This window comes from Burkholderia sp. MSMB1826, from assembly GCF_001526325.1.
Taxonomy (GTDB): domain Bacteria; phylum Pseudomonadota; class Gammaproteobacteria; order Burkholderiales; family Burkholderiaceae; genus Burkholderia.
In genome coordinates this window covers 57,672-170,702 of sequence record NZ_LOYN01000015.1, presented here as the reverse complement: position 1 = coordinate 170,702, position 113,031 = coordinate 57,672, and the positions used below count along the sequence as shown (strand labels likewise).

Sequence of the window (113,031 nt, the reverse complement as noted above, 5' to 3'; positions counted from 1 at the left end):
CCACCGCGCTGCCGCGCGTCGCGACCTGCGCGGCCTGGCCCGCGAGCGACGCGGCCTGCTCGGCGCTGTCCGCGTTCTGCTTCACGTTCGCGGTCATTTCGTCCATGCTCGACGCGGTTTGCACGAGCGCGGCCGCCTGTTGCTCGGTGCGCTGCGACAGGTCCGTGTTGCCGGATGCGATCTCGCTCGCGCCGACGTTGATGTTCTCGGTGCCCGCCCGGACGCGCGACACCATGTCGATCAGCCCGCCCTGCATCGTATGCAACGCATGCAGCAGGCTGCCGCGATCGTCGTGCTTCACGCTCACGCGGGCAGTCAGGTCGCCCTGCGCGATGCGCCGAGCGGCGTCGAGCGCCGCTTCGAGCTCGCCGCCGAGGCTCGCGCGCACGCTTTTCAGCACCAACACCATCACGGCCGTCGCGATCGCGCCGAGCACGGCCGTCATCGCGAGCCAGCGGCCGATGCTCGCGAGCACCGCCGAGCGCACGTCGTTCATGTACATGCCGGTCACCAGATACCAGTCCCACGGCGCGAAGCGCTGCACGGCGCTGGTTTTCTCCTGCGGCTTGTCCGCACCCGGTTTCGGCCACAGATATTCGACGAAGCCCTTGCCGCCTTCCGCGTTGCCGGCCTTCACGATCTCGACGAACAAGTGCTTGCCGTTCGGATCGGTGAAATTCGACACGTCCTTGCCGTTGAGCTCGGCCTTGATCGGATGCATCACGAGCACCGGCTTCGAATCGTTGACCGAGATATAGCCGTCGGCGCCGTAGCGCATCGCGGCGATCGCCTCGAGCGCCTTCTGCTTCGCGTCGGCTTCCGGCATCGCGTTCTGCTGCGACAGCTTGTAGTAATGGTCGGTCACGCTCGCGGCCTGTGCGACCAGCGACGCAAGCTGGTCGCGGCGGTCGGCGATCATCGACGCGCGGGTCTGCCATGCGCCGAGCCCGGCGATCACGAGCAGGCCGAGCCACAGGATGACGATCATCGAGGCGAGTTTCTGATTCAGGGAAAGATTGCGCATGGTATGAGGTCGGTCAGTCGAGGAAGCTCGCCGGGACGGCGTGACGGGGTAAGTGTCTTGACGGCGCACGAGGCGCGTCGCCGTAGACGGGAAATCCCTTAGAAGCAGATCGTTTCCCGATGCCCGCGACGCGGGCGCGGGCATCTATGCATATGCATAAAAGTGGCCGCTATACTGTCGGGCAATGGCGTATGCGCCGCGCCCGCACGGGCCGCGGTGCGACACCAAACAAAACCGAAAGGAGGCAACGATGCGGATTCTGGTAGTAGGAGCCGGCGCGGTCGGCGGGTACTTCGGCGGCCGGCTGGCCGCGGCGGGGCGCGACGTGACGTTCCTGGTGCGCGACGGTCGCGCGGCTGCGCTTGCACGCGACGGGCTGCTGATCCGCAGCCCGCGCGGCGACCTGACGCTCGCGAACGTGCAGACCGTGCGCGCGGGCGACGCGGGCGCCGGCGTCGCGCCGTTCGACCTCGTGCTGCTGAGCTGCAAGGCGTACAGCCTCGACGACGCGATTGCATCGTTTGCACCGTTCGTCGGCCCGCAGACGCTGATCCTGCCGATGCTCAACGGGATGCGTCACCTCGACGTGCTGCGCGAGCGCTTCGGCGCCGCGCAGGTGCTCGGCGGGCTGTGCGTGATCGCGGCGACGCTTGATCGCGAGCAGCGCATCGTGCACCTGAACGACACGCACGGCGTGACGTTCGGCGAGCTTGCCGGCGGCGAATCGCCGCGCGTGCGCGCGGTGGCCGACGTGCTCGGCGGCGCGGGCTTCGACGCGACGCTCAGCGACGATATCGCCGCGCGGATGTGGGAGAAGTGGGTGTTCCTCGCGACGCTCGCCGCGAGCACGTCGCTGTTTCGCGGCTCGATCGGCGACATTCTCGCGGCGCCGGACGGCCGCCGCCTGCTCGAAACGATGCTCGCCGAATGCAGCGCGATCGCCGAACACAACGGCCACCGGCCCGACTCGTCGGCCAGCGAGCGGATGCAGCGGATGGTGCTGACACCGTCGCCGCTGACCGCGTCGATGCTGCGCGACGTCGAGAATCATGCGCGCGTCGAAGCCGATCACGTGATCGGCGACCTGCTCGCGCGGCGCGACCCGCAGGCGGCCGATGCGTTGTCGCTGCTGCGGATCGCGTACAACCACCTGAAGACGTACGAGGCGCGCACGGCGCGCGAGCACGCGGCGACGTAAGCCGGTGCGGCCGGCCGCCGCGCCGTTGCGCGCCGCAACAAATTTGCCGTCCGGCGCCGTTTCCGGCCGGATCGTGCAAAAAAGTATCGGAAATCAGGCGTAAAGTTGGTGGAGCCGCGCGCTCGATCGACCTACATTGCTTCCCATGCGACCGGTCCGCATCGCCGCGCGAAACCGCCGGCGGACGCGCGAACGAGCCGAACAGGCCGGCCAGCGATACATGGGAATGGAGACGCCAACATGATGCACCCCGATCTCGAAGTGGTCGAAGTGCGACGCGACGAGTCGTTCAAGGTCTGGTCGCACGGCTATCCGTATCGCACGATCCGCTGGCACTTCCATCCCGAATTCGAGCTGCACTTGATCGTCGCGACGCACGGCAAGTATTTCGTCGGCGATCACATCGGCTCGTTCGGCCCCGGCCATCTCGTGCTGCTCGGCCCGAACCTGCCGCACAACTGGGTCAGCGACATGGCCGAAGGCGAAACCGTCGAGCGGCGCAATCTCGTGATCCAGTTCGATCCTTCGTTCGTGCGCCGCTGCATGGACGCGTTTCCCGAATGTCGCGACGCGCAGACGCTGCTCGACGATGCGCGGCGCGGGGTCGGCTTCGACGCGGCGACGAGCGCCGCGATCGCCCCGCTGTTCGACGCGTTGCTGACCGCGCGCGGCATGCACCGCATCGCGCTGTTCATGACGATCCTCGAGCGGCTGTGCGGTGCGGCCGAGCGCACGCTGCTCGCGAGCCCCGCATACGATCAGGCCGACGTCACGCCGACGCGGCTCAGTCACGCGCTGTCGTATATCGGCAAGAACCTCGCATCCGAGCTGCGCGAATCCGATCTCGCGCAACTGACTGGGCAGAGCGTCAGCGCGTTCTCACGCGCGTTCCATCGTCACACGGGCATGCCGTTCGTCCAGTACGTGAATCGTCTGCGGATCGAATCCGCATGCCAGATGCTGCTTGCCAACGACGCGAGCATCACCGACGTCTGTTTCCAGGCCGGCTTCAACAACGTGTCGAACTTCAACCGCCAGTTCCGCGCGGTGAAGGGGATGGCGCCGTCCGAATTCCGCGCGTTACAACGGCTGAACGCGCGCAGCCGCGAGCTGGCGCTGCATGCGGCGCCCACCGGTAACCCGCTGCCGCCGCGCGTGCTGACGCCCGGCGCACCCGAACTCGCGCCGCAGCCCGGATGATCGCCGGGCCGCCGCCCGCCCGAGTTTGCTCCGTCGTTTTACCCAGCCGATCGCGTCGCTCACGTCGCGAGGGGCGCATTCACCCACGAAAAAGCCGCACACAATTCAGGAGACACCGTCATGACGCACGCATCGCCCGCCTCATCCTCCCGTCGCGCCGCCCACCTGGCGGCCGTTGCCGCGCTCGCCGTCGCGGCCCTGCTGCCCGCCGCCGCGCACGCCGCGCCGCTGCGGATCGGCATGACGTTTCAGGAACTGAACAACCCGTATTTCGTGACGATGCAGAAGGCGCTGAACGACGCGGCCGCGTCGATCGGCGCGCAGGTCGTCGTCACCGACGCGCATCACGACGTCAGCAAGCAGGTGAGCGACGTCGAGGACATGCTGCAGAAGAAGATCGACATCCTGCTCGTGAACCCGACCGATTCGACCGGCATCCAGTCGGCGATCACGCAAGCGAAGAAGGCGGGCGCGGTGGTCGTGGCCGTCGACGCGAACGCGAACGGCCCGGTCGATTCGTTCGTCGGCTCGAAGAATTACGACGCGGGCGTGATGTCGTGCGAATACCTCGCGAAGGCGATCGGCGGCAGCGGCGAGGTCGCGATCCTCGACGGCATCCCGGTCGTGCCGATTCTCGAACGCGTGCGCGGCTGCAAGGCCGGGCTCGCGAAATTCCCGAACGTGAAACTCGTCGACACGCAGAACGGCAAGCAGGAGCGCGCGACCGCGTTGTCGGTCACCGAAAACATGATTTCCGCGCATCCGAACCTGAAGGGCATCTTCAGCGTGAACGACGGCGGCTCGATGGGTGCGCTCGCCGCGATCGAGGGGGCCGGCAAGGACATCAAGCTGACGAGCGTCGACGGCGCGCCCGAGGCGATCGCCGCGATCCAGAAGCCGAACTCGAAGTTCGTCGAGACGACCGCGCAGTTCCCGGCCGACCAGGTGCGCATCGCGCTCGGCATCGCGATCGCGCGCAAGTGGGGCGCGACGGTGCCGAAGGCGATCCCCGTCGACGTGAAGGTCGTCGATCGCGGCAACGCGAAGGGTTTCAGCTGGTGAACGACGTGCGACGCGACGCGAAGGGCGGCGGCGTGGCCGACGCCCTTCGTACGGAGAAGCCGATGGATACGATACTCAGGCTCAGCCACATCACGAAAAGCTTTCCCGGCGTGAAGGCGCTGTCCGACATCGATCTGGAGATCGCGCGCGGCGAGATCCATGCGCTGCTCGGCGAGAACGGTGCGGGAAAATCGACGCTGATGAAGATCCTGTGCGGCATCCACCAGCCGGATGCCGGCACGATCGAGATCGACGGCGCCGCGCGCCATTTCGCGGACTATCGCGACGCGGTCGCGGCCGGCGTCGGCATCGTGTTCCAGGAATTCAGCCTGATTCCGCACCTTGATGCCGTCGACAACCTGTTCCTCGGCCGCGAGCTGCGCAACCGCTGGGGCGCCCGCGACCGCAAGCGGATGCGCGCGGCGGCGGGAGCCATCTTCGCGCGGCTCGGCGTGGCGATCGATCTCGATGCGCCGATCCGCGCGCTGTCGGTTGCGCAGCAGCAGTTCGTCGAGATCGGCAAGGCGCTGTCGCTCGACGCGCGCATCCTGATCCTCGACGAACCGACCGCGACGCTCACGCCGGCCGAGGCCGAGCACCTGTTCGCGATCATGCGCGAGCTGAAGCGGCAGGGCGTCGCGATGATCTTCATCTCGCATCACCTCGACGAAATTTTCGCGGTGTGCGACCGCATCACGGTGCTGCGCGACGGCCAGTACGTCGCGACGACCGATGTCGCGCGCACCGACGTCGAGCAACTGGTGCGGATGATGGTCGGCCGCCGGATCGAAAGCAGCTTTCCGCCGAAGCCGACGCTGCCGGCCGACGCGCCGGTCGTGCTGGAGGTTCATGCGCTGCAGATCGAGCGCGACGGTCCGGTGAACAGCTTCGCGCTTCGCGCCGGCGAGATCCTCGGCTTCGCGGGGCTGGTCGGCTCGGGCCGCACGGAAACCGCGCTCGCGGTGATCGGCGCGACGCGCGCGCATCGCAAGGAACTGCGCGTACGCGGCGCGGCGGCGAAGCTCGCCGATCCGGCCGACGCACTGCGCGCGGGCATCGGCCTCCTGCCGGAAAGCCGCAAGACGGAAGGGCTCGTCACGTCGTTCTCGATCCGCGACAACATCTCGCTGAACAACCTCGGCAAGTACCGGTCGATGCGCTGGCTGATCGACCGGCGCGGCGAGGCGCGCACCACGCACGACGTAATGCGTCGCGTCGGCGTGAAGGCGCCGTCGATCCATACCGAGGTCGCGACGCTGTCCGGCGGCAATCAGCAGAAGGTCGTGATCGCGCGCTGGCTGAACCATCACACGTCGGTGCTGATCTTCGACGAGCCGACGCGCGGCATCGACGTCGGCGCGAAAGCCGAAATCTACGGGCTGATGCGCGAACTCACCGCGCGCGGCTACGCCATCATCATGATCTCGTCCGAACTGCCGGAAATCGTCGGCATGTGCGATCGCGTCGCCGTGTTCCGGCAGGGCCGCATCGAGGCGACGCTCGCCGGCGACGAGATCGATCCCGACACGGTCATGACCTATGCCACGGCCGGCACGCGAGGAGCGACCCATGAACCTGCCTGATTCCTCTTCCACGCATTCCACGACGCTCGCGGCCACGGCCGCCGATGCGCCGCCGCCCCGCGCGATGTGGGCGCAGTTGCGCCGTTCGACGCTGTTCTATCCGCTCGTGGGCCTCGTCGTCGTGTGCATCGCGATGATGATCGCGAGCCCGAGCTTCCTGTCCGCCGCGAACCTCGAAAACGTGCTGCGCCAGGTCTCGATCAACGCGATCATCGCGGTCGGCATGACCTGCGTGATCCTGACGGGCGGCATCGACCTGTCGGTCGGCTCGGTGATGGCGCTGTCGGGCACGCTCGCGGCCGGGCTGATGGTCGCGGGCGTCAACGCGGCCGCCGCGCTGGGGATCGGCATCGCGGTCGGCCTGGGCTTCGGTTTCCTGAACGGCGTGTTCGTCGCGTTCGCGGGGATGCCGCCGATCATCGTCACGCTCGCGACGATGGGCATCGCGCGCGGCCTCGCGCTGATCTACACGGGCGGCTATCCGATCGACGGGCTGCCCGACTGGGTCGCGTTCTTCGGCAGCGGCAAGGTACTCGGCATCCAGGCGCCGGTGCTGATCATGCTGGCGATCTATGCGATCGCGTGGCTGTTGCTTGACCGGATGCCGTTCGGCCGCTACGTGTACGCGATCGGCGGCAACGAGCAGGCGACGCGGCTCACCGGCGTGCGGGTCGCGCGCGTGAAACTGATCGTCTACACGCTGGCCGGCGTCACGTCGGCGCTCGCCGCGATCGTGCTGACCGGGCGCCTGATGAGCGGGCAGCCGAACGCCGGCGTGGGCTTCGAGCTCGATGCGATCGCGGCCGTCGTGATGGGCGGCACGTCGATCTCCGGCGGGCGCGGCGCGATCCTCGGCACGCTCGTCGGAGCGCTGCTGCTCGGCGTGCTCAACAACGGGCTCAACATGATCGGCGTGAACCCGTACGTGCAGAACGTGATCAAGGGCGGAATCATCCTGCTCGCGATCTACATCAGCCGCGAGCGATCGCGGTAAAGATCGATCCATCGGTCATCCGAATCAATTGGAAAAGAGACAACTCATGACGACACCCGAAGCCCAGCCGCGCATGACCGCGGTCGTCTGCCACGGCCCCGAGGACTATCGCGTCGAACAGGTCGCGAAGCCGCGCCCCGGTACGAACGAGCTCGTGATCCGCATCGCCGCATGCGGCATCTGCGCGAGCGACTGCAAGTGCTATACCGGCGCCAAGATGTTCTGGGGCGGACCGAGCCCGTGGGTGAAGGCGCCGGTGATCCCCGGCCACGAATTCTTCGGCCATGTCGAAGCGCTCGGCGACGGCGCGGCCGAGCATTTCGGCGTGGCGATCGGCGATCGCGTGATCGCCGAGCAGATCGTGCCGTGCGGCAAGTGCCGCTATTGCAAGTCGGGCCAGTACTGGATGTGCGAGGTGCACAACATCTTCGGCTTCCAGCGCGAAGTCGCCGACGGCGGAATGGCCGAGTACATGCGCATTCCGCCGACCGCCATCGTCCACAAGATCCCGCTTGGCGTATCGCTCGAGGATGCGGCGATCATCGAGCCGCTGTCGTGCGCGATCCATACGGTGAATCGCGGCGACGTCCAGCTCGACGACGTCGTCGTGATCGCTGGCGCGGGCCCGCTCGGGCTGATGATGACGCAGGTCGCGCACCTGAAGACGCCGAAGAAACTCGTCGTGATCGACCTGATCGACGAACGGCTCGAACTCGCGCGTCAGTACGGCGCCGACGTGACGATCAACCCGCGGCGCGACGATGCGCGCGAGATCGTCCGCGCGCTCACCGACGGCTACGGTTGCGACGTCTACATCGAGACGACCGGCGCGCCGGTCGGCGTGAACCAGGGGCTCGACCTGATCCGCAAGCTCGGCCGCTTCGTCGAATTCAGCGTGTTCGGCGAGGATGCGACCGTCGACTGGTCGATCATCGGCGATCGCAAGGAGCTCGACGTGCGCGGCGCGCATCTCGGGCCATACTGCTATCCGGTCGCGATCGACCTGCTCGCGCGCGGGCTCGTCACGTCGAAGGGCATCGTCACGCACGGTTTCGCGCTGGAGGACTGGGACGACGCGATCCGCATCGCGAAATCGCCCGAATCGATCAAGGTGCTGCTGAAGCCGGCCCGCTGACGGCCGGCGTGCGCCTCACCGGAGACATCATGGAATACGTCATAGGCGTCGACATCGGCACGCAGAGCACCAAGGCGCTGCTGGTCGACCGGCACGGCACGATCGTCGCGCGGCGCTCGGCCGGCTACCAGCCCGATACGCCGCGCCCGCTGTGGGCCGAGCAGTGGCCGCAGGTGTGGTTCGACGCGGTGCTCGACTGCATCGCCGGCTGCGTGAGCGACGCGCGCGTGCAGGGCGTGCCGGCCGATGCGATCCGTGCGGTGTGCGTGAGCAGCCTGTACGGCGGCTCGGGCATCCCGGTCGACATCGACATGCGGCCGCTGCATCCGTGCCTGATCTGGATGGACCGGCGCGCGACCGCGGAAGTCGACTGGGTCGACGAGCACGTGAACGTCGAGCGGCTGCGCGTGATCACCGGCAATGGCGTCGACAGCTACTACGGGTTCACCAAGATGCTGTGGCTGCGCGACCAGCGGCCGGACGTATGGGCGAACGTGCGCTATTTCCTGCCGCCGAACGCGTACGTGATCTATCTGCTGACCGGCGAAGTGGCGGTCGACCACAGTTCGGCCGGCAATATCGGCGGCGTGTACGACGTCGCGCGCCGCGAGTGGTCCGACGACGCGCTCGACATGCTCGGCATTCCGGCGACGATGATGCCCGAACGGCTGGTCGATTCGACGGACATCGTCGGCGGCCTGCTGTCGCAATGGACCGCGCAACTCGGGCTGCCGGCCGGCACGCCCGTCGTCGCGGGCGGCGTCGACGCGGCGGTGGCGACCTTCGCGGCCGGCGCGACGCGTGCCGGGCAGCACGTCGCGATGATCGGCACCAGCATGTGCTGGGGCTACGTGAACCGGCATGTCGATGCACGCCACGGCCTCGTCAGCATGCCGCACGTATTCGACGGGCAGCGCGACCTGTACGTGTTCGGCGGCGCGATCGCGGCCGGCGCGTCGGTCGCGTGGTTTCGCGACCAGTTCTGCCACGCGGAAATCGATGCGGCGCGCCTGCTGCCGCACGGCGATCCGCACGCGCTGCTCGAGGAGGCGGCCGAGCGTGTGCCGGCCGGCGCCGACGGCGTGCTGTTCCTGCCGTATTTGATGGGCGAGCGCAGCCCGGTGTGGGATGCGAAGGCGAGCGGCGCGTTCGTCGGGCTGAGTCTCGCGCATACGCGTGCGCATCTTTATCGTGCAGTGCTCGAAGGCGTCGCGTTCGCGTTGCGCCACAACATCGAGGCCGGCCGCCGCGGCGCGGTGGCGCTGGACGATCGGTTGATCGTCGTCGGCGGCGCCGCGCATTCGGCGCTGTGGATGCAGATCATCGCGGACGTGACGGGCTTCCCGGTGTGGACGATCGAGCAGGACGTCGAAGCCGCGATGGGCGCTGCGCTGCTCGCGGGGGTCGGCGCGGGGCTCGTGTCGCGCGACGACGCGCAAGGCGGCTGGGTCACGCTCGTCGAGCGCGCACGGCCCGATGCCGACCGCGCGAAAACGTACGACGCGCGTTTTTCGCTGTACACGGCGCTGTATCCGGCACTCAAGCCGATCATGCACAGGCTGGGCACACCATCATGAACACACGATTCGATTTCGGCGGGTCAACGGTGCTCGTCACGGGCGCATCGAGCGGAATCGGCCGCGCATGCGCGGTCGCGCTGGCGCACGCCGGCGCGCGCGTCGTCGCGGCCGGGCGCGACATGGCCGCGCTCGACACGCTCGCCGGCGAGATTGCGTGCGAGACGTTGCGCATGGACGTCGGCGGCGACGAACACGCGATCGATGCCGCACTCGCTGCATACGATGCGTTCGACGGTCTCGTCAATTGCGCGGGGATCGCGTCGCTCGAACCGGCGCTCGATGTCGGAGCCGCGGATTTCGATCGCGTGATGGCCGTCAACGCGCGCGGCGCGGCGCTCGTCGCACGGGCCGTGGCCCGAAAGATGATCGAGCGCGACGGACGCGGCGCGGCGCACGCACGGGGCAGCATCGTCAACGTGTCGAGTCAGGCCGCGCTCGTCGGCTTGCCCGCGCATCTGAGCTATTGCGCGTCGAAGGCGGCGATGGACGCGATCACGCGCGTGCTGTGCATCGAGCTCGGGCCGCACGGCATTCGTGTGAACAGCGTGAACCCCACCGTCACGCTTACGCCGATGGCGCAGTTCGCATGGAGCGAACCGGAGAAGCGCGCGCCGATGCTGGCCGCGATCCCGCTCGGCCGGTTCGCGGAGCCGGACGAAGTCGTCGAGCCGATCCTGTTTTTACTGAGCGAGGCGGCGTCGATGATCAGCGGCGTATCGTTGCCGATCGACGGCGGCTATACGGCACGCTAGACCGCAGTCGCGCAAGGCGCAAGGCGCGTTCGCGGAGCGGCCGCGCGCGGCTAGACCGGATCCTTGCTCGGCGGTCCGTCCGGCTGCTGCGGGTTGTCGTGATGATGACCGGGCGGCGACGAGAACGGATCGTCTTCCGGATCGCGGTTCGGGTCGGCCGGTGGCTCGGGCGTCGGGGTCGTGTGATCGCTCATGGAGAACTCGCGCGGTGCGTGACGGCGGCGGCGCGGCGGGCGCGCCTCGTCTCCGTTATAGCCAATCGGGCGCGGGTTTGCAGCGGGATTCTTGCGGCGGGCGGTCGATCGTCGGCGAAATCCGCTCATTGGCGGTGTTCGGTCGGGATCTTGCCGGCCTGCGCAATCGACGTCAGCGCAAATCCGCCGGTGTATCGACGTCGCGCAGGATGCCGGGGTCGTCGACGTCGAGCAGTGTCACCGGCGCGCTGGCGAGCAGCGCGCGGGCGCCCGTGTCGCCGTCGAGGGCGGCGAGCGCATCGAAATGGTGCGCGGCGAAACCGACCGGGTGGCCGCGCACGCCGCGATGCGCGGGCGCGACGATCGACGCGTGGTCGGCCTCGAGCGCGCGTGTGACCGTTTCGTAAGTGGACGCCGCGATCCATGGCATGTCGCCGAGCGCGACGAGCCAGCCGCTCGCGTCGGGCGTGGTGCGGACGCCGGCCGCGAGGCTCGCGCCCATGCCGCGCAACGCGTCGGGTGCATAGATGACCTGGCAGCCGGCTTCGTTCAGCAGAATCGCAAGCTCTTCGGCGCCGGGACGCACGACGGCGATCACGTCGGCGGTGGCGGCCGCGAGACGGCGGGCGGCGGCGACCGCCACCGGCGTGCCGTCGGGAAGCCGAGCGAGCAGCTTGCTGTGCAGGCCGCTCGGGTCGAAGCGTTGACCAAGGCCGCCGGCGAGCAGGACGCCGGTGGCGAGTGACGCATAGGACATCGGCGCGAGGGGAGTGAGGCAGGTGCTGCGATTGTGCGGGAGCACGCGGGGATCGGCAAGTGAGGATGTTACCGGGTCACGCGTGTCGGATCGGGAAAACCGTCATCGCGAAGATACGTCGAGCATGCTTTCGTCGACAGGACCGTAAATTGCGTGCGATTCGTTCTGCATGACGGCCCAATGGCGATCGCCGAACGAGAGATCGACGAACCCTTCGTGCGACTCCCGCAGGGCGATCGACCGGACGGCGGGATCGGAGAGCGGTATCACGGTAGCGGGCCAATGGCGCGAGGACGGTTGCGGGCCACGCGCCGATATCGAGTGGGGCGGCCGCGGTCGTTTTGGTCAGACGAATCGCCAATATGCCAGAGTCCGGCGGAGCGTGCGGTGCGGTTCGACCCACGGGCGGGCAACGCTCACCAGAGCGTCTTGACGTGCGCGTACGCGCGGATTTTTTCGTCGCGCGTGACGAGCGGCGCGCCGAGCCGCCGCGCGGTCGCGACGATCATGCGATCGGCCGGATCCTTGTGGAACGTGCCGGGCAGGTCGGTGGATTTCGCGGCGATGTCGGCATCGACCGGCACGAAGCGCATGCCGTCGATCTGCGCGACGGTGGCGAGCCATGCGTCGACATCCATCGTCAGTGCGAGGCGGTCGTTGCGAACCAGCATCGCAATTTCCCACGCGGAGATGGCGGATGCGGCGAGCGCGCCTTCGCTCCGTGCACGATCGATCGCGCTTCGCGCCTTCCTGCTGAGCGCAGGGTCGCCCGTTACCCACCACACCAATGCATGCGTATCCAGCACGATCACCGCGACGCCTCCCAATCATCTTCCGCAATCGGATCGAGAGGATTGTCGTAGCGCATGACCGACCCGCGCAATATGTCCAACGGCTGAGTTTCGCGCGAGCGATACGGCCGGATCTCGAGCGTCGGTTTGCCGTGGTCGGTGACGATCAGGCTTTCGCCCGACGCCTCGACGAGCCGGAAGTACTCGAGTGCGCGAGCCTTGAATTCGGATTTCGATACGGGAGCGTGCGGCATCATGATATGAGCATGGTCATTTGACGATGGTCATTTTAGACCCGCCTTTCGACGCGGCGCAAGCGCCGGGGCGTGACCGGCTCGCGCTACGCGTCCGCCCACTTCCTCAACAGGTTGTGATAAATCCCGGTGAGCGAAATGACCACGGGATCCTTCGCCCCTTTTTCGGCGGAAAGCGCCTGAATCTGCGTATCGAGCTGAAACAGCAGTGTGCGATCGCCATCGTCGCGCACCATGCTCTGAATCCAGAAGAACGACGCGACGCGCTCGCCCCGCGTCACCGGCGTCACGTGATGCAGGCTCGACGCCGGATACAGCACGAGATCGCCCGCCGGCAGCTTCGCGCGATGCACGCCGTACGTGTCTTCCACGCACAGCTCGCCGCCGTCGTACGCTTCGGGCTCCTCGAGAAACAGCGTCGCCGACAGGTCGCTGCGCACGCGGAAATCCGTGCCGCGCAGCAGCCGGATCGCGTTGTCCACGTGCGTGCCGAACGCTTCGCCGCCTTCATAGCGATTGAACAGTGGCGGAAACACCTTGAGCGGCAGCGCCGCCGAAAAGAACAGCGGATGGCGCGCGAGCGCGTCCTGGATCGCGTCGCCCACCGCGCGCGCGGCCGGCGAGCCTTCCGGCAATTGCCGGTTGCGTTTCGCGAGTGCCGACTGTGCGCCGGACGTCGCGTTGCCGTCGATCCATTCGGCGGCATCGAGCAACTCGCGGCATTGCGCGACTTGCGCCCGGGTCAGTACGCCGGGGATATGAAGCATCATGGTGCTGTTTCCATTGCGGGCGGCGCCAGTTGCACGGCCGCCGCCCGAAAAGCGTCGACCGGCGACTGTGCGAGATACGCGCGCATCTTCGCGATGAACGCGGGTGTCGCAGTGGCCGGCACGCGCGCGAGCCAGACGAGCGCTTCGTCGACGCGCCCGCGCTCCGCGAGCAGCCGCGCATAGTTGAACTGGCCGCGGAAGTCGCCGGCAACGGCGGCGCGGCGATAGTGGTCGAACGCGGCGTCGGTGTCGACGGGTACGACCCAGCCGTCCTCGTAGAAGCCGCCGATCAGGTTGATCGATTTCGCATGGCCGAGCGCGGCCGCGCGGCGGAACCAGTCGAGCGCGTCGGCGCGGTTCTCGTCGACGCCGTTGCCGAGCGCAAGGGCAGTCGCGTAGTTGTACATGCCCCAGTCGAGGCCCGCGTGCGCGGCGAGCCGGTACCAGTACACGGCGACCGGCGCGCACGCGGCCGTGCCCCAGCCGAACTCGTAGCAGCGCCCGAGCATGTTCATCGCCATCGGGTGGCCGGCCCGCGCCGCGTGCCGGAACCAGTTGAGCGCGGCGGCCGGATCGCGTGCGACGCCGTGCCCGTCGAGCAGGTACTGCCCGTAGACGGCCTGCGCGTCGACGATGCCGTGGTCGGCCGCCGCCGCGACCCACGCGGCGGCGCGTTCGGGCGGCCCGGCCAGGATGTCGGCGAACGCGCGCGGCGATACTGACGCGAGCGCCTTCAGCGATACGGCTTCCATCGATCAGTAGCGCGCGTTCAGCGTGACGAACGCCGAGCGGCCCGGGGCGATCGACGCATAGTGCGCCGGATACGCCTGATCGAAGTAGGTGCGGTTGAACAGGTTGTTCACGTTCAGCTGCAGGTCGAGCTTCTTGTTGATCCGGTACTGCGCCATCGCGTCGAAGCGCCAGTACGACGGCACGGCGCGCAGGTTCGCGGGATCGCCGAACACTTCCGACATGTAGAACGCGCCGCCGCCGACCGTGAACTTCGGCGTGACGTCGTAGTTCGACCACATCGTGAGGCTGTGCTTCGGCGTGTTCGGGAAGCGGTTGCCGTTGTTCGCGGCGTCCTTGCCGTTGTCGCGCAGTTCGCTCTTCATGTACGTGTAGCCGCCGAACACCTGCCATTGCTTCGTGATCTGGCCGGCGAGGCCGAGCTCGAGACCCTGCACGCGCTTGTTGCCGACCATCGCGTACTGATTGTTCGGCAGCGTCACGCGCGCGTTCGTCGTATCGATCTGGAACAGCGCGGCCGTCAGCGACAGCTTGTCGTTCAGCACGTTCCACTTCGTGCCGAGCTCGATACTGCGGTTCTTCTCGGGCGCCATCTGGTCGGCGTTGGGCCCGGCGCCGCCGCGGCCCGGCGTGAGCGACTGCGTTTCGCTGCCTTCGCCGAGCAGCATGCCGGCGGGCGTCGACGACGTCGCATACGACGCGTAGATGCTGCCGTTCTGCGCGGGCTTGAATACGAGGCCGGCCTGCCAGTTGAACAGCGTGTCGTCGCGCGTATAGGTCTTGCCGCCGTTGGCCGCGGTATCGGTGAAGCGGGTCGAGTAGTCGTCGACGCGTACGCCGGCGTTCACCTGCCAGCGCGGCGTGAGCTCGATCGTGTCGAAGCCGTAGATCGACTTCGTCGTCGTGCGCGCATGCGCGTAGTCGTTGTTGCGCGTGATCGAACCGGCCCACGGATCGTTCGGGTTCGGCGACCAGAGGCTCGTGCAGTTGTAGCCCGACGGCGCGCCGATGCCTTTCTGGCAGATCGTGCCCTTGTCGGTCGCGACCGTGTACGAATCGCGCTTGCCCCATTCGCGCGACAGCTCGATACCGGTCGTGAAGCTGTGCTTGAACGGGCCCGTACGGAATTCGCCGAACAGCTCGGTCAGGTTCGCGAGGCTGTTGATCGAGCTGTCGCGGTTGTTGTTGCGGCGCCAGACCTTGCCGTTCACCACGTTGCCCTGGCTGTCGTCCGGCTGCGTCCAGATGTAGTCCTGCGTCGATTCCGTGTAGCGCGTGGTGTTGCGCACCGTGAGGTTCGGCGTGATGTCGTGCTCGATCTTGATCGTGCTGATGTCCGACGTCGTCTTGCGGAAGTCGCGGTCGATCAGGCCGTAGAAGTTGTGGCGATCGACGGGCGCCGGATAGATCGTGCCGACGTTCGCGGGCTTGTTCGAGGTCGTGTAGAAGTACGGGATGCCGCCGTCGGGCATGTCGTCCGTCTGCAGGTGGTAGTAGCTCGCGGTCACGCGCGTCGGCGTGCCGAGGCCGAACGCGATCGACGGCGCGACGCCCCAGCGCTCGTTGTTGACGGCATCGCGGCCGGCGACGTCGTTGTTGTGGCTCATCAGGTTCAGGCGGAACGCGGCGTGATCGGCGAACTGCCAGTTGCCGTCGGCGGTGAAGCGGCGATAGCGGTCGGTGCCGAGGCCCGCGCTCGCGGCGGCCGTCGTGCCCAGATGCGGGGCCTTCGTGATCAGGTTGATGCTGCCGCCGGCGCCGCCGCGGCCGCCGTAGGCGCCGTCGGAACCCTTGGTGATCTCGACGCGCTCGGTGTTGAAGATCTCGCGCGTGGTGGCGCCCGTATCGCGCATGCCGTCGACGAACATGCTGCCCTGCGTGTCGTAGCCGCGGATGAACGGACGGTCGCCGAGCGGATTGCCGCCTTCGCCGGCGCCGAACGTGATGCCGGGCACCGTGCGCAGCGCTTCGGTCAGCGTTGCCGCGCCGCTGCTCTGGATCAGTTCCTGCGGGATCACGGTGACGGATTTCGGCGTGTCGACGAGCGGCGCGGTGAATTTCGCGGAAGCGGAAAAGTCGGCCTTGTAGCTGTGCTCGGTCTTGCCCTGGATCTCGATCGGCGCGAGGTGGCCTTCGGTGCTGGCGGGCGCCGCGGGCGGCGTGCCGTCGGCGAACGCGGGGCTCGCGGCGAGCACGCTGCACAGGGTGGTGAATTTACCGAGCTTCAGCTCGTCGGGACGGGACTTCATGGTGCGCTTCGACCTCGCGGTGTGGCCCCGGGACGCTGCGGAAATGTGCATGCCGCCGGGAATTATTACGATTTGTTTTCAGGCGGCATTCTATGTAATTTTTGGTTGAATGAGAAGCGTTCTTGTTATCGTTTGTAAGGGAATCGTTGACGAATGTTGCGGAGGGGTGGCGGCGGCTGGTCGGCGGAAATGGCCGATCGGCCGGGGCGAACGGCGTGATCGCGGCCACTCGCGAGGTGCGCCGTTCGAGACGGTGGGGCTTAGAGCGATCGATCCGTGGGCGCGGTAGCTTCCGGTTGCCAGCCTCCGTCAACCGCGCCGAAACGAAAAACGCGCCGTGCAATGCGGCGCGTTTCGAACCGAGCGAGCGTGCCCGCTGCGCCAGCCAATGGCAGGCGGGCGCGACACGCCGGTGCGGCGTCAGTCGATGCCGTGAAACACCGCATCCTCCGGCCCGAGGTACGCCGGCGGGCGCCACGTCGCGTCGCGCATCGAATGCTGGACGAGGTTCTCGACGCCGAGCAATACCGCGAAAATCGCCATCCGCACCGGAATGCCGTTGTCGGTCTGCCGGAAGATCGCGAGACGCGGGTCGCGGTTCAGGTCGACCGACAGGTCGTTCGCGCCGGGCCGGCTGTCGCGCGGCAACGGATGCATGATCAGCGTGTCGGGCTTGCATACCGAGTCGACGAGCGCCTGGTTGATCTGGAAATCCGGCGTGTAGCCTTCGAACGACTCGTCGGTGAAGCGCTCCTTCTGGATCCGCGTCGCGTAGACGACGTCCGCGCCGCGCAGCCCGGCCGCGAGGTCGTTCGTCTGCTCGACCACATGGCCATTCGTCGCGATCTGGTCGACGATGTACGCCGGCATCTCGAGCGTCGGCGGCGACACGAGCGTGAACTTCAGCCCGCGGTACAGCGCGAGCAGCTTGACGAGCGAGTGCACGGTGCGGCCGTACTTCAGGTCGCCGACCAGCGCGATGTGCGCGCCGTCGACGATCTTGCCGAGCCGCGAAAACTCGCGCTGGATCGTATAGAGGTCGAGCAGCGCCTGGCTCGGGTGCTCGCCGGGGCCGTCGCCGCCGTTGATCACCGGCAGGTTGGTCGCGCGTGCGAATTCGGCCACCGAGCCTTTTTCCGGATGACGGATCACGAGCGCGTCGACGTAGCCGGCCATTACGCGGCTCGTGTCGTAGATCGATTCACCCTTGGCCATCGACGAGAACGTGAAGCCCGTCGTGTCGCACGCCGAGCCGCCGAGCCGGCAGAAGGCCGCGCCGAACGACACGCGCGTGCGCGTGCTGGCTTCGAAGAACAGGTTGCCGAGCACGGCGCCTTCGAGCACCCGCGAAATCTTGTGGCGTCGCGCGATCGGCTGCATGACGTCGGCCACGCGGAACAGCGCCTCGACCGAATCCCGCGAGAACTGGTCGACCGAGATCAATTGCGGCTTGCCTTCGAACAGGAATTGCTTCGCGAGCCCTTGTTTGTCTACGCTTTGCGTATAGTTTTCGCCGTCCGGCGCCGAGCGTTCGACGATTTCCGACACGAAGCGCTCGACGATCTCCGGCATGCCGCGCGATTCCTGCGAATCGTCCGGAAGCAGCCAGGTATCCAGCGCACGTCGGCTGACGCCGATGCGATTCGCGAATGCCTCGCGGGTCATGTTGAGGCGGCGCATCGCGTCGCGGAGGAAGGCTTGCTGGGGGACGGTCATCGGCGGCTCCTGGGCGGAAAATATACGCGATGCGTATATTAGTGGGTGGCGCGATGAAGTCAAGAAAAATCTGCGAGCGCGCGGGGCCGTATTGGCGCGCGCCTCCGTATAATCAGGTCAGGCCCCGTGTCCGGCAGCGTGCCGGGCGCCACGCCACAAACGATTCGCCCGGTCGGGCTTGTTGATTCGAAGGAGAATGAGAATGACGCGTACGATTGCTGCAATGCTGCTGGTGGTGACCGCCGCGCTCGCCGGTTGCAACACGGTCGCAGGCATGGGCCAGGATATTTCGAAGGGTGGCCAGGCGATCAGCGATTCGGCCGAAAAGGCGAAGTAAGCCGATCGGTTCCGGAATGCAGAAGGCGCCGGGCCTTTCCGCGATGGCGGGAAGGCCTGGCGCCTTTTTTTGCGCCCGACGCGACGTCGTGGCGTCAGGCGCGTTCCACGAACGCGTAGCGGCCTTCGACCTTGCGCGGCGTGAACCAGCCGTAGTCGGGGAACAACCGGTTGCGGACGAACCACACGTAACCGACGAGCACGGCCGTGATCGCGAGGCTCGGCAGCGCGGACGACGGATCGCGCCCGAGATCGGCGACGGTCTTCGGCATCTGCAGCAGCGACAGCAGGATGAACGCGTGATACGCGCCGACACGATGGGTCGCGAAGCCCCAGATGAACAGCAGCGACAGCGGCACGGTCAACGCAAGGAAGACGGTAACGAGGACGCCGCCGGCGCCGGACGCGAAGAAGTAGTACGCAAGCATCAGGCTGATGACCAACTGGGCGACGCCGAGGCCGATCAGGATCCGGATGTGCACCTTGTTCTTGCGGCAGCGTTCGGGATCCGGGCGCGACGCGATCAGCTGCGCGAGCACGCGATCCTTGAGCCCCTGTCCGGACAGTTCGGCCAGCGCGTCGGCCTTCCTCGTTCCCGCGGATAGCAGCACCGCGATTCTTGTTTTGGCTTCCTTCCTGTTCATTGCGTGGGGATTGTCGTTCGATGGTTGTCAAAGGGCCCGGCCACGCGAATATTGCATCTTGCGCAGTCGCGCGCAACGGTTTTGCGGTGTGCGGACACATTCCTACAGGCGCCGGCCGTGTCGCGCGAAGGCGGGATCGACCGGCGACGCGACGGGAGGGGCCGCCGCCGTTTCCGCGGGCGCGATGAACGCGAGTCAGTCGGTGGCGGTCCGCGCGGCGAGCGTCGTGCGTGATTCTTCGACGGGCCGCTCGCGCCGTCGCGTCGCGCCGACGAGCATGCCGGCGACGACGAGCGCGATGCCCGCGACGCGCGTGCCGGTCAGCGTTTCGCCGAACAGGACGACCGCGAACAGCACGGCCGAAACCGGCGCGACCGCCGTGAAGAGGGCCGCTTCGGTGCCGCTCGTGCGCGCCGAGCCCGCATACCAGCACAGGTAGCCGAGCACGGTCGGAATCAACGCGTAGTACGCGATCGCCGACACCGCGCCGACGGTCCAGCCGCTCGTCAGCGCATGCCATTCGAACGCGGCCGGCACGAGTGCGAGCACGAAGCCGAGGCCCGACATCGCGGTGGAAAGCGCGAGCGGCGGCAACGGCGCGGCGAGCCGCCGGTTGAGCAGGATGAAGACCGCTTCGCATGCGACGGCCGCCAGCACCAGCGCATCGCCGGCAAGCGTCTGGAGCGACGGCATCGCGTGGCCCGGCGCGAACGTGACGAACAGCACGCCGGCCGTGGCGAGCGCGGCGGCCAGCCAGTCGCGCGGCGTCTGCCGCTCGCGCAGCACGACGGCCGCGATCAGCGTCGACATCGCCGGCAGCGTGCCGAGCATCACGCCCGCATCGAGCGGCGACGACAGCTTCGTGCCGCTGATCAGCAGCACCGTGTAGCCGACGCCGCCCGCCGCGGCCTGGATCACGAGCAGCACGGCGTCGCGTGCGCAAATGCGCGGCCAGCGCATGCGCTGCGCGTGCATCAGCGCGAGCAGCAGCGGGGTCGCGATCAGGAAGCGCAGCGCGGTGGCCGTGAACGGCGGCAGGCCGCCGGCCGCGAGACGGCTCGCGATGACGGTGCTGCCGACGCCTGCCATCGCGGCGGCGAGATAGAGATAGCCGATCAGTCGTGTCTTCATGTGCCGCATCGTCGCGCACCGGCTAGCGCGCGTCTTGAACGAAATTGCAGCAAGGGGAGGCGTCGAATGCGGTGCGCCGTCGACATGGACGGACGCAATCGGTCGCGGCCGCCGTCGAGGCGGCAATCGACTGCGGATGCAGGGCGCCCGGCGGCCTCGAGCTGCGCGGGCGACAGCGCGACTCAACCCGCCTGCGTGAACCGCCCCGGCGTGATCCCGAACTGGCGCGCGAACGCGCGCGTCAGGTGGCTCTGATCCGCAAAGCCGGCCTCGGCCGCGGCATCGGCGATCGGCAGGCCGCCGGCCAGCAGCGCACGCGCGAGCCGCGTGCGCTGCTGAACCAGATAGGCATGCGGCGTGATGCCGAGCTCGCGCGCGAAGCCGCGCAGCAACTGGAAGCGGCTGACGCCGCTCAGGTCGGCCAGCTCGGCGAGCGACACGGGCGCGCCCGGCGCTGCGTCGAGCCGCTCGCGGGCGACGCGGACCGCCGGCGCGACGCCCGCCGCCGGCAGCGTGCGGTTGGCATGCCGGGCGAGCAAACCGGCGACGAGCATCACGAGCGCTTCGTCGCGGGCCAGCGGCTGGGTTTCGCCTGCGACGATGCGCGCATGCAGCCGGCCGACCGCGGCGGCGAGCCATGCGTCGCGCACGGCCGGGTGCGCAAGCTCGACGCCGCCGAGGCCTTCTTCCGCCGCGACGCCCGCGACCAGCGCGGGGGCGAGGTACAGCATCCGCCAGCGCCGGCCGGCGTCGGCCTCGAGCGGCGAGCCGTCGTGCATCTCGCCGGGGTTGACCATGATCGCGTCGCCGGCCAGCGCGTCGACTTGCCCGCGGCCGCTCCACGACCGGTGCGCACCGCTGACAATCACGCCGACCCCGAATTCGTCGTGCGCGTGGCGCGGAAACGCGCGATCGGATTCGAGGCTGATTGCCTCGATGCCTTCATCGCTGCGTCGGTAATGGATGACACGGTGCATGTGCGCTCCTCGCGCCGGTCGCGGCGCGGATCACGTGCACTCTAGCGCGTTCCGGCGCCGCGCGCCCTTCATCCTTTTGGCGGATACCGCGCGGCGCACGCCGCCCGCACCATGTGCGCATGAGCAGCGTACACGGCCCGCCGGGCCTGAAGCTGCGCGGGAGACGGCAGGTGGAACGACAGGATCCGGTATTCATTCAGGTGGGCGCACTGGCGGACGGCTTCGCGCCGGAAGCGAACGTCCTCGCACCCGTCGACGCGCTCGTCGGGCGGACACTGGCGCTCGGCGACGCAGCGGGCGTGTGGCGCGTCCATACGTTCGAGCCGGGCGCGCTGCAGTGGCGCGATCCGGTGACCGATACGGGCGGCCGCGCGCCGTGCCGCGTGACGCGGCTGCGCGACGGCCTGTACTTCGTCGACTACATCGATGCCACCGCTCGCGCGACATCGGTGAGTCTCGTGATCGATCTCGACACCGGCGTGTGGACGTCGGTCGTCGGGACCCTGCCGACGGAAGCCGACACGCGCATCGATGCGTTCACGCGCGTCGCGCGCGGGCTGCCGTTGACGGCCGTCGATGCGCAATTCCGGCACGGCACGCTCGGCGGCCACGCTCGGCCGGGGCCGCTGCATGCGCCCACGCGCGAGCTGATCGGCAAGCGGACGATGTACCGCTACAGCCCGACCGAATGCTACGAGCACATCTACCTGAACGAGAATTTCTACGCATGGCAGTGCCTGCAGGGCGTCGAACGCGGGCTGGCCGACGTCGACCGCTGTCATTACTTCAGGATCGCGGACGAGCTGTATCTGTTCGTGTGGCGCGAAAAGGTGGTGCCGACGCTCGGCGTCGTGCTGATCGATCTCGCGCAGCGCAAGACCGACGGCAAGATCTTCGGCTATCAGGGCGGCGATTTCGGCACGCTGTCGAATTTCCCGATCGGCGCTTACGCGCAGGTGCTGAACGAAACCGTGCACCCGCTCGGCGGCGAGGAGGAGCGATGACTGCCATGCTAGGCAGCGGCCGCGTGCGCGCGGACTTCAGCGGGCGTGTCGTGCTCGTCACGGGCGCCGCGCAAGGGATCGGCGCGGCGATTGCCCGCCGCTTCGCGGAATCCGACGCGTTCGTCGCGCTCGCCGACCTGAACGGCGACGCGGCAGCCGCGCAGGCCGACGCGCTGGCCGGTACGGGCGGCACGGCACGCGCGTATCGGGTCGATGCCGCGCGCCGGGATGAACTGGCTGCGCTCGTGGCGGCGGTCGAGCGCGATGGCGGCCGGCTCGATGTCGTCGTCCACAATGCCGCGTATTTTCCGTTGACGCCGTTCGCACGGATCGACGAACCGACGCTCGAGCGCACGCTGTCGGTCAACCTGTCGGCGCTGTTCTGGCTCGCGCAGGCCGCGTTGCCGGCGTTCGAGCGCGCAGGGGCCGGGCGGCTGCTCGTCACGTCGTCGGTGACGGGGCCGCGCGTCGCCTATCCGGGGCTTGCGCATTACGCGGCGTCGAAGGCCGGCGTGAACGGCTTCATTCGGGCGGCGGCGCTGGAGCTGGCGCGCCGCAACGTGACGGTCAACGGCGTCGAACCGGGAATGATCCGCACGCCGGCGGCCGGCAATCTCGGCGACGCGTCGGTCGCGGCGCAAATCGCGCGCGACATTCCGCTGGCACGGATGGGCGAGCCCGAGGACATCGCGAATGCGATGCTGTTTCTCGCATCGGCCGACGCTTCGTACATCACCGGGCAAACGATCGTCGTCGACGGCGGGGCGACCTTGCCGGAGAGCGGGGCGGTGCTGGGGGACGGGTAGCGGTGGGCCGGCGAGGCGGCGGTTGCGGCGAGGCCGCGCCGGCGTCGGCGTGCGGCCCGCGCGATGCGGGGCCGTGCCTGCCGCTGCCTCCGCCGCGACTACAGCCAGCCGTTGCGGATGAATTCGACGATCGAATAGCGACGTTGCTCGAGCTCGTGCTGCCGGACGGCCTCGACGATGCGCGATACGCCGTCCGCATAGGGCGTCGCACCGGATACGCGCGATTCGAACTGCAGGCTGCATGTGCCGTCGTCGATGCGTATCCGGTGAACCGCATGGCGGCCGAGCTGATCGTCGGGGATGCCGAATTCGCTGCGCTGCACGGCCGGGTCGCGCACGGAGCGGATGGCGGCCGGCTGCACGCCAAGTGCCTGGGCGATGCCGACGGCCGTGCCGGGGACGGACGTCTTGCCGGCCTGATGCGACTCGGTCACGCTGATTGCGCAGTCGCGAAACAGGTGGCCGCTGGTTTCCAGCATGCTCATGAACTTGAGCATCAGGATGTTCGTGTTCGGACACAGCACGACCGGAAAGCCGTACGTCCCGGTTTCGAGGTCGGAGCCGGTCGACAACTCGACGAGCGGCGACGCCGTGGCCTGGCAGAACGCGATCGCCACGGCGAGTTCGCGGCCGGAGCCGGCATGGACGACGATCGACCGGGCGTCGGTCCGCGTGCTGTCCGACCACGGCATCACGCGACAGGTGGCCGGGTCGAGCTGGTGCGAGCCGAGCAGCTCGTGGGCGAGCTTGCCGGTTCCGATGACGAGTACTTGCATGGGATTGACGGGTTGAGGTTCGGGATGCGAGAGCCGGCGGCGACACGGGCCGTCGGGCAGGCCGGCCCGGCTGTCGTGCCGCGCGCCGCGCGTGGCGGGCATCGCGCATTATGCCCGGCCGTCCGACTGCGCGCTTGTCGGGTTTCGCCGGCGATGCACGGGCTTGCGATCCGTCTCGCGATGCCGCAGCCGGCCGGTGCCCGATAATCACGGCGAAACGACGGCCCAACCGTATCGCTGCACCCTCGTCGCCGGGCGCACGAACGCGTGAACGGCGCTACGCTGTCGGCATTTGATCCAATCACCCTCGATCCGGGAGAACACATCGATGGAACACGACCTGAAAGGCAAGGCAGTCGCGATCACCGGCGGCTTCGGTCATCTGGGCATCGCGACGGCCGCGTGGCTCGGCGAGCGCGGCGCACGCGTCGCGCTGATCGGCCGCGGCGCGGCCCCGGCGGCGCAGGCGCTGCCCGGCGTGCCGGCCGATGCGCTGCGCATCGGCGGCATCGATCTCGTCGATCCGCAGGCCGCCGTGCAGGCGCTCGAAACGGTCAACCGCGAATTCGGCCGCGTCGACGCGCTGCTGAACATCGCCGGTGCATTCACGTGGCAGACGATCGCCGACGGCGACGCCGCCACGTGGGACCGCATGTACGAACTGAACGTGAAGACGGCGCTGAACGCGTCGAAGGCCGCGCTGCCGTACCTGGCGGCGAGCCGGGCCGGCCGCATCGTCAACATCGGCGCGGGCGCGGCATTCAAGGCCGGCGTGGGGATGGGCGCGTATGCGGCCGCGAAGGCGGGTGTCGCGCGGCTCACCGAGGCGCTGGCGGCGGAACTGCTCGATCGCGGCGTGACCGTGAACGCGCTGCTGCCGAGCATCATCGACACGCCGCCGAACCGCAAGGACATGCCCGACGCCGACTTCTCGCGCTGGGTGCGACCCGAACAGCTCGCGGCGACGATCGGATTCCTGCTGTCGGACGATGCGCAGGCGATCACCGGTGCGTCGATTCCGGTGAGTGGGCGCGTCGCGTAGCGCGCGGGGGAGGGGGCTCGCCAACGCCGGCCGTGCGTACAATGTCGCACCGGATTGCGCGACCCGACCCCGAGACCATGACTCAGCCCACCATTCTGATCGTCGAAGACGAACAGGCGATCGCGGACACGATCGTCTACGCCCTCGGCACCGACGGCATGCAGACCGTTCACTGCACGCTCGGGCAGGCGGCGCTCGACCGCCTGCGCGACACGCGTGTCGATCTCGTGGTGCTCGACGTCGGTCTGCCGGACCTCAGCGGCTTCGAGGTATGCCGGCGGCTGCGCACGTTCACCGATATTCCGGTGATTTTCCTGACCGCGCGGCACGACGAGATCGACCGGATCGTCGGGCTCGAGATCGGTGCCGACGATTACGTCGTCAAGCCGTTTTCGCCGCGCGAGCTGGCCGCGCGGGTGCGCGTGATCCTGCGCCGCTTCCACCGGGCGGCCACGCCGGAACCGGCGCCCGCATCTGCATCCGTATCCGCATCGGCGCATGTGTCTGCACCGGTCGCCACCGGCTTCGCGCTCGACGCCGACGGTGCGCGCGTGTCGTGGCTTGGCCACGCGCTGGACCTCACGCGCTACGAATTCGGGCTGCTGGCGCTGCTGGTCCGGCATCCGGGGCGCATCTATTCGCGCGAACAATTGATGGATCTCGTGTGGCACGAGGCGCTCGATTCGACCGACCGCACGGTCGACACGCACGTCAAGACGCTGCGCGCGAAGCTGCGTGCGATCGATCCCGAGCGCGACCCGATCCGCACGCATCGCGGGATGGGTTATTCGCTGCAACCGTAACGACCGGCACCGCCCATGCATATCGGCCTGCGCATCTTCTTCGGCTTTTTCCTGATCGTCGGCCTGGCCGCGCTGATCACGCTGCGCGTGTTCGTGCAGGAGGTGAAGCCCGGCGTGCGCGAAGCGATGGAGGACACGCTCGTCGATACCGCGCAGGTGCTGGCGACACTGGCCGCCGACGACATGGCGAACGGCCATATCGCCGACGGTGCGTTCGCACGGCAGCTCGGGAAACTGCACGAGCGCCCGGTCAGCGCGAACGTGTGGGGCATCCAGAAGAACGCGATCGGCTACCGTCTCTACATTACCGACGCACACGGCATCGTGCGCTACGACTCGGCCGGCCGCGCGGTCGGGCAGGACTATTCGCGCTGGAACGACGTGTACCGGACGCTGCGCGGCGAATACGGCGCGCGCAGCACGCGCAGCGATCCGAACGACGACAGCAGCACCGTGATGCACGTGGCGGCGCCGATCCGGCGCGGCAACGAGATCATCGGCGTGCTGACGATCGCGAAGCCGAACCAGACGGTCGCGCCGTTCATCGCGCGCAGCCAGCGCAAGATCATGCTGTACGGCGCGTTGCTGATGGGCGGCGCGATCCTGATCGGCGCCGCGTGCACGTGGTGGCTGGTGCTCGGGTTGCGGCGCCTGCAGCGCTATGCGCGGGCGATCGCGGCCGGCGAGCGCGCGTCGATGCCGCTGCAGGGCGCGAACGAGCTGGCCGAGCTCGGACGCGCGGTGGAAAGCATGCATCAGCGGCTGGAAGACCGGCAGTACGTCGAAACCTACATCCACACGCTCACGCACGAGATGAAAAGCCCGCTGGCCGCGATCAGCGGCGCGGCCGAGCTGTTGCAGGAGGACATGCCGGTCGCGAACCGCAGGCGTTTCACCGAGAACATCCGCCGTCAGGCCGGCCGCCTCGAACAGATGATCCGCAAGCTGCTCGCGCTGGCCGAGGTCGAGCAGAAGCAGCGCCTGTCGGTGCACGAGCCGGTCGCGCTGCAACCGGTGCTCGAGCAGCTCGTCGACGATATCGAGCCGCGCGCGCGGCAGCGCGGCGTGAGCCTGCGCATCGATGCGAACGATACGGCCGACGGGGGCGGTGCGGCGGTCGTCGACGGCGATCCGTTCCTGCTGCGGCAGGCGCTCGGCAACCTGCTCGACAACGCGCTGGATTTCGCGCCGCAAGGCAGCACGATCCGGATCGCGCTCGAGCGGCATCCGGCGGGTCGGGCGCACGTCGCGGTCGTGCGCGTCGCGGACGACGGTCCGGGCGTGCCCGACTATGCGCTGTCGCGCGTGTTCGAACGTTTCTATTCGCTGCCGCGCCCGGACGGGCAGGATCGCAGCACGGGCCTGGGGCTGTGCTTCGTCCGCGAAGTCGCGATGCTGCACCGTGGCCAGGTCGCGCTCGCGAACCGCGCGGAAGGCGGCGCGTGCGCGACGCTCACGTTGCCGTCGGCGGGCTGACCGCGCGCTTCACACCCGCCACACATTCGCTTCACGCCGGCTTCAATCGCGCTTCACCGGGGCCGCTCATGCTGGCCGTACCTTCCACTCCGGTACCTGCCAGCAATGAATCGAGTCCTGTTGTTCAAGTCCATGATTACCGCGCTTCTCGCGCTGGCGATCCTGATCCCGCTGCAGATGGTCCAGAGCATCGTGCGGGAACGCGCCGACTATCGGCAAAGCGCGCTGCAGAGTATCTGGGCGAGCTATGCGGGGCCGCAGACGGTGACGGGGCCGGTGCTCGTCGTCCATTACACGGAAGTCACGCGCGTGAGCGAAGACGTGCGCGCCGGCGGTAAGGCGAAAACCACCCTGAAAAGCGAGGAGAAACGGCTGCTCGTGTTCCCGAAGACGCTGAACGTCGACGGCACGCTGTCGGTCAGCGTGCGCTATCGCGGCATTCACAAGGCGCTCGTGTACGGGCTCGACAGCCGGATGACGGGCACGCTGCCGCTGCCGGACCTGAAGAAGCTGCCGCAAACCGACGGCCACGTGAGCTTCAAGGTCGACGACGCCTATGTCGCGCTCGGCATTGGCGACCTTCGCGGGCTGAAGGCGCAGCCCGATCTGCGCGTCGGCGGCAAGCGGATCGACGTGGAGCAGGGCACGCGGCTCGACGGCCTGCGCCAGGGCGTGCATGCGAACGTCGATCTCGCGGCGCTGGCGGACGCAAACGCCGGGGCGCCGGTCGTGCCGTTCAGCATCGGCCTGCCGCTCGCGGGCGCCGAATCGGTCGCGTTCGCGCCGGTGGGCGACCAGAACGACTTTTCGCTGAAATCGACGTGGCCGCATCCGAGCTTCGGCGGCGAATTCCTGCCGGCGGAGCGCACGATCGATGCGCGCGGCTTCGTCAGTAACTGGCACGTGACGTCGTTCAACACGAAGGCGCGCGAGCAGGTGGCGTCCGGCAACGGCGACGGCGGGATCGAGATGGCGTCGGTATCGGTGATCGAACCCGTGAACGTCTATCTGCAGGCGGAGCGCGCGACGAAGTACGGCGCGCTGTTCGTGATGCTCACGTTCGCGAGCTTCTTCATGTACGAGCTCGTGAAGCGGCTGCGCATTCACCCGATCCAGTACACGCTGGTCGGCCTGTCGCTCGCGCTGTTCTTCCTGCTGCTGCTGAGCTTGTCCGAGCACATTGCGTTCGGCTATGCGTATCTCGCGGCGAGCGGCGCATGCATCGGGCTGCTCGGCTTCTACCTGTCGTTCGTGCTGCACAGCGTGAGGCGCGGCGCGACGTTCGCCGCGCTGCTCGCGATGTTGTACGCGGCGCTCTACGGGCTGCTGCTGTCGGAGGACAATGCGCTGATACTCGGTTCGCTGCTGCTGTTCGCGATTCTCGCCGGCATCATGACGCTCACGCGCCGCGTCGACTGGTATTCGCTCGGCGCCGCGTGGCAGCCGCTGGCCGACAAGCCTGGGGCGGTGAAGCCGGGCGCGCCGGCGAAATAAGCGAGCGGGTTCCGCGCAAGCGCGCGCCGGTTGGAAATGCCGCGACCGGCGCGCGACTTCATGTGGGGCCGGCGTCTTTCACGCGGCCGTCTCGGGACGACGAAACCGCGCGAGCGGAATCTCGGCGATGGCCGCGATCTCGATCAGCAGGTCAGGATGGTAGAGACGCTCGACCTGGACGGTCGTCGTCACCGGATAGGGGGCGGCGAAGTACGTGTTGCGGATGTCGCCGGTCTGCATGAACGCATCGATGTCGGTGGCGTAATGGACGAGCGAGATCACGTCGCGCATCTGCCCGCCCAGTGCGGCCAGCACGTCGCGGATGTTGTCGAGCGTTTGCCGAACCTGGGCGCGCATGTCGCCGGCACCGACTACCTGCCCGTCGCGGTCGAGCGCGACCTGTCCCTTCAGATGCACGATCCGGCCATCGCCCTGGATCACGGCCATCGAGAACGCGCCGAACGGCGCCCAGACTTCCGGTGGATTTACGGCTTCGGCCATCGCGCAGCTCCTGTGGAACGGAAAATGGGGCGAACGCAGCGGCGCGCGGTGCCCGACGAACGCACCATGACGGACGCGTTCGTCGTCGCCCGTCCGGCCTGCCGAACGCGGCGGCAGCCCGGATCGCCCTATACTGACTACTCCACATTACCGGACCACGCCGTGCCGAACCAAGCTTCCGGAGATTCGTCCGTCGACGATCCCCGTCCGACCCCGCCTATCCAACCCGAACTGGAAGACTGCTGCAACAGCGGCTGCTCGCCATGCGTCTTCGACCTGTACGACGAGGCGCTCGCGCGCTATCGCGTCGAGCTGGCCGAATGGGAGGCGCGGCAGGCGCAGCGCGAGCCTCACCGATGAGCCGGAGGCCGGCGCATCGCCGCGCCGCGCATCCGCCGCGTTCGTTTTACGCGCCTCGATCGATGGTACGGATTCCGTCGCGTGTCAGCGGTCACGCATCCGCATGCAGCCGCCGATGCAGCGGCCCGAGCGCCATCGACAATGCAATGCAGCCCAGCAACACGACCGTCAGCGTGAACATCGACGTCCTGAACCCCTGCACGTAATCGAGCGCGGCCGGATGCACGCCGAGCCGCGCGAAGAACACGCCGCCGATCGTCGCGGCGCCGACCGCCGCGCCGATCTGCAGCATCGCGCTGACCATCCCCGACGCGACACCCGCGCGGGCCGCATCGACTTCCGCGAGCACGATCCGCACGACCGACGGCAGCACGAGCCCTTGCCCGATGCCGATCGCCGCGATGCCCGCATAGAAGCCGGGGCCCGGCGCGCCGTCGCGGGCGAGCGTGGCGGCGCTCGCGACGCCGGCCGCGAGCATCGCGAAGCCGAGCGTGAGCACACGATAGCCGCCGAAGCGGGCGACGAGGCGCGGCATCAGCAGCGGGCTCGCGAGGAAGCCGAGCCCGAGCGGCAGGATCGCGAACCCGGACGCGAGCGGCGACCAGTTCAGGCAGCCCTGCAGATAGATACCGTAGCTCAGGAAGAACGCGCTCAGCATGTAGAACAGGAACGCGAGCAGCAGCCCGAGCGCGACGACCGGGTTGCGGAACAGGCGCACGTCGAGCAGCGGATCGTGGCCGCGCGCGAGCCGGCGCGCTTCGACCGTCAGCAGCGCGCCGAGCATCGGCAGCGCGCCGACGCCGCACGCGATCATCCACAGCGGCCAGCCGGCTTCGCGGCCGTGCGTGAGCGGGTACACGAGCATCAGCAGGAACAGCGACATCAGCACCGTGCCCGGCACGTCGATGCGCTGGCCGCGCGGCGCGCGGTTTTCCGGAATGAAGCGCCAACTGCCGATCAGCGCCAGGATGCCGATCGGCAGATTGACGAGGAAGATCGCACGCCAGCCGAGCCCGAACGGATGCAGGCTGATCAGTGCACCGCCGCCGAGCTGGCCGATCACGGCCGCGAGGCCGAACGCGAACCCGTAGAAGCCCATCACGCGCACCTGCTCCTGCGGGCTGAACACGCTGCGGATCGTCGCGAGCACCTGCGGCGCGAGGATCGCGGCGAACAGGCCCTGCAGCACGCGGCCGCCGACGAGCACCGTGCCGTTGCCGGCGAGCCCGCACAGCGTCGACGCGAGCACGAAGCCGGCCATGCCGATCATGAACATGCGTTTGCGTCCGTAAAGGTCGCCGAGGCGCCCGCCGGTGATCTGGACGACCGCGTTCGCGCACGCATAGGCCGACACGACGAGTTGCAACTCGGCCTGACGTGCGCCGATGCCGTCGCGAATGGCCGGGAGCGCGAGGTTCACGATGAAGTAGTCGAGCGGCGGCAGAATGGCGCCGACCAGCAGGACCACGAGCGCCCAGCCGTGGTGGCTGCGCGGCGTCGCGGCAGCCGCGCCGGCCGGCGCGCAGGGGGCAAGGGTGTTGTTGGTCATGGAAGCAGAATCCGAAAAAATGAGGGCCCGATGGATGAGGGACCCAGGCAGGCCATTGCCCCATTATTCTGAGCATCGGTCATGGTTCGGAAAAGTGGGAAAGAGTGGTAGCATCCATCGGGTTAATCGATGGATAAGGAATGACGATGCGCGGTTTCGATCTGGATCAGTTGCGCACTTTCGCGGCGGTCGCGGATGCCGGCAGCCTGACCGCCGCCGCGCCGCTGCTGCACCTGTCGCAATCGACGGTCAGCGAGCAGGTGCGCAAGCTCGAATCGCGCGCCGGCGTGCCGTTGTTCGTGCGCAGCAAGCGCGGCGTCGAGCCGACGCCGGCCGGCTCGCGGCTGCTGCAGCACGCGCGACGCATCGTCGCGTTGAACGAGGCCGCGTTCGACGAGTTGCGCGGGCAGGCGATCAAGGGCGAACTGCGTGTCGCGATCACCGACTATTACCGCACGAATGAAGTGGCGGGCATGCTGGCGCGGCTGCGCGAGTGCTACCCGCAGTTGAGCCTGCACGTGAGCGCGATGAAGAGCGTCGATATCGAAGCGGCGCACGCGCGCGGGCAGATCGACCTCGGCGTCGTGATGAACATGTCGAGCGGGCCGTTCCGGCCGGCGTCGGCCGACACGCGTTGGGTGCTGCGGCGCGAACCGCTGTCGTGGGTCGCATCGCCCGCGCTCGCCGAACAGTTGCCCGAACCGCTGCCGCTGGTGCTGCTGCCGGACGACTGCATGATGCATCAGGTCGCCGTGCGTTCGCTCGACGAACGACACACGCCGTACGTGCTCGTGCACAGCGCGTCGGGTGTCGCGGGCTTGCAGTCGATGCTCGCGGCGGGGCTCGGGGTCGGCTGCCTGTGCGCGTCGGCGATCGGCGACGGCCTGATGCGGCTCGGCACGAAATACCGGCTGCCGCCTTTGCCCGACGCGGTGTTTTCGCTGACGCCGCCGTTGCCGGGCGAGCGCGAGACCGTCACCCAGGCGCGCGAGGTGCTGTCGCGTCAGCTGCTGATGTAACACCATGCCGCGCATCGCGCGGCGGCGCGTCACCGACGGGCGCGCCAGGGGGCTACGGGCATGAACGACGACGAACTGAAGAACCAGATGGCCGCGAAGCTGCAGCATGCGCTGGAGCGCGTGGTCGACGAGCGCTCGCTGGTCCACTTCCTGCGGGTGCTCGGCCATGACTGGCGCACGGAGCGGCAGCTCGAGGCCGATGCGCCGCTGTCGCCGTATGCCCATGCGGCGCTCGGCTGGGAAAACCGTTCGATCGGCGAATACCTGGAAGCGATGATCGACTGGGCCGAGGCGTCGGAGGAGGGCTTGGGCTGCTACGACATGCCCGACAACCCGTGGCGGCGCATCGCCGACATCCTGTTCGCCGGGAAAACCCACGAATGACGCGGCTCGCGCGATTCACGCACGCCGCTTTCTACTCGGCGACTTCATCGTCCGCGGACGCATACGCACGCAACCCGTTGGCCAGTGCATCGAACACGGCCCGGCAGCGCGGGCTCGTCCGCAGGTCTTCGTGCATCACGACCCATGTTTCCAGCCGCATCGCCGGGCCGTCCGGCAGCACGCGCACGAGCCGCGCGTCGCGTTTCGCGAGCGCCGTCTGGCAGAAGCCGATCCCGTAGCCGGCACGGATCATCGCGAGTTGCGCGAGATTGCTGTCGGTGCGCATCGCGAACGCATCGCGCTTCCACATCGGCATTGCGCGCCCCGCGGAACGAATGAACGGCGTGACCGTATCGAAGCCGATCAGCGCGTGATGCGCGAGCGCATCGATCGTCGCCGGCGCGCCGTGGTGCGCCAGGTAATCGTCGCGCGCGTACAGCCCGACCTCGATTTCGCCGACGCGCCGTGCGACGAGCGCGTCCTGCGCGGGCGGCGCCATCCGGACCGCGATATCGGCCTCGCGCTTCAGCACGTCCTGGATGCGGTCGGTCGGCACCAGCTCGATCACGAGCCCCGGATGGTCGCGCCGCAATTGCGCGAGCATCGGCGGCAGCACCTCGACGGCGATCACGTCGCTGGCCGAGAGCCGCACGATGCCGCGCACGCCGGCGCCGTGGCTCGCGGCCGCACGCTCGAACGCGGCCGCCGCGCTGCGCAGCGCCTCCGCATGGCCGCGCAGCGCGAGCGCGGCCTCGGTCGGCAGCAGGCCCGACGGCGAGCGCGTGAACAACGTCTGGCCGAACGCCGCTTCGAGCGCCGCGACGTGGCGGCCGGCCGTCGGCTGCGTGATGCCGAGCGCGCGCGCCGCGCCGGACAGCGAGCCTTCCGTCAGTACCGCGAGGAAGGTGCGGTAGCGTTCCCAGTTCAGGTCGGTGGTCATGCATAAATGTATAGCCGATCGTTTGGGTTAGGCAATTCCTTGATAGTCGCCGACGCGCCAGAATGCGTGTCGTGATGGTTCCATTCAAGGGGAGCGGCAATGGCGAAGAACACAGGCGGGACGCAACGGCTGGCACTCGTGCTCGGCGCGAGCGGCGGAATCGGCGGGGAAGTCGCGCGGCAGTTGCGCGATGCGGGCTGGCAGGTGCGTGCGCTCAAGCGCGGGCTCGATGCCGAGGTCGTGGCGCGCGACGGCATCGCGTGGGTGCGCGGCGACGCGCTGGATCGCGATGCGGTGGTGCGCGCCGCACGCGGCTGCAGCGTGATCGTGCATGCGGTGAACCCGCCCGGATACCGGAACTGGGCTACGCAGGTGTTGCCGATGGTCGACAACACGATCGCGGCGGCCCGGGCCGCGCAGGCAACCGTCGTGCTGCCGGGCACGGTCTACAACTTCGGCGCCGATGCGTTTCCGGTGCTGCGGGAAGATGCGCCGCAGCATCCGGCGACCCGCAAGGGCGCGATCCGCGTCCAGCTGGAGCGGCGGCTGCAGGACGCCAGCGCGCACGGCGTGCGGGCAATCGTCGTGCGCGCCGGCGATTTCTTCGGGCCGCAGCTCGGCAACAGCTGGTTTTCCCAGGGGTTGGTCAAGCCGGGGCGACCCGTCGCGACCGTCCGCGTGCCGAGCCGCGGCGTCGGCCATCAGTGGGCGTATGTGCCCGACGTGGCCCGCGTGATGGTCGAGCTGATCGAGCGGCGCGAGACGCTGGAGCCGTTCGCGCGATTTCATCTGGGCGGGCATTGGGACGGAGACGGCATGCAGATGGCGCTGGCCGTGCAACGCGTCGCGCAGCGGCACGGCATGCGGCCGGCGCTGCGCGATTTCCCGTGGTGGCTCGTGTGGGCAGCCGCGCCGTTCGTCACGACGCTGCGCGAATTGCTCGAGATGCGTTACCTGTGGCGTGAGCCGGTCCGGATGGACAACGCGCACGTGACCGCGGTGCTCGGCCGCGAGCCGGTGACGCCGCTCGATACCGCGGTGGAGGCGACGCTGGCGGGGCTCGGGTGTCTCGGGTGAGCACGGGCGGGCAGCCCGGGCTGCGCCCGTGCACGGCAACGCGTCACGGCGAACCCGAGAACGCCCGGGACCACAATTCTCCACATACCCGCGTGCGTCCGATGCGCATCATGTCGATCGACACAGATCAGGCGGAAACGGGGGCGCGATGCGGTATTTCGGATGGAAAATGTCGGTTGCGGGGGCAATCGTGTTCACACTGAGCGGGTGTACGAACCTGGCCGGTGTGCTGTATTGCGACAACTCGCAGTTCAACTTCCCGGACTACCACTGCTTCGAGTCGTACAGGTAGAAGCGGGCGCGACGGCTGAAAGCCGTCGTGCCCGTGTTCCATGCGCTTTTCCGCTCGCCGTTACGCGACGACCGGCAACACCTCGACCGCATACCGGTGCCGCAAGCTGCGTCGGAGCACCGGATCGTGCAACTCCATCTCGAATGCATCGCCGTCGTCCATCGCCGCGATCGCGCCGTGCACGGCGACCGTGCCCCCGTACATCGCGCAGCGTGCGGGCATCGTGCGGCGATCGTCGAACCGCTGCCACAGCGCGTCGGGCGCGAGCAGGCCGCTGACCGCGCCGTGCTGGTACGCCACCCGTTCGCCATCGCGCGCAATCAGCCACGAACGCATCTCGAGCGTATCCCAGTGATCGGCGACATCCGCATAACGCCACGCGTCGCGGCCGAGCGGCTTCGCGCACACCTGCTTCGACACGGCGACGCCGTACGCTTCGACTTCGCGATCCGTGTGATCGGAGCCGACCGTGACCAGCGTGCCGGCCGGGCTGTCGACCAGCACGCATTCGATTTCGCCGCCCGAGCGCGCGCCGAGCACGCCGATCGACGGCGCCTGCGTGAGCAGCGCGGACGACACGCGATAGAAGCACGGCGTGGTCGACGGCGGTGCGACGCCGAGCGCCGCGAGTTCGTCGATGTGCGCGCGGATCGCGGCCGGGTCGCGGCCGGCCCAGCCGGCGATCACGACGCGTTCGACCTCGGCGGCGACGGCGGCCGGCGTGCGTTGCGGGGAAATCACGTTGAACGACAGGGTTGGCATGCGGCTATCCGTTTGAAGTGCGAAGGAGTGAATCGGGGAGCGGCTGCGTTCAATCCTCGAGCGGCCGGTGCGCGGTCTCGCGCGCGGCGACGAGTGCGATCGACGTGACGACGAGCGCGGCGGTGACGTACAGCGACACGGCCGTCGTCGTGCCCGTCTGCCGGAACAGCGCGGCGATCACGAGCGGCGCGAAGCCGCCGCCGACGATGCCGGCGAGCGTGTACGCGAGCGACGCGCCCGCATAGCGCACGCGCGTCGGGAACTGTTCGGTCACGAACGCGCCTTGCGGGCCGTACATCACCGCATGGATCACGAGGCCGATCGCGACGGCCGCGACGATCGCCGCGGGGCGCGCCGAATCGAGCAGCGCGAAGAACGCGAACGCCCAGACGATGCCGGCAAGCGCGCCGGCGAGATACACGGGCCGACGGCCGAAACGGTCCGACAATGCGCCGAAGAACGGCACCGAGAGCGCGTTGCAGGCCGTGCCGATCATCACGGCCGTCAGCGCCACGGGGCGCGACAGGTGCAGCACGGTCGTCACGTAGGTCAGCGTGAACACGACGATCAGCGCATACAGCACGTCCGAGCCGATCCGCGAGCCGCCCGCGATCAGCAGGCGCTTCCAGTGGTACTTCAGCACGTCGGCGACGGGCACGTCGGCGGTCGCGTGCGATTCGGCGAGCTGCTCGAACTGCGGCGTTTCGTCGACGCCGCGCCGCAGCCAGAAGCCGAACACGACGAGCAGCGCGCTGGCCGCGAACGGCAGGCGCCAGCCCCACGACAGGAACGTGTCGGACGTGGTGGACAGCGTGACCAGCGCGATGCAGCCGGTGCCGAGCAGCGTGCCGAACGACGGGCCGATCTGCGTCCACGAGGCGGACAGTCCGCGCCGTTTCTGGTCGCCGTGCTCGACCGACAGCAGCACCGCGCCGGCCCATTCGCCGCCGAGCGCGACGCCCTGCACGAAACGCAGCGCGACGAGCAGGATCGGGCTCAGGATGCCGGCCTGCGCATAGGTCGGCAGCGCGCCCATCAGCGCGGTCGTCACGCCCATCAGCACGAGCGTGAGCATCAGCACCGCGCGGCGGCCGATGCGGTCGCCGAGGTTGCCGAACACGAAGCCGCCGAGCGGGCGCGACACGTAGCCGACCGCATAGGTCGAGAACGCGAGGATCGTGCCGGCCAGCGGATCGACCGACGGAAAGAACAGATGGTTGAAAACGAGCGCGGCGAGCGTGTTGTAGATCGTGAAGTCGTACCACTCGAGCGACGTGCCGATCATGCTCGCGGTCGCGAGTCGGCTGTTGCGGACACGGCGGGGCGCGTGGGCGGCGGGCTGGACGAGAGTGCTCATGGTATCGGGCAGGTCGTGACGGATGACGGGATGAAGCGCGGGGCCGGCGTGGGCGTCGGCGTCGAGCGTTCAGGCAGGCAGGGCGGCAGCGGCGGCCGGGTCGGCTTCGGTGTCGCGTCGCCGCGCAGGCAGCGGCGCGGCGGCGCGCCACAGCAGGTCGAAGGTACGCACGTCGTCGTGCCCGGCGAGCGTCGCAGCCACGCGACGCGTGGCCGCCGCGTCGCTGCCTTCGATCAGCACGAGCGCATCGGCGGCCGGGCGGGCAGCCGCCGCGGCGCCGATCGGCGCGGACAGGTCCGGCGACGTGCGGAACAGCCGCGCGGCGTGGATACCCGGTTCGCGCAGCGCGGCGTCGAAGCGGGCGCGCAGGTGCGGCACGTCGATGCGGTCCGGCGGGAGCACGAACAGCGCGAGATGCGCGCCTTCGCCGTCGCCGGCCTCGATCGTCAGCTCGCCGACGCGCCGCTGCGTGCCCGTCATGCGCTCGAAGTTCGCCAGCGACCACGCGGTCTGCTGCGTGAACGCGCGCCGGTATGCGTCGCCGCGGAACACGTCGAGCGCGTCGGTCACGTACAGCGCGAGGTATCGGCGCGGGCCGCCGTCGGTCGCGCGAAACCGTCGCGCATGCGTGAAGCCGGGAATCGCGACACGCTCCTGCATGTGCTCGCGGTCGTACCACGCGTTGAAATCGGCTTCGTGCGCGGGGTCGATATCCGTCCAGACGCAAAGCTGGCCGTGCGGAAGGGAAAGGCGGGTCATCGCGGGGTGCCTCGTGACGGGGGTGTCGGGAACCCCAGTGTCCCGAAGACGGGCCGCGCCCGTCCAACAAGAAAACAAATTCGCGGTGAACAGGTTTTCTTATGAGCGGCGCGGGCGGCGTTTCGCGGCAGGTATGGCAGGCGAGGCGGCCTTCGCCGTGCGCTTCGTTTTCGCCGACGTGCTCGTCGTCGTCCCGGTTGCGTTGCGCGTGGGCGTTGCGTCGACGCGATCGGAGGCGGCCGGCTTCGCGAGGTTCGCGGCGGCCGCCGTCGGGCGCGCGACTTCGCTCGCGAGTTCCGCGATGCGCGCGGCGACCGGCAGCCCCTGGCTGCGGTACGTCGCGACGAGCGGTAGCGCCGGGAACTCGGGCTCGACGTCGAGCAGTTCGAGCGTGCCTTCGTGCAGTTCGCGCCCGACGATCGCGGGCGGCAGCGCGGCCACGCCGAAGCCGTCCGCGACGAGGCGGATCATCGCGGCGACCGACGTGATGCAGTTGATGCTGGCCGGCCGTTCGACGGCTGCGAACAGCCGCTCGATCGTCGCGTGCGGCCCCGAGTGGCGCGAGAAGCTGATGATCGGAAACCCGGCCAGACGCGCGACGTCGAGCGGCTGGCCGCCGAGCCCGAGGCGCGGGCTCGCGGCCCAGCGCACCGGGAATTCGCACAGCGGCAGGTTCGTGAAGTCCGGCCCCGGCACCGGGTCGGTCTGCAGAATCAGGTCGACGCCGTCGGTGCTGAGCAGGCGGACCAGGTGCAGCGTCGTGTCGCTCGTGATCTCGACGTCGAGGCGCGGATAGCGCTCGCGCAACTGCGCCATCAGCGCGGGGAACCAGCTGTGCACGATCGATTCGATCACGCCGATCCGGATCAGGCCCGCATCGCTCGCCGCGTCGATGTCGCGCCGCATTTCGCCGTCGAGCCGCACGATCCGCTCCGCGTAGGCCAGCATGCGCCGGCCCGCGGGCGTGAGCGTGGCCGAGCGCGTGTTGCGGTCGAACAGGCGCACGTCGAACGCCTCCTCGAGCGATGCGATGCGGCTCGACACGGCGGCCTGCGTCGTGTGCAGTTTCTCGGCCGTGAGCCGGAAGTTTTCCAGCTTTGCGAGCCAGACGAAGGTTTCCAGAAACCGGATGTTCATCGCATTCCGAACGGTGAGGCGGTGCCGCGCCAAGCGGCGGATCGGGACGATGTTAATGGATTCGGGCACGGGCCGGCGCGTGCGGCGCCTTCCGGTGGCGTCAAAGCCGGTCGAACGCGAGCGTCGGCACGTCGACGCTCGTCGCGCCGCCGTCCGCGACGAGCGTCGCGCCGGTCACGAACGATGCGTCCGGCGACGCCAGGAAGGCGCAGACGGCCGCGATCTCGTCGGCGTCGGCCGCGCGCCGCAACGGCACGTCGGCACTGACGCGGGCGTACGCAGCGTCGAGCGAATCGCCGTGCGCGGCCATCAGCGGCGCCATTTCCGCATCGGCCATCGGCGTGCGGACCCAGCCGGGGCAGACGGCGTTCGCCCGCACGCCGTGCGGGCCGTAGTCGCGTGCGAGCGATCGCGCCAGCCCGAGCAGCGCGTGCTTGCCGACCGTGTAGCCGCATACGCCGGGCCCGGCCGCGAGCGCCGCGATCGACGCGACCAGCACGATATTGCCGCGCTGCGCGATCAGGTCGGGCAGGCACGCGCGCGCGCTGACGAATGCTGTGTCGAGGTTCGCGCGCATCGCGTCGCGCCACTGCGCGTCGTCGGTTTCGTCCGCGCGGCCGATGCCGTGGCCGCCCGCGCATGCGACGAGCGCATCGACGCGGCCGAAGCGTTCCGCGATGCGCGGCAGGAAGCCGGCCCAGTCGGCGGTGCCGGCGGCGTCGCCCGCGAGCGCGAGGCCGCCTGTTTCGGCCGCCAGCGCGTCGAGCGGCGCGTGGCGGCGCCCGATCAGCACGACGCGGTCGCCGCGACGGGCGAAGCGGCGCGCGCACGCGGCGCCGATGCCGGTGCCTGCGCCGGTGATCGCGATCGTGCGGGGGGGCGGGTGCGTCATGTCGTTCTCCGGAAAAGGGGGCGTTCCGGCCACTTTATGCGGCGCGGGCGCACACCGGTATCCGCCGAAAGGATGAATGCCGGCCGTCCGGTCGTCCGTCTGGCTGGGCGCGGCGGCCGTCGCGCATTTTGCAAAGGCTGACGATGTTTGCCGTCGAATCGTTCTATCCTCCACATTTTTGAGATAAGTCGCGAAAGCCCGGCAAAATAGCGCGGGCGGATGCACGCAACGGCGCGCGGCGCGTCGGCCTGCCGATTCCGTCGTACGAATCGGGCGGCAGGCGGGATCGGCGCGAGCGGGCGTCCGCGGCACAGGTATCGCGTCCGCCGACGGCTCGTGTCGCCACGGCGTATCGCCCGGTTGCGCGTTCGCGCGGCCGGACCATCGACAAAAGAACAGGGAGGGGCCGGCAATGAGGCTGGACGACGAAAGAGAAAGCGTCAACGTCGAGGATCGACGCGGCGCCGGCGGATTCGGCGGCGGACGCGCGACGATCGGCATCGGCACGATCGTGGTCGCGCTCGCCGCATCGTATTTCTTCGGCATCGACCCGCGCGTCGTACTCGAAGGCGCGTCGGCGCTGCAGGGCCGCCAGCAGCAGGCGCAGCCCGCGCCGACCCAGCGCCAGGGCGCGCCGGCCAACGATCCCGGCGCGGTGTTCACGCGCAAGGTGCTCGGCAATATCGAGCGCACGTGGACGGATGTGTTCAACACGCAGCTGCACGCGCAGTACGAACCGCCGAAGCTCGTGATGTTCACGAACTCGACGCCGACCGCGTGCGGCACCGGCCAGACCGCGATGGGGCCGTTCTATTGCCCCGGCGACCGCAACGTGTATATCGATCTCGGCTTCTACGACGAGCTGCGCAAGCGTTTCGGCGCGGGCGGCGATTTCGCGCAGGCCTATGTGATCGCGCACGAAGTCGGTCATCACGTGCAGAACCTGCTCGGCATCGCCGACAAGGTCGACGCCGCGCGCCGGCGGTCGAGCCAGGCGCGCGCGAATGCGCTGTCGGTGCGCATGGAGCTGCAGGCCGACTGCTTTGCCGGCGTGTGGGCGAACAACGCGCAGCGCGCGAACCGGCGGCTGATGGAGCCGGGCGATTTCGAGCAGGGGCTGAAGGCCGCCGCGGCGATCGGCGACGACCGGCTGCAGCAGCAAGGGCAGGGCTACGTCGTGCCCGAAAGCTTCACGCACGGCACCAGCGAGCAGCGCGTGTACTGGCTGCGGCGCGGGATGGAGTCGGGCGAGGTGAGCGCCTGCGACACGTTCGCCGCGAACGCACGCTGAAACGACGCGCGTGCCCCGTCGCGCGCCGATATCGTCCCGGTAGAACCGGCCGCCGCGGCCGGGGCCGGGACGATTTGCCGATTTGTGCTCACCGGCACTTTTCGGCGCCGGTAGGCTGGGCCGGACTTCGAGATTCGATGCATCCGCCCGCCGGCCGATTCCCCATGCCCGTCTTGTCCGTTCCCGCCGACCACGCTCCCGCCGACTGGCAACGCGCGCTGCGCGCGTGCGTGGAGGCGTTCGACGCGTTCGCGAGCCCGTCGGCGATCGTGTTCTACCGGCTCGACCAGAGCGGCGAGCCGGCCGATTTCGAGCTGTTCGGGATGCCGGAATCGATGCATCGCACCTACGTCGCCCGCTACCGGATGCTCGATCCGCTCCATCCGTCGCGCTGCGCGGCGGGCGAATGCGCGGTCGTCACGCTCGCGTCCCAACTGCCCGACGAGCGACGTGATGCGTCCGCGTACTGGACCCGTTTTCTGCGGCGCCACGACGTGGCCGACGTCGTCGAGATCTGGCTGCGCGACGCGGGCCGGACGGTCGGTGCGTTCTCGTTGCTGCGCTTCGGCATCGGCGACTCGAACGGCAACGGCAGCGCCGGCCGGTTCGCACCGGGCGAGATCGATGCGCTCGCGCGGCTGCAGCCGGTCGCCGAAGCCGCGCTGAGCCCGCTGCTGCGCGCGCGGCGCGGCATCCACCGGATCGGCTGCGAAGAACGCCTGACCTACCGCGAGGAGCAGATCGCGCGGCTCGTGCGCGACGGCCGCTCGAACAAGGAGATCGCGCGCGATCTCGCACTCGGGCAACCGACGATCAAGACGCACCTGATGCGCATGTACCGCAAGCTCGGCGTATCGAACCGCACGGAGCTGGTCGGGGCGTTGTTCCTGTAATCGTTCCGCACGCGGCAGGGCCTGCCGCGGCGATATCGAGCCGGGTCACCGCCTCGCTCCGCCCGTGCGTCACCGCGGGGTTCGAACCCGCCTTCCCGGCGTCCCACGCGCTGCCAATTTGCGCTCACCGGGCGCGATTCCCCGTCGATACAGTGGTCCGACGCCCGCGTGCCGCACCGGCACGCGGTCCAGCCACGACCATCAACGAGACGCCCATGAGCAACACGAACTTCGTCGCCGTCAGCGACACCGTGCGCACTTTCGTCGCGCGCGATTTCGGCCTCTTCATCGACGGTGCAATGCAGCCCGCGCACGCGGCCGCGCGGCTCGACGTGTACGACCCGGCCACGGGCGAGCGGCTCGCGACCGTCGCCGATGCGGACGCGCACGACGTCGACCGCGCGGTCGCGAGCGCGAAACACGCGTTCGACGCGCGTGTGTGGAGCGGGCTGCGGCCGGCCGACCGCGAACGCATCCTGCTGAAGCTCGCGGACCTGATCGAAGCCGACGCCGAAACGCTCGCGCAGCTCGAAACGCTGAACCAGGGCAAGTCGATTCACGTGTCGCGCGCGATCGAGGTCGGCGCGAGCGTCGAATACGTGCGCTACATGGCCGGCTGGGCGACCAAGATCACCGGCCAGACGCTCGACGTGTCGATCCCGTTCCCGCCCGGCGCGCGCTATACGGCCTATACGCGCAAGGAGCCCGTGGGCGTGGTCGCCGCGATCGTGCCGTGGAATTTCCCGCTGATGATCGCGGTGTGGAAGCTGATTCCCGCGCTCGCGGCCGGCTGCACGATCGTGCTGAAGCCGTCGCCGGAAACGCCGCTCACCGCGCTGCGCCTGGCCGAGCTCGCGCTCGACGCCGGCGTGCCGCCCGGTGTGTTCAACGTGGTCACGGGCGGGCGCGTCTGCGGCGCGGCGCTCGCGAGCCATCCGTCGATCGCGAAGATCTCGTTCACCGGATCGACCGCGACCGGCAAGCTGGTCGGCGCGGCGGCCGTGCAGAACATGACGCGCTTCTCGCTCGAACTCGGCGGCAAGAACCCGATCGTGATGCTCGACGACGTCGACGTCGCGCAGGCGCTCGACGGGGTGGCCGCCGGCGCGTTCTTCAACCAGGGGCAGGTATGCGCGGCCGCGTCGCGCATCTACGTGCATCGCAGCAAGTTCGCGCCGCTCGCGGAGGGCCTCGCGGGCGTCGCGCGGTCGATGAAGCTCGGCGCGGGCCTCGACATCACCGCGCAGATCAACCCGCTGGTCTCCGCGCGCCATCGCGACAAGGTCGTCGAGCACATCGAAGGCGCGCGCCGCGCGGGTCTCACGTTCCTCGCGGGCGGCACGCCGGCCGACGATCTGCCCGGCTATTACGTGAAGCCGGCCGTGATCGCCGATCCGCATCCGGACAGCGCGATCGTGCGCGACGAGGTCTTCGGCCCGGTGATCGTCGTCGTGCCGTTCGACGACGCGGCCGACGCGGTGCGCCTCGCGAACGCGTCGCCGTACGGCCTCGCCGCGAGCATCTGGAGCAACGACCTGACACGCGTGATGAACCTGGTGCCGCGGATCGAGGCCGGCACCGTGTGGGTGAACTGCCATATCCCGCTCGATCCGTCGATGCCGTTCGGCGGCTACAAGCAATCGGGCATCGGCCGCGAATTCGGCCAGTACGCGATCGAAGGCTTCACCGAAACCAAATCCGTCTGCATCGCGCACTGAACGCGCGGCGCTCGAACCCGAACGAACCGATTCAACCGATCCGACCATGGAGACTGCAATGAGCTACAACGAAGCGAAGTTCTGGCATCCGATGCTGCACCCGAACGAAATGAAACAGCGCAAGCCGATCCGTATCGTGCGCGGCGACGGCTGCTACGTGTTCGACGAGGAGGGGCGCAAGCTCGTCGACGGCGTCGCGGGCCTGTGGAACGTGAACGTCGGCCACAATCGCCAGGAAGTGAAGGACGCGATCGTGCGTCAGCTCGACGAGCTCGAATACTTCCAGCTGTTCGACGGCATTTCGCATCCGCGGGCCGAGGAGCTGTCGAAGAAGCTGATCGACATGCTCGAACCGGAAGGGATGCGCCGCGTGCTGTACAGCTCGGGCGGCTCCGATTCGATCGAGACCGCGCTGAAGATCGCCCGCCAGTACTGGAAGGTGCGCGGCCAGGCCGATCGCACGAAGTTCATTTCGCTGAAGCAGGGTTATCACGGCACGCATTTCGGCGGCGCGTCGGTGAACGGCAACACGGTGTTCCGCCGCAACTACGAACCGAACCTGCCCGGCTGCTTCCACGTCGAGACGCCGTGGCCGTACCGCAACCCGTTCACGCAGGACCCTGAGGAACTCGGCCGGATCTGCGCGGAAATGCTCGAGCGCGAGATCCAGTTCCAGAGCCCGGACACCGTCGCCGCGTTCATCGCGGAGCCGATCCAGGGCGCGGGCGGCGTGATCGTGCCGCCGGCCAATTACTGGCCGCTGGTGCGCGAGGTGTGCGACCGCTACGGCGTGCTGCTGATCGCCGACGAAGTCGTGACGGGCTTCGGCCGCAGCGGCAGCCTGTTCGGCAGCCGCGGCTGGGGCGTGCGCCCGGACATCATGTGTCTCGCGAAGGGGATTTCGTCGGGCTACGTGCCGCTCGGCGCGACGGTCGTGAACGCGCGGATCGAGGACGCGTTCGCCGCGAATGCCGATTTCGGGGGAGCGATCATGCACGGCTACACGTACGCCGGCCACCCGGTCGCATGCGCGGCCGCGATCGCGAGCCTCGACATCGTCGTGAAGGAAGACCTGCCGGCGAACGCGGCGAAGCAGGGCGCGTATCTGCTCGAAGCGCTGCAGCCGTTCGCGGAGCGCTTCGCGGCGGTCGGCGAGGCGCGCGGCAAGGGGCTGATGCTCGCGCTCGATCTCGTCGCGAACAAGGACACGCGCGAGCCGATCGATCCGCTGTCGGGCTATGCGAACGCGGTCGCGGAAGTCGCGCGCGAAAACGGCGTGCTGGTGCGTCCGGTCGGCACGAAGATCATCCTGTCGCCGCCGCTCGTGATCCAGCGCGAACAGCTCGACCGGATCGTCGATGCGCTCGCGGCCGGCTTCGAGGCCGTACCGTTCGCATGACGGCGTGACCGCATGACGGCAAACCCGCGGCGGAAGGTAAAGGTCATCGCGGGTTTGCCGATTTGCGCTATGACCGGATTATTTTGCCTGCGTATTTTTTCGACATCGGATCACGCCGTGATCGACAAGGGGCCCGGGTCTCGTCGTGCTGAAGCACCGCCCGGGGCCAACCGCAGAGCATCCGGCCCCGGCCGCCGACGAAGCGCCGGTTCGGGCCCACCTACGAAGGAGACAACGATGTCGGGATGGTCGGGAATGACCGGCGCCGCAGGCGATACGCCCGCCGGCTCGCCGGCTGAAGCGGGCGGCGGCGCCGCATTGAAGGCCGGTGCGGTCGGTTTCCCGACCGCGCTGGCGAGCGCCGTCGGCCTCATCATGGCGAGCCCGGTGATCCTCACCGCGACGTCGGGCTTCGGGATGGGCGGCTGGGCGTTCGCCGTCGCGATGATCGTCGCGTTCGTGATGATGCAGGCGCAGGCGACCACGTTCTCCGAAGCCGCCGCGATGCTGCCGACGGCCGGCTCGGTTTACGATTACCTGTCGTGCGGGCTCGGCCGCTTCTGGGCGATCACCGGCACGATTTCCGCGTATTTCCTCGTGCACGTGTTCGCCGGCACGGCGGAGACGATCCTGAGCGGCATCATGGCGCTCGTAAACTTCGAATCGTTGAACGCCGCGTTCGAGAAGCACAACAGTTCATGGCTCGTCGGCGTCGGCCTCGTGATCACGTTCGCGATCACCAACATCGTCGGCATCAAGGTGTTCAGCAAGCTCGAGATCGTGCTGACGGCCGGCATGTGGCTGTCGCTGATGATCTTCGGGATCCTCGGGCTCGCGGCCGCGCCGGCCGTGCATCTCGACGGCTGGTTCGGCGGCTCGGAAGTCGGCACGTCGATCCCGGCCGTGCTGTCGCTGGTCGGGATGGCGATGTTCATGTTCGTCGGCTGCGAGTTCGTCACGCCGCTCGCGCCGGAAATGAAGGCGCCGGGCCGCACGATCCCGCGCGCGATGGCGCTCGGCCTCGTCGGCGTCGCGATCTGCATGTTCCTGTACGGCGCGGCGATCCGCCGCCAGGTCGCGAACGTGCCGGTGAGCCCCGACGGCCTCACGCACCTGCTCGACACGCCGGGTGCGATTCCCGCGTTCGCGCTCCAGGTGCTCGGGCCGTTCGGCCGCGTGTGGTTCGGCATCGCGTTCCTGTGCGCGGGCGCCGCGACGATCAACACGCTGATGGCCGGGCTGCCGCGCATCCTGTACGGGATGGCGATCGACGGCGCGCTGCCGCGCTGCTTCGCGTACCTGCATCCGCGTTTCAAGACGCCCGTGGTCGGCATCGTCGCGTCGGCGATCGTGCCGATCTTCCATGCGTGGCTGATCAACGGCAATCTCGACAGCATCCTGCATCTGGTGCTCGCCGCGACCTGCGCGTGGGGCACCGCGTACCTGCTCGTCACCGCGTCGGTCGTGATGCTGCGTATCCGCCGCCCGGACCTGCCGCGGCCGTACCGTTCGCCGCTGTTCCCGCTGCCGCAGATCGTGTCGAGCGTCGGTATCGTGCTCGCGATCTGGTACATCACGCCGCCCGGCATGAACCCGCGCGACATCTACGTGCCGTTCGGCGCGATGCTGGGGCTCACCGCGCTGTACGCGCTGTTCTGGACGCTCGTCGTGCAGCGCCGGCATCCGTTCAAGCCGGTGCCGGTCGAGGACGTGCTGCGCAACGAGCACGTCGCGCCGTGAAGGCCGTGCTCGCCCGGTGGCGCGCGGCGCCCGATGCGCCGCCGCCCGGTAACCGTCCCGGCGCGATCGCCGCGCGCGTGCTCGCCGATCTGCGGGCCGTGCGCGATGCCGACGGCGGCGTCGGCGGCGTCGGCGGCGTCGGTGGTGTCACGGCGCGGCTGTCGAACGGCGTGCGCGTGAGCATCGACGAGTGCGTCGAGCGCCAGTTCCTGATGCATACGGTCGGCGTGAAGGTGACGGCGGCCGCCGACGGCCCGGCCGCGCGGGGCAGCGCGCGCGTGCGACAGACCGGCTGGCTGCGTCGCACCGGCATCGAGGCGGCGCCCGCGCCCGGATGCGACCCGCGCTTCGTCGACGCGCTGGCCGCATTGATCGCCGAGCCGGCGCTGGCCGACGCGCTGCGGCCGCTGCACCTGACCGACTGCGCGATCGACGCGCGCGACGGCCGCTGGACGCTCGCGATCGTGCCGTTCGGCGGCAGCGAGGTCGTGAACCGGATGCCGTCGTTTCGCCGCTATGTCAGGCTGATCGACGAGCAGGCCGCCGCGCTGTCGGCGGCCTGTCTCGCGTTCGAAACCGCACTACGCAGGATTTTGCGAGGGTAAGCTGTGGCGACGCGTGCCGCGCGAACCCGGCGGCCGCGTCCAGCACCCGAGGGTTTTACCGGAGACGCCGATGCTGTTCCAGTCACGCTCGCACGAAGACGTGCACGATCACGGGCTCGCGATCGCGGGCTGGCATCAGGTCTATCGTCAGATGACGCCGGGCCGCTTCAAGGGCACCGTCACGCAGGTGCTGTACGACGATTTCCACTTCTTCCGCGAGACGACCAACCGGCGGGTCGCGCAAACGGGGCTCGCGCCGCTCGGGCGCACGTCGCTCGCGGTGCCGCTGTCCGTGCCGCTCGCGGGTACGTTCCAGGGGCAGCCGGTCGACGGCTATGCGCTGCTCGCGCTGCGCGCCGGCGAGGATTTCGAATTCCACACGCCGGAAGGGATGGGGCTCGTCGGGATCAGCGCCGCGTCCGACATGGTCGACGAGCTGTGCGAAGCCGAATTCGGCGCGGCCGCCGCGCGCAGGCTGCGGCACGTGACACGGCTGTCCGATGCGCAGGGCGTCGCGCTCGGGATGCGGTTGTCGGCGCTGATCGACGATGCCCAGCGCAACCCGGGCTGCCTCGAATACGCGGCCACCCGCAAGATGTTTCGCGACGCGATGCTCGGCATGTTCCTCGATGCGCTCGAACAGGGCATCGGCGTCGAGCGCCGCGACATCACGCACGCCACCTACAGCGATATCGTGAGCCGCTGCGAGAAGCATCTGCGCGAGCGGCCCGAAGAACCCGTCACCGTGCTCGAACTGTGCCGCGCGCTGCGCTGCAGCCGCCGCACGCTGCAAACGAGCTTTCAACGCGTGGCCGACGTCACGCCGGTCGGCTACCTGCGCACGATCCGGCTGAACGCGGTGCGTCGCCTGCTGCGCACGACGCCGGTGCAGCAGCTCGGCGTCGGCGAAGCCGCCGCGAGCTGGGGCTTCACGCATCTCGGCTATTTCGCGCGCGAGTATCGCGACCTGTTCGGCGAGCTGCCGTCGCAAACCTTGCGCCCCGAATGACGTTCTCCTGCCGCGACGGCGCCGTCGTGCGTCGCCCGTCCTCGTCACCGTTTGCTGATTTGGGATAGGGGTCCGGAATTTTCGCTGGATAAAGTCCTGCCACCCATATCGACAACGCCATCGATTTGCACTGCGAACTGATGAACATGGAGGGGCGGGACATGAAGAACGGACGACGACTGACCGCGGCCGCGGTCATGCTGGGTTGCGTGCACGCGCACGCGCAGACTTCGGGGAGCGTGACGCTGTACGGCACCGTGGACACCGGCATCATCTATTCGACCAACCAGCAGTTCACGCGCGCCGACGGCAGCACGGGCGGCGGCCATGCGTGGCAGATGGGCGGCGGCAATCTCGTGCCGTCCCGCTTCGGCTTCCAGGGTGCCGAGCCGCTCGGCGGCGGCCTCGACGCGGTATTTACGCTCGAGCAGCAGTTCCTGTCGGCGAGCGGGCAGGCGCTGCAGGGCGGCACCGCATTCAGCCGGCAGGCATGGGTCGGGCTGCGCCAGGACGGGATCGGCACGCTCGGCCTCGGCCGGCAATACGACTCGTACACCGACATGCTCGGCGCGTACGTGTCGAGCAACAACTGGGCGACGCCGTACGGCTCGCATCTCGGCGACGTCGACAACCTGAATGCCGCCTTCAACTTCAACAACGCGGTGAAATTCACCAGCGCCGATTTCAACGGGCTCACGTTCGGCGGTACGTTCAGCTTCGGTGGGCAGGCCGGCGATTTTTCCGCGAAGCGCGGCTATGCGGTGGCCGCGACGTACACGCGCGCGCCGGTGGCGTTCTCGGTCGGCTACCTCGACCTGCATCAGCCGCTCGACGCGGCGCTCGGCGGCGCGAGCGGCTATATCGGCGATTTCGCGTGCAGCAACGCGGGCGCGATGTATTGCCTGCTGCAGGATGCCGGCTCGATGCGCGCATTCGGCGCGGGCGGGTCGGTCACGTTCGGCGCGGCGACGCTCGCGCTGACCTACACGCATACGCGCCTGGGCGACAGCCGCTATTTCTCGAGCGCCGTGCAGCCGCGCACGCAGGCGTTCACGTTCGACGTCGGCGAGCTGAACGTCACGTACATGTTCACGCCGGCGCTGCAAGGCGGCGTCGCGTACCTCTTCAACGCCGCGCATACGGACGGGCGCGGCACGACGCGGTTCCATCAGATCAATCTCGGCACGAACTACAGCCTGTCGAAGCGCACGGCGCTGTATGCGGTCGCGATCGGGCAGATCGCGAGCGGCACGGGGCTCGGCACCGACGCGAACGGCAACGCGGCGAACTATGCGCAGATTCCGGTGCTCGCGAACAGCAATTCGAGCCGGCAGTTGGCGGTGCTGGCCGGGATTCGCGTGAACTTCTGACGGCCGCGGCTGCGGCCGCGGGCATGAGGCGGGCGGCTGGGCGAGCATGGCGCGCCGGGCCGCCCCCCGACCTCCGTCGCGTCGCGGCGTGATCGATACGGCCGGCGCGAGCGGTACGACGGCACATGCCGCGCATCGGCATTCGCCGCATGCCACAAATTCTTAACGATCGGCGTGAACAATGGCGTTCGCATCAGGCGGCCAGCCGCGTCCCCCGCGTTGCACACGTGTGCAACGCCTGGCCGTCCCGCCACCACGCCGAACGAGAGAGACCTCATGACCTTGCCGAGCCGCCTGCGCGCGCTGTCCGTCGCCCTTGCGCTGTCCTTCGCCGCCATGCACGCCGTGGCCGCCGATCTCGTCATCGCGGGCCGCGACGACATCTACGGCAAAGGGCTGACCGACGCCGTCGCCGGTTTCAACAAGCTGCATCCGGGTACCGAGATCGAACTGCTCAAGCTGCCGAACGCGAACCTGTACCAGAAGCTCAAGCTGTCGATGCGCGAAGGCACGGGCGCTTACGATCTCGTGATGATGGACGACACGTGGGCGCCCGAATTCATCGGCAACGGCTGGCTGAAGCCGCTGCCCGCGTCGCTCGCGGACGCCGATCTCGTGCCGTCCGCCGTCGCGCTCGGACGCAATGCGGCCGGCGCGCTGTACGCGCTGCCGATCGTCGGCAACGTCGAGATGTTCGCGTACCGCAAGGATCTGCTCGCGAAGTACAAGCTGCAGCCGCCGCGCAACTGGGACGACGTGCTGAAGATCGCGCAGACCGTCGGCGGCGCGGACAAGAGCGTCTCGGGCGTCGTGTTCCGCGGCACGAAGGGCAATCCGGTCGTCACGGGGTTCCTGCCGATCCTGTGGGCGTACGGCGGCGACGTGTTCGACCATGCCGGCAACGTGACGATCGATTCGCGCGAAGCGCAGGCTGCACTGAAGACGTTCCTCGCGCTGAAGGCGTTCGCACCGAAGGACGTCGACGTGTACGGGGCGGCCGAAGTGCGCGACGCATTGCAGCGCGGCACGGCCGCGCAGTCGATCGAGGTATGGCCGGCGTGGGTGCCGGCGCTCGACGATCCGAAGCAGTCGCGCGTGGTCGGGCAGATCGCGCTGCAGCCGCCGCCGGGGCAGACCGCAGGCCCGGCGCCGATGCTCGGGATCTGGCAGATGGGCATTCCGAAGGACGCGCCGCACGCGAAGCTGGCGCAGGACTTCCTCGCTTACCTGAGCGCGCGCGATACGCAGACGCGCCTCGCCGGCATCGGCATTCCGCCGACTCGCCGCAGCGTCTTCAACGATCCGGCGCTGGTGCGTCAGTACCGCTGGTATCCCGATCAACTGAAGGCGCTCGAGGCGGGCCGCGCGCGGCCGCGCGTGAAGGACTGGCAGCAGGTCGAGAGCATTCTCGGCGATCAGTTGCAGCTCGCGTTGACGGGGCAGGCCGCGCCCGATGCCGCGCTGCGCCAGGCGCAGCAGAAGATCGCGCAGGCGACGGCCGCGGCCGGCAAGTGAGCGCGCCCGTCGATCCGTTGGCCGGGTGTTCCACATGAGAGCGTTCGGCCGCAGCCTGCCGTTCGTCGCGCTGCTCGGGCCGGCGCTGCTGGTGCTCGCCGCGCTTGCGCTGTATCCGGTCGCGCAGGTGCTGATCGACTCGTTCTGCCGGGTCGATTACGCGGCCGGCCGCCGCGCGTTCGCGGGGCTCGCGAATTATCGCGCGGTGCTCGGCGACGATGCGTTTGCGGCCGGCTTCGGCAACACGCTGCGCTTCACGCTCGTCGCGTCGCTCGCCGAAGTCGCGCTGGGCTTCGGTCTCGCGCTGCTGTTCGTGCGCGCGTTTCCGGGGCGGCGCATCGCGCTGCCGCTCGCGATCCTGCCGATGATGTTGTCCACGCTCGTGTGCTCGGCGATCTGGCGCAACTGGCTGAACTTCGACGGGTTCCTCAACGCGCTGCTCGCGGCGTTCGGCGTCGACGGCGTGCGCTGGCTGTCCGATCCGCACCTCGCGCTGTGGTCGCTCGCGCTCGTCGACGTGTGGCAGTGGACGCCGATGGCGTTCCTGATCGTGCTGGCCGGGCTTCAGTCGATCCCGCAGGAACTGTACGAAGCCGCACGCACCGACGGCGCGAGCGAGTGGCAGTGCCTGCGCGACATCACGCTGCCGCTCGCGGCGCCGCAGATCGGCCTTGCGCTGCTGCTGCGCTCGATCGACACGTTCAAGCTGTTCGACAAGGTCTATGCACTGACGGGCGGCGGCCCCGGCAACGCGACGCAGACGCTGTCGACCTATATCTACGACACGGGCTTTCGCTTCTTCAACGTCGGGCCGGCGAGTGCCGCGTCGGTGCTGATGCTCGCGGCGTCCGCGCTGCTGGTCTCGGGGTACGTATGGCAGACGGTTCGCAAGCGGCGCGCATGACGACGCGATCGGCGGGCATATCTCGCGCGCGAACGGGCACCGCATTCGGTTGCGCGGTGCCCTGGGCGCTGCGCATCGTCGCACTCGCGCTGTTGCTGCTGCCGTGCCTGTGGATGGCAGGTGCCGCCTTCATGCCGACGCTTGAACGCCTCGATCATCCGCTGCGGATCTGGCCGGCCGCGCCGACGGTCGAGCATTTTTCATCGGTATGGTCCAACGGCATCGGCGCGCCGCTCGCCAATTCGCTGCTGGTCGGCTTCGGCACGACGCTGCTCGCGCTGGCGCTCGCGTTTCCGGCCGCGTATGCGCTCGTGCGGTTGCGATTTCCGGCGCGGCTCGACCTGCTGTTTTTGGTGCTCGTGCTGGCGTTGAAGCTGATGCCACCGATCACGATCGCGGTGCCGCTGTTCGCGCTCGCGAAGCGGCTGCACCTGCTCGATTCGACGCTCGGCCTGATGCTCGCGTACCAGATCTACGCGTTGCCGATGGCGATCTGGATGCTCCTCGCGTTCGTGCGCGACGTGCCGATCGAATACGAGGAAGCGGCGTGCATCGATGGCGCGGGGCTCGCACGGCGGCTCGTGCAGATCGTGCTGCCGCTGTGCGCGCCGGGGCTGATCGCGACCGCGATCTTCGTGTTCATCGCGGCCTGGAACGAATTCCTGATCGCGCTGCTGTTCGTGTCGACGCCGAGCCGCTTCACGCTGCCGCTCGCGATTGCCGGCTACGTGACGGAGAACGGCATCGACTGGGGCGACCTGATGAGTGCGGGACTGATGGCGTCGCTGCCTACGCTCGCCGTGGCCGGCTATGTGCAGCGTTACCTGTTGCGCGGGTTCGCGGGCGGGTTGAAGTGACGCACGGCGCGGCCGCGCGCGGTTCCGCGCCGTCACGCGCAACTGGCCCGCACCACCTGTGTGACCGGTACGACGCGCGTGCGCGACGGGCCGTCGAACGTCTGCATCCGGTCGGCGAGCAGGTCGATCGCCGCGTGCGCGAGGCCGCGCGTGTCCTGTTGCAGCGTCGTCAGCCGATATGCGTCGTATTCGGCGGCGGGGATGTCGTCGAAGCCGATCACGCGCAGGTCGTCCGGCACGCGCAAGCCGAATTCGCGGCGCGCGACGTCGATCACGCCGAGCGCGAGCAGGTCGGACGAGCAGAACACGCCGTCGGGCCGTTCGCCGGTCGCGAACAGTTGCCGCGCGGCGTCGATTCCGCTGGCATGGGTGTCGGACGGCGTGTCGAGCACGCGTACGAGCGTCGCGTCGAACGCGTCGCGTTGCCCGATCGCGTGCTCGAACGCCGCGGCGCGCGACCGCGCGCTGTAGCTCGCGCTGCGCGGCCCGACGAACGCGAGCCGGCGCGCGCCGGCCCGCACGAGCCGCTGCGCGGCATGCACGGCGCCCACCGCGTTGTCGCTGACGACCACGTCCGCGCCCGGCAGATTCGCTTCGCGGTTGATCATCACGACCGGAATCCGGTGTTCGAGATACTGCTGCGCGACCGACAGCGGCGGCGATGCGGACGTCATCACGAGGCCCGCGATCCGGTAGCTGAGCAGTCGTTCGAGCGATTGCCGGACCTGGCGCGGATCTTCCGCATTGGTCACGAGCGGCGTGAGCGCGCGCTGCCCGAGCGCGGCCATCAGGTCCGACAGCAGCCGCGCGCGGAACGGGTTCTCGAACCCGGCCGTCACGACGCCGATCATGCTGCTGCGCTGCGTGATCATGTCGCGCGCGATCAGGTTGACCTGGTAGCCGAGCGCACGCGCGGCGACCATCACGCGCTCGCGGGTTTGCGGTGCGATGCTTGCCGTCGGCGAGAACGCGCGCGACACTGCGGAGCGCGACACGCCGGCCCGCGCCGCGACATCCGACGCCGTCACCCACGGTTTTCTTTCCTTGTCGTTCATCGATTCATGATTCCTTCGCGCCACGATACGTGCATGCCGCCTGCCGACTGGATGTCGGCGCTCGACGACGCGCGGCCGCTGCATACGCTGACCCTACCGGGCAGCCATGACACCTGTGCGTATACGGTCGACGATCGGCTGGTGCGCACGCAGCGTGCGCCGCTCGATGCGCAGCTCGCGCATGGCGTGCGGCTACTCGACATCCGCTGCCGGCACGTGCGCGATGCGTTCGATATCCATCACGGCGGCATCGCGCTCGGCATGACGTTCGACGACGTGCTCGCGACCTGTACGCGCTTTCTCGATGCGCATCCGCGCGAATGCATCGTGATGTCGGTGAAGGACGAGTGGCCGGCGCATGCGTGCACGCGCGGTTTCGATGCGACGTTCGACGTGCATCGCGCGCGGCATCCGCGGCTGCGCTGGCATGCCGGCGGCACGCTGCCGACGCTCGGCGACGTGCGCGGCGCGGTCGTGCTGTTGCGGCGCTTTCGGAGCGGCCGGCCGCTCGGCATCGACTTGACCGCGTGGCCCGACAACGCGACGTTTACGATCGACCATCCGGACGGCGCCTTCGTGATCCAGGATGAATATCGCGTGCCGGTGGCCGCGTCGATCGCATGGAAGTGGCGCGCGATCGACGCGCTGCTGACGCATCTGCCGTTGCCGGACAGCGGCCGCTGGGCGCTCAGTTTCTGCAGCGGAACGGGGATGGGGGCGAATCCGTCGGTGGTCGCATTCGGCGATGGCCGGGTGCAGGGAATTCATGCGCGACTGGCCGAGCGCTTGCGCGAGCAGCGCGGCCCGTACGGCGCGGTGCTGCTCGATTTCTGCGACGACGACAACTGGGCGCTGGTGCGTGCGCTGATCGAATGCAACGATCGCGCGCCGGAGCAGGGCGGTTGGCGCAAGGCGTTTCGCTGCTAGTCAGCGAAGATTCGCGTCGAAGAACGCGAGTGCCTTGGCGTCGAGCGTTTCGTGGAACGCGGCGCGATCGAATCCCTTTGCGTCGGTGCAGATGTCGGGTGCGTCGTGGGCCAACCGTTCGGGGCATGGCGCGAGAAACGCGAAGTGCGCTGAATTCGGCACGACATGGAATTCAGGCCGTTGCGGTAGTAGCGCGGCCAGTGCGGGGGCCGTATCCGGCGTCACGCCGTCGCCGCCTTCCTCCGATGCCCAGAGTTGGATCGGCGCACGGATGTTCTTCACCGTATCCGAGGTCGGAAATTCATCGAGCGGATCGGCCAGCACGTACGCCTTGATGCGCGAGTCGTGCATCAGCGGCGCCTTCGGCAGGTCACCGGCCCGGATCTGCTTGCAGATCGGCCAGGTCGGATCAGGGCAGGCGACCGGCGCATGAGCGAAATCCGGATTGCCGCCGGCCAGCACGAGGCCGGTATAGCCGCCGCGCGAAAAGCCGAAGAAGCCGATGCGTGCCGGGTCGATGTGCGCGGCATCCGGCGCGTGAGCGAGCATGTAGTCGACCAGTCGCTTGATATCTGCCGGACGCTCGACGAAGTTCTGCAGGTCGGCCGCGCGGCTCATGTCGGAGAACGTGTCGCCCGGATGGTTGATCGCCGCGACGACGTACCCCGCATCGGCAAGCGTTTCGGCGAGATCGTGATGGCCGACGAACGTGCCGCCATGACCGTGCGAGATCACGACGAGCGGCAGCTTGTCGCCGGCGGTCGGGCAGTCGCGACGTCCTTTCAGCGTGTAAGGGCCGATCGTGAGCGTTTGCATCGCCTCCGCGCACGGCGTCCACACGATCGCACGCAGCTCCGGGCCGGATGCATCGGCGGGGATCCGGACGAACTTGACACCGGCCGCGTGCGCGACCGTTGTGCACAGGCAGAGCAGGACAGTCGATAGCCAGGTTTTCATGTCGATTCCCGAGGCGACGGAGAAAGGGACGCGCGATGCGCGCCGGGCGGCGGCTTACCGCGTCGCGATCGCCACCGCCGCACCGGCCATCGCGGTCGCGCTCGTGCGGTTCGCGATCCGCTTCGCGCGTGCCGACGTGAGCAACGCACGCGCACGCGAAGCGAGCAGCGACCAGAAGCAGTCGGCAAGAATCAGGACCACGAGCATCGTGCCGACGAGTTCGGCCCAGGCGATCACGCCGACATGCGTCAGATCGACGATCGTCGGGAGCAGCGCAAGATAGAACAGCATGATCTTCGGGTTGCCGAGCGTGACCAGCATGCCGGCCACGAACATGCGCCACGGCGACTGGCCGGTCGGCAGCGCGTCCGTGCCCGCCGACGTGGGCGCGGTCCACATCTTCCATGCAAGGAACAGCAGATACGCGACGCCGAGCAGCTTGAGCACGATCAGGCCGGTCGCGAACGTGCGCACGAACGCGGACAGCCCCGCGACCGCGAGCGTGAGCCACAGCGCTTCGCCGAGCCACATCGCGGCGAGAAACGGCAGCACGTCGCGCACGCCGTTCGTCAGCACGCGGGCGACGAGCGCGGCGACGCTCGGGCCGGGCGTGCCGGCGGTGACGAGCAACGCGAAGGCGAAGACGGCGAGGGCGGACAACGTCATGGCAGGCCTCGTGGGGGGCGTTCGAAACGTCTGAGGTTTCGATTATAGTGACGGCCGTTCCAGACTGCCTGCCTGAATTGTCGTCATGCCTGCATCGATCCTGATTCGCCCCGCCACGCGGGAAGACGCGGCCGCGATGGCCGCCGTGGAAGTCGCCGCCGCGCAGCGGTTTCGCGCGATCGGCATGGCCGATATCGCCGACGGCGAGCCGACCGATGCGGCTGCCGTGCTTGAGCGGATCGACGGCGGTCGCGCGTATGTGGCGGTCGATCCGCAAGGCGCGTGCGTGGGATTCGTGTTCTACCGGCTACTCGATGCGCAGCGGCTGTATCTGGAGGAACTGGATGTTGCGCCGTCGCATGCGGGACAGCGGATCGGCGCGCGCCTGATCGAGCAGATCATGACGCACGCCGCGCAAGACGGCATCGTTGAGGTCGTGCTGTCGACGTTCCGCGACGCGCCGTGGAACGCGCCTTATTACGCGCGCCTCGGTTTTCACATCATCGACGACGCATCGCTCGACGACGCGCTGTGCGCGATCCGCTCGCACCACGTCGCGCTCGGTCTCGACGAAACGCGGCGCGTGTTCATGCGGCGCGCCGTGGCGGCCTGATGCTCGGTACGGACCGCTTCCGTCAGCGCCGCGTGTCGCTCCCGAACGAATGCGACGCGAACGCAGCTTCGATGTACGCGAGAAAATCCGTTGCGGGGCGCGTCAACTGCAATCCGGGCGGCGTGAGCCGATAGAGCTGCAGCGGTGGCGGCGACAGCGGCAGCGCGAGCGGCGTGAGCGCCTGGCCGAACACGGTTTCCGACAGCGAGTGCCGGGTCCACGAGAAGATGGCGTCCGTCGTGAGAAGCAGGCTGTAGAACAGCGCATACGACGTGCAGCGCGTGATGCAACGCGGCGCCGGCAGGCCCGCGTGCGCATGGAGCGCGCGAATGTGCGCCGGAAAATTGTCGCTCGGATCGGTGTGGATCCACTCGGCATCGCGGAGCGCGTCCAGGGATGTCGCGCCGGCGAAACGCCCGTTCTCGCGGGTGACGAATGCCGTGTCGAAGGTGCGGATCGGCTTCACGTCGGCGGACTCGGCGACCTCGCCGGTGATGGCCGCGAACGCGAGATCGAGGGTCCGGCTGTGCAACTGCTCGGTCAACTGGCTGAACGACAGTTCGCGCAGTTCGCACTCGACATGGGGCCAGTGGCGTCGAAATTCGGCATAGGCGTGGGCGAACCCCGTGACCGCGACGATCGGCGTGAAACCGAGCACCAGCCTGCCTTCGCGCAGCCCTTTCAGGTGCGCGATGTCGTCGCGTGCGCGCTCGATCTCCCGCACGACCGCATGCGCGCGGCCGAGCAGGACGTCGCCTTCCGGCGTCGGCACGACACCCCACGGCTTGCGTTCCAGAAGCGCCACGCCGAATTCGCTTTCCAGTTCCTGAATCGCCTTGCTGACGGCCGGCTGGCTGACATGCATCGTTTTCGCGGCAGCCTTGATGCTGCCTGCCGTGGCCACTGCGACCAGCGCGCGCAATTGATGGGTTTTCATGATGCGGAGGATATAACCAAATCTTATCCGTATCAAAATTGATGTGTTTTTTGACCCGGCGCGTCTCTCCATACTTGGCCGCAGCGGTTGCGATGCAGCCGATCCAATGGAGCCAGACATGACGCAGGACTTTGCCCGGACGCTCGCGGCGATCCGTGAAACCGCCCCCCGCTTCGTCGCGATCCGACGCGACATCCATGCCCACCCGGAACTCGGTTTTGCCGAAACCCGCACCGCGCGGATCGTCGCCGCGCAATTGACCGAGTGGGGCTTCGACGTGACGACCGGTATCGGCGGCACCGGGGTGGTCGGCCGGTTGCGGCGCGGTACGTCGTCGCGCACGCTCGGCCTGCGCGCCGACATGGACGCGTTGCCGATCCGGGAAGAAACGGGCCTGCCTCATGCGAGCACGGTCGCCGGGACGATGCACGCATGCGGTCACGACGGCCATACCGCGATCCTGCTTGCGGCCGCCCATCATCTGGCCGCACAGGGGCGCTTCGACGGCACGTTGAACGTGATCTTTCAGCCTGCGGAGGAAGGGCTCGGCGGCGCAAGGCGCATGATCGAGGAGGGCTTGTTCGAGCGCTTTCCGTGCGAGCGCGTCTATGCGCTGCACAACGCGCCTGGCGTACCGGTCGGTCATTTCGCGTTGCGCTACGGCGCGATGATGGCGTCGTCCGATTCGGTGACGATCACTGTGACGGGCAAGGGCGGGCACGGCGCGATGCCGCAGCACGCGTGCGATCCGATCGTTGCGGCGGCGAACATCGTGACCGCGCTGCAATCGATCGTCGCCCGCAACATCGATCCGGCCAAGGCGGCAGTGGTGACGGTCGGTACGTTCCATGCCGGCACGGCCCCGAACGTGATTCCCGAGAGGGCGACGCTGCAACTGTCGGTCCGCTCGCTCGACGCGGCCACGCGCGACGAGGTCGAGGCGCGGATTCGCAGGATCGCCGACGCGCAGGCGCAGGCCTACGGGGCCGTTGCGCAGGTCGATTATCAGGCCATCTCGCGCGTCGTCGTCAACGATGCCGCCGCCGCGGATCTCGCGGTCGAGACGATCACGGCGCTGGCCGGCGCCGGCGCGCTCACGCTGCTTCCCGACGGTGTGATGGGCAGCGAGGATTTTTCATGGATGACGGAACGCGTGCCCGGGTGCTACGTGATGCTCGGCAACGGTATCGATTCGCACGGCGGCTGCTCGGTTCACAACCCGGGCTACGACTTCAACGACGAGGCGCTCGGCTGGGGCGCCGCCTATTTCGTCGGCATCGCGGAACGCTTCCTGGCCACGGTCTGACGAGCGCGTCGGCCAGTCGCGGCAATTCGGAATTTTCTCGCTGAAAAATAAGGAAAACGAATGAAGAAGAGGCTGGCATGGGGTGCGGCGTGTCTGGCGCTGGGTGCCGGAAGTGCCTGCGCGGTGCCGTATCAGGACGTACTGCTCGCGGCGGTGCCGGAGTTCAACGGCGGATTGAAGGAGGGCGTGGCGCTGTACGGCTCCGTCGACATGGGGATCAACTACCAGTCGGTGGGTGGGCGGTCGACGTGGCAGACCCAGAGCGGCGGCGAGTGGACGTCGAAATTCGGCTTCTTCGGGCGCGAGAATCTCGGCGGCGGGTGGCGCGCCGAATTCAATCTCGAAAGCGGCTTTCTCGCGAACAACGGCGCGCAGCAGGATACGCAGTCGTTCTTCAACCGGCAGTCGTGGATCGGCCTGATGTCCGACCGCTATGGCCGGCTGCGAGTCGGCAAGCAGATCGGCACGGGGCTGCCGCTGTTCATCGACGTGTTCGGCACCGTGGGCACCAATTCGGTTTACACGTGGCTCGGCGCGGCCGCCGTGCAGACCGCGCGCGGCGTCGGCTACAACAGCGACCTCGGACCGGGCGCGACACAACTGCCGGCACGCGTCGACAATGCGATCACCTATCGCACGCCGATCGTGGCCGGCACCACGACGCTGATGCTGATGTACGCGCCCAGCAACGTCGCGGGGCGCGCACCGGCGGCGTCCGCGCAGGGCGCACTGCTGCAGTGGTACAACGGCACGACCTATCTGGCGGCGAGCTACAACCAGGTGTGGGGCATCAACGGCGCGAGCACGGTCCGCAACGACCTGTACGGGCTCGGCGCCGTGTACGACACGGGGCGGCTCGTGCTGTCCGCGTCGTTCAATCAATATGCGCCGAAACTGGCCGGCGACGGGATCGCACGCGTGTACACCCTCGGCACGATCGTGCCGTTCGGCGTGAATGCGGTTCGCGCGTCGGTCGTCTATCGCGATACGTCGGGCATACGCGATGTCGCCGGCCGGCCGGTGAAGGATTCGGCGCTTGGCGTCATGCTCGGCTACGACTACCTGTTGTCGAAACGTACCGGTCTTTACGCGCGGGCGGGGTTCGTCCGCAACTACGGCGTGTCGACCGTTCTGCTGAACGGCAATCCGTTGCCGACCGACCCCGGCGGCACGACGCCGCGTACCGGCACGACGCCCGTGACGATGTCGCTCGGCATGTATCACAACTTCTGAACGAGGGCTTCGGATGAGCACCCTGAATCGCGCGGCTGCCGCGCAGACCATCGACGAACGACGCGCGATGCGGCGAACCGTCGCCGCGGCTGCGCTCGGCAACGGACTCGAATTCTTCGACTTCACCGTATACAGCTTCTTCGCGGTACTGATTGGCCGGCTGTTCTTTCCGGCATCCAGCGACGCGGGTGCGTTGATGCTGTCGCTGGCGACCTTCGGCGTCGGTTTCGTCGCACGGCCGCTCGGCAGCGTCGCGATCGGCGCGTATGCGGATCGCGTCGGGCGCAAGCCCGCGCTGGTGCTGACCGTCGCGCTGATGGCGCTCGGCACCGGCATCATCGGATTCGCGCCGACCTACGCGCAGATCGGCATCGCGGCGCCGCTGCTGATCGTGATCGGCCGGCTGCTGCAGGGTTTTTCGGCAGGAGGCGAGGTCGGGGCCGCGACGACGTTGCTGATGGAGTCGGGCGGCGCCCGCCGCAGGGGTGAACTGGTCAGTTGGCAGATGGCCAGCCAGGGCGGCGCGGCGCTTGCCGGCGCGCTCGTCGCGTTGACGCTGTCGCGCTGGCTGCCGCCCGATGCGCTGCAAGGCTGGGGTTGGCGTGTGCCGTTCGTGCTCGGCCTGCTGATCGGGCCGGTCGGGTTTTATCTGAGACGCCATCTCGACGACACGCTGCCGCACCCGGCTGCGGGCGCGCCGCGTGTCAGCCGCCGCATTCCGTGGCGGCAGGTCGCGGCCGGCACGTTGCTGGTGATCGGCGGCACGTCGACGATGTATACGATCGTGTTCTTCCTGCCGTCGTTCCTGACGCTGACACTCGGCATGCCGGCTTCCGTCTCGTTGCTGTCCGGCTGTACGGCGGGTGCGGTGATGCTGGCCGGCTCACCGTTCGCCGGCCGGTTCGCGGACCGCCTGCGCCGCCGCAAGCCGATGCTGCAGACGGTGTGCGCGATCTCGACGGCACTCGTGCTGCCGGCGTTTCATGCGATGCGCGCATGGCCGTCGGTCTTCACCGTGCTGGCGGTCGTGGTCGTGCTGATCGGTCTGATGACGCTGTCGAGCCCTGCGGGCTTCGTGATGATTCTCGAAGCCTTGCGACCGGAAGTCCGTGCGACGTCGCTCGGGATGATCTATGCGCTGGGCGTGACGATCTTCGGCGGTTTCGCGCAGTTGATCGTCAGCGCGCTGTGGCGTGCGACGGGCAGCTTCTATGCGCCGGCCTGGTACGTGCTCGGCGGCGGGGTGGCCAGTTTCGTCGGCCTCGCATTGTTTCGCGAGGAGACGGCACGCTGAAGCAGCGTGCCCAGGCGACGGGAAGGGCGCGGCGCACGGTCCGTGCGCCGCGCGTGTCGTCGGCCGTCAGGCCGCGTCGCTCAGCGCCGGGTAGTCGGTGTAGCCCGTTTCGCCTTGCGCGTAGAACGTCTCCGGCACCGGCGTGTTGAGCGGCGCACCGATTTCGAGGCGGCGCGGCAGGTCCGGGTTCGCGATGAACAGCTTGCCCCAGGCGATCGCGTCGGCGCTGCCGTTCGCGAGCGCGGCCTGCGCGGTATCGAGCGTGAACTGCTCGTTCGCGATCAGCGGACCGCCGAACGCTTCCTTCAGACGCGGGCTCAACTGGTCGCCCGAATACGATTCGCGCGTGAAGATGAACGCGATCTTGCGGCGGCCGAGTTCGCGCGCGACGTAACCGAACGTTGCCGCCGGATCGGAGTCGCCCATCGTATGCGCGTCGCCGCGCGGTGCGAGGTGCACGCCGACGCGGCCGGCGCCCCACACGTCGATCGCCGCGTCGACCACTTCGAGCAGCAGGCGGGCGCGATTCTCGATTGGGCCGCCGTACGCATCGGTGCGGCGATTGGTGCTGTCCTGCAGGAACTGATCGAGCAGGTAACCGTTCGCGCCGTGAATCTCCACGCCGTCGAAGCCGGCGGCCTTCGCATTCTCGGCGCCCTTGCGGTACGCGGCGACGATGCCCGGAATCTCGTCGAGCTCGAGCGCGCGCGGCGTCACGTACGGGCGCTGCGGACGCACGAGGCTCACGTGGCCGCCCGCGGCGATCGCGCTCGGCGCGACCGGCAGGTCGCCGTTCAGGAACATCGGATCGGAGATCCGGCCGACGTGCCAGAGCTGCAGCACGATGCGCCCGCCGGCCGCGTGCACGGCCTGCGTGATCTGCTTCCAGCCTTCGACCTGCTCGTCGGACCAGATGCCGGGCGTGTCGGCATAGCCGACGCCTTGCGGCGTGACCGACGTCGCTTCGGTAATGATCAGGCCGGCCGACGCGCGCTCGGCGTAGTAGCGCGCCATCAGCGCGTTCGGCACGCGCGTCGCGCCCGCTCGGGAGCGGGTGAGCGGCGCCATCACGATGCGGTTCGGCAGGGTCAGTTCGCCGAGGGTAACGGGATCGAACAGCGTGGGCATGGCAGATAACCTCTTACGAAAGGCGGGAAAGCCGTCGCGTCGTGTGCGGCGGCGCCCCGGATGGCCGGTTCGGCCGTTGGCTAGAGTTCGCGGCGCAGAGCGTCGAGAAATGCGTCGATGACGGCCTCGTTGCGCTGGAAGAACGCCCATTGGCCGATCCGCGTCGACGTCACGAGCCCCGCGCGCTGCAGCGTGGCGAGGTGGGCGGACACGGTCGACTGCGACAAGCCGCAGCGCGCGTCGATCTGGCCCGCGCAGACGCCGTGTTCGTACGGCAGCGTCTGCTGCGGAAAATGCTCGCCGGGCGTTTTGAGCCAGACGAGGATCTCCCGGCGCACGGGGTTCGAGAGCGCTTTCAGGATCGCGTCGATGTCGAGTTCGGTCGGCATGGAAAGGCTGAGCGTGTCGATCAGGTAACGGGTATCGTCGATGAACGAATCTTATATCGTTCTTTTGCGATATGTTTGAAAGCACTGTCGGCAATGGGGTTGATAGTGTGCGTCGATCGCGGGGGCGGATCGACGACGAGGGCACGTTCGACGTTGGGCGCCGGTGTCTGGCCATCTCGTCGACGATCTCGTATTGCCGCCCGCGTAACATACGTGGCATCGTGCTTTGCTTACGGAGTCTTTCATGCCAGTTCGGGCCGTGATATTCGATTTCGACCTGACGCTGGCGGATTCGTCCGCCGCGATCATCGCGTGCACCGAGCATGCGCTGGACCGGCTCGGCGCCGCCGGCCCGACGCCCGCGCAGATCGGCGCCGTGATCGGGCTGCCGCTGCCGGACATGTTCCGGTCGTTGACGGGAGAAACCGGCGCGGCGCGGGCCGATGCGTTCGCGCGGCACTTCGTGGCGCGCGCCGACGAGATCATGGTGTCCGGCACCCGCATCTATCCGGAAGTGCCGCCGCTGCTTGCGGCGTTGCGCGAGCAAGGGATCGCCGTCGCGATCGTGTCGTCCAAGTTTCGCTACCGGATCGACGCGATTCTCGAACGTCACGGCTTGCAATCGCTGATCGACGTGCTGATCGGCGGGGAAGACGTGCAGCGCCACAAGCCGGACCCCGAAGGGCTCGTGCAGGCCCTCGCGCGGCTGGGCCTGCCTGCCGCGGCGGCGATCTACGTCGGCGACCACGCAGTGGACGCGCAGGCGGCCGAGCGCGCCGGCGTGCCGTTCGTCGGCGCGGTGAGCGGCATGACGTCGTTCGATGCGTGGGCGCGCGCCGGCAAGCAGGCGGTGCCGACGCATATCGGTGAACTGGCCGCCATCGTGCAGCAGATGCAGCGCCGCTCGGGCGACGCGTGCGCCGACGTCGAACCGGGTGCGCAACCGGCCGGCTGACCCGTTTTCCGCAACGGGCCGGCAGTGCGCGACGGATTCTGCGACCATCGCCGTTCAACCCATATCCGCCACCCGAGCCGCCGCCAATTCCGCCATGTCCGTCATATCCGTCGCCTTTGCCCGCACCCGACGCGCGCGTGCGCTGTGGGCCGCCCGAGCCCTTTCATCTGCCGTTCCGCTTGCGCTCGCCTGCGCCGCGGCCGGCATGCTGGCCGGCGCGCAGCCGGCCGACGCCGCCACGCCCACGCAGCGCGAACGTCTCGAAGCGCCGGTCAAGGCCGTCGCCGACCAGCGGATGGCCGTCGACACGCCGCAGGGCCGCGCGATGCTGCCCGTCTACGCCGATCGTCCCCTCGACCAGACCGCGCCCGACGTCACGCGCGTGTTCATCGTGATTCACGGCACGCTGCGTAACGCCGACGCGTACTACGCAGCGGGGCGTAAGGTCGTCGAAAAGGCCGGTGCACTCGGCGCGGGCACGATGGTGGTCGCGCCGCAGTTCCTGACACGCGCCGACGTGCGCGCGTTTTCGTTGCCCGCACCGACGCTCGCGTGGACGCAGGAAGGATGGAAGGGCGGCGAACCGGCGCGCGAGCCGGGCCCGCTCAGCTCTTTCGCGGCGCTCGACGCGTTGCTCGCGCATTTCGCCGACCGCAGTCTGTACCCGTCGTTATCCACGGTCGTCGTGATCGGCCACTCCGCCGGCGCACAGTTGCTGCAGCGTTATGCGGTGGCCGGGCGCGAAGGCGACGCGCTCGCGCGCGCGGGCATTGCCGTGCGCTACGTGGTCGCGAACCCGTCGAGCTACCTGTATTTCGACGACGAGCGGCCGAATGCCGACGCGCTTGCAGGCGGCGTCTGTCTGCGCGCGACCGAATGGAAGTACGGGCTGAAATCGGCGCCGCCTTACGTTGCGTCGCAGGACGTGCGCGATCTCGAGACGCGCTACGTCGCGCGCCATGTCGTGTACCTGCTCGGGCAGGCCGACACGAATCCCTACACGCATTTCATCGACCGCTCGTGCGCGGCGATGGCGCAGGGGCCGTACCGGTTGGCGCGCGGGCTCGCCTATTTCGAATACCTGAAGAAGCGGCATCCGGCCGATCTCGCGCAGCAGGTCGTCGAAGTGCCGGGTGTCGGGCATGACGACCTCGGCATGTTCACGTCCGCTTGCGGGCTGGCCGTGTTGTTCGGGCAGGCGTTGCCGCCGTCGTGTCCGGTCGTCGCCGGCACGGCGCCGGACCTGCGCGCAGCGGGGCAGTGAGCCTGCATGCAACGCTCGCCCGTGACGAAAATCGATCGGGAAAATGTCAGGAGAAGCCTGCGCACGGCTACGTGGTCCGCCGCCATACGCCGGGCGGCGATGGAGACGACGCCGGCCGTGCGCGACTGCGGGCCGGGCGGGTGTGGCCGGCGCAGGCGTCACGCGTCCGGGTACGGCGTGCCGTCCTTGTGCAGAAACCGGCCGTCGCGGCTGGGGCTCATCATGTCGATGTCCGGGCAGGTGATCACGTCGTCCGGCGAGCGCGAGCCGACCTCGAGATAGACGGCGACCGCACTCGATCGGTTGACCAGGTGATGACCGTTACCGGAATTTTTCGGAAAAGCCGCGCAGTCGCCCGCGCGCAGCACGGTCTCGCCGCCGTCCTCGATCAGCACGAGTTCGCCTTCGAGCACGTAGACGAATTCGTCCTCGTCGGAATGCCAGTGCCGCTGGGCCGACCAGCCGCCCGGCGGCACGCGCATCAGGTTGACGCCGAAATCGCGCAGGCCGCCGGCGTCGCCGAGACGCTGGCGGATACGCCGCGCGCACGGCGCGTCGAACGGCTGCGGATAGCCGCTGCCGCGGCGTTGGGGCACGGCATCGAGATCGATTTTTGGCATGAGCGACTCCATCTGACTCACGGGCAAAGAGGGGGACGTTCATTGTAGGCGGCAGCCGCCCGTCGTTCGCCCGCGCGTGTCGTGGCGGGCCGCGTCATTCGACGGTGATCGTCTCCTTCATGTACGGATGAATCCCGCAGAACACCTTGTAGACGCCCGGCTTGTCGAAGCGGAACGCGTACGTCTCATCCTGGTCGAGCGCCTTCGAATGAAAGATGCCGGCGTCGTTGACGACGGTATGCGGCTCCGCGTCGAGATTCTTCCACGTGATCGTCGTGCCGGCCTTGATCGTGGTCGACATCGGCGAAAACATGAAGTTGCGGATCGTCACGAGCGGGCCGCTCGGGCCCTGCGCGAATGCGGCGGGCGGCGTGCCGGCGGCCGCGCCGCACAGGATCAGCATCGCGACGATTCGAGCGCGTTGGAAGCGGATCATGTCGTTCTCCTTATGTTTTGATCAGGCGAGCGTCGCATCGTGCAGCGACGACGCGACCGGATGGCCGGCGAATTCGACGGTCGTCACGCCGAGCATCGACGGCAGCCGGTCGTGCGGCACCGTGAGCGGGACGGGGCCCGGGCCGTTGCCGGCCGTCGGCTGCGGGAACGCGGTCGAGCGGGCGGTATGAAACGTCACGTTGCCCTCCACCTTCGACACGATTTGATGGATGTGCCCGTTCAGGACGGTGACCGAGCCGAAGCGGCGCAGCAGCGCCATCGTCTGCGGTGCGTCGCCGGTGCCCCAGCCCCACGGTTCGTAGATGGTCCACATCGGCATGTGCGAGAACACGACGATCGGCGTACTCGACGAACGGCCTTTCAGATCCAGTGCAAGCCATGCGAGCTGCTCGTCGCCGAAGCTGCCGAGTCCGTTCGGCTTGAAGTGCATCACGTTGACGAGGCCGATGAAGTGCACGCCCGCATGGTCGAAGCTGTAATAGCCGCGGTTGTCCGACGCCTTGCCGAACCGGCCGAAATATTCGGCGCCCGAACCGTCGGTGACGTCGTGTTCGCCGGGCACCGTATGCAGTTCCGGCACGCGCAGCGCGGACAGCAACTGCGACGCGCGATCGAATTCTTCCGGCTTCGAGAGATGCGTGATGTCGCCGGTATGGATCGTCAGCGCAGGCAGCGCAGGCATCCCGTTGACGAGGTCGATCGTCTGCTTCAGCGTGGCCGACACGTCGGGATTCGCGTCCTTGTTGAAGCCGATGTGCGTATCGCTGATCTGCACGAACAGCGGCCGGCCCGCGTCGGCCGGGCGCGCGTCGCCGGTCTGCGCGAGCGCGAGGTCGAACGGGGTGAGGATGCCGCCCGACAGCGTGAACAGCGTGCCGAGCCCGCCGAAGGCCATGCACTGCAGGGCCTTGCGGCGCGACGGGCGGGTGGGGGTCGATGAAGACATGTGAGCCTCGCATTCGTGTGACGAAACCGGACGGCCGGATCGTCCTGGAATAAGCCGGCGCCTTCGCATGCGATACCGGCGAGGCGGCGCATTTATTCCCGACCGTTGCGAGATCGAATCCCCGTGTCGGCGGCCGACGGGACGAGGCACGACACCCGCCGGATGACCTGTCAATGTCCTGTAAGTGACACGTCACATTTGCGTCACGACCGCCCGATAGCCTCCCACTCCGAATCACCTCTCCGGAGCCCTTCATGCCGAACCTCGCGGCAACGGACACGGTCGGTGCGGGCGGTCACCGCATGCGCACCTTCGGCCTCGCGCCGTCTTTTCCGATCGTTGCCTGCGGCATCGCCGATGCCGGCATTCATCCCGGTGCCGATTTCCGCTTCGTCAAGGCAGGCCCGGTGCTGCCGTTCGCGCGGCCGGCCATCCCGGAACGGGCGCCGCACGGACTGTCCTGATTCGCACCGCGAGTGCGCCGCCCGGCCGCGCGGCACGCGGCCGGACCCATCGATTTTCAATTCGACACAAGACGCTACCGATGGATATCAGTTTCGATCCGAACCGCACCGCGAACGCCTCGGCGTGGCGCGTGCTGCCCAACCGCTGGGATGCCGTCGCGTTTCCGCTGATCATCTGCGTACTGGCGATGGCGATCGTCGGTTTTCACCAGACGATGGCGCCGATCGGCGTGCTGCAGACGCAGAAGATCTCGCTCGATCCGGCGAGCCTGCCCGAATACGCATTGCGCACCACGCTGCGGATGCTCGCCGCGATGGTCGCGTCGCTCGTGTTTACGCTCGTCTACGGCACGCTCGCCGCGAAAAGCCGCCGCGCGGGCATGGTGCTGATCCCGATCCTCGACATCCTGCAGTCGGTGCCGGTGCTCGGCTACATCTCGTTTACGGTCACGTTCTTCCTCGCGCTGTTTCCGGGGCGCGTGCTCGGTGCGGAGCTGGCCGCGATCTTCGCGATCTTCACGAGCCAGGCATGGAACATGACGTTCAGCTTCTACCAATCGCTGCGCACGGTGCCGCGCGACTTGAGCGAAGTGTCGCGCGGTTTTCACCTGACGGCGTGGCAGCGCTTCTGGAAGCTCGAAGTGCCGTTCTCGATGCCGAGCCTGATCTGGAACATGATGATGTCGATGTCGGGCGGCTGGTTCTTCGTCGTCGCATCGGAGGCGATCACGGTCGGCAACCAGACGATCACGCTGCCGGGCATCGGCGCGTATCTCGCGCAGGCGATCGCGGACAAAAATCTCGGCGCGGTCGGCTGGGTGATCGTCGCGATGTCGGTCGTGATCCTCGCCTACGACCAGTTCCTGTTCCGCCCGCTGGTCGCGTGGGCCGACAAGTTCCGAATGGAGAACACCGCGTCGGGCGATGCGCCGCAATCGTGGCTGCTCGACATGATGCGTCGCACGCACCTGATCCATCAGTTGCTCGTGCCGGCCGGCTGGCTGCTGTCGCAGGCCGCCCGGATTCCGCTGCGACTGCCGGCGCTGAAGGGCACGCGTGCGCGCGGCGCATCGTCGCGCCGTTCGTCGCGTATCGGCGACATCGTGTGGGGCGCGTTCGTGATCGTGCTGACGGTGTACGTCGTGTGGCGCGTCGTCAGTTTCGTCGCGACCGGCGTGACGATGGCCGAGGTCGGCCACGTGCTCGTGCTCGGGCTCGTCACGCTGCTGCGCGTGCTGGTGCTGATCGCGATCGCGTCGGCGATCTGGGTGCCGCTCGGCGTGCTGATCGGGCTGCGCCCGAAGCTGGCCGAGAAGGTCCAGCCGCTCGCGCAGTTCCTCGCCGCGTTTCCGGCGAACCTGCTGTTCCCGGTGTTCGTGATCGTGATCGTCCGCTTTCACCTGAACGCGGATATCTGGCTGTCGCCGCTGATCGTGCTCGGCACGCAGTGGTACATCCTGTTCAACGTGATCGCGGGCGCGATGTCCTATCCGAACGACTACAAGGAAGCGACGAAGAATTTCCGCATCCGCGGCTGGCAGTGGTGGCGCCAGGCGATTCTGCCGGGCATTTTCCCGTACTACGTGACGGGCGCGATCACCGCATCGGGCGGCGCGTGGAACGCGAGCATCGTGTCCGAGTTCGTGCAGTGGGGCGACACGAAGGTCGTCGCGCACGGTCTTGGCTCGTATATCGCGCAAACGACCGCCGCCGGCGATTTCCCGAAGATCATCCTCGGCATCGCCGTGATGTCCCTGTTCGTTACCTTGTTCAACCGCCTGCTGTGGCGTCCGATGTACGCCTATGCGGAATCCCGGCTCCGTCTCGATTGAGAGTAAGCGCGATGCAAAATCCGACCGTTATCAACGCCCCCGTCAAGACGTCCCAGCCGCTGCAGCCGCCCCGGCTCGGCGAGGAAATCCTGCGCGTCGAGCACGTGAACCGCGGCTTCAACAAGACGCAGGGCGAGCTGCTCGTGCTCGACGACGCGAATCTGTCGCTGCGAGAAGGCGAGATCGTCGGCCTGCTCGGCCGATCGGGCTCGGGCAAGTCGACGCTGCTGCGCATCATCGCCGGCCTGATCGAGCCGACCGGCGGCGAAGTGACCTATCTCGGCAAGCCGCTGCGCGGCCCGGCCGAAGGCGTCGCGATGGTGTTCCAGACCTTCGCGCTGTTCCCGTGGCTCACCGTGCTGCAGAACGTGGAGGCCGGGCTCGAGGCGCTCGGCGTCGGCGCGCGCGAGCGGCGCGAACGCGCGCTGGCCGCGATCGACCTGATCGGCCTCGACGGCTTCGAGAACGCGTATCCGCGCGAGCTGTCGGGCGGGATGCGCCAGCGCGTCGGGTTTGCGCGCGCGCTCGTCGTCGATCCGACCATCCTGCTGATGGACGAGCCGTTCTCCGCGCTCGACGTGCTGACCGCCGAAACGCTGCGTACCGACCTGCTCGATCTGTGGACGCAGGGCCGCATGCCGATCAAGTCGGTGCTGATCGTCACGCACAACATCGAGGAAGCGGTGTTCATGTGCGACCGGATTCTCGTGCTGTCGTCGAACCCGGGCCGCGTGATCGCCGAGATCAAGGTGCCGTTCAAGCATCCGCGCAATCGGCTCGATACCGATTTCCGCAAGCTGGTCGACGACATCTACGCAAAGATGACCGCGCGCCAGACCGGCGAGGCGACGAAGAAGGGGCTCGAGCTCGGCAGCTGGTTGCCGCAGGTGTCGACCAACCTGATGGCCGGCCTGATCGAGACGCTCGCGATGGCGCCGTATCACGGCCGTGCCGACATGCCGGAAATCGCGCGCACGCTGCATCTGGAGGTCGACGATCTGTTCCCGATCGCGGAAGTGCTGCAGTACCTCGGCTTCGCGGACGTGCGCGAAGGCGACGTGTTCCTGACGCCGCCCGCGCGCGTGTTCGCGGAATTCGGTACGCAGGAGCGCAAGCTGATGTTCGCGGATCACCTGCTGAAGCACGTGCCGCTCGCCGCGCGGATCAGGAAGGTGCTGAACGAGCGTCCGGGCCACCGCGCGCCGCGCGTGCGCTTCGAGCAGGAACTGGAGGATTTTCTGTCCGACGAAGCGGCCGAGGAAACGCTCGACGCGGTGATCGACTGGGGACGGTACGGCGAGGTCTTCTCGTACAACGACAAGACGGAAGTGTTCAGTCTGGAGGATGTCGAGAGTTGAGCACCGCGCCCGAATGGCGAGCGCGCGTCATTCGGGCAAATCGCGCTGGGTGGTATCCCATTCGATCCCGCCCGCGTTGAGCTGCTCGATCTTCTCCATCCGCTGCCGCGCCAGTTCCGGCAGCCGGTTCGTCACGCCGATCACCAGCGCTTCGGCGAGCGCCAGCGCCGGCACGTTGGTCTGCAGCATCGCGAAAGGGCGCCCCTGGATCCGCAGCACGATCTCCGCGAATTCGCCGATCGGCGAGCGCCATTCGTCGGTGATCAGCAGGATCCGCGCGCCGAGCCGGTGCGCGGCCTGCGCGAAGCGGATGCTGTCCTTCTGGTAGCGGCGAAAGTCGAAGATCACGAGCAGGTCGTTGCGCCCCATGTCGGCCAGCGCGACGGACGCGAGATTCACGTTCGGCTCGACGTACTGCACGTGCGGCCGCGCATACGCCAGCGTGAACGAGAACAACGACGCGAGCGGCGCCGTATAGCGCCCGCCGCCGCAGAAGATGCGTACGTCCGGATCGGCCAGCACCGCCACCGCTGCGTCGAACGCGGCCGCGTCGAGCTCTTCGATCGTGGTCGCGAGCGATTCGGACAGCCGCTGGAAAATCGCCGCGTGGCTGTCGCGCATGCCCGTTTCCGAATGAAAGGCATCCATGCGCGCGAGCGGCGAATTCATCGCGGTGTCGATCTCGTCGTGCAGCGCCTGCTGGAACGACGAGTAGTTCGGAAAGCCGATCCGGACGACGAAGCGGAACACGGTCGGGTCGCTGACTTCGGCCTGCTTCGCGAACTGCGCGATGGGGCCCAGCCCGAGACTCGGATAGCGATCCAGCAACGCCTGCGCGACCTTTTGTTCCGACGGCGTGAAGCTATCCATCTGGGATAACAGCAACGCCCTGATGCTCGTCCCCATCGGCACTCCGGCTCTCTATCTGAATTGAACGATCGAACGGCAGACGTGCGTCTGCCGGTAACTGCACGCATGTTAGCCGATCGACGTGCGGCAGGCCGCGTACGGTTCGAAATTAGAGGGACGTATCGCTCGACCCACGGATACGTTCATATGTGTAATAAATCGAACATGCTTCGACAAAGATAGTCCCGCATGCCCGCTTTTAATTCAGTGATTATCCTAGTTTTTGACGCAAAAAAGCGGGTGTTATGATCGCGGCCTTGTGGAAATGTACCGTTTATTACACGTCGAACGGGCGGCGTCGATACGCGGCGGTGCGGCCGCGCATCCCGGCATGCGCCGGTTTATTCGTCTGGAGGATTCCGTCATGAGGCGGCTCGTAGTACTCACCCTGTTGTCCGCGATGAGCGTGTGCGCGTTCGCGGCGTCGGATCCGGCGGTCGAAGCGAAGAACGGCATGGTCGTGTCGTCGCAGCACTTCGCGTCGCAGATCGGCGTCGACATCCTGAAGGCAGGCGGCAACGCGGTGGACGCGGCGGTGGCCGTCGGCTATGCGCAGGCCGTGACCAACCCGTGCTGCGGCAACATCGGCGGCGGCGGCTTCATGACCCTCCACCTGGCCGACGGTCGCGACCGCTTCATCAATTTCCGCGAGACCGCGCCGGCCGCGGCGTCCGCGAACATGTATCTCGATGCGGCCGGCAACGTCATCCCGGACCAGAGCCTGTACGGCTATCGCGCGGTCGGCGTGCCGGGCACGGTGGCCGGGCTCGATCTCGCGCAGCGCAAGTACGGGAAACTGACGCGCAAACAGGTGATGGCGCCGGCGATCCGGCTCGCGCGCGACGGCTTCGTGCTGACGCGCGGCGATACCGACATCCTCGACACGACGGTCGAGCGCTTCAGGAAGGACCCGGAAGCCGCGCGCATCTTCTTGCGCCCGGACGGCACGCCATTGCAACCGGGCGATCGTCTGGTGCAGAAGGATCTGGCGCGCACGCTCGAGCGCATCGCGGAGCAGGGGCCGGACGCGTTCTATCACGGCGAGATTCCGAAGATCGTGGAAGCGGCGGCCAGGCGCGGCGGCGGCGTGATCGCGGCGGCCGATTTCGCGTCCTATCGCGCGCAGGACATGGCGCCGCTGACGTGCACGTATCGCGGCTACGAGTTCGTGTCGGCGCCGCCGCCGAGTTCGGGCGGCGTGACGATGTGCGAGACGCTGAACATCCTCGAAGGGTATGACCTGCGCAAGCTCGGCTATCACTCGGCCGCAGCGGTCCACTATATGACCGAAGCGATGCGCCATGCGTACGAAGACCGCAACACGCTGCTCGGCGATCCGGACTTCATCGACAACCCGGTCGCGAAGCTGACGAGCAAGGAATACGCGGCGCAGATCCGCAAGAGCATCCATGCCGACACGGCGACGCCGTCGGTCGACGTGCAGCCCGGCGTCGGCGTGCACGAAAAGCCGGAAACGACGCATTACTCGATCGTCGACCACGACGGCAATGCGGTGTCGACGACCTATACGGTCAACGGCCGCTTCGGCGCCGTGGTCATCGCGCCGGGCACGGGCTTCTTCCTGAACGACGAGATGGACGACTTCACAGTGAAGGTCGGCGCGCAGAACCTGTTCGGCCTCGTGCAGGGCACGCGCAACTCGATCGCGCCGGGCAAGCGTCCGCTGTCGTCGATGGCGCCGACCATCGTGAAGAAGGACGGCAAGGTGTTCATGGTGGTCGGTTCGCCGGGCGGCTCGCGCATCATCACGATCACGCTGCAGACCGTGCTGAACGTGATCGACTACGGGATGACGCCGCAGGACGCGGTCGCCGCGCCGCGCATCCATCATCAGTGGCTGCCCGACGCGGTCTATTACGAAACCTACGGCCTGTCGCCCGACACGCTCGCGATCCTTCGCAACATGGGCTACAAGATGGTCGAGCAGACGCCGTGGGGCGCCGCCGAGCTGATCATGGTCGGCCTGCCGGGCACCGAAGCCGCGAGCCGCCAGAGTTCCGGGAACGATTCGTCCGTGTCCGGCAACGTGCGTGTCGGCTTCATCTACGGCTACAACGACCCGCGCCGTCCGGCGGGCTCCGCGATCGGCTATTGACCCGGTCGCTTCATGCCGGACCGCTGCCGCCGGCGTTCGCGTTGCTGCGAATGCCGGTGCGGCGGCAGCGCGTCCGATTGCGGACATCCGTGTCGGCCCGGGCGGCGCGCCCCGCGCGCCCCCTGGCACGGCACGCGCCTCCTTCTTCCGTCAACTCCATCGCCGTGCGGCGAATTCCATCATGAACAAACGAATGTCTGCGGCAGGCTGGATCCTGCTCGCGATGGCAGCCGGCATCCTGATCGGCTACCTGATCTACACGCAGCTTCCGGACAAGCAGTCGGCCGCTGAAATCGCCGGCTACATCTCGCTCGTGTCCGACGTGTTCCTGCGGCTGATCAAGATGGTCATCGGCCCGCTGGTGTTCTCGACGCTGGTGGTCGGCATCGCGCACATGGGCGATGCGTCGTCGGTCGGGCGCGTGTTCGTGAAGGCGCTCGGCTGGTTCGTCACCGCGTCGCTGGTCTCGCTGCTGCTGGGCCTGCTGATGGCGAACCTGCTGCGGCCCGGCGAGAACCTCGGCCTGCCGCTGCCGGACATCGGCGCGTCCGCGCATCTCGCGACGTCCAAGTTCACGCTGAAGGATTTCGTCGGGCACATGGTGCCGAAGTCGATCGCCGAGGCGATGGCGAACAACGAGATCCTGCAGATCGTCGTGTTCTCGATGTTCTTCGGCGTCGCGCTCGCCGCGCTCGGCGAACGCGGCAAGATCCTCGTCGCCGCGATCGACCAGCTCGCGCACGTGATGCTGAAGATCACCGGCTACGTGATGAAGCTCGCGCCGCTCGCGGTGATGGCCGCGATGGCGTCGACCGTCGCGGTCAACGGGTTGTCGATCCTGCTGAAGTTCGCGGTGTTCATGGGCGACTTCTACGTGAGCCTCGTGCTGCTGTGGGCCACGCTCGTCGCGGCCGGGCTGCTGTTCCTCGGCCGCCGTGTGTTCAAGCTGCTCGTGCTGATCAAGGAAGCGTTCATGCTGTCGTTCGCGACGGCCAGCTCCGAAGCCGCGTATCCGAAGATCCTCGACGCACTCGACCGCTTCGGCGTGCGCCGCAAGATCTCCAGCTTCGTGATGCCGATGGGCTATTCGTTCAACCTCGACGGGTCGATGATGTACTGCACGTTCGCGTCGCTGTTCATCGCGCAGGCGTACGACATCCACCTGTCGTTCGGCACGCAGGTCACGATGCTGCTGATCCTGATGCTGACGTCGAAGGGGATGGCCGGCGTGCCGCGCGCATCGCTCGTCGTGATCGCGGCGACGCTGCACCAGTTCAACATCCCGGAGGCCGGGCTGCTGCTGATTCTCGGCGTCGACACGTTCCTCGACATGGGCCGCTCGGCCACCAATGCGGTGGGCAACTCGATCGCCAGCGCAGTGGTCGCGAAGTGGGAAGGCGAGTTGATGTCGGAATCCGAAGCGAATGCGCATGCCGCGCATCTCGACGCGGAGCTCGAACGGCAGAACGATGCGCCGGCCTATGGCGCCGGTCAGACCACGTCGACCTGACGGTCAGGCCGCCAGGGCGTCGTCGATGCACGCCGCGAGCACCATCGCGGCGGCGTTGCCCGGCGTCGAGCCGAGCAGTTGCGGCGCATAGACGCTGTCGCCGATCTCGATCGATCGCCCCGACAGCGCGCACACGCCGCGCTTGCGCGTCGTGAACAGGCGCCACTTCTGGTAGCCGTAGTGCCCGGTGCACGCGTCGCACCACGAGATCATCACGGTGTCGGCCGTGGGCCGTTCGAGCACGCTGATGGTCGGCTTGCTCGTCGCGTCCCACGACGGCAGCCGGTCGCGCGTGATGCTGCGCCGCCGCGGGCCGCCCCACGAGACGGACGGCATGTCGAAGCGGCCGATTGCGGCGACGGTCATGAGCCAGGGCGCTGCACGGTTGTTCATGTCTCTGTTCCTCGAAACGTTACGCGGTGCCGCGACGCGCGGCATCACGACAGGCGGATGCGCGGCTGCACCCAGCCGTTGATCCGTTCGGCGATCCACAGCAAGGTGGCCTTGGGGAAACCGTGCAGCGCCTGCTGGTGCCGCCGGTAGAGCATCAGGTGGCTGAACTGCGCGAAGCGCCCCTGGATGAAGCCGCCGCGGAAGAACCCGAACTGCCCGAGCGTGCCGAACGCGTCGTAATCGCTGATCGACACCAGCGCGCCGAAATCGCGGAACGCGAACGGCGGAATCGGCGTGCCGTCGAGCCATGCGGGAAGGTGCTTCGCGAGATGCTCGGCCTGCTGCGTCGCGACCTGCGCGGTCGGCGGCAGCGGCCGTTCGTGGCCGTCGGGTAGCAGGCTCCCGCAATCGCCGATCGCGAACACGTGCTCGTCGCCGGTTGCCTGCAGCGTGGGGCCGACCACGATCTGGTTCGCGCGGTTCGTGTCGAGCCCGCCCAGCGCCTGCATGAAATCGGGCGCCTTCACGCCGGCCGCCCAGACCATCAGGTCCGCTTCGGCGAACGAACCGTCGCCGTAATGGAAGCCGTTCGCGTCGGCCGACGTGACGCGCGTCGACGTCAGCACGCGAAAGCCGATCTGTTCGAGCCGCCGCTGGGCCGACGCGGAAATCCGCGCCGGAAACGCGTTGAGGATGCGCGGGCCGCTTTCGAGCAGCGTGAGCTGCAGCCGCTCGCGCACCGTTTCGTCACCGTACGCCTGCGCCACTTCCAGCAACCGGCTCAACTCCGCCGCGAGCTCCACGCCCGTCGCGCCCGCGCCGACGATCGCGACGCGAAACGGCTCGTCGCGCGCGATGCTGCGGAACACGCGCATCCGCAACGCTTCGTTGAAGGTTTCCGCTTGCTGCTGGCTGTCGATGAAGTAGCAGTGCTCGCGTACGCCGGGCACGCCGAAATCGTTGGCCTGGCTGCCGAGCGCGAGGATCAGCACGTCGTATTCGAGTTCGCGTGCGTCGATCACTACGTCGCCATCCTGCGAGCGGATCTCGCCGAGCTGCACGCGGCGGCGTGCGCGATCGAGCCCCTTCAGTTCGCCGGGCTGGTACGCGTAGCCGTGATCGCGGGCGTGGGCGAGGAAGATCACCTGTTGCTGCTGGACGTCGCGCGTGCCGGCCGCGATCGTGTGCAGCATCGGCTTCCAGATGTGCGTCGGACTGCGGTCGACGACCGTGATCTGCGCCCGCCCGGATCGGCCGAGACGCTCGCCCAGACGGGTCGCGAGCTGCAGTCCGGCGATCCCGCCGCCGACGATGACGATGCGTGTAGGGGTTGTCATGTATAAATCATCACGTGATGAATAAGGTATGATCCTAGCGCTTCCCGGCTCGGCGTGTCAACGCAGCGGGGCAGGCCGCCCGCTTCCGGTACGCGAAGCCGGGTACCGGGCACGGGCATTCGAATCGTTCAAGGAGCAGGAAAAACGTGGCAGAAGTCACTGAGCGCGCGCCGTCGAAGCGGCGTACGCGCGGACGGCCGCTGGCGGACGCGTCCGTCGGTCCGGACGTGATATTGCGGGCCGCGCGCCGCACGTTCGCGAAGCGCGGCTACGACGCGACGAGCGTGCGCGAAGTCGCGCGCGAGCTGGGCATCGATGCGGCGCTGATCGCCCATCACTTCGGTACGAAGGAAACGTTGTGGCTGGCGGTCGTCGAGCAGATCGCCGAGTTGGCCGAACCGATGTTCGACGCGCTGCGCGCGTTGCGCACGTCGTCGCTGCCGCATCGCGATCGCGTGCGGCGCGCGCTCGAGCTGTGCGTCGATCACGAGTTCGCGGAGCCGGATATCGCCATGTTCTTCTCGACGGCGGCGACCGAGGAGGGCGGGCGGCTCGACCGGCTGCAGGAGCGGATCGTGCGCCCGTATCACGACGCGATGTTGCCGCTCTTGGCGGACGCGGTCGAGGCCGGCGCGATCCGTCCGGTCGATCCGAACGTGCTGTTCTTCATGATCGCGAGCGCCGTGGGCACGACGGTGTCGTACAGCCACATGATGCTGGAGTTCACGTCGCTGCCGACGCGGCCGGAAGCATTCCGGCAGGCCGTGCTCGGCGTCGCGCTCAACTTCCTCGGCGACTGAACGCCGCGCGCGCGATGCGCGCGGTCACGTCGCGGCAACCAGCCCCAGTTCGCGCACCGCGTCGCGCGCGCTCTCGCGCAGCGCATCGACGAGCGGCGACGGTGTACGGTACGCGAGCGCCAGTTCGTACGCGAGCGGGCTGCCCGCATCCTTCAGTTCGCAGAACGTAATGCCTTGCGGCTGCATCGGCACGAACAGGCGCGGCATCAGCGCGATGCCGATGCCGCCCGCGACGAGCCCGGCCGTCGTCTGCATCTGGCGCGGTTGCTGGACCACGCGCGGCGCGAAGCCCGCCTGCGCGCATGCCGTCACGATCAGCGCATGCATGCCGGGCCCGTGATGCGCGGCAAACATGACCCACGGTTCGTCCGCCAGTTCGGCCAGCGCGATGCGGCGGCGGCGCGCGAGCCGATGGCCGTCGGGCAGCGCGGCCACCATCCGGTCGCGCAGCAGCGGTTCGACACGCACGTCGCCGGCGTCGGCCACCGGCAGCACGACGAGGCCGACGTCCGTGCGATCGTGACGCAGCGCCAGCACCTGCTCGGCCGTCGTGCCTTCCTCGAGCTGGAAATCGACGCCCGGATGCCGTTCCTGGAACGCGCGCAGGATCAGCGGCAACAGCGCATTGACCGTGCTGTCGACGAAGCGCAGCCGCAGCGTGCCGCCGAGGCCGGCGCCCGCGCGGCGCGCCGCGGCCACCGCGCGCTCGGCCTGTTCGAGCGCGCGCCGCGCTTCGAGCAGGAATGCTTCGCCGGCCGGCGTGAGCCGCGAGCCGCGCGTGTCGCGGTCGAGCAAGGCGACGCCCAGTTCGTCCTCGAGCTTGCGGATCGCCGCGCTGAGCGGCGGCTGGGCCATGTGCAGCCGCTCGGCAGCGCGCCGGAAGCTGAGCGTTTCGGCGACCGCGATGAATTGCCGGAACTGGCGCAGATCGATCATGGCGATACCTTCTGCGTATCAATATGTCATCGAATTCGTATTTTACCTATCGCCTTCCGTTGCCCACACTGCAAACGTCACCAATCGTCAACACCGAGGAAAGGAGGGCAGGTCATGACGGGCAACGAACGACAACGCACGGCGATCGTCACGGGCGGATCGAGCGGGATCGGCTTCGCGATCGCGCGCCGGCTGGTGCAGGACGGGTATCGCGTCGCGATCGTCGGGCGCGACGCGGCGCGGCTGAAGGCGGCCGTCGAGCGTCTGGGCGGCGCGGCGATCGGGCAGGCCGGCGACCTCGGCGTGCGGCGCGACGCGCAAGCGGCCGTCGCCGCGATCGTCGCGCGATGGCCGCGCATCGACGTGCTGGTCAACAACGCGGGGCTGACCGGGCGCGTCGGCGCGGATACCGAAGCGGCGGAGGCCGAGGCCGTATGGGACGCGGTGCTCCATGCGAACCTGAAAGGCCTGTTTCTGACGACGATGGCCGTGCTGCCGCACCTGGCCGACCATGCCGCGCGCATCGTCAACATCGGTTCGATCGCGGCGCGCGCCGGCAGCCTGCTGCCGGGCGGCCTCGCGTATGCGGCCGCGAAGGCCGGCGTCGAAGGCTTCACCGTCGCGCTGGCGCGCGAACTCGGGCCGCGCGGGGCGACGGTCAATACGGTCGCGCCCGGCTATATCGCCGATACGCGTTTTTTCGGCGACAGCGGGGTCGCGCCGGCCGTCGCGGCGACGATCCGCGAGCAGACGCCGATCGGCCGCGCCGGGCAGCCGGACGACATCGCCGATGCGGTCGCCTGGCTCGCCGGGCCGCGCGCGTCGTTCGTCACGGGCGCGACGATCGCGGTGAACGGCGGCTGGCGTGTCGGGTGATGCAGGACGCGCGCGGCCTGCGCGTCATTCGGAGTCGGTCGGCGGCTTGTCGCCGAGCCAGCGTCGCGCGCCGGGCCCGTTGCGGCCCGCGCGGTCGTCCGGGTTGGTCAGCTTGCAGCGTTTCAGCGACAGGCAGCCGCAGCCGATGCATTCGTCGAGATTGATGTAGAGCCGCTGCAGCTCCTCGATCCGGCTCGCGACGCGCTGCTTCCAGCCGCGCGACAGCCGCTGCCAGTCCTTGTTGCTCGGCGCGGTGTCCTCGGGCAGGCTGACGAGCTGTTCGGCGATTTCGTCGAGCGAATAGCCGATCTTCTGCGCGAACACGATGAACGCGATCAGCCGCAGCACCGCACGCGAATAGTGGCGATGACTCGAGCCGTTGCGGTGCGACTTGATCAACCCGCGCATCTCGTAGAAGCGCAGCGTCGACGCCGGCACGCCGCTGCGCGCGGCCACTTCGCGGATCGACATCAGCGGCCACTGCGGGGTTTCCTGGATACCCATGACACCCTCCGGGAAAGCTTGACTTGAAGTTAACTTGAACTTTTATGCTACGCGGCAGTTTAACCCGTCGCGAGGCATCATGTTCTCCTTTTCCCTACGCAGGACGTCGCCTTTGGGCGCCGCCTGTGCCCTGTTGCTGGTGTTGTCGGGTTGTCACGACGGCAAAGGCGCATCGTCGGCCCATCCTCTTCCCGAAGTCGGCGTCGCCACCGTCGCGCCGCGTACCGTTCGCCTCGCGGACGAATTCAACGGACGCGTCGAAGCGGTCGACGCGGTCGAGCTGCGGCCGCGCGTGAGCGGCTATCTGCAGCGTGTCGCGTACAAGGAGGGCGACGTGGTCGCGCAGGGCGCGCTGTTGTTCGAGATCGATCCGCGCCCGTACCGGATCGCGCTCGACCGTGCGAACGCGCAGCAACAGCGCGCCCGTGCGGCCGCGAGCCTCGCGAACGTGCAACTCAAGCGCGTGCAGACGCTGATCGATGCGCATGCGACGTCGCAGGAAGAACTCGACAACGCGCGCGCGACTGCCGAGCAGGCACGCGCCGATCTGCAGGCGGCCGATGCGGCCGTTGCCGACGCGAAGCTCAATCTCGGTTTCACCGAAGTGCGCGCGCCGATCGCGGGCCGCGTCGGCCGCGCGGTCGCGACCGTCGGCAATCTCGCGCGTGCGGACGACACGCTGCTGACGACCGTCGTGTCGCAGGATCCGGTCTACGTGTATTTCGATTGCGACGAGCAGAGCTATCTGCGCTACAACGCGCGGCGCGCCGATCCGAAACATCGCGCGATCGGCGCCGATCCGGTGCGCATCGGCCTCGCGAACGAGACGGGCTTCCCGCATGCGGGCACCGTCGATTTCCTCGACAACCGGCTCGATCCGCAGACCGGCACGATCCGCGCACGCGTGCGGCTGCCGAATGCGGACCATGCGTTTACGCCGGGCCTGTATGCGCGCGTGCAGCTCGTCAGCGGCCGCGGCCAGAGCGCATTGCTGGTCGACGACAAGGCCGTGCTGACCGACCAGGACCGCAAGTACGTGTACGTGATCGGCGCGGGCGACAAGGCGCTGCGCCGCGACGTGACGATCGGCCGCGAACTCGACGGCGAGCGGATCGTCGAGAAGGGGCTGCAGGCGGGCGACCGCGTGGTCGTCGACGGCGTGCAGCGCATCTACTACCCGGGCGCGCAGGTGAAGCCGAAGGCGCTGCCCGCGCGCGCCGATGCGGGCAGCGCGACGCAGGCAGTCGCCGATGCCGGCGCGCCTGCCGCGCAATGACGGGAGCGATACGATGGATTTCTCCCGATTCTTCATCGACCGGCCGATCTTCGCGGTCGTGCTGTCGATCGTCATCTTCGCGATCGGTCTGATCTCGATTCCGATGCTGCCGGCCGGCGAATATCCGGAAGTCGTGCCGCCGAGCGTCGTCGTGCGTGCGACGTACCCGGGCGCGAACCCGAAGGAGATCGCCGAGTCGGTGGCCGAGCCGCTGGAAGAGGCGATCAACGGCGTCGAAGGCATCATGTACATGAAGTCGGTCGCCGGTTCGGACGGCAGCCTGCAGGTCGTCGTCACGTTCCTGCAGGGCGTCGACCCCGACACGGCCGCCGTGCGCGTGCAGAACCGCGTGAGCCAGGCGCTGTCGCGCCTGCCCGACGAGGTGCGCCAGTACGGCGTGACCACGCAGAAGCAGTCGCCGACGCCGCTGATGTACGTGAGCCTCTATTCGCCGGACAACAGCCGCGATTCGCTGTACCTGCGCAACTACCTGACGCTGCACGTGAAGGACGAACTGTCGCGGCTCACCGGCATCGGCGACGTCGGCGTGTACGGCTCCGGCGATTACGCGATGCGGCTGTGGCTCGACCCGAACCGGCTCGCGTCGCGCGGCTTGACCGCGAGCGACGTGATCGCGGCCGTGCGCGAGCAGAACGTGCAGGTGTCGGCCGGTCAGCTCGGCGCGGAGCCGTCGCCGAAGAAAAACGACTTCCTCGTGTCGATCAACGTGCGCGGCCGCCTGCGCACGGTGCAGGAATTCGGCGACATCGTGCTGCGCAACGGCGACGACGGCCAGGTCGTGAAGCTGTCCGACGTCGCCCGCATCGAGCTCGGCGCGGGCGACTACACGCTGCGCTCGTATTTCAACGACAAGCATTCGGCCGTGGTCGGCATCTTCCTGTCGCCGGGCGCGAACGCGCTCGACGTCGCGAAGGCCGTGTATGCGAAGCTCGACGAGCTGTCGAAGCGCTTCCCGCCCGGCGTCGCATACCGCCCCGTGTGGGACCCGACGGTATTCGTGCGCGAATCGATCCGCGCGGTGCAGCACACGCTGATCGAGGCCGTCGTGCTGGTCGTGCTCGTCGTGATCCTGTTCCTGCAAACGTGGCGCGCGTCGATCATTCCGCTCGTCGCGGTGCCGGTGTCGGTGGTCGGCACGTTCGCATGGCTCTATCTGCTCGGCTACTCGATCAACACGCTGACGCTGTTCGGGCTCGTGCTCGCGATCGGGATCGTCGTCGACGATGCGATCGTCGTCGTCGAGAACGTCGAGCGCAACATCGCGCAGGGGCTGAGCCCGCGCGACGCCGCACACCAGGCGATGCGCGAGGTGTCGGGGCCGATCGTCGCGATCGCGCTCGTGCTGTGCGCGGTGTTCGTGCCGATGGCTTTCATGTCGGGCGTGACCGGCCAGTTCTACAAGCAGTTCGCGGTGACGATCGCGATCTCGACGGTGATCTCCGCGATCAACTCGTTGACGTTGTCGCCCGCGCTCGCCGCGAAGCTGCTGCGTCCGCACGGCGCGCCGAAGGACGCGCTGACGCGTGCGCTCGATCGCGCATTCGGCTGGCTGTTCCATCCGTTCAACCGGTTCTTCGAGCGCAGCTCCGATCGTTACCACGGCGTCGTCGGGCGCATGCTGAAGCGGCGCGGCGGGGTGTTCGCCATCTATGCGGCGCTGCTCGCGGCGACCGCGCTGCTGTTCGACGCGGTGCCGGGCGGCTTCATCCCGGTGCAGGACAAGCTGTACCTGTTCGCGGGCGCGAAGCTGCCGGAAGGCGCGTCGCTCGCGCGCACCAGCGCCGTGACCGAGCAGATGACGAAGATCGCGCTCGGCACCGACGGCGTCGAGATGGTGCCGGCGTTCGCGGGGCTGAATGCGCTGCAGGGCGTGAACACGCCGAACATCACGAACTCGTACGTGATCCTGAAGCCGTTCGACCGGCGTCATCGCAGCGCCGCGCAGATCAACGCGGACCTGAACGCGCGCTTCGCGGCGATCGGCGGCGGCATTACCTATGCGCTGATGCCGCCGCCGATCCAGGGTCTCGGCAACGGCTCCGGCTACTCGCTGTACCTGGAGGATCGCGGCGGGCTCGGCTACGGCGAATTGCAGAAGGCGCTCGGCGCGTTTCAGGCCGCGGTCGCGAAGACGCCGGGGATGAGCTATCCCGTCAGCTCGTACCAGGCGAACATCCCGCAGCTCGAGGTGAAGGTCGACCGGCTCAAGGCGAAGGCGCAGGGCGTCGCGCTGACCGATCTGTTCAATACGTTGCAGGTCTATCTCGGCTCGATGTACGTGAACGACTTCAACGTGTTCGGCCGCGTGTATCGCGTGATGGCGCAAGCGGATGCCGGTCACCGGCAGACGGCCGCCGACATCGCGAACCTGCGCACGCGCAACGCGAAGGGCGAGATGGTGCCGATCGGCTCGATGGTGACGGTCGGGCCCGCGTACGGCCCCGACCCGGTCGTCCGCTACAACGGTTATCCGGCCGCCGATCTGATCGGCGACGCCGATCCGAAGACGATGTCGTCGTCGCAGGCGATCGCGAAGCTGCAGCAGATCGCGAAGGACGTGCTGCCGCCGGGCATCACGCTCGAATGGACCGACCTCAGCTACCAGCAGGTCACGCAGCGCAACGCGGCGATCGTCGTCTTTCCGCTGGCCGTGATGCTGGTGTTCCTGGTGCTCGCGTCGCTGTACGAGAGCTGGACGCTGCCGCTCGCGGTGATCCTGATCGTGCCCGTGTGCATGTGCGCGGCGCTGTTCGGCGTGTGGCTGTCCGGCGGCGACAACAACGTGTTCGTGCAGGTCGGCCTGGTCGTGCTGATGGGGCTGGCGTGCAAGAACGCGATCCTGATCGTCGAATTCGCGCGCGAGCTCGAGATCCAGGGCAAGGGCGCGGTCGAAGCGGCGCTCGAAGCGTGCAGGCTGCGGCTGCGTCCGATCGTGATGACGTCGGTCGCGTTCATCGCGGGCTCGGTGCCGCTGCTGATCGGCAGCGGCGCAGGCAGCGAAGTGCGGGCGGCCACCGGCGTCACCGTGTTCGCCGGGATGCTCGGTGTCACGCTGTTCGGGCTGTTCCTGACGCCCGTGTTCTATGTGGCGATCCGCAAGCTCGCGGGCGGCACGCCGGCCGTCTGGCGCGAACAGCACGGCACCCTCGAAGGAGAAAGCCGATGAGCGCCGCTTTCCGTCTTTCCGCGCTGGCGATGTCGGTGACGCTCGCCGCGTGCGCGGTCGGCCCCGATTTCGAACGGCCCGATACGGCCACCGCCGCGCGGTTCGCGCGCGACACCCGTCCGACGACGCAGCGCGACGCGGCGACGGCCCGGACACGGCCCGATATGCTGCCCGACGCGTCGGCCGACGCCGATGCCACGTTCTGGCGCGGGTTCGGCGATCCGGTGCTGACGCAGTTGATCGATGCGGCGCTCGCGGCGAACCAGGACCTGCAGGTCGCGGTGTCACGCTACGACGCATCCAATGCGCTGCTGTCGCAGGCGACTTTCGACCGCTATCCGACGATCACCGCGAGCGGCCAGATCGGCCACCAATTGATGAGCAAGGACCAGGCGTTCGGCGCGCCGCGCAGCCAGCGCGACACGCCGACGTCGAGCGTCGGCATCAATGCCGCGTGGGAACTCGACCTGTTCGGCCGCGTACGCCGCTCGATCGAGTCGCAGCGCGCGGAAACGGCGGCCAGCGCGGCCGACGTACGCGCGGTGCGGGTCGCGATCACGGCGGAGGTCGCGAGTACGTACGTCGATCTGCGCGGCTCGCAGGAGCGGTTGCGGATCGCCCGCGAGAACGCCGATAACCAGAAGCAGACGCTCGCGCTGATCAATGCGCGCGTCGGCGCGGGACGCGGCTCCGACCTCGATGCGGCGCGCGCACGCGCGCAGTACGAATCGACGACGGCGCGGATCGCCGTGTACGAAGCCGCGATCGGCGTCGACGAGCATCGGCTCGCGGTGTTGACCGGGCAGACGCCGGATGCGCTGATCGGCCGGTTCGACCTGCCGAAGACGGCCGCGCCGACGGGCACGCCGGTCCCGCTGCCGGCGCTCGCGGCCGACATCGATCCCGGCACGCCGGGCGACCTGCTGCGCCGCCGCCCCGATGTCGCGGCCGCCGAGGCGCGGCTGCATGCGGCGACCGCGCGTGTCGGCGTCGCGACCGCCGACCTGTTCCCGCGCTTTACGCTGTCCGGGTTGCTCGGCAGCGCGACGAGCAGCTACGGATTCTTTCGCGCGGGCAGCGACACGAACCTGATCGCGCTCGGCATCGACTGGTCGTTCCTCGACGTCGGCCGCGTGCGTGCACGGATCGCGGCGAGCGACGCGGAAGCGGCCGGCCAGCTTGCGCAGTACCGGCAGACCGTCCTCGGCGCGCTGGAGGAAACCGAGAATGCGCTGCTGCGTGTCGCCCGCACGCGTGACGAGACCGCGCACCTCGTGCGCGCGGCCGACGACAGCGCACGCGCCGCGCAGCTTGCGCAGGCGCGTTTCTCGGCCGGCGCGATCGACTACTACGAAGTGCTCGATGCGCAGCGCACGCTGCTGCAGGCGCAGGACGCGGCGGCCGACGGACGGATGCGCAGCGCGGCATCGACGGTCGCGCTGTACAAGGCGCTCGCGGGCGGCTGGCCGTCGGGCACGGGGCAGGGCGTGCAAGGCCCGCTCGCTCGGTCGGGGAAGTAGCGCGGGCAGGGTTCGGGTCTTGCTCGCGGCGATGCGGGAAGCTCAGGCCGACGGTCTGACGGGTCGTTGCTCCGGCGAGCGGTACGAGCGCGATGCGGTGCGCGAACAGCTCGCGCGCACGGCCGGGGCAGCAGCGAGCAGCCGACGCTGCCCGATACGAGGTTGGTCGGCGAGAGGATGTCGCCTACCCGCGTCGCGACGTTCGTCGTCACGTGGCTGACGTGTGCGAGCGGGTCGCCCGTCGTACCCGCGTGGTACGTGCCGTTCGCGAGATCGTTCGGGTTCCCATCCAACGTGTTCGTGCCCGTCGGCGCGCCGTGCATGGTCGCGCGCCGACTTGGTTCAGGGCGGGCCGCCGTGCGTCGAGTCGCCCGGCGTGCCGGGATCGATGTCGGCCGCGAGCGCCGGCGGCGGGACCGGCATGCCCGTCGGCGCGGGCCGCATGCGGGGTATCGCGCGAACCGATGCTTAGCATCGCCGGTGGCGGCCTACCGCGGTCGCCGCCCTGTCATTACGCTTGGGCGATCGTCCACTCTGTCCGGAAGGTCGCATGTCCCGGTTCGATTACAAACTGCTCGGCCCCTGCCTGCTCGCCATCGCGCTCGACGCGATGGGGTTCGGGCTCGTTTATCCGATGATGTCCGCCATCTTCAGCGATCCGCACGCGGGCATCCTGCCGGCCGGCGCCAGTGCACACGCGCGCAATTTCTATCTCGGTCTCGGCTACGGGATCTACCCGCTGTGCATGTTCTTCGGCTCGTCGCTGATGGGTGAGCTGTCCGATCGCTACGGCCGCCGTCGGATCCTGCTGCTGTGCTTGCTGGGCCTCGCGATCGGCTACGCGACGATGGCGGCCGGTGCGTGGCAGGGCAGCGTCGCGCTGCTGCTCGCCGGCCGCGGGCTCACCGGCCTGATGGCCGGGTGCCAGGGCATCGCGCAGGCGGCCGTCGCCGATCTCGGCACGCCCGATACGAAGGCGTACGACATGAGCATCATGTCGCTCGCGTTCAGCGCGGGCGTGATCGTCGGCCCGGTGCTCGGCGGCGTCGCGTCCGACCGGACGATCTCGCCGCTGTTCGACTACGGCACGCCGTTCGTGCTGGTCGCGGCGCTGTCGCTGATCTGCGCGTGCTGGACCTGGGCGTCGTATCGCGATTGCGCCGCGCCGCGCGGCGATACGCGCATCGATCCGCTGCTGCCGTTGCGGATCATTCGGGAGGCCGCGTGCCAGCGCAACGTCGCGTTCCTGTCGGTGGTGTTCTTCCTGATGCAGGTCGGCTACGGGCTTTATCTGCAGACCATCATGCTGCTGTTGCAGGCGAAATTCGGCTATACGAGCGCGCGGCTCGGGCTGTTCAGCGGCGTGATCGGCATCTGCTTCGTGTTCGGCCTGGTGTGCGTCGTGCGGCTGATGCTGCGCGTGTGGGGCGTGATCGACATCGCGAAGACGGGCCTGCTGGTGGCCGGCCTTGGCCAGATCCTGTCCGCGTTGTTTCCGCACGAACCGGTGCTGTGGGTGCTCGCGATGGTCGTCGGCTGTTTCGACATGGTTGCGTACACAACGATGTATACCGCGTTTTCCGATGCCGTCAGCGACGATCGGCAGGGCTGGGCGCTCGGCGTCGCGGGCTCGGTGATGGCGGTCGCGTGGGTCGTGACGGGCGCGCTGACGAACCTGCTGCCCGTATTCGGCGAAATCGGCCTGCTGATGATCGGCGGCGCGGGTTTCCTGCTCAGCTTCGCGATGATGGTCGCTTACGGCCGTACGCGGCCGGGCGCACGAACGGCCGTGCTGTCGTAGGCGGCGCTCGCGCACGTTGGCCCGATTCTGTCGGACGTTGTCCCGCGCGCCGCTGTCGCGACACGCCGCGCGGCCCGACACTGGCGCGTCGCGGCCGGGGAGGTTCCGGGCCGCGTCCGGCGACGCCGCAAGGCCGGCGCGCCGTTCCGCCAATGTGTCGACCGAGAGGACATCCCATGCAACATCCGACCATCCGTACCCTGGCCGGCGCGAGCGCGCCGACGTCGATCGCCGCCGCGCGCACCGCGCTGCTGGTGATCGATTTCCAGAACGAATACTTCAGCGGCCGTCTGCCGATTCCGGACGGGCCGCGTGCGCTGGGCAATGCACGGCGCGTGATCGCGTTCGCCGACCGCGCCGGTATTCCGGTGTTCCACGTCCAGCACGTCGGGTCGGCAGACAGCCCGATCTTCGCCGACGGCAGCGACGGCTTCCGCTTTCATGCGGACCTGCAGCCGGCGCCCGCTCACACGGTCGTGAAGAAAACGTCGGTGAGCGTCTTCCCGACGACGGACCTCGATGCGCGGCTGAAGGCGGCCGGCATCGACACGCTGATCGTCACCGGCCTGATGACGCATGCGTGCGTGGCCGGCGCGGCACGCGATGCGGTGCCGCTCGGCTATGCGGTGATCGTCGTCGACGATGCCTGTGCGACGCGCGATCTCGACGTCGCGGACGGCGGCACGGTGGCGCACCGCGACCTCCATCGTGCGACGCTGGCCGCATTGTCGGACACGTTCGGCGACGTGCTGACAACCGAGCAGGTGCTGGCGCTGGGTGTCGCGTGACGGCGCCAGTTCGCGCGCCGATCGCCCGAGGCCCGGCGCGACGGACGTGCTTCGCTGCGAAAGCAAATGCAAATGCACGTCTCGATCGCACGGGGCGGCGCGAGCGTCGCTACCGAACGGGCGAACCGATTGCCATCGAAGCTCGCGAAGCAGCGTCGATTCGGCCGGCATAGGGGGCGGCCGATCGCGTCCGGCCTCGTGCATCAGAACATCGTGTTCCGGTTCGCGGACGTTTCGGGTACCGGCTGAATCACGTCCCAGTGTTCGACGATCTTGCCGTCCTTCACGCGGAAGATGTCGACCACCGCTTCGCCGCGATCGCCCGGATGCTCGGTCGCATGCACGTGCAGGTAGACGAGATCGCCGTCGGCCGCGCTGCGGACGATGCGCGCATCGGTTCGTTGACCGGCGGTGTGCAGTAGACGATCTCGATGGGTTGAAGCGTCCCGGACGCATTCGCATCGCCACATCTTGTGACCTCGTTATCGGAACGATGCCGCCGGAATGGCGACCGACGATATGTCGACTGCAGCGCGGCTGCCGTAACGAACGATTTCGTGGCGTGGACCGCGTCGGTTCTCGCGCGCGGCTCGGCGCCGGCTCTTCGTCGGCCGGAGCCGGGCCGCTGCTCACCGCCACGAGCCGTCGACGTAGACCCACACCGACCCTTGACGGCGCCAGTAGCCGGGTACCCAGCGGCGCCCGGGGCGTCGCGCGACCCAGCGACCGGGTACCCATATATAGCGGCCGCGCTGCCAGCGCCAATAGCCGTCCGTCCATATATAGCCATGCGGCCGTGGCGGGGGCGGGCGACGGTCGTGGCGTGCCGCTGGCGGCGCGAAGCGCGGCCGGTCTGCATAGGGCGGCCCGCCGGGTACACGATTCGGGCCCGAGGGCCGATACACGGGCGGGGAAGGCTGGGCCGAGGCGGCGCGCAGCCAGCCGGTGCCGACGAAGGCGGCGGTTAATCCGATGGCGCGCAGCAACGAGCGTCGATTCATGGCGGTTCCTGTTCTGTATGCGGGGCTGCCTTACATTAGCCTGCCGGCCTGCCCGCCGCGTTACGGGGCCGGTTAAGGCTGTTACCGCGTGTCACGGCAGGTCGAGCCGCTGTTTTCTTTCCAGCGGCTGACAGAATCTCGCCGTGGCACAGGTATCGACCCCTGTTTAGGGTGCCGAGGGGACGTTTTAGAGGCGGAAAGACCAATATTTGAGATTGTAATAGGTAACAATTACCGTTTTTGATGTGCCGAACCGAATCCGTTTGTTGTTTCTATGCAACCGTCAAGCCGATGACATGAAAGAATGGTGCGATGAAAGCGTCCAAAAAGCCGGCGTCAAGAGGTCAAAAACAAACGTTAAAACAAATACTTATGACGCGGCCCCACTTTCATTATTTCTAGTTCTGGAAAAGCTTATTTCTTTATTTGCGGATCGCTCCCCTAGGGTACACCCCTAAACTCACGGTTCCCAAACGGGCAACTATCCGGGCGCCGCCAGCAGGATCGATGGCGCTCCCGGGCGGTTGAAGACCGTTTATGAACAAGGTCGCGAGACCTGCCTCTTTTTAGAAGGGAGCTCCACGAATGAACAAGACTCTGATCGTTGCAGCAGCTGCAGCATCGTTCGCTACCGTCGCTCACGCGCAAAGCAGCGTCACGCTGTACGGCGTGCTGGACGCAGGCATCACCTACACGAGCAACGTCCAGCCGGCACTCGGCCAAGCTGGCAAGTCGCGTTGGGCAATGGGTTCGGGCATTGACCAGAGCCGTTTCGGCCTGCGTGGCTCGGAAGACCTGGGTGGCGGCCTGAAGGCAATCTTCACGTTGGAAAGCGGCTTCAACATCGGTAACGGCCGCTTCGCAAACGGCAACGGCGGCATGTTCAACCGCCAGGCTTTCGTTGGCCTGTCGAGCCAGTACGGCACGGTCACGCTGGGTAAGCAGTATGACGCAACGCAAGACTACCTGGCGCCGCTGACGGCAACGGGCTCGTGGGGCGGCACGTACTTCGCGCACCCGCTGAACCTCGACCGCCTGAGCACGAACGGCGACGTCGCGCAGAACAACACGATCAAGTACACGAGCGCTAACTACGCTGGTCTGCAATTCGGCGGCACGTACTCGTTCTCGAACAGCACGAACTTCGGCAACAACCGTGCATACAGCGGCGGTCTGTCGTACCAGTTCCAAGGCCTGAAGCTGGGTGCAGCATACTCGCAAGCAAACCTGGGTGACGGTACGAACGCAAACGGCGCGACGTCGTCGGCAATCGGTGGCATCGCTAGCCAAGGCCGCGTCCGTACGTACGGTGCTGCTGCTGCGTACGCATTCGGCCCGGCGCAAGTCGGCGCTGCATGGACGCAAGCGCGTCTCGACAACAACGCAGTTGCTGCAGGCACGCTGCGCACCGACAACTACGAAGTCAACGCAAAGTACAACCTGACGCCGGCTCTCGGCCTGGGTGCTGCTTACACGTACACGAACGCGAAGATCAACAACGGCAGCACGCACTGGAACCAGTTCGGTCTGCAAGCTGACTACGCACTGTCGAAGCGCACGGACGTCTACGCACAAGCTGTGTACCAGCGTGCAGCGAAGAACGGCATCGGCGCGTCGATCTACAACGGCGACACCTTCGCCAACAACCTGCCGAGCTCGTCGATCAACCAAACCGCAGCAACGGTTGGTCTGCGTCACCGCTTCTAAGCGTGACGGGCGGGGTAACCCGCTTCGCAGCATCGAAAAGGCGCCTTCGGGCGCCTTTTTTCGTCTGCGAAACGCGATGACGGCAACCCGGACCGTCCGGATACAAAAAAGCGAGGCCTGTGCCTCGCTTTTTTCGTGCTGCGCCCGTGTGGCGCGGCGCTGGTCGCCGAGGGCTCAACGCGTGTATTCGCCGTTGGCTTCCGGCTGGAACACGATCGCGGCAACCTTCATCAGCTTTTCGGCGCCGCTCGGTTGCATCACCTTGACCATCTGGCCGCGTTGCGTGCCCAGCAGCGCCATGCCGACGGGCGAGAAGACGTTCAGGCGACCGAGTTCGAGATTGGCGGCGTCCGGATAAACGATCGTCCAGGTGGCCTGTTCCTGGGTTGCTTCGTCGAGCAGCGTGATTTGCGAGTTCATCGTGACGACGTTCGCCTTGATGGCGTCGGGCCGGACGATATCGGCGCGCTCCAGCAGCGTGTCGAGCATCGCCTGAAAGCGCGGATTGTGCTCGGCATGCTTTTCGAGGCGAGCGACGTCGAGTTCGGTCAACTGGTAAAGGCGTTGTTTCATGGTGGTTCTCCAAATGATCGGCAGAGGGCAGGCGTGGCGTGCCTATGAGGATCGCCCGGAGCCTGTCTAACCTGGCTCCGGGTGGAGACCGAGCGGTCAGATCAGGCGCCGGGCAGGGGCGAGCGGTGCCTGGGCCGTGCGTCGAACGAGGGGATGCGCCGGCTGGCCGGCGCGCACGCGCACGCCGGCCAAGCCGGACGGCGAAACCAAAAGGGGCGTGAGCGCGTACATGGTGGATGGAATATCGACTGGCGAAGGAAACCTTACGATTCTACAACACAACCTTCCGGCCATGTGATCCGGCTGTCGGCCTTTCGTCAGCGATTGTTGTGGAGATGAAGCAAGTTGCAACGACCCTGTCCGGAAACAGTGGGCGATTTTTTCCAGAAATGCAACGCTGTATGTTCAAACTAAGGGTTTCCCCCTGGGGGCGCGCGCACTACACTGAATTCAATCGCTTCAGACAGTCCTGCCGAGGCGACGCCAAAAGAGAACATATTCCGGAGGTAAATCATGAAGTCGATCATCTACGCAGCCATCGCCGCATCCGTCCTTGCCGCTCCGATTGCATCGTTCGCGCAGTCCGAACAGGGGTTGACCCGCGCTGAGGTCAAGGCCGAACTCGTGCAACTCGAGCAGAACGGCTACAAGCCGCTGGCGAGCGATTCGCAATATCCGAGCGACATCCAGGCGGCCGAACAACGGGTTCAGCCGAACCAGCCGATGCTCGCGCACGCCGACACGAGCGGTTACGGTGCCGTGGCAACGGGGGCCGTGCAAACCGGCCACCGCGTGACGCGGGAAGCGCCGAATCCCGTGAATTCGGTCTACTTCGGTAACTGATCGAGCATCCCGCGGGTCTGCCCGGGCGCACCGCCGAATCGACGAGACGCGCGCCAGTCGCGCGCGTCGTTCGCCCGCAGGAGCAGAACCTCCGTCGCCGCATGTCGGCGGCTTTCCGCCCAGACGCTGACGCGTTTGGGCCTTTTTTGCTGGGTGGATCAGGCGGACGTGACGGTGGGCGTGCCGTGGATATAGTGTTCGAGCTGGCTGATCGTGAACTGCTGATCGGCTATCACGCTCTTCACGAGGTCGCCGATCGAGATGAGGCCGACCAGCTTGCCGCCGTCGAGCACGGGCAGGTGGCGCATCCGGTGCTGGGTCATCAGCGCCATGCACTCGTCGGTGGATTGCGACGGTTCGACGTAGCGCACCTTCGCCGTCATGATTTCCTCGACGCGGGTGGCTTTCGACGAGCGGTCCTGCAGCACGACCTTGCGCGCGTAGTCGCGCTCGGTGACGATGCCTGCGATGTCGTCGCCGTCCAGGACGAGCAGCGCGCCGATACCCTTTTCCGCCATCAGCTTGATGGCGTCGTAGACGAGGTCGCTCTTCGTGACGGTGTAGATGGTACGGCCCGAATCCGGCTTGGCCTTGAGAATCTGCGCGACAGTCGTGCTCATTCGCTTTCTCCGTGTGCAGGTCGATGCAGGGCAGGCGGGGCGTGATGCGCGTCACCCGATGAGCCCAGTATAGCCGGGCGGGCGGCGGCAGTCGCGTGACGTTTCCAGATTAGCGGTAAACTCCCGTCACGCGCCATCCACACAACTCCTACATTCCTGAACGTTTCGATTGAATTCATGATGTCTTCGCGTCCCCAATCGCCCCTGCCGGGCAATGGCCAGGCCGACGAGTGCGTGACGCTCGTCGCCACGGCGTCGCTGCCCACGCGCTACGGTACGTTCACGTCGTACGCATTTCGCGTCTCGGGCAGCGATGCCGAACATCTCGCGCTCGTGATGGGCGACGTGGCCGGCGAGCAGTCGGTGCTGACCCGGCTGCATTCCGAATGCCTGACCGGTGACGTGTTCGGTTCGTACCGCTGCGATTGCGGCGAGCAACTCGATCTCGCGTTGCGTTACATCGCGGCCGAAGACCGCGGCGTGCTGCTGTATCTGCGCGGCCATGAAGGCCGCGGCATCGGCCTGAGCAACAAGATCCGCGCGTACGCGCTGCAGGAGCAGGGGCGCGATACCGTCGAGGCGAACCTCGATCTCGGCCTGCCCGACGACGCCCGCGAATACGATTCGGCCGCTGCGATCCTGCGCATCCTCGGCGTGACGTCGGTGCGGTTGATGAGCAACAATCCGAAGAAGTTCGATACGCTCGTGAAGCACGGTATTCCCGTCTGCGAACGCGTGGCGCTCGCGGTGCCCGTGCGCGAGGAAAACGAGCGTTATATCCGCACGAAGCAGGCGAAGTTCGGACACTACTTCGAAGAGAACGAGTGATGGAAATTCGGGAGTCGTCGAGACGCTTGTCTGGCAAGCGATTTGTCCCGGAGAGGCTTACTGGCAAAGGATCTCGGCCAAAAGTCAGGTTCGTCGCAAATCGTATCGACACTTGACTAAACATCGGGAAACTTGGCATTCTGGCGTAGCTTTTTTGAGGTCTGGCGGAAAAGTTACGCCGAACGTCGGATCTCAGCCAAAAAGTTACGCTGCTTTCCGATGAGATTCGACGCACGCACTGCAAGCAAGCTGGCCGCCGGCCAGCACTTGACCTTTGACGGCTTTCCCGGGCTTCGCCTGAAGGCGACCGGCAGTCGTCGTTCGTGGATCTATCGCTACAAATCGCCCATTGACGAACGCATGCGCCAGGTGAAACTGGGGGAGTGGCCCGCCATGGGATTTCCCGCGGCCATAGCCGAATGGGAACTGAAGCGATCAGCGAGAGACAACGGGTCGGATCCAGCAGCCGAAAGGCGACGGAAGCGCCAGTCCGTTGTGGTATCTCGCGCGCTCAACGCATATACGGTCAAGCAGGTTTGCATGGATTACTTGGGTGGATATCTCGAACCCAATCGCAAACAGAAGGGTGTGCTCGAGGTGCAGCGCATGTTTAAGTCAATGCTTACCCCGATTGCCAGTTTGTCGGCGGCCTCCATCACGCGTGCCCAGGCCTTCGAATTTCTCGATTCATACCGTGCGACACCGGCGCTTGCAGCCCGCTTGCGGATGGAGCTTGGCGGTGCGTGGGACTATGCGATGGATGCCGGCCGATTACCCGACGGAACGCCAAACTGGTGGCGCATGATTCTTCGCGGCAAACTGCGCAGTAAAGGTCGTACGATCGACGGCGTCGCGATGGGCACCAAAAAGCGCGTGTTGAGCGAGAGTGAAACTGGCACGCTGCTTCGGTGGCTTCCGAACATTAGTCTCACGGTGGCTGACGCTATTGCGCTATACCTTTGGACGGGCGCGCGGGGCGGCGAAATCATCTCCATGGAGAAACATGAAATCACCGAGGAGACCGATGGGCTTTGGTGGACTGTGCCAAAGGAGAAGACAAAAAACTCATGGCGTTCGAAAGCGGGGGACTTGCGCGTGCCGCTCGTGGGCCGTGCAGAAGCGATCGTGCGACGTCGCCTTGAGCAAGCCGTCAACGGCTATCTCTTCCCGACTTCGAACGGCCAGATGATGAAGCAGACGGTCATTCAGCACGGCATTTACTACCACCAGCCATATTGCAAGCAGGCGCCAGATCACGATAGACCGCGATTACCTGTCACGCACTGGTCAGCGCACGATCTGCGTAGAACTGCTAGAACTTTCCTGGCTGCGCTCGGCTGTCCGCACGACGTAGCGGAAGCAGTGCTCGGGCACATACAGCCCGGGGTAGCAGGCGTTTACAACCGACACCACTACGACCGCGAGCGTCGCGAATGGCTCACGCGCCTTTCAAAATTTCTCGAGGAACTGGCGCTTCGGTATTCGAAGAAGTAGCTTTGCGTCGCCGGTTGCTATGGCCGGTGTTCGGAGGAGGGAGCAGGTCCGACACGGGCCGCTCCTCAGCCCATGCTTCGACTTCACGCATGAGCCAGGCAACGCGCCGGCCGGACAGCATTCGAGGCCTTGGGAATCGGTTTTCGCGGACCAGTTTCTGGACGCTCGCCTCAGATAGCGACACCGTGGCCGCGACAGTCGGCAGATCCAGGTAAAGCGGTTTCATGTTGGTCGTTGCGGGCATGCTGTGATCCTCTCGTCTCACGATCGCGCTGAACCAATAAAGAGGTTTTGTGATTTGGGTCTCATAGGGGCTCGTGACAATTAGCCCTCGTCTTGCTTGATGCTCTTCTGCCGATCGTCCTGGACCGGTGTCCGCATTGTTGTCTTTTCCGTGCCACGTCTGCTACTGTCCGTCGAGGCCCTGAATACGCGCCGATTGTTCGACCACCGACGTCTTCCATTGCGGCACGACCGCTTACCTACTCATTTCGCGCGACACGATTAATGAGGTTGGACAATGGACGACGGCGTTCTCCACGTTCCGATAGCAATGGAAGGCCGAGACCCCACGCGGCGAACGGCACGGTCGTGTATTTGTCAGTTTTGCGGGCGATTACATTACGCAGGCGCGTCCGATACCCGAGCCACCTTGGTGAAGTCGAACATATGGACGATTGGACAGACCGTCTAGTGGACAACGATTCCCCAAATAAAAACGGAATCGCAAGGTCTGGTCAGGGATAGCGTTGCCACGGGGACAAGCAGCAAAGGAAGCTTCTGGTCAAGAGACCCGCGGTGGTCCAGACAAAGAGACGAAGCACAACCGCGAAAAGTACCGCGTGCGCGATGGCACTGAAAAAGGGCGCTGGACACGATCCAGCAGGCGAATTCAATCGTCCTCCATGGTATCTCGATTCTGAGCGTCAGGAAAGGTTCATACACGATTTTGTGTGTGAGCCAAAAGGACAATGTGGGGTTGAGCGGGAATTTGCGGTTGTCGCGATGGCAAACAAGCGAAGAATGCCCCGTCGGTCGCCCCAAGGTACGGCCCGCCTGTTCGGTGCCGCTTGAGGTGCTGCTCACGCGGGCCGGGCTCGAGAGAGCAGTTGGATTGAGTCGCGTATCGGCGCCCCGCGCCCGAGACGAAACTGCACACTGACTGTACGCTGCCCATTAGTGACCAAGCGCGGCATTGCAAGTTCGGGCGCAGCGGCACCGAGCAAATGCGCCGGGGTCCTCCTGCTGATACATCGCCGACGGCGCACCTTCAAATCGTCTGAACAAAGTCTTTCGATGACCGCGCTTTGTGCAGTCTACGGATAGTTGCTGCTACGGTCGGATAACGCCGATTTCTTCAGTCGCCTATCTTTGACTTACCTCGAAGGCATCGGGGATTGCAGCGGGCGCAAACGTAATTGTCAGCTCGCAATGGAGCCGGTCATGAATGCGGTAGAAGGGATGGCGCGTAATGTCGATGCGGTCGCTCACGGGCTACGGCTGATTGTGGAGAAATGGCTCGGCACGGATTTTCCCGCGGATCTGCGAGTCAGCGAGGCTGTTGGGATGTCTGGAAAACGCAGGCAGTACGTTCGCGTCGAAGTGCCTTGCCGGAGCGATGGTGCTGCACTGTACTTCTTTCTCCACGATGACGGAACCTGGGACGTCTTCCCGCAGGAAGAGCAAGGACTTGCGATGTCATCCCGCTTCTTCGCTGCATGAGCGGGTGAAAGACTTGGAGTAACGCCATGGACGTTTTGAGTCTTGCTCGTCGTTGCGGAATGCAGGTGACGCTGGATGCCAGGATTGGGCACGAGGAATATCGGAGCGTGCACGGATCCGTGGAGGCACTCGAACGATTTGCCGACGCGCTGTTCGCCGAGATGCGCCGGGACGGGTCGGCATATCGGATGGCTGCTGCGTGCGAGATGCCGATCGTCGGAAGAGCGTGACCAGTGGCATCGCGTTTTTGCATTTCCGGGATGTCGATTGCCCGATCCGGATATCCAACGAAATTGTGGGCCGCGACGATACGTTCAAACAAGGGGGCGGGTCGCGAGTCGTGGTCGACTGAAGGCAGGCTGAGCGGTGCCGCATGCAAAAGCAGTGTCGATTAGGAGTGCAATATGAAGGACGAGCGTCTGAGTGCGGCAATGGAGGATCATGCGCTGGAGCGCGTGCCCGATAATGAACGGAAGGGCTGGCTTGCGCTGTCATGGAACACTGCGGGAATTGTAACGACGCTGGTTCAGCTGTTCCTCGGCGCGTTGGTGACGTTTGTAGCGGGCTTCAAGATCGCCATTCTCGCGGGCGTGACCGTGACGGTCTTCGGCGCGCTGCTCGGTTGGGCGTGCGGTCACGTTGCCTATCGATCAGGGCTATCCAGCACGGTAATGTCTCGCCACTTCGGATTTGGGCAGAAGGGCTCCATCATCTCGTCGCTGATCTTCGCGTTCATGATCATCGGCTTTCTCGCGCTCGAGAACGCATTGCTGTATCGCGGCTTCGTCTTCTATTTCGGCATCGCGGACACGGTGGTTTCGCGGATCGTCATTTATGGCTTGCTGACCGTTGCCTGGGTGCTGTTGACCGCCTATGGGTTCGCATTGGTCGCGCGAGTCTCCTCTGTCACGCTGGTCCTGTTTCTGACGGTACTCGCCTATATCGCTCACGATGTCGTGTCGGGTACGGGCGTCGTCGTTTCCAACATCTTCTCGTTCGGTTCCCAGTTTCCGGTCGATGTCCTCAAGTCGATGGGCGTCGAAAGCGATCTGAACAAATTCGTCTTTGCCGTCAATGTCCTCATCGGATCGGCAGGTGCGCTCGCCCTCGTCGACGCCGATCTCGGCCGATACGCGCGCCGGTCGCGGGATATCGGATATGCGGCACTGATCGGCAACCTTATGATGGACGTGTTGATGCTCGGTATGGGCGGCATCATCATGTATGCGGGGATTCCGGCGCTGGTAGATTTCTACATGCGCACGGCGGGCATGACGCACGAGGCGGCGCTTCACGCATCCTTGCAGAGCCCCGACAGCGTCACGGCCGCGTTCGTCGTGTTCGGCGGCGCGCTGGGGGCGCTGCTGATGGTGCTGGCGCAAAGCAAGGCGCAGGTCATCAACACTTACAGTGCCTCGCTGTCTCTCTCCAATCTCTTCGATGCACTCAATGTCCGGCCGGGGCGGCTGGCCTTCGTGATCGCCGCCAACGTCATCGGCCTGCTGATGCTCTACGGGAAGATCCTCGCACTGGTCAATTCATGGATCACGATTCTCGGGGTGTTGACGACGGCATTTGCCGGCATCATCGTCGCCGATTTCTTTATTGTCCGGCGTGTGTCGCGCGATCTCGATACCGATCTGGACCGCCCCGCGGAGATCGTCAACTGGGCCGGTGTCGTGACGTTGGTCGTGGCAGTCGTCGCCTCTCACTACTACCTCGGCCGCTTCGTACCCGTGGAGGCAATCGCTACGGTCGGCATCTGCGTGGTGCTGTATCCGGTGCTGCGTCTGACGGTGTTTCGGCCCGCTCACGCCGGCCAGCCGGCTTTCGCCAGGTTTTGAGCACCATGCCGCATCACTTTCCCGAATGGTCGATTGAATGCCGTTCGGCCCTTCGGTGCGTTCGGTAAGACCGGAGACACAACATGACGCATGAATGCCTGCCCGGCGTGATGCACGTCGACCACGTTGCGTTGACCGTGCCGGATCTCGACGAAGCGGTCCGATTCTACCGCGATGTGCTGGGCGCGATCGAGCTTTACCGGATGGGTCCATTCGATGCCGACGAATTGCCGTCGATGCCGAACGGCACTGACTGGACCCACGCGCATTTGAACATTGCCGGCGCGCGATTGAATTTCGTGATGATGGCGCTCGGCCGCAACCTGATGCTGGAGCTGTTTCGCTACGAGCGGCCGCATGACGCGCGTTCGACACCGCCTCGCAATTGCGACGTGGGGGCGAGTCATATCGCGCTGAAGGTGGAGAACCTCGACGCGGCACTCGCGTTTCTGCGCGAGCGTGGCGTGCGGGTTATGGCGGGCCCGGTCGCGATCGACAGCGGGCCGTGCGCCGGGCTTCGGGTGAACTATTTTCTCGATCCGTTCGGCAATCAGCTTGAGCTGGTCGAATACGGACATCTGCCGTTCATGGATGGGACCGACGCGCCGTTATACGCACGTCGCGGATAGGACAATAAACAGAGAGCAATCAGATGCAAGAAGAGAGCGACGTTGTCATCGTGGGCAGCGGCATGAATTCGCTGGTGTGCGCGGGGATATTGTCGAAGCGCGGCAAGCGGGTCACGGTGATCGAGCGCAATGCCGAACCGGGCGGCTGCATTCGCAGCCAGGAGTTGTTTCCGGGATATATCCACGACGTGCTTTCGTCGTGGTATCCGCTCTTTGTCGGAAGTCCGGCATATGCGGCGCTCAAGGACGATCTTCAAGCCGCAGGGCTTGCGTTCGCGCAATGCGATTATGCGACGGGAATCGTCACGCCGGACGGCCGCGCGATGGCGTTTCGTCAGGACCTGGACGATACGGTACGCCGTCTCGACGCAGCCTGTGCCGGCGACGGTGCGGCGTTCGGCGCAATGGCGCAGCGCCTGTTTGGCGAGGATGCCGGGCTGACGTTTGGCTTGCTGGGGGAGAATCCGTACGGCTGGAACATGGTCAAGCTGATGTGGCGCGAATGGCGACGCCGCGGGACGGATGGGCTTGCCGCTTTCGTCGGCGGCGCGCTCGAGAATTTTCGGCGCTGGGGTAATCGCACGCTTGGTTCCGATCTCACACGCGCGGCCATCGCGCCTTGGGCGCTCCACACGGGGCTGGGGCCGGACGACGCGTGTTCCGCGCTGATCGGCAAGCTGACGTTCGCGGCCGTGATCGCCGGCGGGATGCCGGTCGTCAAGGGGGGCAGCGGAAATATCGTCAAGGCGTTCCGTACGATCATCGAGCGCCGAGGCGGCGCATTCGTGACCGGGACGGACGTCGAGCGTGTGATCGTGGAGCGGGGGCGCGCCGTCGGCGTAAGCGCCGGTGGCCGAACGTGGCGCGCCCGCGAAGCCGTGGTGTGCAACGTCACCCCGAAGCAGCTCTATGGCCGTCTGTTGCCTGATGTGCCGGGCCCGTGGCGCGAGCGCGCCGACGCCTATTACTTCGGGCGCGGCGACATGCAGATTCACTTCGCGCTCTCGTCGCCGCCGCAGTGGTGCGATGCCGAGCTCGGCCGTGTGCCGCTCGTTCATCTGACGGAGAGCCTGGAGACGGTCTGCCTGTCGGTGACGCAAGCCAACAATGGCCTGATTCCGGCGCATCCGACCATCGCGATCGGTCAACCGACCGCCGTTGATCCGAGCCGGGCACCGGCTGGCGGCGCGATACTCTGGATCCAGATGCAGGAGATGCCGTCGAGGTTGCGTGGCGACGCGGCGGGGGAAATCGAGGTGCCGGCCGACGGCCGCTGGACCGACGCGGTACGCGAACAGGTCGCCGATCGCGTGCAGCGCCGCCTGGAAACCGTGATGCCGGGCCTGTCCGAGAAAATTGTCGGGCGCCGGGCCTTTTCGCCGACTGACCTGGAAGCGCTCAATTGCAACCTCGTCGGCGGCGATCCATATTCTGGCGTCTGTTCGCCCGACCAGTTCTTCTGGCTGCGCCCGTTCGCGGGCGACAAAGGCCGTCGCGGGCACGGCACGCCATTTCGCAACCTGTACCAGATCGGAGCATCGACTCATCCGGGGCCAGGGCTAGGCGGCGCGTCGGGCTGGATGATGGCAAATCGACTGAGCTGAGCGGCCGTCGGACGAGTTGGCCCGTGCGCGGCGGCGTGTTCAGGCTGACTCGTCGCTGAGCGTGCGGATGACGAGGTTGCGCAGCCAGCGGTTCGCCGCATGGCCGTCCGAATTGGCGTGCCAGTGCACGGTGACGGTGACCTCGGGGATGTCGATCGGCAAGTCATAGACGGCAAATCTGCCGTCGGGATTGAGCCAGCGGACGGTGCGTCGGGGCAGCGTCACGATCCAGTCCGTCCTGGCGAGGATGTGCGGCACGACCGTGAAATGCGGAACGCGCAACGCGATCTGGCGATGGATGTGCTTCTCGCGGAACTGCACCTCGATCTGATGATGCGCGCTTTCGACCGAGCCGACGAGGACGTGCGGCAGCGTAAGGTATTGCTCGAGCGTCAGCGCGGCTTCCGGCAATGCGTCGCGATGCCGGGTCATGCAGACGTAGTCTTCATGGAACAAGCGATGATGGGGGTCCGATCGAGCAACATGGGCAGGTTGCCGATCGCCAGATCCAGTTTTCCAACCCGGAGCGATTCTTCTATCTGCCCGCTCGGTACCGACTGGATGTCCAGGCGAATGCGCGGCGCGTACTGCTCCAGTGCTGCGCACAGCGGCGGAAGGAACGCGAGTTCCCCGATGTCCGACATGGAAACCAGGAACGCGCGCGTGCTCGTCGCCGGATCGAACGGTGTCATCAACTGAAATGCATGTTCGGCCGCCGACATGGCTTGCCTCAGTGGCTCGCGCAGCTCCAGAGCGGCCGAGGTCGGCTGCATTTCGTTGCCGGCGCGGACGAACAAGGGATCGTCGAGGAGCGCGCGCAGTCGGCCGAGCGTGTAGCTGACCGCGGGCTGGGACAGGCCGAGCCGGCTGGCGGCGAGCGTCAGGTTTCGCTCTTCCAGAATGGCGTGGAAGACGCGTAGCAGGTTCAGATCGATGCGAGCAGTATCCATGGCAAGCCATATGGTCGGATGTGACGTCGGCGGGAGGTTGGCCATCGGGACGCTGCGCGTCACGATAAGCTATTTTATTCGGCCGCCGGATATTGATCGATTCGGAGAATCGCTCCGGTTTCATTACACTGCATCGTGCCATCAGCCCTGCGTCGCGTGAAGCTATGAACACTCATCCCCAGTTCTTCGACGGCACGCCGGACGCGTTCCGTCATTTCAATGTCGAATTTCAAGGCAGGGTGGATCCCGATCAGGTCATTGACGGGGTGGGGCGCGCATTCAAGCCACACAGGATGTCGGTCGCCGGGCCCGCGCATGCGCTCGACGCAGTGTTCCGTTCGCTGAAGATAGGAAACCTGCAGATCTTTTACCTGCAGTATGGCGCAGAAGTCGGTGTCGACCCAGGTGAACTGGGCGATTTCACGCTTGTCCAGATGCCCATTCACGGCGCGGGGCACTACACGTTCGGTGCGCACCAGGTGTCGGGAGGCCGGGGCGTAGCCGCGGTGCTGTCGCCGCAGGAGGCCACGCAGATGAAGTTCTCCGCGGAGCTCCGGCAAATCATCGTCCGTATTGAGCAGCCGGCCATGGAGAAGGCTTGCGTCGAACACATCGACCTGCTCCCTGAAACAGGCTTGCGCTTTCAACCCGAACTGGACATGGGCGGCCCGGCGGGACGGGCATGGTGCGGCGCGCTGAACTACATCCTTGAAGGAAGCATCGCGTTTCCGGAATTGCTCCGCACGACTGCCTACGCGGAGCGCTGCGAGCGCATGTTGATCGATACCCTGCTTTTTGCCCACGCAAACAACTGCTCCGAATATCTCGCTGCGATGCCGACGCGCAGGGCAGTAAGACCCGCCTACGTGAAGCGCGCCGAAGACTACATGCGCGCACACCTTGCCGATGTCGCGTCGGTCGAGGAGATCGCGCGTACGGTCGGCGTGAGTCCGCGCGCACTGTTCTATGCGTTCCGGCAGACCTACGACCAGACGCCGATGTCGTTTCTGCGGGAGCTTCGTCTCAAAGCGGTACATGCTGAGCTCAAGTCCGGCGATCCGGCGACGATGCGCCTGACGGATGTCGCGATGCGCTGGGGATTCGCGCATTACGGCCATTTCGCATCCCATTACCGTCGACGGTTCGGCGTGCGTCCGCAGGACACGCTGAACGCATTGCGCGATTGATGGAAGCGACCTCATACCAGTCGTTGAAGTAGAACGCACTCCTCTTCGTCAGTCGGACGAACGCTGCGGGAATCGGATAGCGAGACGACTTTTGGACTTCGATGATCCAGACGTGCTCGCTGACATCCAGGGTGATGTCGGGCGCAAAGGCCAACAATCCAATTCAGCATGAGGAGAGCAGGGATGAAAGGGGAGAATGTAAAGCGCCGGTCGGCAGCCGTAGGCGTTTTGGTAGCGGCAGCGTGCGCGTGTCAACCGATTTCCGCGCATGCGCAAAGCAACGTTACGATTTACGGCGTGATCGATTCCGGGATCGACTATGCGACGAACGTGGGCGGCAAGAGCCAGGTTTCACTCGGGACCGGCGTCCTGGCGCCGAATCTGTTCGGATTTCGCGGCAAGGAAGACCTCGGCGGCGGGCTCGCGGCGACGTTCGTGCTCGAAGGCCAATTCAATGCGGGCAACGGCGCCTCGATCGGGACGCTCTTCGGCCGTCAGGCCTATGTGGGATTGACGGACAACAAGTGGGGCAGCCTGACCGCCGGCAATCAGTACGATTTCATGTTTACGTCGCTGGCCGTCAAACGTTACGGTCCGGAGTTCCCGTTCATCTCTCTGCAGAATCTGCGGCAGGGCCCGTTCAATGGGTTGGGTATCCCGAACCAACCGAGCGGTGCGTTCGATTTCGACCGTGTGGCGGGTGAGCGCATTTCAAACTCCGTCAAATACGAGAGCCCCAATTTCAATGGCCTGAGTTTCGGCGCCATGTACGGATTCGGCGGCGTGGCGGGCGCCATCTCGCAAAACAGCGCGCAAAGTTTCGCGATCGATTACGGCAATCATCTCTTCAATATCGACGCCGCATATACCTACGTGCGTTACCCGAGCATCAATAGCGGCAATGCCGGGATCCGCAACTTTGGCGTCGGTGCGGGTGTGTTCCTCGGCCCAGCCTATCTCGACGCACTCTACACGTCCACGAGAAATACCTACACCGGGGGCCGTGTCGACGTCTACGAGGTGGGCGGCATGTATCGATTCAGTCCCGCGTTCCGGGCCGCTGCCGCCTATCAGTTCATGGACGGCAATGCGGCCCTCAACGGAAACAAGGCACATCAGGTCAACCTGACGCTCGACTATTCGCTGTCGAAGCGGACGGACGTTTACACGAGCGTCACCTACCAGCGAGCGAGCGGCAACGGCGCGCAGGCGCAAGTCATCTTGTTCGGCCCGTCGGACGGCAGGAACCAGACGGTATTGCGCGCCGGCATCCGGCATCTCTTTTGAACCGTGCGCAAACGGTCCTGCATACAACGCGTTAACTGAATAACTGAAGGTGAAACGATGAGAAGGATTCTGTCTTCAAACGACTTCATTCTCGGCACATTCGCGACGAACTGCTCGAGTGGCATGTCGGTCACGAAAATTCCGGAGCGTTGGAACAATTCGTGGGAGAACAACGAAAAACTCGCCGTCATGCTTGACGAAGCGGGCATCGACTTCATGTTGCCGATCGCACGATGGATCGGCTATGGCGGCGAGACGGACTTCCACGGCTCCGTGCTCGAAACGACGACCTGGGCGGCTGGCATCCTGGCCAAGACGCGGCGTCTGACCGTCTTCGCTACGGTGCACACGGCAGCGAATCATCCGGTCGTCGTCGCGAAGCAGATCGCGACGCTCGATCAGATCGGCCGCGGCCGAGCCGGGTTGAATATCGTCGCGGGATGGAATCGGCCGGAGTACGAGGCGCTCGGTCTTGCGCTGTCCGATCGTCACGACACCCGTTATGCGTACGCGCAGGAATGGTTCGACATCGTCAGCAAACTGTGGGAGGGCGACGGCGCATTCGATTGGCGCGGCGATGCATTCTCGCTGAAAGGGGCCTATGGGCTGCCGACCCCGTGGGGCACCGAGCGCCCGCCGATTCTCAATGCGGCGGGGTCGGGCGAAGGTCGCGAATTCGCCGTGCGCAACGCCGATTTTCTGTTTACGCCCGCGATCGACCTGGAGCGCTCCCGCACCGAGGTGACGGAGCTGAAAGCACGCGGTCAGGCGAGCGGGCGGGACGTGAAGGTGCTGACGTTCTCGCATGTCGTCTGTCGCCCGACGGAGCGCGAGGCGCGCGACTACCTGCGGCATTTCGCGCAGACGCACGCCGACTGGGGCGCCGTCGACAACCTCGTCGCGTTGCAATTCGCGAATGCCCAATCGTTTCCGCACGACCTGCTCGCGCTGATCCGCGACCGAATGGCGGCGGGACACGGCGGATTTCCGCTAGTCGGCACGCCGCAGCAGGTGGCCGATGGCATCCAGGCGTTGGCCGAAGCGGGCTTCAAGGGAACGACTTTGTCGTTTGTGGATTACGTGCAGGAATTTCCGTATTTCCGCGACGAAGTGCTGCCGCTGCTGGAGGCCCGCGGTTTGAGAAGCGCGTCTCGCGTAGCCGACGCGGCATGAGGGGACGGGCCGCTGAGTCAGGTGGCTCGATTGACCAGATTGTCCCGAAGCTTGCTTCCACCGTCACGCAGTGAGGTCGACGTTTCCATGAGTGAAATTCGAGGAGTGGTGTTTTCGACCGAGTGCAGCCATTCGCGGGTTGATGCACCGGAAATACCGCGTTCGGTTACGACCCGCGTAACAGCAATCTGCCTCTTCGTCATTCTTGCGGAAGGGTATGACGTGGGCATCTACGGTGCGGTATTGCCGGCGCTGATCGAAGAAAGAACGTGGGGGCTATCGCCAACGCAGTTCGGTGTGCTCGGAAGTTTTGCGCTTGTCGGAATGCTGGTCGGTGCCGTACTGGTCGGTGCCTTGTCCGACATGATTGGGCGAAAGAAAACGCTCGTTGCATGCGTCGGCATCTTTTCGGTCACGATGGCTTGGGCGTCGCTGGCGCAGACGCCCGCCGAGTTCGGGTGGTGCCGATTCGTGGGCGGATTGGGTCTGGGAGGCGTGATACCGACCGCGTCGGCCCTGACTATCGAATATTCGCCCGTTCGTCGGCGCTCCTTCAATTACGCGTTGATGTACTCGGGCTATGCACTGGGCGGCGTTTCCATTGCGTTGCTATCGCTCTGGTTTCTGAAGGACAGCGGTTGGCGTGCGCTCTTCCGGATCGGGGCGTTTCCGCTGCTCGCGGTTCCCCTCATTGTGTGGGGCATGCCCGAGTCAATTGCTTTTCTTCGAAGTCGGCGGCGTTTTCGGGAGGCTGACAGGCTCGCGTTGCGTCTTGGCATCGAACCGCATGGCGGCGAAGCGGATTCGCAATCGATGGGCGCGCACCCTGCCCGCACGACGATCGGCCGCCTGTTCGGGCCATCAAGTATCCGGGCGACGCTGCTGTTCTGGGTAGCGTTCTTCATGGGCCTGCTATTGATTTACGGGCTGAACACCTGGTTGCCGCAGATGATGCGAAGCGCCGGCTATCCGCTCGCTTCGAGCCTGGCGCTGCTTCTTGCTCTGAACCTGGCCGCCGCGGTCGGCTCGCTGGTCGCAGGCGCGGCTGCGGATCGCTGGGGATCACGGTGCGTCATCGTGATTTCGTACCTGATTGCGGCGTTCAGCATTGCGCTTCTCAGTACCCGTCCCGGTACCTTGCTGACTTATGGCCTTGTCGGCGTGGCCGGCATCGGCTCGATTTCTACCACGCTGGTACTGAACGCGTACGTATCGAAATACTTTCCCGTCGACGTGCGTGCGACAGCGCTTGGGCTCGCGTTGGGATTCGGCAGGCTGGGTGCCATCGCCGGCCCTCTGCTTGGCGGCATCCTGGTCAGCAGTCAAGTGAGCCTGGCGTCCTGCTTCTATATCTTCGCGGCTGCGGGCCTGCTCGCCGCGCTTGCCGTCTTTCTGGTTCCAGATCATGCCTGATGGCATGACGATGGATGTCCTTTCAATACCGGCAGACGACGGATAGTCATTGCGCGATGCGGATACATGCAAGGGGATTTGGCGATCCATTATCAAATCAAGCAGACGGGCATGCATGAGCGAGCGCTCTCCAGTCGGGCTGGTGGTGCATGGGTACGGTGTTCCGACTCGTTGACTGGCCGAGCCGTCGAGTGGCGCTTGCGTCCGTTGCATACATAAATCGTGTCATTTCCTCGAGCAAGGTGGATTCGCATGAAAGATCTTGAAGGCAAGGTGGCGATCGTCACTGGCGGCGCGACGATCATCGGCGCGGCCGTTGTCGACGCACTCCGGCGCTACGGCGTCAAGGTAGCTGTGTTCGACATCGATGCGGCGGGCGGTGCGCGCGTGACGGCGGCCGATCCGGCGCAAACGCGCTTCTGGCACGTCGACATCGTCAACGACGAGCAGCTCGAAGAGGGCATTGCTGCCGTCGCCGAGCACTTCGGCCGCGTGGATTTCCTCGTCAATCTCGCGGCAACCTACCTCGACAACGGCGTGCAGTCGGGCCGCCGGGACTGGTTGACGGCGCTCGACATCAACGTGGTCAGCGCGGTCATGGCCGCGCGCGCCGTCCACCCGTACATGGTGAAGGCCGGCGGCGGTTCGATCGTCAATTTCACGAGCATTTCGTCCAAGGTCGCGCAGACCGGACGATGGCTTTACCCGGTTTCGAAGGCCGCGCTCGTCCAGCTCACGCGCAATATGGCCATGGATTTCGCAGCCGACGGCATTCGCGTGAATTCCCTCTCGCCGGGTTGGACCTGGTCGCGGGTCATGGACGAAATGACCCACGGCGATCGCGCCAAGACGGATCGGGTGGCCGCCGATTATCACTTGCTCGGGCGTGTCGCCGACCCGTCGGAAGTGGCGGACGTCGTCGCTTTCCTGTTGTCGGGGCATGCGTCGTTCGTCACCGGCGCCGACTATGCGGTCGATGGCGGCTATTCCACGATGGGTCCGGAGCAGGCGCGGCCCGCCATTCCGCGGCTCGCCGAATAATCGGCATTCCAGAACCATTCAAATATTCATCAAGGAGAACATCGATGCGTCGAATCGCAATCGTGGGTGGAGGCCAGGCCGGTTTGCCGTTGGCGATCGGGCTGCTGGACCAGGGCTATGAGGTGACCGTCGTCACCAACCGCGCGCCGGACGATATTCGTCGCGGCAAAGTGATGTCGAGTCAGTGCATGTTCGCCCCTGCGCTGAAAATCGAGCGAGACCTCGGCCTCAACCAGTGGGAAGACGCGTGTCCGCCCGTCGAGGGTATCGGTTTCGCGGTTCCCCATCCGGAATCGGTGGGGGCGAAGATCATCGACTGGAGCGCGCGACTCGATCGCCCGGCGCAATCGGTGGATCAGCGTGTGAAGATGCCCGTATGGCTCGAACTGGTCGAGTCGCGCGGCGGTCGAGTGCTGATTCAGGATGCCGGCATTGCCGAACTGGAAGCACTTGCCGACAACCACGATCTCGTTGTCCTGGCCGCGGGCAAGGGCGAAGTTGTCCGCCTGTTCGAGCGCGATGCCGCGCGCTCGCCGTTCGACAAACCGCAGCGCGCACTCGCACTGACCTACGTGCATGGCCTGGAGAAGGCGCCGGACTACTCGCGCGTGTCGTTCAATCTGATTCCCGGCGTCGGCGAATACTTCGCGTTCCCTGCGCTGACGCTGTCCGGTCCTTGCGACATCATGGTGTTCGAGGGCGTGCCCGGCGGCCCGCTGGATTTCTGGCGGGACATTCACACACCGGCCGAGCACCTTGCCGCAAGCAAGCGCTTCCTGGAAACGTACCTGCCGTGGGAGGCCGATCGCGCTCGTCACGTCGAGCTGACCGACGACAACGGCATTCTGGCCGGAGCGTTCGCGCCCACCATCCGCAAGCCGGTCATGACGCTGCCATCCGGGCGGCTCGTGTTCGGGCTGGGCGATGCCGTGGTCACCAACGATCCGATCACGGGGCAAGGCGCCAACAATGCGACGAAGGCCTGCAAGGTCTATCTCGATGCGATTCTCGCCCGCGGTGAGCAGCCTTATACGCGCGACTGGATGGAGCAGACCTTCGAGCAGTTCTGGGATTACGCGCGCTGGGTGGTGCAATGGACCAATTCGTTGCTCACGCCGCCGCCGCCGCACGTGCTGAAGCTGCTCGGCGCGGCCGGGAACCTGCCGTCGCTGGCGAGCGTCATCGCCGACGGATTCAACTATCCGCCGAGCTATTTCCCGTGGTGGGCGGACGAGCATGAGTGCGAGAGCTTCCTGGCGCGTCATGAAGCCATCTCGGCAATCGCGTAAGGAGAACGACATGTCGCAATGCATTGCGTCCCCGGACGCCACACTGGCCGATGCTGCTGCGTGGGGTAGTGTCGATCTGGAGCCCAGAACGCTGCGCAATCTGCTCGGAAGTTATCCGACGGGCGTTGCCATCGTCACCACGCGCACGCCCGACGGGCGACCCGTCGGACTGACGATCAATTCCTTCGCGTCGCTGTCGCTCGATCCGCCGCTGGTGTTGTGGAGCCTCGTGGAGCACTCGCCGAATCTGGCCGCGTTCCGCGACAGCACCCACTTCGCGATCCATATTCTGGCCAGTCAACAGGAAGCGCTGGCCCGGCGTTTTGCGACTGCCGGGATGCCTGACAAGTTTGCCGACGTGGCGTGGCACGAATCGCCCGAAGGCGTGCCTGCAATCGATGGGGCGATGACCACGCTGATCTGCGCGCATGACCATTGCCGACACGCCGGCGACCATCTGCTGCTGATCGGGCGTGTCGTTCGAACCGCCAGTCAGCAGGGTACGCCGCTGGTGTTTCACGCGGGACGGTTCACATCGGTGCACGCGGCTTCGTAGGCTGCTGACCCCAATCAAATCGCTGGAGGTTTCCTTTCATGGCGCACACGAATCATCCTGTCTTGCCCGATTTGGCGGAGCGGCTGGCGCGCGGTACCATTCGCGTCGTCGATCTCACGCAGACGTTGTCGCCGTCGTTCCCGGCGCTGCAACTGCCCCCGCAGTTCGGTCAGGTCAAGCCGTTCACGATCGAGCGCATTTCCCACTATGACGAGGCGGGGCCCGCCTGGTACTGGAACAACTTCACGTGCGGCGAGCACACTGGTACGCATTTCGATGCGCCGGCGCACTGGATCACGGGTCGCGACCATCCACACAATAGCGTCGACACCATCGAGCCGAAAAGCTTTGTCGCTCCGGCCGTGGTGATCGACGCCAGCGCCGAGGTCGGGGGTGACGACGACTGGCTGCTGACCGTGGATTTTCTGGAGGCATGGGAGCAACGGCACGGTCGCATCCCAGCGGGAGCATGGGTCTTGTTTCGCACCGACTGGTCGCTGCGAGTCAACGATGCCACCGCCTTCCTTAATTTGCGGGACGACGGCGCCCACACGCCCGGTCCGACACAGGAAGCCGTCGAGTGGCTGATCCATCAACGCGACGTGCATGGATTCGGTGTTGAGACGATCAACACCGATGCTGGGCAATCCTATGCGTGGCCGCTCGCTTATCCGTGCCATACGCTGATGCACGGCGCAAATCGCTACGGGCTGCAATGTTTGAAGAATCTCGATCAATTGCCGCCACAGGGCGCGCTGATCCTGTCTGCACCTCTGAAAATCGAGGGCGGCTCGGGTAGCCCGCTGCGCGTGCTGGCTCTGGTGGAGTGATCTGATTGCAAGGCTCGGATCGAGAATCGATCGGGGAATCGCCGGCCTCGAAGCTCGGGTGCTTCGGCCGGCGTTTCGCGCAGAGACGACGGGTTGCGGCAGAACGCCCGCTTGCACGTGTGTGCTTGCCGGCTGTCCATCCGGTCGCCCGGTCATGACTTTACGGCGCCGGCAGCCCGGCCGGATATCGCCGTCGTAGGGTCCCGATCGCTGCTCGGCCCTATCGTGATGTGATTGCCAGTTAGCGCTGGCGCAGCGTCTGGCTCGGTGTCTCGCCGTAACGCTGTTTGTAGTCGTTGCTGAAACGTCCCATGTGTGCGAAGCCCCAGCGCAGCGCGACGCCAGCCACATTGCTGGCCTCACCGCTCGTCAACTCTGTACGCGCGCATTCCATGCGCAGGTCGCGCAGATACTGCATCGGGCTCACACCCAGATATTCCTTGAATCCGGCATAAAGGCTGCGCACGCTGACGCCTGCAACCTGCGCGAGCTGTTCCGCCGAAATGGGTTCGTGCGCATGGGCTTTCACATAATCCTTCGCGCGCCTGATGTGGCGGGGCAGAATCGTACCGCGGCGCGCGGGCGGCGTATCGCTGTAGTTGTGTCTTTGCGTCGCAAGCAGCGTCGACGCGACCAACTGCTCGATCTGGTCGACGACGAGCTTATGGTCTTTCAGGCCGGGACATTGTGCCGAGCAATTCATCAGGTAATTCAGCAGGCATTGCCAGAGCGGGTTGTCCCGCCAGCGGAAGCCCAGTTCGAAATGCAGCGGCTGCTCCAACGGATGATTGAGTTGACCAACCAGCGTGCGTTCCAGCAATGACCGGGAGATTCGCACCATGAGCTGGTCGTTCCCGGCAGCCCAGCGCATGCAGGTGTCGTCGTCGGGGCTGAGGACGGATGCCAGTTCCGGATACGAGTCGATGTGTTGCGCACCACTGTCGATTGCCGCGCTCCCAATGAGGGGCATCTGCACCAAAAAGAAGTCTTCGAGCGGTCCAGGGCTGATTTCCACGGCGGAACCGTACCGCAGCCGGCTGACCGACACGTCGCCCAGTGGCATGAAATGCATGCGCGCATCCAGACGCTCCCCGCCGCCAATGATTTTGAGGCTGTGCGGTTTCATTACGCGTCCCACCATCGACCGGACTTCGTCGACGTCCGCTGATGCGAACAACAGTTGGCCGGGATCGCCCAGGCCCCGGTCCAATGGTGCCCCGGGCTGCTGGGACGAGGGCGTGGAAGACATGACGTGCAAC

Annotated in this window: 106 protein-coding genes and 2 pseudogenes (2 of these 108 running past the window's edge); 66 read left to right on the top strand and 42 right to left on the bottom strand. The window is 67.0% G+C overall.

Annotation, left to right across the window (positions count from 1 at the left end; all coding sequences use genetic code 11):
- Window positions 1-1,024 carry the 5' portion of a methyl-accepting chemotaxis protein gene (locus WS95_RS07765; RefSeq protein ID WP_059780617.1) on the bottom strand. The gene continues 530 nt to the left of window position 1, outside the view, so only the first 1,024 of its 1,554 coding nucleotides appear in the window; the start codon lies at window positions 1,022-1,024; the stop codon falls past the left edge of the window.
- 250 nt (window positions 1,025-1,274) lie between these two features.
- Here WS95_RS07765 and panE point away from each other — a divergent pair, with 250 nt between their 5' ends.
- The 8 genes from panE (at window position 1,275) to WS95_RS07725 (ending at window position 10,528) form a co-directional block, all read left to right on the top strand.
- Window positions 1,275-2,222 (top strand): 2-dehydropantoate 2-reductase, encoded by a 948-nt coding sequence (gene panE, locus WS95_RS07760; protein ID WP_059780616.1) that lies wholly within the window; start codon window positions 1,275-1,277, stop codon window positions 2,220-2,222.
- Window positions 2,223-2,462: 240 nt separating this feature from the next.
- Complete coding sequence (locus tag WS95_RS07755; RefSeq protein ID WP_059780615.1) at window positions 2,463-3,422, top strand: AraC family transcriptional regulator; 960 nt, start codon at window positions 2,463-2,465, stop codon at window positions 3,420-3,422.
- A gap of 120 nt (window positions 3,423-3,542) precedes the next feature.
- Window positions 3,543-4,484, top strand: coding sequence for a substrate-binding domain-containing protein (locus tag WS95_RS07750; RefSeq protein ID WP_059780614.1), 942 nt, complete (start codon window positions 3,543-3,545; stop codon window positions 4,482-4,484).
- 62 nt (window positions 4,485-4,546) lie between these two features.
- On the top strand, window positions 4,547-6,067 hold the full coding sequence (locus WS95_RS07745; protein ID WP_059823534.1) for a sugar ABC transporter ATP-binding protein: 1,521 nt from the start codon (window positions 4,547-4,549) through the stop codon (window positions 6,065-6,067).
- Window positions 6,054-7,061 (top strand): ABC transporter permease, encoded by a 1,008-nt coding sequence (locus WS95_RS07740; protein ID WP_059780613.1) that lies wholly within the window; start codon window positions 6,054-6,056, stop codon window positions 7,059-7,061. Before WS95_RS07745 ends, WS95_RS07740 begins: the two co-directional genes overlap by 14 nt.
- 46 nt (window positions 7,062-7,107) lie before the next feature.
- Window positions 7,108-8,196, top strand: a complete 1,089-nt coding sequence (locus tag WS95_RS07735; protein ID WP_034204461.1) for an alcohol dehydrogenase catalytic domain-containing protein — start codon at window positions 7,108-7,110, stop codon at window positions 8,194-8,196.
- A gap of 29 nt (window positions 8,197-8,225) precedes the next feature.
- Window positions 8,226-9,773 carry an FGGY-family carbohydrate kinase gene (locus WS95_RS07730; RefSeq protein WP_059823153.1) on the top strand — a complete coding sequence of 516 codons (1,548 nt, stop codon included), beginning with the start codon at window positions 8,226-8,228 and terminating at the stop codon, window positions 9,771-9,773.
- Entirely contained in the window at window positions 9,770-10,528 is a 759-nt protein-coding gene (locus WS95_RS07725) for an SDR family oxidoreductase (protein ID WP_059823152.1), read from the top strand. The genes WS95_RS07730 and WS95_RS07725 overlap by 4 nt, the downstream gene beginning before the upstream one ends.
- 50 nt (window positions 10,529-10,578) lie before the next feature.
- Here WS95_RS07725 and WS95_RS35310 read toward each other — a convergent pair whose 3' ends face one another.
- The 8 genes from WS95_RS35310 to WS95_RS07680 all read right to left on the bottom strand — a co-directional run bounded on the left by WS95_RS35310 (window position 10,579) and on the right by WS95_RS07680 (window position 18,009).
- Window positions 10,579-10,722 carry a hypothetical protein gene (locus tag WS95_RS35310; protein ID WP_179949931.1) on the bottom strand — a complete coding sequence of 48 codons (144 nt, stop codon included), beginning with the start codon at window positions 10,720-10,722 and terminating at the stop codon, window positions 10,579-10,581.
- 172 nt (window positions 10,723-10,894) lie between these two features.
- Window positions 10,895-11,479: a nucleotidyltransferase family protein gene (locus tag WS95_RS07715; protein ID WP_059823150.1), complete on the bottom strand. Its 585-nt coding sequence runs from the start codon at window positions 11,477-11,479 to the stop codon at window positions 10,895-10,897.
- Between the two features lie 416 nt (window positions 11,480-11,895).
- Window positions 11,896-12,291 (bottom strand): type II toxin-antitoxin system VapC family toxin, encoded by a 396-nt coding sequence (locus tag WS95_RS07705; protein WP_059823532.1) that lies wholly within the window; start codon window positions 12,289-12,291, stop codon window positions 11,896-11,898.
- The gene (locus tag WS95_RS07700; RefSeq protein WP_034204466.1) at window positions 12,288-12,527 is read right to left on the bottom strand and encodes a type II toxin-antitoxin system Phd/YefM family antitoxin; all 240 of its coding nucleotides are present in this window, start codon (window positions 12,525-12,527) and stop codon (window positions 12,288-12,290) included. The genes WS95_RS07705 and WS95_RS07700 overlap by 4 nt, the downstream gene beginning before the upstream one ends.
- An 83-nt stretch (window positions 12,528-12,610) precedes the next feature.
- Window positions 12,611-13,294 (bottom strand): Fe2+-dependent dioxygenase, encoded by a 684-nt coding sequence (locus WS95_RS07695; protein WP_034204467.1) that lies wholly within the window; start codon window positions 13,292-13,294, stop codon window positions 12,611-12,613.
- A complete protein-coding gene (locus WS95_RS07690) occupies window positions 13,291-14,046 on the bottom strand; it encodes a tetratricopeptide repeat protein (RefSeq protein ID WP_059823149.1) in 756 nt (251 codons plus the stop codon). The genes WS95_RS07695 and WS95_RS07690 overlap by 4 nt, the downstream gene beginning before the upstream one ends.
- Window positions 14,047-14,049: 3 nt before the next feature.
- Window positions 14,050-16,293 carry a TonB-dependent receptor gene (locus WS95_RS07685; protein WP_059823146.1) on the bottom strand — a complete coding sequence of 748 codons (2,244 nt, stop codon included), beginning with the start codon at window positions 16,291-16,293 and terminating at the stop codon, window positions 14,050-14,052.
- A gap of 420 nt (window positions 16,294-16,713) precedes the next feature.
- Window positions 16,714-18,009 carry an aspartate carbamoyltransferase gene (locus WS95_RS07680; protein WP_059823144.1) on the bottom strand — a complete coding sequence of 432 codons (1,296 nt, stop codon included), beginning with the start codon at window positions 18,007-18,009 and terminating at the stop codon, window positions 16,714-16,716.
- 202 nt (window positions 18,010-18,211) lie between these two features.
- Between WS95_RS07680 and WS95_RS07675 the strand changes: the two genes are divergently transcribed.
- Window positions 18,212-18,346 (top strand): entericidin A/B family lipoprotein, encoded by a 135-nt coding sequence (locus WS95_RS07675; protein ID WP_034204471.1) that lies wholly within the window; start codon window positions 18,212-18,214, stop codon window positions 18,344-18,346.
- A 94-nt stretch (window positions 18,347-18,440) separates the two neighbouring features.
- On the opposite strand, the gene WS95_RS07670 is transcribed toward WS95_RS07675, so the two are convergent.
- The 3 genes from WS95_RS07670 to WS95_RS07660 all read right to left on the bottom strand — a co-directional run bounded on the left by WS95_RS07670 (window position 18,441) and on the right by WS95_RS07660 (window position 21,097).
- A complete protein-coding gene (locus WS95_RS07670) occupies window positions 18,441-18,989 on the bottom strand; it encodes a hypothetical protein (RefSeq protein ID WP_034204472.1) in 549 nt (182 codons plus the stop codon).
- Between the two features lie 195 nt (window positions 18,990-19,184).
- Entirely contained in the window at window positions 19,185-20,120 is a 936-nt protein-coding gene (locus WS95_RS07665) for a DMT family transporter (protein ID WP_059780666.1), read from the bottom strand.
- A gap of 182 nt (window positions 20,121-20,302) precedes the next feature.
- Window positions 20,303-21,097, bottom strand: coding sequence for an AraC family transcriptional regulator (locus tag WS95_RS07660; RefSeq protein WP_059823142.1), 795 nt, complete (start codon window positions 21,095-21,097; stop codon window positions 20,303-20,305).
- Window positions 21,098-21,267: 170 nt separating this feature from the next.
- Here WS95_RS07660 and WS95_RS07655 point away from each other — a divergent pair, with 170 nt between their 5' ends.
- Window positions 21,268-22,101 (top strand): molybdenum cofactor biosynthesis F family protein, encoded by an 834-nt coding sequence (locus WS95_RS07655; protein WP_059823531.1) that lies wholly within the window; start codon window positions 21,268-21,270, stop codon window positions 22,099-22,101.
- Window positions 22,098-22,907, top strand: coding sequence for an SDR family oxidoreductase (locus tag WS95_RS07650; protein WP_059823141.1), 810 nt, complete (start codon window positions 22,098-22,100; stop codon window positions 22,905-22,907). Before WS95_RS07655 ends, WS95_RS07650 begins: the two co-directional genes overlap by 4 nt.
- 98 nt (window positions 22,908-23,005) lie before the next feature.
- Here the strand turns inward: WS95_RS07650 and WS95_RS07645 are convergent, their stop codons facing one another.
- A complete protein-coding gene (locus WS95_RS07645) occupies window positions 23,006-23,683 on the bottom strand; it encodes a dihydrodipicolinate reductase C-terminal domain-containing protein (protein WP_059780602.1) in 678 nt (225 codons plus the stop codon).
- 328 nt (window positions 23,684-24,011) lie between these two features.
- Between WS95_RS07645 and WS95_RS07640 the strand changes: the two genes are divergently transcribed.
- From WS95_RS07640 to creD, 4 genes are all read left to right on the top strand, one after another.
- On the top strand, window positions 24,012-24,725 hold the full coding sequence (locus tag WS95_RS07640; protein ID WP_059780601.1) for an SDR family NAD(P)-dependent oxidoreductase: 714 nt from the start codon (window positions 24,012-24,014) through the stop codon (window positions 24,723-24,725).
- Window positions 24,726-24,802: 77 nt separating this feature from the next.
- Window positions 24,803-25,528, top strand: a complete 726-nt coding sequence (gene creB / locus WS95_RS07635; protein ID WP_059780600.1) for a two-component system response regulator CreB — start codon at window positions 24,803-24,805, stop codon at window positions 25,526-25,528.
- A gap of 15 nt (window positions 25,529-25,543) precedes the next feature.
- On the top strand, window positions 25,544-27,004 hold the full coding sequence (gene creC / locus WS95_RS07630; protein ID WP_059823139.1) for a two-component system sensor histidine kinase CreC: 1,461 nt from the start codon (window positions 25,544-25,546) through the stop codon (window positions 27,002-27,004).
- 105 nt (window positions 27,005-27,109) lie between these two features.
- Window positions 27,110-28,498, top strand: coding sequence for a cell envelope integrity protein CreD (gene creD / locus WS95_RS07625; RefSeq protein ID WP_059823138.1), 1,389 nt, complete (start codon window positions 27,110-27,112; stop codon window positions 28,496-28,498).
- Between the two features lie 78 nt (window positions 28,499-28,576).
- Here creD and WS95_RS07620 read toward each other — a convergent pair whose 3' ends face one another.
- Window positions 28,577-28,999, bottom strand: a complete 423-nt coding sequence (locus tag WS95_RS07620) for a RidA family protein (protein WP_059823136.1) — start codon at window positions 28,997-28,999, stop codon at window positions 28,577-28,579.
- A gap of 162 nt (window positions 29,000-29,161) precedes the next feature.
- On the opposite strand from WS95_RS07620, the gene WS95_RS36010 reads away from it, so the two are divergent.
- Window positions 29,162-29,359 (top strand): oxidoreductase-like domain-containing protein, encoded by a 198-nt coding sequence (locus WS95_RS36010; RefSeq protein ID WP_082720231.1) that lies wholly within the window; start codon window positions 29,162-29,164, stop codon window positions 29,357-29,359.
- Window positions 29,360-29,450: 91 nt separating this feature from the next.
- On the opposite strand, the gene WS95_RS07615 is transcribed toward WS95_RS36010, so the two are convergent.
- The gene (locus WS95_RS07615; protein WP_059823134.1) at window positions 29,451-30,908 is read right to left on the bottom strand and encodes an MFS transporter; all 1,458 of its coding nucleotides are present in this window, start codon (window positions 30,906-30,908) and stop codon (window positions 29,451-29,453) included.
- 146 nt (window positions 30,909-31,054) lie between these two features.
- On the opposite strand from WS95_RS07615, the gene WS95_RS07610 reads away from it, so the two are divergent.
- Together WS95_RS07610 and WS95_RS07605 are read left to right on the top strand one after the other, a co-directional pair.
- Entirely contained in the window at window positions 31,055-31,927 is an 873-nt protein-coding gene (locus tag WS95_RS07610; protein ID WP_034206142.1) for a LysR family transcriptional regulator, read from the top strand.
- Between the two features lie 60 nt (window positions 31,928-31,987).
- The gene (locus tag WS95_RS07605) at window positions 31,988-32,311 is read left to right on the top strand and encodes a DUF7660 family protein (RefSeq protein ID WP_059823133.1); all 324 of its coding nucleotides are present in this window, start codon (window positions 31,988-31,990) and stop codon (window positions 32,309-32,311) included.
- A 31-nt stretch (window positions 32,312-32,342) separates the two neighbouring features.
- On the opposite strand, the gene WS95_RS07600 is transcribed toward WS95_RS07605, so the two are convergent.
- Entirely contained in the window at window positions 32,343-33,251 is a 909-nt protein-coding gene (locus WS95_RS07600; protein WP_059823131.1) for a LysR family transcriptional regulator, read from the bottom strand.
- 99 nt (window positions 33,252-33,350) lie between these two features.
- Here WS95_RS07600 and WS95_RS07595 point away from each other — a divergent pair, with 99 nt between their 5' ends.
- Window positions 33,351-34,328, top strand: a complete 978-nt coding sequence (locus WS95_RS07595) for an NAD-dependent epimerase/dehydratase family protein (RefSeq protein ID WP_059823129.1) — start codon at window positions 33,351-33,353, stop codon at window positions 34,326-34,328.
- A gap of 352 nt (window positions 34,329-34,680) precedes the next feature.
- Here the strand turns inward: WS95_RS07595 and WS95_RS07590 are convergent, their stop codons facing one another.
- The 5 genes from WS95_RS07590 to WS95_RS07570 form a co-directional block, all read right to left on the bottom strand.
- Window positions 34,681-35,382, bottom strand: coding sequence for a DUF2848 domain-containing protein (locus WS95_RS07590; RefSeq protein WP_059823128.1), 702 nt, complete (start codon window positions 35,380-35,382; stop codon window positions 34,681-34,683).
- 49 nt (window positions 35,383-35,431) lie between these two features.
- Window positions 35,432-36,667, bottom strand: coding sequence for an MFS transporter (locus tag WS95_RS07585; protein ID WP_373557148.1), 1,236 nt, complete (start codon window positions 36,665-36,667; stop codon window positions 35,432-35,434).
- A 141-nt stretch (window positions 36,668-36,808) separates the two neighbouring features.
- A complete protein-coding gene (locus WS95_RS07580; RefSeq protein ID WP_059823125.1) occupies window positions 36,809-37,498 on the bottom strand; it encodes a DUF4286 family protein in 690 nt (229 codons plus the stop codon).
- 99 nt (window positions 37,499-37,597) lie between these two features.
- Window positions 37,598-38,635: a LysR family transcriptional regulator gene (locus tag WS95_RS07575; RefSeq protein WP_059823529.1), complete on the bottom strand. Its 1,038-nt coding sequence runs from the start codon at window positions 38,633-38,635 to the stop codon at window positions 37,598-37,600.
- Between the two features lie 100 nt (window positions 38,636-38,735).
- Window positions 38,736-39,527 (bottom strand): SDR family NAD(P)-dependent oxidoreductase, encoded by a 792-nt coding sequence (locus WS95_RS07570; protein WP_059823123.1) that lies wholly within the window; start codon window positions 39,525-39,527, stop codon window positions 38,736-38,738.
- A 412-nt stretch (window positions 39,528-39,939) separates the two neighbouring features.
- Between WS95_RS07570 and ypfJ the strand changes: the two genes are divergently transcribed.
- The 11 genes from ypfJ (at window position 39,940) to WS95_RS07515 (ending at window position 52,828) form a co-directional block, all read left to right on the top strand.
- Entirely contained in the window at window positions 39,940-40,818 is an 879-nt protein-coding gene (gene ypfJ, locus WS95_RS07565; protein ID WP_059823121.1) for a KPN_02809 family neutral zinc metallopeptidase, read from the top strand.
- Window positions 40,819-40,982: 164 nt separating this feature from the next.
- Window positions 40,983-41,711 (top strand): helix-turn-helix transcriptional regulator, encoded by a 729-nt coding sequence (locus WS95_RS07560; RefSeq protein WP_034204489.1) that lies wholly within the window; start codon window positions 40,983-40,985, stop codon window positions 41,709-41,711.
- 215 nt (window positions 41,712-41,926) lie between these two features.
- Entirely contained in the window at window positions 41,927-43,429 is a 1,503-nt protein-coding gene (locus tag WS95_RS07555) for an aldehyde dehydrogenase family protein (protein ID WP_059823119.1), read from the top strand.
- A gap of 58 nt (window positions 43,430-43,487) precedes the next feature.
- Window positions 43,488-44,828 carry an aspartate aminotransferase family protein gene (locus WS95_RS07550; protein ID WP_059823118.1) on the top strand — a complete coding sequence of 447 codons (1,341 nt, stop codon included), beginning with the start codon at window positions 43,488-43,490 and terminating at the stop codon, window positions 44,826-44,828.
- A gap of 237 nt (window positions 44,829-45,065) precedes the next feature.
- Window positions 45,066-46,568, top strand: a complete 1,503-nt coding sequence (locus WS95_RS07545) for an APC family permease (RefSeq protein ID WP_059823116.1) — start codon at window positions 45,066-45,068, stop codon at window positions 46,566-46,568.
- Window positions 46,565-47,173, top strand: coding sequence for a DUF3156 family protein (locus tag WS95_RS07540; protein ID WP_059823114.1), 609 nt, complete (start codon window positions 46,565-46,567; stop codon window positions 47,171-47,173). The genes WS95_RS07545 and WS95_RS07540 overlap by 4 nt, the downstream gene beginning before the upstream one ends.
- Before the next feature lie 70 nt (window positions 47,174-47,243).
- The gene (locus WS95_RS07535; RefSeq protein ID WP_034204494.1) at window positions 47,244-48,182 is read left to right on the top strand and encodes a helix-turn-helix domain-containing protein; all 939 of its coding nucleotides are present in this window, start codon (window positions 47,244-47,246) and stop codon (window positions 48,180-48,182) included.
- A gap of 161 nt (window positions 48,183-48,343) precedes the next feature.
- Entirely contained in the window at window positions 48,344-49,552 is a 1,209-nt protein-coding gene (locus WS95_RS07530; protein ID WP_059823527.1) for a porin, read from the top strand.
- Between the two features lie 276 nt (window positions 49,553-49,828).
- Complete coding sequence (locus WS95_RS07525; RefSeq protein WP_059823113.1) at window positions 49,829-51,067, top strand: ABC transporter substrate-binding protein; 1,239 nt, start codon at window positions 49,829-49,831, stop codon at window positions 51,065-51,067.
- A gap of 34 nt (window positions 51,068-51,101) precedes the next feature.
- Window positions 51,102-51,971 carry a carbohydrate ABC transporter permease gene (locus WS95_RS07520; protein ID WP_059780587.1) on the top strand — a complete coding sequence of 290 codons (870 nt, stop codon included), beginning with the start codon at window positions 51,102-51,104 and terminating at the stop codon, window positions 51,969-51,971.
- The gene (locus tag WS95_RS07515; protein ID WP_059823111.1) at window positions 51,968-52,828 is read left to right on the top strand and encodes a carbohydrate ABC transporter permease; all 861 of its coding nucleotides are present in this window, start codon (window positions 51,968-51,970) and stop codon (window positions 52,826-52,828) included. Before WS95_RS07520 ends, WS95_RS07515 begins: the two co-directional genes overlap by 4 nt.
- Before the next feature lie 32 nt (window positions 52,829-52,860).
- On the opposite strand, the gene WS95_RS07510 is transcribed toward WS95_RS07515, so the two are convergent.
- Complete coding sequence (locus WS95_RS07510) at window positions 52,861-53,883, bottom strand: LacI family DNA-binding transcriptional regulator (RefSeq protein ID WP_059823109.1); 1,023 nt, start codon at window positions 53,881-53,883, stop codon at window positions 52,861-52,863.
- A 6-nt stretch (window positions 53,884-53,889) separates the two neighbouring features.
- Between WS95_RS07510 and WS95_RS07505 the strand changes: the two genes are divergently transcribed.
- Complete coding sequence (locus tag WS95_RS07505; RefSeq protein WP_155294367.1) at window positions 53,890-54,810, top strand: phosphatidylinositol-specific phospholipase C; 921 nt, start codon at window positions 53,890-53,892, stop codon at window positions 54,808-54,810.
- Here the strand turns inward: WS95_RS07505 and WS95_RS07500 are convergent, their stop codons facing one another.
- The gene (locus WS95_RS07500) at window positions 54,811-55,767 is read right to left on the bottom strand and encodes an alpha/beta hydrolase family protein (protein WP_059823107.1); all 957 of its coding nucleotides are present in this window, start codon (window positions 55,765-55,767) and stop codon (window positions 54,811-54,813) included.
- Between the two features lie 54 nt (window positions 55,768-55,821).
- Complete coding sequence (locus WS95_RS07495) at window positions 55,822-56,433, bottom strand: LysE family translocator (protein WP_059780583.1); 612 nt, start codon at window positions 56,431-56,433, stop codon at window positions 55,822-55,824.
- Between the two features lie 85 nt (window positions 56,434-56,518).
- Between WS95_RS07495 and WS95_RS07490 the strand changes: the two genes are divergently transcribed.
- Window positions 56,519-57,046, top strand: a complete 528-nt coding sequence (locus WS95_RS07490; protein ID WP_059823105.1) for a GNAT family N-acetyltransferase — start codon at window positions 56,519-56,521, stop codon at window positions 57,044-57,046.
- Between the two features lie 22 nt (window positions 57,047-57,068).
- On the opposite strand, the gene WS95_RS07485 is transcribed toward WS95_RS07490, so the two are convergent.
- Complete coding sequence (locus WS95_RS07485) at window positions 57,069-58,178, bottom strand: LysR family transcriptional regulator (protein ID WP_257139639.1); 1,110 nt, start codon at window positions 58,176-58,178, stop codon at window positions 57,069-57,071.
- Here WS95_RS07485 and WS95_RS07480 point away from each other — a divergent pair.
- Genes WS95_RS07480 through WS95_RS07470 form a run of 3 tightly spaced genes read left to right on the top strand, consistent with a single transcriptional unit; the run spans window position 58,102 to window position 61,816 of the window.
- Window positions 58,102-59,289 carry a M20 aminoacylase family protein gene (locus WS95_RS07480; RefSeq protein WP_059823101.1) on the top strand — a complete coding sequence of 396 codons (1,188 nt, stop codon included), beginning with the start codon at window positions 58,102-58,104 and terminating at the stop codon, window positions 59,287-59,289. The genes WS95_RS07485 and WS95_RS07480 overlap by 77 nt on opposite strands.
- A 60-nt stretch (window positions 59,290-59,349) precedes the next feature.
- Window positions 59,350-60,522, top strand: a complete 1,173-nt coding sequence (locus tag WS95_RS07475) for a porin (RefSeq protein ID WP_059823099.1) — start codon at window positions 59,350-59,352, stop codon at window positions 60,520-60,522.
- Between the two features lie 13 nt (window positions 60,523-60,535).
- Window positions 60,536-61,816, top strand: a complete 1,281-nt coding sequence (locus WS95_RS07470) for an MFS transporter (RefSeq protein WP_059780579.1) — start codon at window positions 60,536-60,538, stop codon at window positions 61,814-61,816.
- A 66-nt stretch (window positions 61,817-61,882) separates the two neighbouring features.
- Here WS95_RS07470 and WS95_RS07465 read toward each other — a convergent pair whose 3' ends face one another.
- Both WS95_RS07465 and WS95_RS07460 read right to left on the bottom strand, forming a co-directional pair.
- Window positions 61,883-62,944, bottom strand: a complete 1,062-nt coding sequence (locus WS95_RS07465; RefSeq protein WP_034204506.1) for an alkene reductase — start codon at window positions 62,942-62,944, stop codon at window positions 61,883-61,885.
- An 80-nt stretch (window positions 62,945-63,024) separates the two neighbouring features.
- On the bottom strand, window positions 63,025-63,333 hold the full coding sequence (locus WS95_RS07460) for an ArsR/SmtB family transcription factor (RefSeq protein ID WP_011547377.1): 309 nt from the start codon (window positions 63,331-63,333) through the stop codon (window positions 63,025-63,027).
- A gap of 244 nt (window positions 63,334-63,577) precedes the next feature.
- Between WS95_RS07460 and WS95_RS07455 the strand changes: the two genes are divergently transcribed.
- Together WS95_RS07455 and WS95_RS07450 are read left to right on the top strand one after the other, a co-directional pair.
- Complete coding sequence (locus WS95_RS07455) at window positions 63,578-64,288, top strand: HAD family hydrolase (protein WP_059823098.1); 711 nt, start codon at window positions 63,578-63,580, stop codon at window positions 64,286-64,288.
- Window positions 64,289-64,382: 94 nt separating this feature from the next.
- A complete protein-coding gene (locus WS95_RS07450; protein WP_059823096.1) occupies window positions 64,383-65,552 on the top strand; it encodes an alpha/beta fold hydrolase in 1,170 nt (389 codons plus the stop codon).
- Window positions 65,553-65,710: 158 nt separating this feature from the next.
- Here the strand turns inward: WS95_RS07450 and WS95_RS07445 are convergent, their stop codons facing one another.
- The 3 genes from WS95_RS07445 to WS95_RS07435 form a co-directional block, all read right to left on the bottom strand.
- A complete protein-coding gene (locus WS95_RS07445) occupies window positions 65,711-66,172 on the bottom strand; it encodes a cupin domain-containing protein (RefSeq protein WP_059823525.1) in 462 nt (153 codons plus the stop codon).
- 94 nt (window positions 66,173-66,266) lie between these two features.
- Complete coding sequence (locus WS95_RS07440; RefSeq protein ID WP_059780575.1) at window positions 66,267-66,608, bottom strand: cupredoxin domain-containing protein; 342 nt, start codon at window positions 66,606-66,608, stop codon at window positions 66,267-66,269.
- 21 nt (window positions 66,609-66,629) lie between these two features.
- Complete coding sequence (locus WS95_RS07435) at window positions 66,630-67,574, bottom strand: metallophosphoesterase family protein (RefSeq protein WP_059823095.1); 945 nt, start codon at window positions 67,572-67,574, stop codon at window positions 66,630-66,632.
- A 302-nt stretch (window positions 67,575-67,876) separates the two neighbouring features.
- On the opposite strand from WS95_RS07435, the gene WS95_RS07430 reads away from it, so the two are divergent.
- The 3 genes from WS95_RS07430 (at window position 67,877) to WS95_RS07420 (ending at window position 71,228) form a co-directional block, all read left to right on the top strand.
- A complete protein-coding gene (locus WS95_RS07430) occupies window positions 67,877-68,038 on the top strand; it encodes a phosphate transporter (RefSeq protein WP_257139637.1) in 162 nt (53 codons plus the stop codon).
- 80 nt (window positions 68,039-68,118) lie between these two features.
- Window positions 68,119-69,870 carry an ABC transporter permease gene (locus tag WS95_RS07425; RefSeq protein ID WP_059823091.1) on the top strand — a complete coding sequence of 584 codons (1,752 nt, stop codon included), beginning with the start codon at window positions 68,119-68,121 and terminating at the stop codon, window positions 69,868-69,870.
- An 11-nt stretch (window positions 69,871-69,881) separates the two neighbouring features.
- Window positions 69,882-71,228 carry an ABC transporter ATP-binding protein gene (locus WS95_RS07420; RefSeq protein WP_034204513.1) on the top strand — a complete coding sequence of 449 codons (1,347 nt, stop codon included), beginning with the start codon at window positions 69,882-69,884 and terminating at the stop codon, window positions 71,226-71,228.
- Between the two features lie 27 nt (window positions 71,229-71,255).
- Here WS95_RS07420 and WS95_RS07415 read toward each other — a convergent pair whose 3' ends face one another.
- Window positions 71,256-72,134, bottom strand: a complete 879-nt coding sequence (locus WS95_RS07415; RefSeq protein WP_059823089.1) for a MurR/RpiR family transcriptional regulator — start codon at window positions 72,132-72,134, stop codon at window positions 71,256-71,258.
- Window positions 72,135-72,501: 367 nt separating this feature from the next.
- On the opposite strand from WS95_RS07415, the gene ggt reads away from it, so the two are divergent.
- Window positions 72,502-74,253: a gamma-glutamyltransferase gene (ggt, locus tag WS95_RS07410; protein WP_059823088.1), complete on the top strand. Its 1,752-nt coding sequence runs from the start codon at window positions 72,502-72,504 to the stop codon at window positions 74,251-74,253.
- A gap of 181 nt (window positions 74,254-74,434) precedes the next feature.
- On the top strand, window positions 74,435-75,763 hold the full coding sequence (locus WS95_RS07405) for a dicarboxylate/amino acid:cation symporter (RefSeq protein ID WP_059823086.1): 1,329 nt from the start codon (window positions 74,435-74,437) through the stop codon (window positions 75,761-75,763).
- A 3-nt stretch (window positions 75,764-75,766) separates the two neighbouring features.
- Here WS95_RS07405 and WS95_RS07400 read toward each other — a convergent pair whose 3' ends face one another.
- Together WS95_RS07400 and WS95_RS07395 are read right to left on the bottom strand one after the other, a co-directional pair.
- Complete coding sequence (locus WS95_RS07400) at window positions 75,767-76,156, bottom strand: DUF3331 domain-containing protein (RefSeq protein WP_059823085.1); 390 nt, start codon at window positions 76,154-76,156, stop codon at window positions 75,767-75,769.
- Window positions 76,157-76,200: 44 nt separating this feature from the next.
- Window positions 76,201-77,493 (bottom strand): NAD(P)/FAD-dependent oxidoreductase, encoded by a 1,293-nt coding sequence (locus tag WS95_RS07395; protein ID WP_059823083.1) that lies wholly within the window; start codon window positions 77,491-77,493, stop codon window positions 76,201-76,203.
- A 146-nt stretch (window positions 77,494-77,639) separates the two neighbouring features.
- Between WS95_RS07395 and WS95_RS07390 the strand changes: the two genes are divergently transcribed.
- On the top strand, window positions 77,640-78,293 hold the full coding sequence (locus WS95_RS07390; RefSeq protein ID WP_034204519.1) for a TetR/AcrR family transcriptional regulator: 654 nt from the start codon (window positions 77,640-77,642) through the stop codon (window positions 78,291-78,293).
- Between the two features lie 24 nt (window positions 78,294-78,317).
- On the opposite strand, the gene WS95_RS07385 is transcribed toward WS95_RS07390, so the two are convergent.
- Entirely contained in the window at window positions 78,318-79,229 is a 912-nt protein-coding gene (locus WS95_RS07385) for a LysR family transcriptional regulator (protein ID WP_034204520.1), read from the bottom strand.
- 114 nt (window positions 79,230-79,343) lie between these two features.
- Between WS95_RS07385 and WS95_RS07380 the strand changes: the two genes are divergently transcribed.
- Window positions 79,344-80,105: an SDR family NAD(P)-dependent oxidoreductase gene (locus tag WS95_RS07380; protein WP_059823082.1), complete on the top strand. Its 762-nt coding sequence runs from the start codon at window positions 79,344-79,346 to the stop codon at window positions 80,103-80,105.
- A gap of 24 nt (window positions 80,106-80,129) precedes the next feature.
- Here the strand turns inward: WS95_RS07380 and soxR are convergent, their stop codons facing one another.
- Window positions 80,130-80,609 carry a redox-sensitive transcriptional activator SoxR gene (gene soxR, locus WS95_RS07375; RefSeq protein ID WP_034204522.1) on the bottom strand — a complete coding sequence of 160 codons (480 nt, stop codon included), beginning with the start codon at window positions 80,607-80,609 and terminating at the stop codon, window positions 80,130-80,132.
- 79 nt (window positions 80,610-80,688) lie between these two features.
- On the opposite strand from soxR, the gene WS95_RS07370 reads away from it, so the two are divergent.
- From WS95_RS07370 to WS95_RS07350, 5 genes are all read left to right on the top strand, one after another.
- Entirely contained in the window at window positions 80,689-81,885 is a 1,197-nt protein-coding gene (locus WS95_RS07370; RefSeq protein WP_059823080.1) for an efflux RND transporter periplasmic adaptor subunit, read from the top strand.
- Between the two features lie 13 nt (window positions 81,886-81,898).
- The gene (locus WS95_RS07365) at window positions 81,899-85,072 is read left to right on the top strand and encodes an efflux RND transporter permease subunit (protein ID WP_059823524.1); all 3,174 of its coding nucleotides are present in this window, start codon (window positions 81,899-81,901) and stop codon (window positions 85,070-85,072) included.
- Entirely contained in the window at window positions 85,069-86,592 is a 1,524-nt protein-coding gene (locus tag WS95_RS07360) for an efflux transporter outer membrane subunit (protein WP_059823079.1), read from the top strand. The genes WS95_RS07365 and WS95_RS07360 overlap by 4 nt, the downstream gene beginning before the upstream one ends.
- 550 nt (window positions 86,593-87,142) lie before the next feature.
- Window positions 87,143-88,393: an MFS transporter gene (locus WS95_RS07355; protein ID WP_059823077.1), complete on the top strand. Its 1,251-nt coding sequence runs from the start codon at window positions 87,143-87,145 to the stop codon at window positions 88,391-88,393.
- 176 nt (window positions 88,394-88,569) lie between these two features.
- On the top strand, window positions 88,570-89,181 hold the full coding sequence (locus tag WS95_RS07350; RefSeq protein ID WP_059782983.1) for a cysteine hydrolase family protein: 612 nt from the start codon (window positions 88,570-88,572) through the stop codon (window positions 89,179-89,181).
- Window positions 89,182-89,384: 203 nt separating this feature from the next.
- On the opposite strand, the pseudogene WS95_RS07345 reads toward WS95_RS07350, so the two are convergent.
- Window positions 89,385-89,573 (bottom strand): annotated as a pseudogene (locus tag WS95_RS07345) (nuclear transport factor 2 family protein); the annotation flags it as partial.
- 237 nt (window positions 89,574-89,810) lie between these two features.
- The gene (locus tag WS95_RS32845; RefSeq protein WP_080747640.1) at window positions 89,811-90,182 is read right to left on the bottom strand and encodes a YXWGXW repeat-containing protein; all 372 of its coding nucleotides are present in this window, start codon (window positions 90,180-90,182) and stop codon (window positions 89,811-89,813) included.
- A 585-nt stretch (window positions 90,183-90,767) separates the two neighbouring features.
- On the opposite strand from WS95_RS32845, the gene WS95_RS07340 reads away from it, so the two are divergent.
- Window positions 90,768-91,889 carry a porin gene (locus tag WS95_RS07340; protein WP_034204528.1) on the top strand — a complete coding sequence of 374 codons (1,122 nt, stop codon included), beginning with the start codon at window positions 90,768-90,770 and terminating at the stop codon, window positions 91,887-91,889.
- A 174-nt stretch (window positions 91,890-92,063) separates the two neighbouring features.
- On the opposite strand, the gene WS95_RS07335 is transcribed toward WS95_RS07340, so the two are convergent.
- On the bottom strand, window positions 92,064-92,462 hold the full coding sequence (locus tag WS95_RS07335) for a GreA/GreB family elongation factor (RefSeq protein ID WP_034204529.1): 399 nt from the start codon (window positions 92,460-92,462) through the stop codon (window positions 92,064-92,066).
- A 513-nt stretch (window positions 92,463-92,975) separates the two neighbouring features.
- Here WS95_RS07335 and WS95_RS07330 point away from each other — a divergent pair.
- Entirely contained in the window at window positions 92,976-93,305 is a 330-nt protein-coding gene (locus WS95_RS07330; protein WP_034204530.1) for a DUF4148 domain-containing protein, read from the top strand.
- Window positions 93,306-93,463: 158 nt separating this feature from the next.
- On the opposite strand, the gene WS95_RS07325 is transcribed toward WS95_RS07330, so the two are convergent.
- Complete coding sequence (locus tag WS95_RS07325) at window positions 93,464-93,925, bottom strand: CBS domain-containing protein (protein WP_034204531.1); 462 nt, start codon at window positions 93,923-93,925, stop codon at window positions 93,464-93,466.
- A 177-nt stretch (window positions 93,926-94,102) separates the two neighbouring features.
- Here WS95_RS07325 and ribA point away from each other — a divergent pair, with 177 nt between their 5' ends.
- Entirely contained in the window at window positions 94,103-94,753 is a 651-nt protein-coding gene (gene ribA / locus WS95_RS07320; protein WP_034204532.1) for a GTP cyclohydrolase II, read from the top strand.
- Window positions 94,754-94,972: 219 nt separating this feature from the next.
- Entirely contained in the window at window positions 94,973-96,247 is a 1,275-nt protein-coding gene (locus WS95_RS07315; protein WP_059823076.1) for a tyrosine-type recombinase/integrase, read from the top strand.
- Here the strand turns inward: WS95_RS07315 and WS95_RS32840 are convergent.
- Window positions 96,192-96,473 carry a helix-turn-helix transcriptional regulator gene (locus tag WS95_RS32840; RefSeq protein ID WP_082746876.1) on the bottom strand — a complete coding sequence of 94 codons (282 nt, stop codon included), beginning with the start codon at window positions 96,471-96,473 and terminating at the stop codon, window positions 96,192-96,194. The genes WS95_RS07315 and WS95_RS32840 overlap by 56 nt on opposite strands.
- A gap of 1,217 nt (window positions 96,474-97,690) precedes the next feature.
- On the opposite strand from WS95_RS32840, the gene WS95_RS07310 reads away from it, so the two are divergent.
- The 5 genes from WS95_RS07310 (at window position 97,691) to WS95_RS07290 (ending at window position 102,046) form a co-directional block, all read left to right on the top strand.
- Window positions 97,691-97,969, top strand: coding sequence for a hypothetical protein (locus tag WS95_RS07310; RefSeq protein WP_156444452.1), 279 nt, complete (start codon window positions 97,691-97,693; stop codon window positions 97,967-97,969).
- A gap of 26 nt (window positions 97,970-97,995) precedes the next feature.
- The gene (locus WS95_RS07305; RefSeq protein WP_059823073.1) at window positions 97,996-98,199 is read left to right on the top strand and encodes a hypothetical protein; all 204 of its coding nucleotides are present in this window, start codon (window positions 97,996-97,998) and stop codon (window positions 98,197-98,199) included.
- A gap of 174 nt (window positions 98,200-98,373) precedes the next feature.
- Window positions 98,374-99,813, top strand: a complete 1,440-nt coding sequence (locus WS95_RS07300) for a purine-cytosine permease family protein (protein WP_059823071.1) — start codon at window positions 98,374-98,376, stop codon at window positions 99,811-99,813.
- 83 nt (window positions 99,814-99,896) lie between these two features.
- Entirely contained in the window at window positions 99,897-100,442 is a 546-nt protein-coding gene (locus tag WS95_RS07295) for a VOC family protein (protein ID WP_059823069.1), read from the top strand.
- Between the two features lie 23 nt (window positions 100,443-100,465).
- Window positions 100,466-102,046 carry a phytoene desaturase family protein gene (locus tag WS95_RS07290; protein ID WP_059823067.1) on the top strand — a complete coding sequence of 527 codons (1,581 nt, stop codon included), beginning with the start codon at window positions 100,466-100,468 and terminating at the stop codon, window positions 102,044-102,046.
- Between the two features lie 39 nt (window positions 102,047-102,085).
- On the opposite strand, the pseudogene WS95_RS07285 reads toward WS95_RS07290, so the two are convergent.
- Window positions 102,086-102,996 (bottom strand): annotated as a pseudogene (locus WS95_RS07285) (LysR family transcriptional regulator).
- A 164-nt stretch (window positions 102,997-103,160) separates the two neighbouring features.
- On the opposite strand from WS95_RS07285, the gene WS95_RS07280 reads away from it, so the two are divergent.
- The 8 genes from WS95_RS07280 (at window position 103,161) to WS95_RS07245 (ending at window position 111,772) form a co-directional block, all read left to right on the top strand.
- The gene (locus tag WS95_RS07280) at window positions 103,161-104,183 is read left to right on the top strand and encodes an AraC family transcriptional regulator (RefSeq protein ID WP_059823066.1); all 1,023 of its coding nucleotides are present in this window, start codon (window positions 103,161-103,163) and stop codon (window positions 104,181-104,183) included.
- 183 nt (window positions 104,184-104,366) lie between these two features.
- Window positions 104,367-105,470, top strand: a complete 1,104-nt coding sequence (locus tag WS95_RS07275; protein WP_059823064.1) for a porin — start codon at window positions 104,367-104,369, stop codon at window positions 105,468-105,470.
- A gap of 57 nt (window positions 105,471-105,527) precedes the next feature.
- Window positions 105,528-106,643 (top strand): LLM class flavin-dependent oxidoreductase, encoded by a 1,116-nt coding sequence (locus WS95_RS07270; protein WP_059823062.1) that lies wholly within the window; start codon window positions 105,528-105,530, stop codon window positions 106,641-106,643.
- Window positions 106,644-106,730: 87 nt separating this feature from the next.
- Window positions 106,731-108,056, top strand: a complete 1,326-nt coding sequence (locus tag WS95_RS07265; RefSeq protein ID WP_082746868.1) for an MFS transporter — start codon at window positions 106,731-106,733, stop codon at window positions 108,054-108,056.
- A gap of 252 nt (window positions 108,057-108,308) precedes the next feature.
- Window positions 108,309-109,097, top strand: coding sequence for an SDR family oxidoreductase (locus WS95_RS07260; RefSeq protein ID WP_059823061.1), 789 nt, complete (start codon window positions 108,309-108,311; stop codon window positions 109,095-109,097).
- A 44-nt stretch (window positions 109,098-109,141) separates the two neighbouring features.
- The gene (locus WS95_RS07255; protein WP_059823059.1) at window positions 109,142-110,386 is read left to right on the top strand and encodes a styrene monooxygenase/indole monooxygenase family protein; all 1,245 of its coding nucleotides are present in this window, start codon (window positions 109,142-109,144) and stop codon (window positions 110,384-110,386) included.
- 10 nt (window positions 110,387-110,396) lie between these two features.
- Window positions 110,397-110,942, top strand: coding sequence for a flavin reductase family protein (locus tag WS95_RS07250; RefSeq protein ID WP_059823058.1), 546 nt, complete (start codon window positions 110,397-110,399; stop codon window positions 110,940-110,942).
- A gap of 38 nt (window positions 110,943-110,980) precedes the next feature.
- Window positions 110,981-111,772, top strand: coding sequence for a cyclase family protein (locus WS95_RS07245; RefSeq protein WP_059823056.1), 792 nt, complete (start codon window positions 110,981-110,983; stop codon window positions 111,770-111,772).
- A 241-nt stretch (window positions 111,773-112,013) separates the two neighbouring features.
- On the opposite strand, the gene WS95_RS07240 is transcribed toward WS95_RS07245, so the two are convergent.
- Window positions 112,014-113,031, bottom strand: partial view of an AraC family transcriptional regulator gene (locus tag WS95_RS07240; RefSeq protein ID WP_059823054.1) — the 3' portion only. 2 nt of this gene lie beyond the right edge of the window; the window shows 1,018 of its 1,020 coding nt (coding positions 3-1,020); the start codon is cut by the window's right edge — 1 of its three bases falls inside, at window position 113,031; its stop codon occupies window positions 112,014-112,016.

Coding starts and splice junctions, on each gene's coding strand:
- panE (WP_059780616.1), top strand. CDS start 1,275: ATGCGGATTCTGGTAGTAGGAGCCGGCGCGGTCGGCGGGTACTTCGGC.
- WS95_RS07755 (WP_059780615.1), top strand. CDS start 2,463: ATGATGCACCCCGATCTCGAAGTGGTCGAAGTGCGACGCGACGAGTCG.
- WS95_RS07750 (WP_059780614.1), top strand. CDS start 3,543: ATGACGCACGCATCGCCCGCCTCATCCTCCCGTCGCGCCGCCCACCTG.
- WS95_RS07745 (WP_059823534.1), top strand. CDS start 4,547: ATGGATACGATACTCAGGCTCAGCCACATCACGAAAAGCTTTCCCGGC.
- WS95_RS07740 (WP_059780613.1), top strand. CDS start 6,054: ATGAACCTGCCTGATTCCTCTTCCACGCATTCCACGACGCTCGCGGCC.
- WS95_RS07735 (WP_034204461.1), top strand. CDS start 7,108: ATGACGACACCCGAAGCCCAGCCGCGCATGACCGCGGTCGTCTGCCAC.
- WS95_RS07730 (WP_059823153.1), top strand. CDS start 8,226: ATGGAATACGTCATAGGCGTCGACATCGGCACGCAGAGCACCAAGGCG.
- WS95_RS07725 (WP_059823152.1), top strand. CDS start 9,770: ATGAACACACGATTCGATTTCGGCGGGTCAACGGTGCTCGTCACGGGC.
- WS95_RS35310 (WP_179949931.1), bottom strand. CDS start 10,722: ATGAGCGATCACACGACCCCGACGCCCGAGCCACCGGCCGACCCGAAC.
- WS95_RS07715 (WP_059823150.1), bottom strand. CDS start 11,479: ATGTCCTATGCGTCACTCGCCACCGGCGTCCTGCTCGCCGGCGGCCTT.
- WS95_RS07700 (WP_034204466.1), bottom strand. CDS start 12,527: ATGATGCCGCACGCTCCCGTATCGAAATCCGAATTCAAGGCTCGCGCA.
- WS95_RS07695 (WP_034204467.1), bottom strand. CDS start 13,294: ATGATGCTTCATATCCCCGGCGTACTGACCCGGGCGCAAGTCGCGCAA.
- WS95_RS07690 (WP_059823149.1), bottom strand. CDS start 14,046: ATGGAAGCCGTATCGCTGAAGGCGCTCGCGTCAGTATCGCCGCGCGCG.
- WS95_RS07685 (WP_059823146.1), bottom strand. CDS start 16,293: ATGAAGTCCCGTCCCGACGAGCTGAAGCTCGGTAAATTCACCACCCTG.
- WS95_RS07680 (WP_059823144.1), bottom strand. CDS start 18,009: ATGACCGTCCCCCAGCAAGCCTTCCTCCGCGACGCGATGCGCCGCCTC.
- WS95_RS07675 (WP_034204471.1), top strand. CDS start 18,212: ATGACGCGTACGATTGCTGCAATGCTGCTGGTGGTGACCGCCGCGCTC.
- WS95_RS07670 (WP_034204472.1), bottom strand. CDS start 18,989: ATGAACAGGAAGGAAGCCAAAACAAGAATCGCGGTGCTGCTATCCGCG.
- WS95_RS07665 (WP_059780666.1), bottom strand. CDS start 20,120: ATGAAGACACGACTGATCGGCTATCTCTATCTCGCCGCCGCGATGGCA.
- WS95_RS07660 (WP_059823142.1), bottom strand. CDS start 21,097: ATGCACCGTGTCATCCATTACCGACGCAGCGATGAAGGCATCGAGGCA.
- WS95_RS07650 (WP_059823141.1), top strand. CDS start 22,098: ATGACTGCCATGCTAGGCAGCGGCCGCGTGCGCGCGGACTTCAGCGGG.
- WS95_RS07645 (WP_059780602.1), bottom strand. CDS start 23,683: ATGCAAGTACTCGTCATCGGAACCGGCAAGCTCGCCCACGAGCTGCTC.
- WS95_RS07640 (WP_059780601.1), top strand. CDS start 24,012: ATGGAACACGACCTGAAAGGCAAGGCAGTCGCGATCACCGGCGGCTTC.
- creB (WP_059780600.1), top strand. CDS start 24,803: ATGACTCAGCCCACCATTCTGATCGTCGAAGACGAACAGGCGATCGCG.
- creC (WP_059823139.1), top strand. CDS start 25,544: ATGCATATCGGCCTGCGCATCTTCTTCGGCTTTTTCCTGATCGTCGGC.
- creD (WP_059823138.1), top strand. CDS start 27,110: ATGAATCGAGTCCTGTTGTTCAAGTCCATGATTACCGCGCTTCTCGCG.
- WS95_RS07620 (WP_059823136.1), bottom strand. CDS start 28,999: ATGGCCGAAGCCGTAAATCCACCGGAAGTCTGGGCGCCGTTCGGCGCG.
- WS95_RS07615 (WP_059823134.1), bottom strand. CDS start 30,908: ATGACCAACAACACCCTTGCCCCCTGCGCGCCGGCCGGCGCGGCTGCC.
- WS95_RS07610 (WP_034206142.1), top strand. CDS start 31,055: ATGCGCGGTTTCGATCTGGATCAGTTGCGCACTTTCGCGGCGGTCGCG.
- WS95_RS07605 (WP_059823133.1), top strand. CDS start 31,988: ATGAACGACGACGAACTGAAGAACCAGATGGCCGCGAAGCTGCAGCAT.
- WS95_RS07600 (WP_059823131.1), bottom strand. CDS start 33,251: ATGACCACCGACCTGAACTGGGAACGCTACCGCACCTTCCTCGCGGTA.
- WS95_RS07595 (WP_059823129.1), top strand. CDS start 33,351: ATGGCGAAGAACACAGGCGGGACGCAACGGCTGGCACTCGTGCTCGGC.
- WS95_RS07590 (WP_059823128.1), bottom strand. CDS start 35,382: ATGCCAACCCTGTCGTTCAACGTGATTTCCCCGCAACGCACGCCGGCC.
- WS95_RS07585 (WP_373557148.1), bottom strand. CDS start 36,667: ATGATCGGCACGTCGCTCGAGTGGTACGACTTCACGATCTACAACACG.
- WS95_RS07580 (WP_059823125.1), bottom strand. CDS start 37,498: ATGACCCGCCTTTCCCTTCCGCACGGCCAGCTTTGCGTCTGGACGGAT.
- WS95_RS07575 (WP_059823529.1), bottom strand. CDS start 38,635: ATGAACATCCGGTTTCTGGAAACCTTCGTCTGGCTCGCAAAGCTGGAA.
- WS95_RS07570 (WP_059823123.1), bottom strand. CDS start 39,527: ATGACGCACCCGCCCCCCCGCACGATCGCGATCACCGGCGCAGGCACC.
- ypfJ (WP_059823121.1), top strand. CDS start 39,940: ATGAGGCTGGACGACGAAAGAGAAAGCGTCAACGTCGAGGATCGACGC.
- WS95_RS07560 (WP_034204489.1), top strand. CDS start 40,983: ATGCCCGTCTTGTCCGTTCCCGCCGACCACGCTCCCGCCGACTGGCAA.
- WS95_RS07555 (WP_059823119.1), top strand. CDS start 41,927: ATGAGCAACACGAACTTCGTCGCCGTCAGCGACACCGTGCGCACTTTC.
- WS95_RS07550 (WP_059823118.1), top strand. CDS start 43,488: ATGAGCTACAACGAAGCGAAGTTCTGGCATCCGATGCTGCACCCGAAC.
- WS95_RS07545 (WP_059823116.1), top strand. CDS start 45,066: ATGTCGGGATGGTCGGGAATGACCGGCGCCGCAGGCGATACGCCCGCC.
- WS95_RS07535 (WP_034204494.1), top strand. CDS start 47,244: ATGCTGTTCCAGTCACGCTCGCACGAAGACGTGCACGATCACGGGCTC.
- WS95_RS07530 (WP_059823527.1), top strand. CDS start 48,344: ATGAAGAACGGACGACGACTGACCGCGGCCGCGGTCATGCTGGGTTGC.
- WS95_RS07525 (WP_059823113.1), top strand. CDS start 49,829: ATGACCTTGCCGAGCCGCCTGCGCGCGCTGTCCGTCGCCCTTGCGCTG.
- WS95_RS07520 (WP_059780587.1), top strand. CDS start 51,102: ATGAGAGCGTTCGGCCGCAGCCTGCCGTTCGTCGCGCTGCTCGGGCCG.
- WS95_RS07515 (WP_059823111.1), top strand. CDS start 51,968: ATGACGACGCGATCGGCGGGCATATCTCGCGCGCGAACGGGCACCGCA.
- WS95_RS07510 (WP_059823109.1), bottom strand. CDS start 53,883: ATGAACGACAAGGAAAGAAAACCGTGGGTGACGGCGTCGGATGTCGCG.
- WS95_RS07505 (WP_155294367.1), top strand. CDS start 53,890: ATGATTCCTTCGCGCCACGATACGTGCATGCCGCCTGCCGACTGGATG.
- WS95_RS07500 (WP_059823107.1), bottom strand. CDS start 55,767: ATGAAAACCTGGCTATCGACTGTCCTGCTCTGCCTGTGCACAACGGTC.
- WS95_RS07495 (WP_059780583.1), bottom strand. CDS start 56,433: ATGACGTTGTCCGCCCTCGCCGTCTTCGCCTTCGCGTTGCTCGTCACC.
- WS95_RS07490 (WP_059823105.1), top strand. CDS start 56,519: ATGCCTGCATCGATCCTGATTCGCCCCGCCACGCGGGAAGACGCGGCC.
- WS95_RS07480 (WP_059823101.1), top strand. CDS start 58,102: ATGACGCAGGACTTTGCCCGGACGCTCGCGGCGATCCGTGAAACCGCC.
- WS95_RS07485 (WP_257139639.1), bottom strand. CDS start 58,178: ATGTCGCGTCGGATCGCGACGAAGCGGGGGGCGGTTTCACGGATCGCC.
- WS95_RS07475 (WP_059823099.1), top strand. CDS start 59,350: ATGAAGAAGAGGCTGGCATGGGGTGCGGCGTGTCTGGCGCTGGGTGCC.
- WS95_RS07470 (WP_059780579.1), top strand. CDS start 60,536: ATGAGCACCCTGAATCGCGCGGCTGCCGCGCAGACCATCGACGAACGA.
- WS95_RS07465 (WP_034204506.1), bottom strand. CDS start 62,944: ATGCCCACGCTGTTCGATCCCGTTACCCTCGGCGAACTGACCCTGCCG.
- WS95_RS07460 (WP_011547377.1), bottom strand. CDS start 63,333: ATGCCGACCGAACTCGACATCGACGCGATCCTGAAAGCGCTCTCGAAC.
- WS95_RS07455 (WP_059823098.1), top strand. CDS start 63,578: ATGCCAGTTCGGGCCGTGATATTCGATTTCGACCTGACGCTGGCGGAT.
- WS95_RS07450 (WP_059823096.1), top strand. CDS start 64,383: ATGTCCGTCATATCCGTCGCCTTTGCCCGCACCCGACGCGCGCGTGCG.
- WS95_RS07445 (WP_059823525.1), bottom strand. CDS start 66,172: ATGCCAAAAATCGATCTCGATGCCGTGCCCCAACGCCGCGGCAGCGGC.
- WS95_RS07440 (WP_059780575.1), bottom strand. CDS start 66,608: ATGATCCGCTTCCAACGCGCTCGAATCGTCGCGATGCTGATCCTGTGC.
- WS95_RS07435 (WP_059823095.1), bottom strand. CDS start 67,574: ATGTCTTCATCGACCCCCACCCGCCCGTCGCGCCGCAAGGCCCTGCAG.
- WS95_RS07430 (WP_257139637.1), top strand. CDS start 67,877: ATGCGCACCTTCGGCCTCGCGCCGTCTTTTCCGATCGTTGCCTGCGGC.
- WS95_RS07425 (WP_059823091.1), top strand. CDS start 68,119: ATGGATATCAGTTTCGATCCGAACCGCACCGCGAACGCCTCGGCGTGG.
- WS95_RS07420 (WP_034204513.1), top strand. CDS start 69,882: ATGCAAAATCCGACCGTTATCAACGCCCCCGTCAAGACGTCCCAGCCG.
- WS95_RS07415 (WP_059823089.1), bottom strand. CDS start 72,134: ATGGGGACGAGCATCAGGGCGTTGCTGTTATCCCAGATGGATAGCTTC.
- ggt (WP_059823088.1), top strand. CDS start 72,502: ATGAGGCGGCTCGTAGTACTCACCCTGTTGTCCGCGATGAGCGTGTGC.
- WS95_RS07405 (WP_059823086.1), top strand. CDS start 74,435: ATGAACAAACGAATGTCTGCGGCAGGCTGGATCCTGCTCGCGATGGCA.
- WS95_RS07400 (WP_059823085.1), bottom strand. CDS start 76,156: ATGAACAACCGTGCAGCGCCCTGGCTCATGACCGTCGCCGCAATCGGC.
- WS95_RS07395 (WP_059823083.1), bottom strand. CDS start 77,493: ATGACAACCCCTACACGCATCGTCATCGTCGGCGGCGGGATCGCCGGA.
- WS95_RS07385 (WP_034204520.1), bottom strand. CDS start 79,229: ATGATCGATCTGCGCCAGTTCCGGCAATTCATCGCGGTCGCCGAAACG.
- WS95_RS07380 (WP_059823082.1), top strand. CDS start 79,344: ATGACGGGCAACGAACGACAACGCACGGCGATCGTCACGGGCGGATCG.
- soxR (WP_034204522.1), bottom strand. CDS start 80,609: ATGGGTATCCAGGAAACCCCGCAGTGGCCGCTGATGTCGATCCGCGAA.
- WS95_RS07370 (WP_059823080.1), top strand. CDS start 80,689: ATGTTCTCCTTTTCCCTACGCAGGACGTCGCCTTTGGGCGCCGCCTGT.
- WS95_RS07365 (WP_059823524.1), top strand. CDS start 81,899: ATGGATTTCTCCCGATTCTTCATCGACCGGCCGATCTTCGCGGTCGTG.
- WS95_RS07360 (WP_059823079.1), top strand. CDS start 85,069: ATGAGCGCCGCTTTCCGTCTTTCCGCGCTGGCGATGTCGGTGACGCTC.
- WS95_RS07355 (WP_059823077.1), top strand. CDS start 87,143: ATGTCCCGGTTCGATTACAAACTGCTCGGCCCCTGCCTGCTCGCCATC.
- WS95_RS07350 (WP_059782983.1), top strand. CDS start 88,570: ATGCAACATCCGACCATCCGTACCCTGGCCGGCGCGAGCGCGCCGACG.
- WS95_RS32845 (WP_080747640.1), bottom strand. CDS start 90,182: ATGAATCGACGCTCGTTGCTGCGCGCCATCGGATTAACCGCCGCCTTC.
- WS95_RS07340 (WP_034204528.1), top strand. CDS start 90,768: ATGAACAAGACTCTGATCGTTGCAGCAGCTGCAGCATCGTTCGCTACC.
- WS95_RS07335 (WP_034204529.1), bottom strand. CDS start 92,462: ATGAAACAACGCCTTTACCAGTTGACCGAACTCGACGTCGCTCGCCTC.
- WS95_RS07330 (WP_034204530.1), top strand. CDS start 92,976: ATGAAGTCGATCATCTACGCAGCCATCGCCGCATCCGTCCTTGCCGCT.
- WS95_RS07325 (WP_034204531.1), bottom strand. CDS start 93,925: ATGAGCACGACTGTCGCGCAGATTCTCAAGGCCAAGCCGGATTCGGGC.
- ribA (WP_034204532.1), top strand. CDS start 94,103: ATGATGTCTTCGCGTCCCCAATCGCCCCTGCCGGGCAATGGCCAGGCC.
- WS95_RS07315 (WP_059823076.1), top strand. CDS start 94,973: ATGAGATTCGACGCACGCACTGCAAGCAAGCTGGCCGCCGGCCAGCAC.
- WS95_RS32840 (WP_082746876.1), bottom strand. CDS start 96,473: ATGAAACCGCTTTACCTGGATCTGCCGACTGTCGCGGCCACGGTGTCG.
- WS95_RS07310 (WP_156444452.1), top strand. CDS start 97,691: ATGAATGCGGTAGAAGGGATGGCGCGTAATGTCGATGCGGTCGCTCAC.
- WS95_RS07305 (WP_059823073.1), top strand. CDS start 97,996: ATGGACGTTTTGAGTCTTGCTCGTCGTTGCGGAATGCAGGTGACGCTG.
- WS95_RS07300 (WP_059823071.1), top strand. CDS start 98,374: ATGAAGGACGAGCGTCTGAGTGCGGCAATGGAGGATCATGCGCTGGAG.
- WS95_RS07295 (WP_059823069.1), top strand. CDS start 99,897: ATGACGCATGAATGCCTGCCCGGCGTGATGCACGTCGACCACGTTGCG.
- WS95_RS07290 (WP_059823067.1), top strand. CDS start 100,466: ATGCAAGAAGAGAGCGACGTTGTCATCGTGGGCAGCGGCATGAATTCG.
- WS95_RS07280 (WP_059823066.1), top strand. CDS start 103,161: ATGAACACTCATCCCCAGTTCTTCGACGGCACGCCGGACGCGTTCCGT.
- WS95_RS07275 (WP_059823064.1), top strand. CDS start 104,367: ATGAAAGGGGAGAATGTAAAGCGCCGGTCGGCAGCCGTAGGCGTTTTG.
- WS95_RS07270 (WP_059823062.1), top strand. CDS start 105,528: ATGAGAAGGATTCTGTCTTCAAACGACTTCATTCTCGGCACATTCGCG.
- WS95_RS07265 (WP_082746868.1), top strand. CDS start 106,731: ATGAGTGAAATTCGAGGAGTGGTGTTTTCGACCGAGTGCAGCCATTCG.
- WS95_RS07260 (WP_059823061.1), top strand. CDS start 108,309: ATGAAAGATCTTGAAGGCAAGGTGGCGATCGTCACTGGCGGCGCGACG.
- WS95_RS07255 (WP_059823059.1), top strand. CDS start 109,142: ATGCGTCGAATCGCAATCGTGGGTGGAGGCCAGGCCGGTTTGCCGTTG.
- WS95_RS07250 (WP_059823058.1), top strand. CDS start 110,397: ATGTCGCAATGCATTGCGTCCCCGGACGCCACACTGGCCGATGCTGCT.
- WS95_RS07245 (WP_059823056.1), top strand. CDS start 110,981: ATGGCGCACACGAATCATCCTGTCTTGCCCGATTTGGCGGAGCGGCTG.